At 57.7% G+C, this 115,343-nt stretch carries 86 protein-coding genes, 2 tRNA genes and 6 pseudogenes (1 of these 94 running past the window's edge); 47 read left to right on the forward strand and 47 right to left on the reverse strand.

The annotated features are described in order from the left end of the window. Positions 1–142: 142 nt before the first annotated feature. Entirely contained in the window at positions 143–1,510 is a 1,368-nt protein-coding gene (locus PMI36_RS17300) for an NAD(P)-dependent oxidoreductase (protein WP_032830340.1), read from the forward strand. Beyond that, entirely contained in the window at positions 1,511–2,785 is a 1,275-nt protein-coding gene (gene preA, locus PMI36_RS17295; RefSeq protein WP_008071256.1) for an NAD-dependent dihydropyrimidine dehydrogenase subunit PreA, read from the forward strand. A 143-nt stretch (positions 2,786–2,928) separates the two neighbouring features. On the opposite strand, the gene PMI36_RS17290 is transcribed toward preA, so the two are convergent. Further along, positions 2,929–3,549 (reverse strand): TetR/AcrR family transcriptional regulator, encoded by a 621-nt coding sequence (locus PMI36_RS17290; RefSeq protein ID WP_007899508.1) that lies wholly within the window; start codon positions 3,547–3,549, stop codon positions 2,929–2,931. 336 nt (positions 3,550–3,885) lie between these two features. Between PMI36_RS17290 and PMI36_RS17285 the strand changes: the two genes are divergently transcribed. The 3 genes from PMI36_RS17285 to PMI36_RS17275 all read left to right on the forward strand — a co-directional run bounded on the left by PMI36_RS17285 (position 3,886) and on the right by PMI36_RS17275 (position 7,214). After that, the gene (locus PMI36_RS17285) at positions 3,886–5,181 is read left to right on the forward strand and encodes an OprD family porin (protein WP_008071258.1); all 1,296 of its coding nucleotides are present in this window, start codon (positions 3,886–3,888) and stop codon (positions 5,179–5,181) included. A 281-nt stretch (positions 5,182–5,462) separates the two neighbouring features. Then, complete coding sequence (locus PMI36_RS17280; RefSeq protein ID WP_008071259.1) at positions 5,463–6,275, forward strand: NAD-dependent epimerase/dehydratase family protein; 813 nt, start codon at positions 5,463–5,465, stop codon at positions 6,273–6,275. 45 nt (positions 6,276–6,320) lie between these two features. Further along, a complete protein-coding gene (locus PMI36_RS17275) occupies positions 6,321–7,214 on the forward strand; it encodes an SMP-30/gluconolactonase/LRE family protein (protein WP_008071262.1) in 894 nt (297 codons plus the stop codon). Positions 7,215–7,572: 358 nt separating this feature from the next. Here PMI36_RS17275 and PMI36_RS17270 read toward each other — a convergent pair whose 3' ends face one another. From PMI36_RS17270 to pedF, 12 genes are all read right to left on the reverse strand, one after another. Then, on the reverse strand, positions 7,573–9,258 hold the full coding sequence (locus PMI36_RS17270; RefSeq protein WP_008071264.1) for a PAS domain-containing hybrid sensor histidine kinase/response regulator: 1,686 nt from the start codon (positions 9,256–9,258) through the stop codon (positions 7,573–7,575). Next, complete coding sequence (gene ercA / locus PMI36_RS17265) at positions 9,242–10,405, reverse strand: alcohol dehydrogenase-like regulatory protein ErcA (protein WP_008071266.1); 1,164 nt, start codon at positions 10,403–10,405, stop codon at positions 9,242–9,244. The genes PMI36_RS17270 and ercA overlap by 17 nt, the downstream gene beginning before the upstream one ends. 237 nt (positions 10,406–10,642) lie before the next feature. Continuing rightward, positions 10,643–11,776: a pyrroloquinoline quinone biosynthesis protein PqqE gene (pqqE, locus tag PMI36_RS17260; protein WP_008071268.1), complete on the reverse strand. Its 1,134-nt coding sequence runs from the start codon at positions 11,774–11,776 to the stop codon at positions 10,643–10,645. Beyond that, on the reverse strand, positions 11,773–12,525 hold the full coding sequence (pqqC, locus tag PMI36_RS17255) for a pyrroloquinoline-quinone synthase PqqC (protein WP_008071270.1): 753 nt from the start codon (positions 12,523–12,525) through the stop codon (positions 11,773–11,775). The genes pqqE and pqqC overlap by 4 nt, the downstream gene beginning before the upstream one ends. 142 nt (positions 12,526–12,667) lie before the next feature. Next, positions 12,668–13,582: a pyrroloquinoline quinone biosynthesis protein PqqB gene (gene pqqB, locus PMI36_RS17250; protein WP_008071272.1), complete on the reverse strand. Its 915-nt coding sequence runs from the start codon at positions 13,580–13,582 to the stop codon at positions 12,668–12,670. A 54-nt stretch (positions 13,583–13,636) separates the two neighbouring features. Then, entirely contained in the window at positions 13,637–13,708 is a 72-nt protein-coding gene (gene pqqA, locus PMI36_RS30500) for a pyrroloquinoline quinone precursor peptide PqqA (protein WP_010455123.1), read from the reverse strand. Positions 13,709–13,967: 259 nt separating this feature from the next. Beyond that, positions 13,968–15,488 carry an acetaldehyde dehydrogenase ExaC gene (gene exaC, locus PMI36_RS17245; protein ID WP_008071274.1) on the reverse strand — a complete coding sequence of 507 codons (1,521 nt, stop codon included), beginning with the start codon at positions 15,486–15,488 and terminating at the stop codon, positions 13,968–13,970. Positions 15,489–15,718: 230 nt separating this feature from the next. Continuing rightward, entirely contained in the window at positions 15,719–17,494 is a 1,776-nt protein-coding gene (locus PMI36_RS17240; protein ID WP_008071277.1) for a PQQ-dependent methanol/ethanol family dehydrogenase, read from the reverse strand. 468 nt (positions 17,495–17,962) lie between these two features. Next, positions 17,963–18,898: a quinoprotein relay system zinc metallohydrolase 1 gene (locus PMI36_RS17235; RefSeq protein ID WP_008071279.1), complete on the reverse strand. Its 936-nt coding sequence runs from the start codon at positions 18,896–18,898 to the stop codon at positions 17,963–17,965. Positions 18,899–18,913: 15 nt separating this feature from the next. Further along, the gene (locus tag PMI36_RS17230; protein WP_008071281.1) at positions 18,914–19,675 is read right to left on the reverse strand and encodes a quinoprotein dehydrogenase-associated SoxYZ-like carrier; all 762 of its coding nucleotides are present in this window, start codon (positions 19,673–19,675) and stop codon (positions 18,914–18,916) included. Next, positions 19,675–20,550, reverse strand: a complete 876-nt coding sequence (locus tag PMI36_RS17225) for a substrate-binding periplasmic protein (RefSeq protein ID WP_008071282.1) — start codon at positions 20,548–20,550, stop codon at positions 19,675–19,677. Before PMI36_RS17225 ends, PMI36_RS17230 begins: the two co-directional genes overlap by 1 nt. Before the next feature lie 3 nt (positions 20,551–20,553). Continuing rightward, positions 20,554–21,015, reverse strand: coding sequence for a cytochrome c-550 PedF (gene pedF / locus PMI36_RS17220; RefSeq protein ID WP_008071283.1), 462 nt, complete (start codon positions 21,013–21,015; stop codon positions 20,554–20,556). Positions 21,016–21,406: 391 nt separating this feature from the next. Between pedF and PMI36_RS17215 the strand changes: the two genes are divergently transcribed. The 6 genes from PMI36_RS17215 (at position 21,407) to PMI36_RS17190 (ending at position 27,012) form a co-directional block, all read left to right on the forward strand. Then, entirely contained in the window at positions 21,407–22,591 is a 1,185-nt protein-coding gene (locus PMI36_RS17215; RefSeq protein WP_008071285.1) for an ABC transporter substrate-binding protein, read from the forward strand. Positions 22,592–22,627: 36 nt separating this feature from the next. Then, a complete protein-coding gene (locus tag PMI36_RS17210) occupies positions 22,628–23,602 on the forward strand; it encodes a YVTN family beta-propeller repeat protein (RefSeq protein WP_008071286.1) in 975 nt (324 codons plus the stop codon). Further along, a complete protein-coding gene (locus PMI36_RS17205; protein WP_008071287.1) occupies positions 23,599–24,330 on the forward strand; it encodes an ABC transporter ATP-binding protein in 732 nt (243 codons plus the stop codon). The genes PMI36_RS17210 and PMI36_RS17205 overlap by 4 nt, the downstream gene beginning before the upstream one ends. After that, positions 24,327–25,118, forward strand: a complete 792-nt coding sequence (locus tag PMI36_RS17200) for an ABC transporter permease (RefSeq protein WP_008071289.1) — start codon at positions 24,327–24,329, stop codon at positions 25,116–25,118. Before PMI36_RS17205 ends, PMI36_RS17200 begins: the two co-directional genes overlap by 4 nt. A 614-nt stretch (positions 25,119–25,732) precedes the next feature. Then, positions 25,733–26,290 (forward strand): PQQ-dependent catabolism-associated CXXCW motif protein, encoded by a 558-nt coding sequence (locus tag PMI36_RS17195; RefSeq protein WP_008071290.1) that lies wholly within the window; start codon positions 25,733–25,735, stop codon positions 26,288–26,290. Positions 26,291–26,346: 56 nt separating this feature from the next. Then, entirely contained in the window at positions 26,347–27,012 is a 666-nt protein-coding gene (locus PMI36_RS17190; protein ID WP_007895134.1) for a response regulator transcription factor, read from the forward strand. A gap of 142 nt (positions 27,013–27,154) precedes the next feature. Here the strand turns inward: PMI36_RS17190 and nahK are convergent, their stop codons facing one another. The 6 genes from nahK to PMI36_RS17160 all read right to left on the reverse strand — a co-directional run bounded on the left by nahK (position 27,155) and on the right by PMI36_RS17160 (position 35,168). Next, the gene (gene nahK, locus PMI36_RS17185) at positions 27,155–29,749 is read right to left on the reverse strand and encodes a hybrid sensor histidine kinase/response regulator NahK/ErcS' (protein ID WP_008071292.1); all 2,595 of its coding nucleotides are present in this window, start codon (positions 29,747–29,749) and stop codon (positions 27,155–27,157) included. Beyond that, entirely contained in the window at positions 29,718–30,881 is a 1,164-nt protein-coding gene (gene nosP / locus PMI36_RS17180) for a nitric oxide-sensing protein NosP (protein ID WP_008071294.1), read from the reverse strand. Before nosP ends, nahK begins: the two co-directional genes overlap by 32 nt. Positions 30,882–31,138: 257 nt before the next feature. Beyond that, complete coding sequence (locus PMI36_RS17175; protein ID WP_008071296.1) at positions 31,139–32,323, reverse strand: porin; 1,185 nt, start codon at positions 32,321–32,323, stop codon at positions 31,139–31,141. A 265-nt stretch (positions 32,324–32,588) separates the two neighbouring features. Then, positions 32,589–33,395, reverse strand: coding sequence for a sulfite exporter TauE/SafE family protein (locus PMI36_RS17170; RefSeq protein WP_008071298.1), 807 nt, complete (start codon positions 33,393–33,395; stop codon positions 32,589–32,591). Positions 33,396–33,404: 9 nt separating this feature from the next. Further along, the gene (locus PMI36_RS17165) at positions 33,405–34,649 is read right to left on the reverse strand and encodes an NAD(P)/FAD-dependent oxidoreductase (RefSeq protein ID WP_008071299.1); all 1,245 of its coding nucleotides are present in this window, start codon (positions 34,647–34,649) and stop codon (positions 33,405–33,407) included. A 183-nt stretch (positions 34,650–34,832) separates the two neighbouring features. Continuing rightward, positions 34,833–35,168, reverse strand: coding sequence for an ArsR/SmtB family transcription factor (locus tag PMI36_RS17160; RefSeq protein ID WP_032830345.1), 336 nt, complete (start codon positions 35,166–35,168; stop codon positions 34,833–34,835). A gap of 104 nt (positions 35,169–35,272) precedes the next feature. On the opposite strand from PMI36_RS17160, the gene PMI36_RS17155 reads away from it, so the two are divergent. After that, positions 35,273–36,136 (forward strand): MBL fold metallo-hydrolase, encoded by an 864-nt coding sequence (locus PMI36_RS17155; protein WP_008071301.1) that lies wholly within the window; start codon positions 35,273–35,275, stop codon positions 36,134–36,136. A gap of 114 nt (positions 36,137–36,250) precedes the next feature. Here the strand turns inward: PMI36_RS17155 and bkdR are convergent, their stop codons facing one another. After that, positions 36,251–36,739: a Bkd operon transcriptional regulator BkdR gene (bkdR, locus tag PMI36_RS17150; RefSeq protein WP_007895124.1), complete on the reverse strand. Its 489-nt coding sequence runs from the start codon at positions 36,737–36,739 to the stop codon at positions 36,251–36,253. A 185-nt stretch (positions 36,740–36,924) separates the two neighbouring features. On the opposite strand from bkdR, the gene PMI36_RS17145 reads away from it, so the two are divergent. The 6 genes from PMI36_RS17145 (at position 36,925) to PMI36_RS17120 (ending at position 43,658) form a co-directional block, all read left to right on the forward strand. Next, complete coding sequence (locus tag PMI36_RS17145) at positions 36,925–38,160, forward strand: 3-methyl-2-oxobutanoate dehydrogenase (2-methylpropanoyl-transferring) subunit alpha (RefSeq protein WP_008071303.1); 1,236 nt, start codon at positions 36,925–36,927, stop codon at positions 38,158–38,160. 1 nt (position 38,161) lies between these two features. Beyond that, complete coding sequence (locus PMI36_RS17140; protein WP_007895121.1) at positions 38,162–39,220, forward strand: alpha-ketoacid dehydrogenase subunit beta; 1,059 nt, start codon at positions 38,162–38,164, stop codon at positions 39,218–39,220. Further along, positions 39,221–40,489, forward strand: a complete 1,269-nt coding sequence (locus PMI36_RS17135) for a dihydrolipoamide acetyltransferase family protein (protein WP_008071305.1) — start codon at positions 39,221–39,223, stop codon at positions 40,487–40,489. It abuts the gene before it with no gap. Between the two features lie 18 nt (positions 40,490–40,507). After that, positions 40,508–41,890, forward strand: a complete 1,383-nt coding sequence (gene lpdA, locus PMI36_RS17130) for a dihydrolipoyl dehydrogenase (protein ID WP_008071308.1) — start codon at positions 40,508–40,510, stop codon at positions 41,888–41,890. Positions 41,891–42,161: 271 nt separating this feature from the next. After that, complete coding sequence (locus tag PMI36_RS17125) at positions 42,162–43,181, forward strand: branched-chain amino acid aminotransferase (RefSeq protein WP_008071310.1); 1,020 nt, start codon at positions 42,162–42,164, stop codon at positions 43,179–43,181. Between the two features lie 135 nt (positions 43,182–43,316). Beyond that, positions 43,317–43,658 carry a hypothetical protein gene (locus PMI36_RS17120; RefSeq protein ID WP_008071311.1) on the forward strand — a complete coding sequence of 114 codons (342 nt, stop codon included), beginning with the start codon at positions 43,317–43,319 and terminating at the stop codon, positions 43,656–43,658. Here the strand turns inward: PMI36_RS17120 and PMI36_RS17115 are convergent. Next, a complete protein-coding gene (locus PMI36_RS17115; RefSeq protein WP_008071313.1) occupies positions 43,648–44,574 on the reverse strand; it encodes a LysR substrate-binding domain-containing protein in 927 nt (308 codons plus the stop codon). The two genes, PMI36_RS17120 and PMI36_RS17115, sit on opposite strands and share 11 nt — an antisense overlap. Before the next feature lie 105 nt (positions 44,575–44,679). Here PMI36_RS17115 and PMI36_RS17110 point away from each other — a divergent pair, with 105 nt between their 5' ends. Beyond that, positions 44,680–45,288: a LysE family translocator gene (locus PMI36_RS17110; RefSeq protein WP_008071316.1), complete on the forward strand. Its 609-nt coding sequence runs from the start codon at positions 44,680–44,682 to the stop codon at positions 45,286–45,288. Here the strand turns inward: PMI36_RS17110 and PMI36_RS17105 are convergent. After that, the gene (locus PMI36_RS17105; protein ID WP_008071318.1) at positions 45,285–46,049 is read right to left on the reverse strand and encodes an ArsR/SmtB family transcription factor; all 765 of its coding nucleotides are present in this window, start codon (positions 46,047–46,049) and stop codon (positions 45,285–45,287) included. The two genes, PMI36_RS17110 and PMI36_RS17105, sit on opposite strands and share 4 nt — an antisense overlap. Positions 46,050–46,130: 81 nt before the next feature. On the opposite strand from PMI36_RS17105, the gene PMI36_RS17100 reads away from it, so the two are divergent. The 3 genes from PMI36_RS17100 to PMI36_RS17090 all read left to right on the forward strand — a co-directional run bounded on the left by PMI36_RS17100 (position 46,131) and on the right by PMI36_RS17090 (position 48,490). Then, positions 46,131–47,246: a cytochrome P450 gene (locus tag PMI36_RS17100; RefSeq protein ID WP_008071320.1), complete on the forward strand. Its 1,116-nt coding sequence runs from the start codon at positions 46,131–46,133 to the stop codon at positions 47,244–47,246. Positions 47,247–47,712: 466 nt separating this feature from the next. Beyond that, a complete protein-coding gene (locus PMI36_RS17095) occupies positions 47,713–47,997 on the forward strand; it encodes a DUF6124 family protein (protein WP_008071321.1) in 285 nt (94 codons plus the stop codon). A gap of 157 nt (positions 47,998–48,154) precedes the next feature. Continuing rightward, positions 48,155–48,490 carry a hypothetical protein gene (locus tag PMI36_RS17090; protein WP_008071323.1) on the forward strand — a complete coding sequence of 112 codons (336 nt, stop codon included), beginning with the start codon at positions 48,155–48,157 and terminating at the stop codon, positions 48,488–48,490. A 91-nt stretch (positions 48,491–48,581) separates the two neighbouring features. Here PMI36_RS17090 and PMI36_RS17085 read toward each other — a convergent pair whose 3' ends face one another. The 5 genes from PMI36_RS17085 to PMI36_RS17065 all read right to left on the reverse strand — a co-directional run bounded on the left by PMI36_RS17085 (position 48,582) and on the right by PMI36_RS17065 (position 54,377). Beyond that, a complete protein-coding gene (locus tag PMI36_RS17085; RefSeq protein WP_007895103.1) occupies positions 48,582–48,920 on the reverse strand; it encodes an FKBP-type peptidyl-prolyl cis-trans isomerase in 339 nt (112 codons plus the stop codon). A gap of 220 nt (positions 48,921–49,140) precedes the next feature. Continuing rightward, positions 49,141–50,394, reverse strand: a complete 1,254-nt coding sequence (locus PMI36_RS17080; RefSeq protein ID WP_008071324.1) for an OprD family porin — start codon at positions 50,392–50,394, stop codon at positions 49,141–49,143. A 94-nt stretch (positions 50,395–50,488) separates the two neighbouring features. Next, on the reverse strand, positions 50,489–51,793 hold the full coding sequence (locus tag PMI36_RS17075; RefSeq protein ID WP_008071325.1) for a CitMHS family transporter: 1,305 nt from the start codon (positions 51,791–51,793) through the stop codon (positions 50,489–50,491). Between the two features lie 134 nt (positions 51,794–51,927). Further along, on the reverse strand, positions 51,928–53,247 hold the full coding sequence (gene dctA / locus PMI36_RS17070; RefSeq protein WP_032830348.1) for a C4-dicarboxylate transporter DctA: 1,320 nt from the start codon (positions 53,245–53,247) through the stop codon (positions 51,928–51,930). Between the two features lie 47 nt (positions 53,248–53,294). Next, positions 53,295–54,377 (reverse strand): 4-oxalomesaconate tautomerase, encoded by a 1,083-nt coding sequence (locus PMI36_RS17065; protein WP_008071327.1) that lies wholly within the window; start codon positions 54,375–54,377, stop codon positions 53,295–53,297. A 167-nt stretch (positions 54,378–54,544) separates the two neighbouring features. Here PMI36_RS17065 and PMI36_RS17060 point away from each other — a divergent pair, with 167 nt between their 5' ends. After that, positions 54,545–55,435 carry a LysR family transcriptional regulator gene (locus PMI36_RS17060; RefSeq protein WP_008071328.1) on the forward strand — a complete coding sequence of 297 codons (891 nt, stop codon included), beginning with the start codon at positions 54,545–54,547 and terminating at the stop codon, positions 55,433–55,435. Positions 55,436–55,554: 119 nt separating this feature from the next. Next, entirely contained in the window at positions 55,555–57,363 is a 1,809-nt protein-coding gene (locus PMI36_RS17055; protein ID WP_008071329.1) for a monovalent cation:proton antiporter-2 (CPA2) family protein, read from the forward strand. Positions 57,364–57,505: 142 nt separating this feature from the next. On the opposite strand, the gene PMI36_RS17050 is transcribed toward PMI36_RS17055, so the two are convergent. After that, complete coding sequence (locus tag PMI36_RS17050) at positions 57,506–58,078, reverse strand: cytochrome b (protein ID WP_008071330.1); 573 nt, start codon at positions 58,076–58,078, stop codon at positions 57,506–57,508. A 187-nt stretch (positions 58,079–58,265) separates the two neighbouring features. Between PMI36_RS17050 and PMI36_RS17045 the strand changes: the two genes are divergently transcribed. From PMI36_RS17045 to PMI36_RS31430, 4 genes and pseudogenes are all read left to right on the forward strand, one after another. Continuing rightward, positions 58,266–58,943, forward strand: a complete 678-nt coding sequence (locus tag PMI36_RS17045) for a thermostable hemolysin (RefSeq protein ID WP_008071331.1) — start codon at positions 58,266–58,268, stop codon at positions 58,941–58,943. Then, positions 58,933–60,414: an AMP-binding protein gene (locus PMI36_RS17040; RefSeq protein ID WP_008071332.1), complete on the forward strand. Its 1,482-nt coding sequence runs from the start codon at positions 58,933–58,935 to the stop codon at positions 60,412–60,414. Before PMI36_RS17045 ends, PMI36_RS17040 begins: the two co-directional genes overlap by 11 nt. Continuing rightward, a pseudogene (locus tag PMI36_RS17035) lies at positions 60,411–60,965 on the forward strand (TenA family transcriptional regulator); the annotation flags it as partial. The gene PMI36_RS17040 and the pseudogene PMI36_RS17035, both read left to right, overlap by 4 nt. Positions 60,966–60,967: 2 nt before the next feature. After that, positions 60,968–61,138, forward strand: a pseudogene (locus tag PMI36_RS31430) (two-component sensor histidine kinase); the annotation flags it as partial. Between the two features lie 129 nt (positions 61,139–61,267). Here the strand turns inward: PMI36_RS31430 and PMI36_RS17030 are convergent. After that, on the reverse strand, positions 61,268–61,624 hold the full coding sequence (locus tag PMI36_RS17030) for a DUF6124 family protein (protein ID WP_008071334.1): 357 nt from the start codon (positions 61,622–61,624) through the stop codon (positions 61,268–61,270). A 959-nt stretch (positions 61,625–62,583) separates the two neighbouring features. On the opposite strand from PMI36_RS17030, the gene nirB reads away from it, so the two are divergent. Genes nirB through PMI36_RS17015 form a run of 3 tightly spaced genes read left to right on the forward strand, consistent with a single transcriptional unit; the run spans position 62,584 to position 66,003 of the window. Beyond that, positions 62,584–65,145, forward strand: coding sequence for a nitrite reductase large subunit NirB (gene nirB, locus PMI36_RS17025; protein ID WP_008071336.1), 2,562 nt, complete (start codon positions 62,584–62,586; stop codon positions 65,143–65,145). Then, entirely contained in the window at positions 65,145–65,531 is a 387-nt protein-coding gene (gene nirD / locus PMI36_RS17020) for a nitrite reductase small subunit NirD (protein ID WP_008071338.1), read from the forward strand. The genes nirB and nirD overlap by 1 nt, the downstream gene beginning before the upstream one ends. 31 nt (positions 65,532–65,562) lie before the next feature. Then, positions 65,563–66,003 (forward strand): CBS domain-containing protein, encoded by a 441-nt coding sequence (locus tag PMI36_RS17015; protein ID WP_008071340.1) that lies wholly within the window; start codon positions 65,563–65,565, stop codon positions 66,001–66,003. An 86-nt stretch (positions 66,004–66,089) separates the two neighbouring features. Here PMI36_RS17015 and PMI36_RS17010 read toward each other — a convergent pair whose 3' ends face one another. Together PMI36_RS17010 and PMI36_RS17005 are read right to left on the reverse strand one after the other, a co-directional pair. Further along, the gene (locus PMI36_RS17010) at positions 66,090–66,863 is read right to left on the reverse strand and encodes an L-iditol 2-dehydrogenase (protein WP_008071342.1); all 774 of its coding nucleotides are present in this window, start codon (positions 66,861–66,863) and stop codon (positions 66,090–66,092) included. 179 nt (positions 66,864–67,042) lie between these two features. Beyond that, positions 67,043–68,353 (reverse strand): ABC transporter substrate-binding protein, encoded by a 1,311-nt coding sequence (locus PMI36_RS17005; protein ID WP_008071343.1) that lies wholly within the window; start codon positions 68,351–68,353, stop codon positions 67,043–67,045. A gap of 320 nt (positions 68,354–68,673) precedes the next feature. Here PMI36_RS17005 and PMI36_RS17000 point away from each other — a divergent pair, with 320 nt between their 5' ends. The 5 genes and pseudogenes from PMI36_RS17000 to PMI36_RS0129515 form a co-directional block, all read left to right on the forward strand. Then, on the forward strand, positions 68,674–69,579 hold the full coding sequence (locus PMI36_RS17000; protein ID WP_008071345.1) for a helix-turn-helix domain-containing protein: 906 nt from the start codon (positions 68,674–68,676) through the stop codon (positions 69,577–69,579). Positions 69,580–69,933: 354 nt separating this feature from the next. Then, positions 69,934–70,007 (forward strand) — tRNA-Cys (locus PMI36_RS16995). A gap of 195 nt (positions 70,008–70,202) precedes the next feature. Then, a tRNA-Leu gene (locus PMI36_RS16990) sits at positions 70,203–70,289 on the forward strand. A gap of 172 nt (positions 70,290–70,461) precedes the next feature. Continuing rightward, positions 70,462–71,784 (forward strand): tyrosine-type recombinase/integrase, encoded by a 1,323-nt coding sequence (locus PMI36_RS16985; RefSeq protein ID WP_008071348.1) that lies wholly within the window; start codon positions 70,462–70,464, stop codon positions 71,782–71,784. A 704-nt stretch (positions 71,785–72,488) separates the two neighbouring features. Then, positions 72,489–73,014 (forward strand): annotated as a pseudogene (locus PMI36_RS0129515) (DNA adenine methylase); the annotation flags it as partial. Positions 73,015–73,659: 645 nt separating this feature from the next. Here PMI36_RS0129515 and PMI36_RS16980 read toward each other — a convergent pair. Both PMI36_RS16980 and PMI36_RS16975 read right to left on the reverse strand, forming a co-directional pair. Beyond that, positions 73,660–74,352 (reverse strand): SOS response-associated peptidase family protein, encoded by a 693-nt coding sequence (locus tag PMI36_RS16980; protein ID WP_008071350.1) that lies wholly within the window; start codon positions 74,350–74,352, stop codon positions 73,660–73,662. Positions 74,353–74,375: 23 nt separating this feature from the next. Then, positions 74,376–75,104: a hypothetical protein gene (locus tag PMI36_RS16975; protein WP_008071351.1), complete on the reverse strand. Its 729-nt coding sequence runs from the start codon at positions 75,102–75,104 to the stop codon at positions 74,376–74,378. A 168-nt stretch (positions 75,105–75,272) separates the two neighbouring features. On the opposite strand from PMI36_RS16975, the gene PMI36_RS16970 reads away from it, so the two are divergent. Continuing rightward, complete coding sequence (locus tag PMI36_RS16970) at positions 75,273–79,322, forward strand: helix-turn-helix domain-containing protein (protein ID WP_157214945.1); 4,050 nt, start codon at positions 75,273–75,275, stop codon at positions 79,320–79,322. 452 nt (positions 79,323–79,774) lie between these two features. Beyond that, positions 79,775–80,656 carry a TIR domain-containing protein gene (locus PMI36_RS16965; RefSeq protein ID WP_008071353.1) on the forward strand — a complete coding sequence of 294 codons (882 nt, stop codon included), beginning with the start codon at positions 79,775–79,777 and terminating at the stop codon, positions 80,654–80,656. A 334-nt stretch (positions 80,657–80,990) separates the two neighbouring features. Here PMI36_RS16965 and PMI36_RS31435 read toward each other — a convergent pair whose 3' ends face one another. The 4 genes and pseudogenes from PMI36_RS31435 to PMI36_RS30510 all read right to left on the reverse strand — a co-directional run bounded on the left by PMI36_RS31435 (position 80,991) and on the right by PMI36_RS30510 (position 83,166). Then, complete coding sequence (locus PMI36_RS31435) at positions 80,991–81,170, reverse strand: hypothetical protein (protein WP_157214946.1); 180 nt, start codon at positions 81,168–81,170, stop codon at positions 80,991–80,993. 140 nt (positions 81,171–81,310) lie between these two features. Further along, a complete protein-coding gene (locus PMI36_RS30070; protein WP_008071354.1) occupies positions 81,311–82,009 on the reverse strand; it encodes a tetratricopeptide repeat protein in 699 nt (232 codons plus the stop codon). 25 nt (positions 82,010–82,034) lie between these two features. Next, positions 82,035–82,766 carry a GIY-YIG nuclease family protein gene (locus tag PMI36_RS16960; protein ID WP_238543571.1) on the reverse strand — a complete coding sequence of 244 codons (732 nt, stop codon included), beginning with the start codon at positions 82,764–82,766 and terminating at the stop codon, positions 82,035–82,037. Positions 82,767–82,956: 190 nt separating this feature from the next. Beyond that, positions 82,957–83,166 (reverse strand): annotated as a pseudogene (locus PMI36_RS30510) (hypothetical protein). Positions 83,167–83,613: 447 nt separating this feature from the next. On the opposite strand from PMI36_RS30510, the gene PMI36_RS16955 reads away from it, so the two are divergent. From PMI36_RS16955 to PMI36_RS16940, 4 genes are all read left to right on the forward strand, one after another. Next, the gene (locus PMI36_RS16955) at positions 83,614–84,804 is read left to right on the forward strand and encodes a hypothetical protein (protein ID WP_008071370.1); all 1,191 of its coding nucleotides are present in this window, start codon (positions 83,614–83,616) and stop codon (positions 84,802–84,804) included. Next, the gene (locus tag PMI36_RS16950) at positions 84,801–86,954 is read left to right on the forward strand and encodes a hypothetical protein (protein WP_008071372.1); all 2,154 of its coding nucleotides are present in this window, start codon (positions 84,801–84,803) and stop codon (positions 86,952–86,954) included. Before PMI36_RS16955 ends, PMI36_RS16950 begins: the two co-directional genes overlap by 4 nt. A gap of 320 nt (positions 86,955–87,274) precedes the next feature. Beyond that, positions 87,275–87,892, forward strand: a complete 618-nt coding sequence (locus PMI36_RS16945) for a LysE family translocator (protein WP_008071373.1) — start codon at positions 87,275–87,277, stop codon at positions 87,890–87,892. 74 nt (positions 87,893–87,966) lie between these two features. Next, entirely contained in the window at positions 87,967–89,397 is a 1,431-nt protein-coding gene (locus PMI36_RS16940) for an IS1182 family transposase (RefSeq protein WP_008071374.1), read from the forward strand. 314 nt (positions 89,398–89,711) lie between these two features. Here PMI36_RS16940 and PMI36_RS16935 read toward each other — a convergent pair whose 3' ends face one another. Both PMI36_RS16935 and PMI36_RS16930 read right to left on the reverse strand, forming a co-directional pair. Continuing rightward, positions 89,712–92,939 (reverse strand): hypothetical protein, encoded by a 3,228-nt coding sequence (locus tag PMI36_RS16935; protein WP_008071375.1) that lies wholly within the window; start codon positions 92,937–92,939, stop codon positions 89,712–89,714. A 196-nt stretch (positions 92,940–93,135) separates the two neighbouring features. Then, on the reverse strand, positions 93,136–93,849 hold the full coding sequence (locus PMI36_RS16930) for a hypothetical protein (RefSeq protein WP_008071376.1): 714 nt from the start codon (positions 93,847–93,849) through the stop codon (positions 93,136–93,138). Positions 93,850–94,280: 431 nt separating this feature from the next. Here PMI36_RS16930 and PMI36_RS16925 point away from each other — a divergent pair, with 431 nt between their 5' ends. Both PMI36_RS16925 and PMI36_RS16920 read left to right on the forward strand, forming a co-directional pair. Further along, positions 94,281–95,312, forward strand: a complete 1,032-nt coding sequence (locus PMI36_RS16925) for an IS110 family transposase (protein WP_008071377.1) — start codon at positions 94,281–94,283, stop codon at positions 95,310–95,312. Between the two features lie 355 nt (positions 95,313–95,667). After that, positions 95,668–97,206 carry an IS3 family transposase gene (locus PMI36_RS16920; protein WP_008071379.1) on the forward strand — a complete coding sequence of 513 codons (1,539 nt, stop codon included), beginning with the start codon at positions 95,668–95,670 and terminating at the stop codon, positions 97,204–97,206. Positions 97,207–97,453: 247 nt separating this feature from the next. Here the strand turns inward: PMI36_RS16920 and PMI36_RS16915 are convergent, their stop codons facing one another. The 3 genes and pseudogenes from PMI36_RS16915 to PMI36_RS0129525 form a co-directional block, all read right to left on the reverse strand. After that, the gene (locus tag PMI36_RS16915; protein ID WP_008071380.1) at positions 97,454–99,841 is read right to left on the reverse strand and encodes a hypothetical protein; all 2,388 of its coding nucleotides are present in this window, start codon (positions 99,839–99,841) and stop codon (positions 97,454–97,456) included. A gap of 161 nt (positions 99,842–100,002) precedes the next feature. Further along, entirely contained in the window at positions 100,003–103,599 is a 3,597-nt protein-coding gene (locus PMI36_RS16910; protein WP_008071381.1) for a hypothetical protein, read from the reverse strand. A 388-nt stretch (positions 103,600–103,987) separates the two neighbouring features. Continuing rightward, positions 103,988–104,317: pseudogene (locus PMI36_RS0129525) on the reverse strand (RidA family protein); the annotation flags it as partial. 283 nt (positions 104,318–104,600) lie between these two features. On the opposite strand from PMI36_RS0129525, the gene PMI36_RS16905 reads away from it, so the two are divergent. Beyond that, positions 104,601–108,665 (forward strand): KAP family P-loop NTPase fold protein, encoded by a 4,065-nt coding sequence (locus PMI36_RS16905; protein ID WP_008071382.1) that lies wholly within the window; start codon positions 104,601–104,603, stop codon positions 108,663–108,665. A gap of 428 nt (positions 108,666–109,093) precedes the next feature. Here PMI36_RS16905 and PMI36_RS0129530 read toward each other — a convergent pair. Together PMI36_RS0129530 and mobH are read right to left on the reverse strand one after the other, a co-directional pair. After that, positions 109,094–109,423: pseudogene (locus PMI36_RS0129530) on the reverse strand (hypothetical protein); the annotation flags it as partial. A 323-nt stretch (positions 109,424–109,746) separates the two neighbouring features. Continuing rightward, entirely contained in the window at positions 109,747–111,471 is a 1,725-nt protein-coding gene (gene mobH, locus PMI36_RS16900; protein ID WP_008071384.1) for a MobH family relaxase, read from the reverse strand. A gap of 224 nt (positions 111,472–111,695) precedes the next feature. Here mobH and PMI36_RS0129535 point away from each other — a divergent pair, with 224 nt between their 5' ends. Then, entirely contained in the window at positions 111,696–111,893 is a 198-nt protein-coding gene (locus PMI36_RS0129535; protein WP_032830353.1) for a DUF7740 domain-containing protein, read from the forward strand. 132 nt (positions 111,894–112,025) lie between these two features. Here PMI36_RS0129535 and PMI36_RS16895 read toward each other — a convergent pair whose 3' ends face one another. Both PMI36_RS16895 and PMI36_RS16890 read right to left on the reverse strand, forming a co-directional pair. Continuing rightward, complete coding sequence (locus PMI36_RS16895; protein WP_008071399.1) at positions 112,026–112,985, reverse strand: ArdC family protein; 960 nt, start codon at positions 112,983–112,985, stop codon at positions 112,026–112,028. A 131-nt stretch (positions 112,986–113,116) separates the two neighbouring features. Then, a complete protein-coding gene (locus PMI36_RS16890; RefSeq protein WP_008071401.1) occupies positions 113,117–113,446 on the reverse strand; it encodes a hypothetical protein in 330 nt (109 codons plus the stop codon). A gap of 455 nt (positions 113,447–113,901) precedes the next feature. Here PMI36_RS16890 and PMI36_RS16885 point away from each other — a divergent pair, with 455 nt between their 5' ends. Continuing rightward, a complete protein-coding gene (locus PMI36_RS16885; RefSeq protein ID WP_008071408.1) occupies positions 113,902–114,300 on the forward strand; it encodes a DUF3742 family protein in 399 nt (132 codons plus the stop codon). Here the strand turns inward: PMI36_RS16885 and PMI36_RS16880 are convergent. Beyond that, a protein-coding gene (locus PMI36_RS16880; protein ID WP_008071409.1) for a conjugal transfer protein TraG N-terminal domain-containing protein crosses the window boundary here: on the reverse strand, positions 114,289–115,343 show its 3' portion. The gene runs 487 nt beyond the window's last position; 1,055 of the gene's 1,542 nt are visible here — the last part of the coding sequence; its start codon lies beyond the right edge, outside the window; it ends in the stop codon at positions 114,289–114,291. The genes PMI36_RS16885 and PMI36_RS16880 overlap by 12 nt on opposite strands.

Below are 115,343 nucleotides of genomic sequence, written 5' to 3' on the forward strand. Positions count from 1 at the left end.
TGCGGCCTTCGCGAGCAAGCCCGCTCCCACAGGGGAACGCATTCCAATGTGGGAGCGGGCTTGCTCGCGAAGGCGGCGGCCCAGACAACAAAAAACCAATGCCCACCAGAGGCAGTACCTCAATAACCGTGAGGCCAACACCGTGATCAAGACCCTGAACCACCTCCCGCATCCCCATGAGGACGCGGCCACCCTCGCCGGCCATTTCACCGATCTGGCGCCGCCACTCAACGACCGTCAGGCCCATCTGGAAGCCTCCCGCTGCCTGTATTGCTACGACGCGCCCTGCGTGAATGCCTGCCCGAGCGACATCGATATTCCGTCGTTCATCCGCAATATCCATCAGGAGAACGTTCAGGGCGCCGCGCAGAAAATTCTCTCGGCGAATATCCTCGGCGGCAGTTGCGCCCGGGTCTGTCCGACGGAGATCCTGTGCCAGCAAGCCTGCGTGCGCAACAACGCCCAAGAATGCGCGCCGGTGCTGATCGGCCTGTTGCAACGCTATGCTGTGGACAACGCCCATTTCAGCGAACACCCGTTCCAGCGCGCCGCCCCGACCGGCAAGCGCATCGCCGTGGTCGGTGCCGGCCCGGCCGGTTTGTCGTGTGCGCACCGCAGCGCGATGCACGGCCATGATGTGGTGATTTTCGAGGCACGGGAAAAGGCTGGCGGCCTCAACGAATACGGGATCGCCAAGTACAAACTGGTGGACGATTACGCGCAGAAGGAACTTGAATTCCTGATGGGCATCGGCGGGATCGAGATTCGCCACGGGCAGAAACTCGGCGACAACCTGACCCTCAGCGAACTGCATCAGCAATTCGATGCGGTGTTCCTTGGCCTCGGTCTGGCCGCCAGCAAACAGCTGGGGCTAGCCCATGAGGATGCCCCCGGCCTGCTCGCCGCCACCGACTACATCCGCGAACTGCGCCAGGCCGATGACCTGACGCAACTGCCACTGGCCGAGCACTGCATTGTCCTTGGTGCCGGCAACACCGCCATCGACATGGCCGTGCAAATGGCCCGTCTCGGCGCTCGCGATGTGAATCTGGTGTACCGCCGCGGCGCCCCGGACATGGGCGCCACCGACCACGAACAAGACATCGCCAAGGCCAATCAGGTACGGCTACTGACGTGGGCACAACCCGACGAAGTCCTGCTTGATGAGAACGGCCAGGTGCGCGGCATGCGCTTCGCCCGCACCCGGTTGGTGGAAGGTCGTCTGCAAACCACCGGCGAAACCTTCGAACTGGCCGCCGACGCGATCTTCAAAGCCATCGGCCAAACCTTCGACAACAGCGCCCTCGCCGATCCGCTGGCCCGTGAACTCAAGCGTCAGGGCGACCGCATCCTCGTCGACGAACAGCTGCGCACCAGCATTCCCGGCGTGTATGCCGGCGGCGATTGCACCAGCCTCGATCAGGACCTCACCGTGCAGGCCGTGCAACACGGCAAGCTGGCCGCCGAGGCCATCAACGCTCAACTCATGCTCAACGTGGAGGCTGCGTAAATGGCCGATCTCTCGATTGTCTTCGCCGGCATCAAAGCCCCCAATCCGTTCTGGCTGGCCTCCGCGCCGCCGACCGACAAAGCCTACAACGTGGTTCGCGCGTTCGAGGCTGGCTGGGGCGGCGTGGTCTGGAAAACCCTGGGTGAAGACCCGGCAGCGGTCAACGTGTCATCACGCTACTCGGCGCACTTCGGGGCTAATCGGGAGGTGCTTGGTTTTAACAACATCGAGCTGATCACCGACCGTTCGCTGGACATCAACCTGCGGGAAATCACCCAAGTCAAAAAGGACTGGCCGGACCGCGCGCTGATCGTGTCGCTGATGGTGCCCTGTGTCGAAGAGTCGTGGAAAAACATCCTGCCGCTGGTGGAAGCCACCGGGGCCGATGGCATCGAACTGAATTTCGGTTGCCCCCACGGCATGCCGGAACGGGGCATGGGCGCGGCGGTCGGCCAGGTGCCGGAATACGTCGAGCAGGTCACCCGCTGGTGCAAGACCTATTGCTCGCTGCCGGTGATCGTCAAGCTCACACCGAACATCACCGACATCCGTGTCGCTGCCCGTGCCGCTTACCGTGGCGGGGCCGATGCGGTGTCGTTGATCAACACGATCAACTCGATCACCAGCGTCAACCTGGAACGCATGGTCGCTAACCCCGCCGTGGGCAGCCAAAGCACCCATGGTGGTTATTGCGGTTCGGCGGTGAAGCCGATTGCGCTGAACATGGTCGCCGAGATCGCCCGCGATCCTCAGACCCAAGGCCTGCCGATCTCTGGCATTGGCGGCATCGGCAGTTGGCGCGATGCGGCAGAATTCATTGCCCTGGGCAGCGGCTCGGTACAGGTGTGCACGGCGGCGATGCTGCATGGTTTCCGGATTGTCGAGGAGATGAAGGACGGTTTGTCGCGCTGGATGGACAGTCAGGGCTACGCAAGCGTGTCAGAATTTTCCGGGCGTGCGGTGGGCAATACCACGGACTGGAAGTACCTGGACATCAACTACCAGGTGATTGCGAAGATTGATCAGGAGGCATGTATCGGTTGCGGTCGCTGCCACATCGCTTGCGAAGATACCTCGCACCAGGCGATTGCCAGCCTCAAGCAGGCGGACGGGACGCATAAATATGAAGTGATCGATGATGAGTGTGTGGGGTGCAATCTGTGTCAGATCACGTGTCCGGTGCAGGATTGCATCGAGATGGTGCCGATGGATACGGGCAAGCCGTTTCTGGACTGGAATCATGATCCGAGGAATCCCTATCATGTCGCACCGTAAGGACTGCGTCACCTGAACTGACGCCTTCGCGAGCAAGCCCGCTCCCACATTGGATCACCTTCGTGCACAAATACTGTGTTCGCTAGAGATTTAATGTGGGAGCGGGCTTGCTCGCGAAGAGGCCGGCAATAGTGCCAAAAATCTCAAGGTTCCAACCCAATCCCACGCAATATCACGCTTGTCACCGTCTGCACCGCCCGCTCGAACTGCATGTCCGACAGCGGCTGGTGATCATTAAGAATATTCACCTGGTGATCGAAGTCGGCGTAGTGCTGGGTCGAGGCCCAGATCATGTACAGCAGGCTGGACGGCTCCACCGGCAGGATGCGTTTGTCCTCCACCCACTGGCGAATTTTCGCTTCTTTCATCTTGGCCCAGTCGTACAGACTGGCGTCCAGTTTCTCGCCCAGTGTCGGCGCACCGTGGATGATTTCGTTGGCCCAGACTTTCGAGCCGTACGGCCGGCTGCGGGAATGGTTCATCTTGGCGCGGATGTAGCTGCTGAGCACCACTCGCGGGTCATCGAACATCTCGAAGCACAAGGCGTCCTGCTTCCAGACCTCCAGTAAACCCAGGAGCACCGCGCTGTACAACTCGCTCTTGGTGCTGAAGTAATAATGCAGATTGGAACGCGGCAGTTGCACTTCGGCGGCGATGTCGGCCATGGCGGTGCTGCCGAAACCTTTTTCGGCGAAGACTTTTTCGGCCCCCAGCAGAATCTTTTCGACGTTACTGCGACGAATCTCGATCTTGTGATTGCCCATGAGGGCTCCCTGACAACAGCGTTGGTCAAGACTAGCATCCGCTCTGGATCGGGGCGACAGGGGAAAACGAAACTTCGTACGGTGGTCTTGCGGCTCAGTGACAGTCAACATTGATGTCGGCTGACAGACCGCCATCGCGAGCAGTCTCGCTCCCACAGAGGTCTGCGTTTACCCATCCCCAGCCATAACCGGTCGCTTCCCATTGAAGGTGGTCTTCGACAAGTCATCGTATAACTTGTGATTGACATCCCCTTAAAGCCTCGCAAATAATCGCCGCCAATGTTGTACGACGACGTATAACAAAATAAAAATAACAAAAACCAAGGGAACGTTATCGTGAGCAGACTCGCCCGCCATTCCTTCGCCGACACCCCTCGCTCCACCTTCGTCCGTCGCCATACCCTCAGCCTGATCGGTTGCAGCAGCCTGGCCTTCGTCCTGCCCATGATCAGCCAGGCCGAAGGTTTCGTCGATGACGCCAAGGCCACGCTGAACCTGCGTAACGCCTATATCAATCGCAACTTCACCAACCCGAACAATGCCCAGGGCAAGGCTGAAGAGTGGACGCAAAACTTCATCCTCGACGCCAAATCCGGGTTCACCCAAGGCCCCGTCGGTTTCGGCGTGGATGTGCTCGGTATGTATTCGCAGAAACTCGACGGCGGTAAGGGCACGGGCGGCACGCAATTGCTGCCGATCCATGATGACGGCCGCCCCGCCGACAATTTCGGCCGTCTGGGTGTGGCGCTGAAAGCCAAGGTGTCGAAAACCGAATTGAAGGTCGGGGAATGGATGCCGGTGCTGCCGATCCTGCGCTCCGATGATGGTCGCTCGCTGCCGCAAACCTTTCGCGGCGGCCAGGTCACCTCCACCGAACTCAGCGGCCTGACGCTCTATGGCGGCCAGTTCCGCGGCAACAGCCCGCGCAATGACGCGAGCATGGAGGACATGTCGATGAACGGCAGAGGCGCGTTCACCTCCGACCGCTTCAACTTTGGCGGCGGCGAGTATGCGTTCAATGAAAAGCGCACTCAGGTCGGCGTCTGGTACGCGAAACTCAGCGACATTTACCAGCAGCAGTATTTCAACCTGAGCCATAGCCAGCCCATGGGCGACTGGACCCTGGGTGCCAACCTCGGTTACTTCATCGGCAAGGAAGACGGCAACGCCCTGGCCGGCGACCTCGATAACAAAACCGCGTTTGCCCTGCTCTCGGCCAAATATGGCGGCAACACCTTCTATGTCGGCCTGCAAAAACTCAGCGGCGACAGCGCCTGGATGCGCGTCAACGGCACCAGCGGCGGCACGCTGGCCAACGACAGCTACAACGCCAGCTATGACAACGCCAAGGAACGCTCCTGGCAGGTGCGTCACGACTACAACTTCGTCGCCCTCGGCATCCCCGGCCTGACGCTGATGAACCGCTACATCAGCGGCGATAACGTGCACACCGGAGCGATCACCGATGGCAAGGAATGGGGCCGCGAATCAGAACTGGCCTACACCGTGCAAAGCGGCGTGCTGAAGAGCCTCAACGTCAAATGGCGCAACGCGACCATCCGCCGCGATTTCAGCACCAACGAATTTGATGAGAACAGGATCTTTATCAGTTACCCGATTTCGTTGTTGTGAGGCGCGGCACTTTTGCAGGTTGGCATAAATCCCATGTGGGAGCGGGCTTGCTCGCGAAGGCGGTGTGTCAGGCGACACTAATGTTGACTGTGCCGCCGTCTTCGCGAGCAAGCCCGCTCCCACAGGTTCGGCACATTCATGAGGGATGAATGAACATGACCCTCCGTCAATTTCAATCAAAGTCGCGTTGACAAGCACCGGAAAGCCTAACAATACTTCGACCAAGTCATACGACAACCTACAACAACCAATAACTACAATTATCTAGCTCAGGGATTTACATGACGAACACATCCCCATTCAATCGCCTGCTCCTGACCGGCGCCGCCGGTGGCCTCGGCAAAGTCCTGCGCGAACGCCTGCGACCTTACGCCAACGTACTCCGTCTGTCGGACATCGCCGACATGGCGCCAGCCATTGATGATCGCGAAGAAGTCGTGCCGTGCGACCTCGCCGACAAGCAAGCGGTGCATCAACTGGTCGAAGGCGTGGACGCGATCCTGCACTTCGGCGGCGTGTCGGTTGAGCGTCCGTTCGAAGAGATCCTCGGTGCCAACATCTGCGGCGTGTTCCATATCTACGAAGCGGCCCGTCGCCATGGTGTGAAGCGGGTGATTTTCGCCAGTTCCAACCACGTCATCGGCTTTTACAAGCAGGAAAAAACCCTCGACGCCCACTCCCCTCGCCGCCCGGACAGCTATTACGGCTTGTCCAAGTCCTACGGCGAAGACATGGCCAGTTTCTACTTCGATCGCTATGGCATCGAAACCGTCAGCATCCGCATCGGCTCCTCGTTCCCGGAACCACAGAACCGCCGAATGATGAGCACCTGGCTGAGCTTCGACGACATGACCCAACTGCTCGAACGCGCGTTGTACACCCCGAATGTCGGCCACACCGTGGTGTACGGCATGTCCGCCAACAAGAGCGTCTGGTGGGACAACCGTTTCGCCGCACACCTGGGTTATGCGCCACAGGACACGTCCGAAGTCTTCCGCGAAAAAGTCGAAGCCCAACCAATGCCTGCCGAGGATGATCCGGCCCGGGTTTATCAGGGTGGTGCCTTTGTCGCGGCCGGACCGTTCGGCGACTGAGCCCTCGCCAATCCCCACATAACAAAGCCAAGGGAACGCGTTGCCATGCAAGCCGAATTGATTGTCGATGCCCGCAATGCGGTCGGTGAAAGCCCGGTGTGGGTCCCCGAGGAAAACGCCCTGTACTGGGTCGATATTCCGACCGGTGGATTACAGCGCTGGAATGCCGACAGCGGGCACGTTCACGCCTGGAAAGCCCCGCAAATGCTCGCCTGCATCGCTCGTCACAGCGCGGGTGGCTGGGTCGCTGGCATGGAAAGCGGATTCTTTCACCTGCACCCGCACAACGATGGCAGCCTCGACAGCGAACTGCTGGCGCGCGTCGATCACGCCCGCCCCGACATGCGCCTGAACGATGGCCGCTGCGATCGTCAGGGCCGTTTCTGGGCCGGCAGCATGGTGCTGAACATGGGCGCCAACGCCGCCGACGGCACGCTCTATCGCTACAGCGCCGGACAACCCGGGCCGCTCGACGCCCGGCTCAGCGGTTTCATCGTGCCCAACGGCCTGGGTTTCAGCCCGGACGGCAAGACCATGTACCTCTCGGATTCGCACCCGAATGTGCAGCAGATCTGGGCCTTCGATTACGACATCGACAGCGGCACGCCGTCCAACCGTCGGCTGTTCGTCGACATGCATCACTTCCTTGGCCGCCCCGATGGCGCGGCGGTGGATGCCGAAGGTTGCTATTGGATCTGCGCTAACGACGCCGGGCTGATTCACCGTTTCACCCCCGATGGCCGACTGGATCGTTCGCTCCCCGTGCCGGTGAAGAAACCGACCATGTGCGCCTTTGGTGGCAGCCAGCTCGATACGCTGTTTGTAACCTCGATCCGTCCCGCTGACGACCTTGACGAACAGTCGCTGGCCGGCGGCGTGTTCGCCCTCAACCCCGGCGTCAAAGGCTTGCCGGAACCCGTGTTCAACGAATGGCTTTAACCCTCTGCTGCATCGCTGTGCCTTGAATAAAAACAACAAGACAGGGATGGTCATCATTCTCGGCGGGATTCTCTCGGGTATCTTCACCACCACCGAATCGGCGGCTGATGGCCGTGACCTACATTCCAGCGCTGTTGGTTGCCGCATTTGGTGTTATGACCTCAAAAGATCGCAGCCTGCGGCAGCTCGTCGGAATCGCGCACACCCGTGAAATATAAGACGAACACAAATCCTGTAGGAGCTGCCGCAGGCTGCGATCTTTTCGACCATTCAACGCAGGGCGAAAATCATGACCCTCAACATCCTCGAACTCGAAGACGAACTCACCCGTCTAGTGGACAACGGTTTTTGGCTACCGCTACGCCAACAGCTGAGTCAGCACCGCGCGCAACTTGCCGGGTTTCACCGGTTTGTTCAGCAGCGGTGCGTCGAGTCGCTGCAATGAGCGCCGACACTGGTCGGTGCGATCGGCGGTGATGATCACCGCTGGAATCGCCAGGCTGAAATGCTCGCGCAAATGCCGAACCACTTCACAGCCCACCACTCCGTGATCCAGGTGATAGTCCGCCAGAATCAGTTCCGGCGCCTGTCCCTGCAAAGCCACCAGTGCCGTGGCCTCGTCGGTGGCGATGACCACCTCGCAGCCCCACTGGCCGAGCAGCGCGCTCATGCTTTCAAGAATGCTGACTTCGTTATCCAGCACCAACAGCCGCCGGCCCGGCAACGGGTTACCGGTACTTGGTTGCGGCGCGGCCTGACTGATCGGCAGTGGGATCTCATGGGAAATCGGCACCTCGATGCTAAACATCGAACCGCGCCCCGGCCGCGAATGAACCTGAATCCTGTAGTCGAGGATCTTGGCGATGCGTTCGACAATCGCCAGTCCCAGGCCCACGCCCTTGCGATCGGCGGCGCGCCCGACGTCCAGTTGGTTGAACTCGAGGAAGATCGAGTCAAGACGATCAGCCGGGATCCCGCGCCCGGTGTCCCAGACTTCGATACGCAGTGCATCGCCCCGGCGTCTTGCCCCCAGCAGAATGCAGCCTTCGTCGGTGTAGCGGCAGGCATTGCTGAGGAAGTTGCGCAAAATCCGCGTCATCAAGCGCAAGTCGGTATGAAGGGCGTAATCGCCCATGTGCACCCGCAGGTTCAACCCGGCTGCCGCCGCGACCGACTGAAACTCCGAGACCAGTGGCGCGAACAATTCGTCGAGGCGGTACAGGGCAATATCCGGCTTCACCGCGGCCTGATCGAGCCGGGAAATATCCAGCAGATCGGTGAGCAAATCTTCAGCCCCTTCCAGCGCCTGATGCGTGCGCTCCACCAGCACCTGCTCGACGTCGGGCAGTTTGCGCTCGCGCAAGGTCGAGATCAGCAAACGCGCGGCGTTGAGCGGTTGCAGCAAGTCGTGACTGGCAGCGGCGAGGTATTTGTCCTTGCTGCGATTGGCGGCCTCGGCGGCATCCCGGGCATCGCGCAAGGCTTCTGCGGCGTCCAGCAGCTCGTTGGTGCGCGCGGTGACCCGCTGCTCCAGTTCGTCATTGAGTTGTTGCAGGCGCTGCTGAGCGAGTTTTCGCTCGGTGATGTCGGCAACAAAGCCCTCCACCAGGCCTTCCTGATCCGGTTTGAGCAGCAGGTTCATCAACACGTCGAGGACACTGCCGTCCTTGCGCCGCAGTTGAGTTTCATAGCCCAGCAGGCTGCGCTCACGCTGGAGGATTTCGCCGATGCTTTCCAGCTCTTGCGCCCCGCCAACGAACAGCGTGCCCGCCAGGTCCGTCAGGGTAAACAGCACCTCCTGGGGGTTTTGATAGCCGAGCATCCGCGCCAGCGCCGGGTTGGCGGCGCGCATGCCCTCCAGCAGGCTTGCCTGGAAGATCCCGTGTACCGCGTTTTCGAACAGCCATTTGTAGCGGTTGCGTTCGGTTTCCAGTTCATCCAGGCGCGCGGCCAGTTCCGGGTAATGACTCTTGCGCGCCGAATGGTTACCTAAGCCGAGTAACCCGGCCAGCGCCCGTTGTTGCTCGTCAGAGGGCTTCGCCATAGACGACCTCGACGTCGCGCTGGCTGGATTCGCGCGGGTTGGTAAGGATGCACGGGTCGTGCATGGCGTGTTGCGACAGGAACGGAATGTCCGCCGTACTCACCCCGTGCAGGCCCAGGGTTTCGTGGAAGCCGATGGCGTGCTTGAGGGCGATCAGGTGTTCGACCAGCCGCCCGCAAATCTGCCGGTGATTCAGGCCACGGCAATCGATGCCGAAGGTCTCGGCGATCACCTTGAAGCGCTCCGGCGCCGAGCTGTAGTTGAACGCCACCACATGTTCCACCAACACCGCATTGCACAGACCATGAGGCAGATCGAGAAAGCCGCCCAGGCTGTGGGACATGGCGTGCACCGCGCCAAGGATCGCGTTGGAGAACGCCAACCCGGCCTGCATGCTGCCGAGCATGATTTTCTCGCGCAGGGCGATGTCGCTGGGGTTGGCGATCATTTGCACCAGATTGCCGTTGATCAGTCGCATCGCCTCCAGCGCATGAGGGTCGGTGAGCGGCCCGTGACCGGTGGAGACAAAGGCTTCGATGGCATGGACCAACGCGTCGATGCCGGTACAGGCCGACAGGAACGGGTCCATGCTCAGGGTGGTTTCCGGGTCGATCAGCGACACGTCCGGCACTGCGGCCTTGCTGACGATGGAGAATTTCATGCGTTCTTGCTGATTGGAGATGATCACGAACTGCGACACATCGGCCGACGTGCCGGCGGTGGTCGGGATCAGGATCAGCGGCGGGCTGGGCATGCGCAACATGTCCACGCCCTCGAATTCGAGGATGTTGCGCCCGTGGGCGACGACAATGCCGATGCCCTTGCCGCAATCCATCGGGCTGCCGCCGCCGATCGCCACGATCACATCGCAGTGATTCTCCCGGTACAGCTCGGCGCCGAGCATGACTTCTTCGATCCGCGGGTTGGGCGAAACGTCGCTATACAAAAAGAAATCAATGCCCTGGGCTTGCAGGCTGGCCTCGACATCGGCGACCCAACCGGCGGCAATCACACCGGGGTCGCTGACCACCAGCACTTTGCGGGCGCCGAAGGTCTTGGCGTAGTTACCGACGTTGTGCCGACAGCCGGCACCGAAGATGATTTCAGGCGAAACGAATTTACGCAGCTGGCTGAGATTCTGGCTCATTGGAAAGCCTGTTTTTATTGTTTTGAAAGGTAAAGACCACACTAAAGCATCCGGCTGCGAATGCAATCAGACCAATGGATAGCGAGCTGGGGTGTACTCAGGTTTGTATCCACTGGAGATCAACTGTGGGAGCGGGCTTGCTCGCGAAAGCGGTGTGTCAGTCAATAGATGTGTTGAATGTAATGCCGCTTTCGCGAGCAAGCCCGCTCCCACAGGGGATTTGTGTCAGCTCACGATTCATCCGCGATAGATCAGCCGCGAAGCCTTTTCATTGCGCAAGGTCAGGTGCTCCATGCCCTGCCCCGGCGCGTCGGCTTCGTCCCGGGCCTTGAGAATGACGCTGTGGTGCGGCGACTTGCTGCACACCGGATCAGCGTTACTTGCATCGCCGGTGAGCATGAACGCCTGGCAGCGGCAGCCGCCGAGGTCCTTGTGCTTTTCATCGCAGGAACGACACGGCTCTTTCATCCAGTCATCGCCACGAAAACGGTTGAAGCCGAAGGAGTCGTTCCAGATGTGCGCGATGCTGTGCTCACGCACGTTGGGAAACTGCACCGGTAACTGGCGGGCGCTATGACACGGTAACGCCGTGCCGTCCGGGGTGATGTCGAGAAACAGGTTGGCCCAGCCGTTCATGCAGGTCTTGGGGCGCTCTTCGTAGTAATCCGGGGTGACGAAAATCAGTTTGCACGGGTGGCCCTGCGCTTCAAGCCGCTGGCGGTATTCATTGGTGATGCGCTCCGCGCGCTGCAACTGTTCGCGGGTCGGCAACAGGCCGACGCGGTTGAGTTCGGCCCAACCGTAAAACTGGCAGGTCGCCAACTCGACGAAATCCGCTTCCAGCTCCAGGCAGAGATCGATGATCTGCGCGATCTGGTCGATGTTGTGCCGATGGGTGACGAAGTTCAGCACCATCGGGTAGCCCTGGGCTTTCACCGCCCGGGCCATGGCCAGTTTCTGGGCGAAGGCCTTGCGCGAACCGGCGAGCATATTGTTGACCGCTTCGTCGGCGGCCTGAAAGCTGATCTGGATGTGGTCCAGCCCGGCGACTTTGAAGTCGCGGACCTTCTGTTCGGTCAGGCCGATACCCGAGGTGATCAGGTTGGTGTAGTAACCCATGTCCCGCGCGGCCTTGATCAGCTCGGCGAGGTCCTGGCGCACCAACGGCTCGCCACCGGAAAAACCCAGTTGCGCAGCGCCCATCTCCCGCGCCTCGCGGAACACCCGAATCCATTCTTCTGTGCTCAACTCCTCGCCATGCTGGGCGAAGTCCAGCGGGTTGGAGCAATACGGGCATTGCAGCGGGCAGCGATAGGTCAGCTCCGCCAGCAACCACAGTGGCGGGCCGGGTTGCTGTTCGATCAGGCTCACAAGATGATCCCCCGGTGCCAGACCCGCTCGGTGGTGACGGTGTGATACGGCGGGCGATCCAGCTCATAGGCCATGCTCATCGCGTCGAGCATGCTCCACAGCACATCGAGCTTGAACTGCAGAATCTCCAGCATGCGTTGCTGGCCTTCGACCGTCACGTAGTGCGCCAGGGTGATGCGCAAACCATGCTCGACATCACGCCGCGCCTGGCTCAGACGTGTACGGAAATAGTCGTAGCCGGCCGGGTCGATCCATGGGTAATGGGTGGGCCAGGCGTCTAGCCGGGACTGGTGAATCTGTGGCGCGAACAGTTCGGTCAGTGAGCTGCTGGCCGCTTCTTGCCAGCAAGCGCGACGGGCGAAATTGACGTAGGCGTCCACGGCGAAACGCACGCCCGGCAGCACCAGTTCTTGCGAAAGGATTTGTTCGCGATCCAGCCCCACGGCTTCGCCCAATCGTAGCCACGCTTCGATGCCGCCTTCACTGCCGGGGACGCCGTCATGGTCGAGGATCCGTTGCAGCCACTCCCGGCGCACGTCGCGGTCCGGGCAATTGGCGAGGATGGCGGCATCCTTGAGCGGGATGTTCACCTGGTAATAGAAGCGATTGGCAACCCAGCCCTGAATCTGCTCGCGGGTGGCACGCCCGGCGTACATGGCTTGGTGGAATGGGTGGTGGATGTGGTAATAGGCGCCTTTGGCGCGCAACGCCTGTTCGAATTCGGCGGGGGTCATGGGGGTGTCAGTCATTGTGGTTCTCCGGATTTCGCGGTGTCTGGTCTGGCCTCTTCGCGAGCAAGCCCGCTCCCACAGTTGATCGGTGTGGAACATAGATTTTGTGTACACCAACAATCCAATGTGGGAGCGGGCTTGCTCGCGAAAGGGCCATCCGCTACAGCTCAATACTCATGCCGTCATAAGCCACTTCGATACCGCGCCGTTCCAGCAAGGCGCACTCCGCCGAGTCTTCATCGAGTATCGGGTTGGTGTTGTTGATGTGGATCAGCACCTTGCGTTGACGGCTAAAGCCCTCCAGCACGTCGAGCATGCCGCCGGGGCCGCTTTGTGGCAGGTGGCCCATTTCGCTGCCCAGGCTCTGGCCGACTTCGCACACGCGCATTTCATCGTCGCGCCACAGCGTGCCGTCCAGCAGCAGGCAGTCGGCGCGCTGCATCCAGCTCAATACCTCGGCGTCGATTTGCCCCAGCCCCGGCGCGTAGAAAACCGATGCCCCGCTGCGCAGGTCTTCGATAAACAGGCCAATGGTGTCGCCCGGCTGCGGGTTGCCGCGATTGGGCGAGTACGGCGGCGCGTTGCTGACCAACGGAATCGCGCGAAATTGCAGGTGTTGGCAGGCCGCGATGCGGTACGGCTCGCGATCCAGCCCGATGGGTTGCCACTGCAAGCCACCGTTCCAGTGTTTGAGCATGGGGAACAAGGGAAAGCCGCTGCTCAGGTCTTCGTGAACCCGCTCGGTGCACCAGACCGAATGCGGGCAGCCTTCGCGCAGGCTCAACAAGCCGGTGCAATGGTCGATCTGACTGTCCAGCAGGACGACACCGGCAATCGCCGTGTCACGCAAGCGTCGGGCCGGTTGCATCGCCGGAAAGCTTTCGAGTTGCGCGCGAATATCCGGTGAAGCATTGCAGAGCACCCACTCCACACCGTCGTCGCTCAGGGCAATGGACGACTGCGTGCGACGTTGCGCGCGCAGGTTGCCGTTGCGCATCGCGGCGCATTGACGGCAGTTGCAGTTCCATTGCGGAAAACCACCGCCAGCGGCGGAACCGAGAACGCGGATGTGCATGGGATGCCTCCAGAAGGCAGGCCCGGCCAACGCGACGGCTGACCGGGCGATCAATCAACGGTTGGCGAAGTACATCGTCACTTCGAAGCCAATACGCAGATCGGTAAACGCGGGTTTATTCCACATGGGTCAATCCTCTTCTTGTGCCGGTCAATTCCGGTAAGACCATTAATGCACGGGGGATGAGATGACCGAATGCTACTTTCGAAGGAGGTGGCGGCGTGCGTTGGTAGGGGGTGTCGCGCGGTCTTCAAGTACACGGAGAACCAATGTGGGAGCGGGCTTGCTCGCGAAAGCGGACTTTCAGTCAACATATTTGTTGAATGTGAAGCCGCCTTCGCGAGCAAGCCCGCTCCCACATTTTGGTTTGTGGTGTTCTTGCGGGTTAGAAGAACCCCAACGGATTGATGTCGTAGCTCACCAGCAGGTTTTTGGTCTGTTGGTAATGGTCGAGCATCATCTTGTGGTTTTCACGGCCGACACCGGACTTCTTGTAGCCACCGAACGCGGCGTGGGCCGGGTACAGGTGGTAGCAGTTGGTCCAGACGCGCCCGGCCTTGATCGCCCGGCCCATGCGGTAGGCGCGGTTGATGTCGCGGGTCCACAGGCCGGCACCGAGGCCGAACTCGCTGTCGTTGGCAATCGCCAAGGCTTCGGCTTCGTCCTTGAAGGTGGTGATACCCACCACCGGGCCGAAGATTTCTTCCTGGAACACGCGCATTTTGTTGTGGCCCTTGAGCAGGGTCGGCTGGATGTAATAGCCGCTCGACAAGTCGCCTTCAAGACGCTCGGCCGCACCGCCGGTGAGCAGTTCGGCGCCCTCCTCCTGAGCGATTTTCAGGTACGAGAGGATCTTGTCGTATTGCTGCTCGGACGCCTGGGCGCCGACCATGGTTTCGGTGTCCAGCGGGTTGCCGCGCTTGATCTTGACGATTTTCTTCATCACCTCGGCCATGAACGGCTCGTAGATCGATTCCTGCACCAGCGCCCGGGACGGACAGGTGCAGACTTCGCCCTGGTTGAAGAACGCCAGCACCAGGCCTTCGGCGGCTTTCTCGATGAACTGCGGCTCGGCGTTCATGATGTCTTCGAAGAAAATGTTCGGCGACTTACCGCCCAGCTCCACGGTGCTCGGAATGATGTTCTCGGCCGCGCAATGCATGATGTGCGCGCCGATCGGGGTGGAACCGGTGAAGGCGATCTTGGCGATGCGCTTGCTGGTGGCCAGTGCCTCACCGGCTTCGCGACCGAAACCCTGGACGATGTTCAGCACGCCCGCCGGCAGCAAGTCGGCGATCAGCTCGGCGAACACCATGATCGACAGCGGCGTTTGTTCGGCGGGTTTGAGCACGATGCAGTTGCCGGCCGCCAGGGCCGGGGCGAGTTTCCAGGCGGCCATCAGCAGCGGGAAGTTCCACGGGATGATCTGCCCGACCACGCCCAGCGGTTCGTGGAAATGATAGGCGGTGGTCAGTTCGTTGATCTCGGCGGCGCCGCCTTCCTGAGCGCGGATGCAACCGGCGAAATAACGGAAGTGGTCGGCAGCCAAAGGCACGTCGGCGTTGAGGGTTTCGCGCACGGCCTTGCCGTTGTCCCAGGTTTCGGTGACGGCGAGGATTTCCAGGTTCTGTTCGATGCGGTCGGCGATTTTCAGCAGCACCAGCGAACGATCCTGCGCCGAGGTTTTACCCCAGGCATCGGCGGCGGCATGGGCGGCGTCGAGGGCTTTTTCGATGTCGGCGGCGCTGGAACGCGGGAACTCGGCGATCACTTCACCGGTGACCGGTGAGGTGTTGGTGAAGTACTCGCCGTTGATTGGAGCGACGAACTCGCCGCCGATGAAATTGCCGTAGCGCGGTTTGAAGGAAATGACGGCGCCGGGTGTTCCGGGTTGTGCGTAGATCATGGTGGGCCTCTGTCTGGGTCGATGCCTGTCAGGCCAACAGGCGATGAACCGATAGTAGAGAGCCCCGCCTGCCAGACGAATGCGCCGTTGGCAGGGGGATTCTCGTTATTTGGTAGTAGGTTTCACACAAACTAATGTGGGAGCGGGCTTGCTCGCGAAGGCGGTGGGTCAGGCAACATCAATGTTGAATGTGAAGGCCTCTTCGCGAGCAAGCCCGCTCCCACAGGGGGTTAGTGTTTGGCTACCAGATCTTTAGGCAGCTTGAACGTCCAGAGCATGCCGCCTTGGTTGAAGTCCTTGACGCGCTTGGCCACTTCGCCGCCCCACAGCGGTACCGCGCCGCCCCAGCCGGAGAGCACGGAGACGTATTGTTCACCGTCCATTTCCCAGGTGATGGGCGAGCCGAGCACGCCGGAGCCAGTCTGGAATTCCCAGACTTTCTCGCCAGTCTTGGCATTGAATGCCTGCAGGAAACCTTCCGGCGTACCGGTGAACACCAGGTTGCCCTTGGTGGTCAGCACTCCGCCCCACAGCGGCGCGAAATTCTTGTGGCGCCAGACTTCCTTGCCGGTTTTCGGGTCGATGGCGCGCAGCACGCCGATGTAGTCTTCATTCAGCGGTTTGATGGTGAAACCGGCACCGAGGAACGCCGCGCCTTTCTTGTAGGCGATGCCTTCGTTCCAGATGTCCATGCCCCATTCGTTGGACGGCACATAGAACAAGCCGGTGTCGCGGTTGTAGGCCATCGGCATCCAGTTTTTTGCCCCCAGGAACGCTGGCGCGACGAACACCGAACTGCCTTTGGCCTCGGAGCCCGGCGCCCCCGGACGGCTGGCGTCGTTGTAGATCGGCCGACCGTTTTTATCCAGGCCGCTGGCCCAGGTGATCTTGTCCACGAACGGGAAGCCACGGATGAATTTGCCGTTGGTGCGATCGAGCACGTAGAAGAAACCGTTACGGTCCGCGGTGGCCGCGGCTTTGATTTCCTTGCCGCCTTCGTTGTAGTTGAACGACACCAGTTCGTTCACGCCGTCATAGTCCCAACCGTCGTGGGGCGTGCTCTGGAAGTGCCATTTGATCGTGCCGTCATCCGGGTTCAGCGCCAGGCGCGAGGACGAGTAAAGGTTGTCGCCAGGACGCAGGTGCGAGTTCCACGGCGCCGGGTTGCCGGTGCCGAACAGCAGCAGGTTGGTTTCCGGGTCGTAGTAGCCGCCCAGCCAAGGCGCCGCACCGCCGGTTTTCCATAGATCGCCGGGCCAGGTCTTGCCCGCTTCGCCGCCGGAGATACCGTTTTCTACCGCCTTGCCTTCCTTGTAGACATAACCCATGTGGCCTTCGACCGTTGGCCGGGTCCACAGCAGATTGCCGTTTTTCGGATCGTAGGCTTCGATCTTGCCCACTACCCCGAACTCGCCACCGGCCACACCGGTGATCAATTTTCCGTTGATTACCAACGGCGCGGCGCTGATGGAATAGCCTTCCTTGTGGTCGGCAACTTTCTTGCTCCAGACGACTTTGCCGGTGTCTTTGTTCAGGGCCACGAGCTTGGCGTCGAGGGTGCCGAAAATCACCAGATCGCCATACAGCGCAACGCCACGGTTGATCACGTCGCAGCACGGACGGATGTCATCGGGCAGGCGCGCGTCGTATTGCCAGAGCTTGCGGCCGGTGCGCGCATCCACCGCGAACACCCGCGAGTAGGAGCCGGTCATGTACATCACGCCGTCCTTGATCATCGGCTGCGCTTGCTGACCGCGCTGTTTTTCCCCGCCGAACGAAAAGGCCCAGACCGGTCGCAGGTCCTTCACGTTGTCGACATTGAGGGTGTCCAGCGGGCTATAGCGCTGACCCTGGACGCCCAGGCCATTGGTGACGACCTGCTCCGGGTTCTTCGGGTCCTGGAGGATGTCTTGATCGGAGACTGCGGCCAATGCCTGGCCAGACAACAGCATGGCACTGAGCAGCATGCTCAAAACGAAGGGTTGGCGACGTGCGGGTTGGGTCATGACGGCTGCCTCTGCGGTTTTTGTTATACCCGGGAAATTTTCCCGGTCTGGTGCAGATTCTTGGACGCCGCCGCCCTTGCAACAATTGCCCGCAGTGCGGAGATTGCTAGTTCCTTAGTACCGGGTCGGTCGCAGATTTTGTGATCGACTTCGGTCCCTGTGGGAGCGGGCTTGCTCGCGAAGGCGGTGTATCAGGCAACATCAATACTGAATGTGAATGCCTCTTCGCGAGCAAGCCCGCTCCCACAGTGGATCTTCGGCGTACACAACATCTGCGTTCACACCGCTCAAATGTGGGAGCGGGCTTGCTCGCGAAGGCGGTGTATCAGGCAACATCAATACTGAATGTGAAGGCCTCTTCGCGAGCAAGCCCGCTCCCACAGGGGATCTCGGTGTACACAACATCTGCGTTTACACCGCTCAAATGTGGGAGCGGGCTTGCTCGCGAAGGCGGTGTGTCAGGCAACATCAGTGCTGGCCGGAATCCACCCGCCTCATCTGCTCCCGTTCGTAACGCGGGTACAAATGGCTGACGCTACGAATAAGCTCATAGCGACTCAGGCTGATCCCGGCGAAATGCTCGGGGATGGGGCTGCGGATCATCTCGGCCATGTCGCTGCCATGGGCCGCGCCGTCGCGCATCAGTTGGTCCAGCCAAGTGAGGTAGTCGCGCATCTGCTCGAACGGTTTTGTATCCGTGGCCACCGGCCCATGGCCGGGGACGATCAGTGTCCACGGCAATCCCTGCAGGGTCGCGATGTCCGCCAGCCACACCGACAGCCCCGGGCTGTTGGGCGTGGTCAGGGCGCGTTGATAAAACACCAGATCCCCGGCAAACAACACGCCGGTTTTCTGGTCGAGAATAGCCAGATCCGCGCCGGTGTGCCCACCCAGACTCAGTAGGCGCAAATCGTGGTTCCCAAAACTGTGCATGCCAGGCGTCAGCACCTGCGTCGGCAACACCACTTCGGTGCCGCGCATCCAGTCACCCACCAGCCGATACATGTTTTCAGCCATGGCATCACCCTGTTGCCGCAACAGTTCGGTGGTACCGGCCAAGGCGCCAATCGGCACGTCGGTGAAAGCCTGATTGCCCAACACATGATCAGGATGGTGATGGGTCAGCAGCACCTGGATCACCGGTTTATCGGTGGTCGCCGCAATCGCGCTGCGCAGGGCCTCGCCATAGCGTTTCGACGGCCCGGTGTCGATGACCACCACACCTTTTTCCGTGACGATGAACGCGGTGTTGACGATGTTGCCGCCATTGCTCTTGGCGAAGTTGTCGGTGCTGCCTTCCAGCAGCCAGGTGCCTTCGGCGATCTGCCGGGGCTTGAGTGCATAATCGGGATCGGCCAGGGCCGGCAGGCTCAGACAGATGAACAACAGCAGCATCCAGCGCATCACTCGCTCCTTGGGTCAGGGTATGGCCGCATCGAATTGATTGCCGCTGTTGTCGCGCAACACCAGGCGCGTCTGCCCTGCTCCTTCGATATCGAAGGCCAGATTGGGGTTTTCGCTGACCGCCGGGAACAACTCCAGACGCGCCAGCAATTGATCGTTTTGATCGCGCAGCTCGGCCTGGTTGATGAAAAATTCCGGGATGCCGCTGACCATGCCGTTGTCCATCGGATGCGCCACCTGCAAACGCACGCGACTGAGCTCGCCCCGGGGATAACGGCCACCCAGTACTTCGCCGATGCGTTCCTCCCAACCCGGTTGCGTACGCACCACGCTTGGCGCCGTACAACCGCCGCCCGCCGCATCGATCAGGGTCGAGCCGACATGCCACAGCCCATCGCGGGTCAGTACCGCCGCACGCAACGGCGTGGCCTGTTCAACGCGGATGCGGATCGACAGCCATGGCAGCACACCGGTCAAGGGTTGGAAGTCGACGATTTTCGGCAGCGGATTGAGTTCGGCCCAGGCGAGGATTCGCACCACTTCACCCTTGAACGCCCGGGCGTCAATTTCCAGCGGTACTTGTCGGGCGTCTTCGGCAAATGGTGGCGCGAGCAACTTGACCCGCTCGTCGAATACGAACGGTGCGTCGCCGAGCATCTGCTTGTGATAGAACCCCCACATCACCGACGGCACCGGGTCTTTACCCGGCTCGACGTCAACCGCGTTCGCGGCCAAGGGCAACCAGCAGGCCAACAGACAACTCGCTCGCCAGTTCACTATTGATACATCTCGGGCACGTCATACCGCAGGCCGTAACGGGCATAAATGGCTTTCACCGAGCCCTCGCGAATCAACGCTTCCAGCGCCTCTTCCACGGCGTAGGCCAGTTGCCGATTGCTTTCATGCACCGCCATTCCGATCTCCCAAAGCTGTTTGCCCATGTTCGGGTAGGCGTTTTCCGCCAGCGCCACTTGCGGGTCGGCGGCCTGATGAACTTGCCAGTCGATTTCGCCGCGCATGGCCATTACCGCGTCGACTTCACCGGCCTTCATCGCGGCAAACGCCTGGGGCACGCCCGGGTAGTGATGGGTCTTGGCGGCGAGCATGCCGTTGAACACAGAGGTCAGGTAAAACGACGGCACGCTGTCGACTTCAACACCGATCGGGTGTTGCTGGAACACCGCGACGCTGGCCACTGAATCCAGCCGACGACGGTCATAGGCCACTTGCCATTGTTCAGTCTGGTACGGCCCGAACATCACCACATGGCCGTTTTCCAGTTCACCCAGTTCATTGCGTTTCTGTGCGTAATCGCGATCGTAGGGAACGCGCATCATCAGGTCGGCCAGTTGCTGATTGTGCAACTGACTGGCCCGCCAGATGTAATCGCGCAGGTCGTCGTCGAGCTTTTCCCCGGCGGGCGCCCAGATCAGTTTCAGGCGTACGCCCATGGCCTTGGCCAGGGCCTGGGCGAGTTCGACATCGACCCCTTGAGCCTCGCCCGCGCTCTCAAAGCTGTAGGGCGCGAAATCCTTGTACACCGCGACTTTCAGCTCGGCGGCAGCGATCATTTCATCATAGCTACGGACCTGCGCCTGCGCTGTCTGGCAGCACAGCCATACAGCACTGATCAACACCGCGAGCAAACGCATGGGTCACTCCTCGACGCGCACGCTGTCCAGGTAGGTGCGTACCGCCCACAAGGCTTCCTGACTCAGGTAGTCGGCCATCTTCGGCATGTACACCCGGCCGTCACGCACGGCGCCATGGCGCACGCGCTCGACGAACCATTCATCACCGGCCTCGTCGGCGTCGAGCATGCGCAAGTCCGGGGCGATGCCACCGGACTTGGCTTCCAGGCCATGACAGGCCGCGCAGTTCTGGTTGTAGGCCGAAGAGCCGATTTGCACGGCTTTTTCGCGTTCCGGGGAGGAACGGTAAGGGTTCGCCGCCGCCCAACCATCGGCATCGACCTGCACACCGGCATCCTTGATCGGGGTCAGTCCCTGGGTTTCGACGGCTTGGGGTACCACGTTGCCGTGGGCCCAGACGGAACCTGCGTTGATGAAACCGGCCAGCAGTCCGGCAACGAGCAAGGCGTTGCGTTTTGTTGTCATTGTTCTGCCCTCAAGATTGCACGCAAAACCTCTTTGAAGAGGCTATGGCACCCATCTTAGGAACGGCTTTGCGCCAACCCCATGCTGCTTTGGTGGCCGCGGCCTACTCCCTTGGTAGTAGGGCTTGTGGCGCGGGCCCAACGAATACGGGTTGGGCGCCGTGAAGCTTGTCGACGCCGATCAGGGTCAGGATCAGCAAAAACGGCAGGAGCAGTGCCTTGAGAATCCGCATGGTCAATCTCCCCCTTGAGGAATAGCCGTTGTAATCCATGCTAAAACCGCGCCGCCCGGGGTGAGTTACTACCTTGGTACTGGCCGATCGGTACTTTCTGCATATTTCCCCGCCCGCCCAGGGTTCCTATGCTGACGCTACCTGTGATGGAGTGCCTTTATGCGCCAGCTCGCCCCTTATGCCTTGATCTACTTGCTGGCGATTGCCTGCGCCGCCGGGGTGGCGACCCAGACTCAGGCGGCGGATGCGCCGCTGCAGGTGCAGATCGGCTACCTCGGTTATCGCCCCGATCCCGGGCCGTTGCTGTCGAACGTCATTCCCGAACCGACCGATGCCGGCCTGCGTGGCGCCGAACTGGCGATCACCGACAGCAACAGTACCGGACGCTTTCTCAATCACAGCTACAGCCTGGTCAGCGCCAGCGTCGACAATCCGGATGCGCTGATCGAAGCGGCCAAAGCCCAATACGAACAAGGCCTGCGCCTGTTTGTGGTGAATGCACCGGCGCAGACCCTGCGCCAGCTCAGCGCCGTGCTACCCGACAGCCTGCTGTTCAATGCCGGCAGCCCCGATGACAGCCTGCGCAGCACCGATTGTCTGCCGAACGTGCTGCACAGCCTGCCTAGCCGGGCGATGCTGGCCGATGCGCTGGCGCAATTTCTGGTGCTGCGCAAATGGCAGCGGGCACTGCTGATCGTCGGCCCGACCGCGGACGATCAAGCCTATGCCGCCGCCCTGCGCCGGGCGGCCAAACGCTTCGGCCTGCAACTGGTGGCAGAGAAAGCCTGGAGCTTCGACAACGATCAGCGCCGCAGCGCCCAGGCCGACATGCCGCTGTTCACCCAGACCGCCGAGTACGACGTGGTGCTGGTGGCTGATGAACGCGGCGACTTCGGCGAGTACGTGCCCTACCAGACCTGGTATCCACGGCCGGTCGCTGGCACCCAGGGCCTGACGCCGGTGGGCTGGCACAAAACCGTGGAAACCTACGGCGCCGCGCAGTTGCAAAAGCGCTTCGAAGCCCTGGCCGGGCGCTGGATGAATGACCGGGATTTCGCCGCGTGGATTGCCGTACGCAGCATCGCCAGTGCGGTGGGCAAACTGCGTCAGGCCGATGCCATGGCGATTCGTACGCTTGAAGTCAGCGATCAATTGCCGCTGGACGGTTTCAAGGGTCGCAAGCTCAGTTATCGGTCGTGGAACGGTCAGTTGCGCCAGCCGATCCCCATCGTGCAACCCCGGGCGCTGGTCAGCACCTCGCCGCAAGACGGTTTCCTGCACCCCGTCAACGAAATGGACAGCCTGGGTTACGACAAAGCCGAGGTCAGCTGCCGCTTTCTCTGATCCTTTTTTCACGACAACAACAATAAGGAATCTGCCATGCGCCGCACCCTGCTTTCCTATGCCCTACTTTCCTGCACCCTGCTGCTCGCCGCCGGGCACGCCGCTGCCAGCACCGCCTGGGTCTCCAACGAAAAGGACAACAGCCTGAGCCTGATCGATATGCAGACCCTGCAAGTCACCGACACCCTGCCCGTCGGCCAGCGCCCGCGCGGCCTGTTGCTGTCCCACGACAACAAGTTGCTGTACATCTGCGCCAGCGATTCGGACCGGGTCCAGGTGATGGACATCGCCACGCGCAAGATCATCAAGGAACTGCCCTCGGGCAAAGACCCCGAGCAATTCGCCCTGCACCCCAACAATCGCTGGTTGTACGTCTCCAACGAAGACGATGCGCTGGTGACGGTGATCGACACCGAAACTTCCAAAGTGCTCGGGCAGATCAACGTTGGCGTCGAGCCCGAAGGCATGGCCGTCAGCCCCGACGGCAAGTGGGCGGTGAACACCAGTGAAACCACCAACATGCTGCACTGGATCGACACCAGCACCCAGACCCTGGCCGACAACACCCTGGTCGATCAGCGGCCGCGCTTCGTCGAATTCAATCCCGATGGCTCGCAGCTGTGGGCCTCGGCGGAAATCGGCGGCACCGTGACAATTCTCGACGTCGCCAGCCGCAAGGTCCTCAAGACCCTGACCTTCCAGATCAAAGGCGTGCACCCGGACAAAGTCCAGCCGGTGGGGATCAAACTCAGCGCCGACGGCAAGTACGGTTTCGTCGCCCTCGGCCCGGCCAACCATGTGGCGGTGATCGACGCCAAGACCTTCGAGATTGTCGATTACCTGCTGGTGGGCCGACGGGTCTGGCAGATGTCGTTCACCCCGGATCAACGCCAATTACTGGCCACCAATGGCGTCAGTGGCGACGTATCGGTGATCGATGTCGACAGCCTCAAGGTCACTAAATCGGTGAAGGTCGGGCGCTATCCGTGGGGCGTGGTGGTGACGCCATGAACGCCCTTGAAGTCAGCGACCTGAGTTTCGCTTACGGCCAGCGGGAGGCCTTGCGTCAGGTGAGTTTCAATCTGGCAGCGGGGCGTTTTGCGGCGCTGCTCGGACCGAACGGTGCGGGGAAGTCGACGTTGATTGCCCTGCTCACCCGCCTTTATGATGTGCAGCGTGGTGATATTCGGGTCGGCGGCTGTTCGTTGCGCAATGCCACACGCCCGGCGCTCAAGCAATTGGGCGTGGTGTTCCAGCAAAGCACGTTGGATCTGGACCTCAGCGTCGAGCAAAACCTGCGTTATCACGCCGCGCTGCATGGCCTGTCCCGGCGCCAGACCAACCTGCGAGTCGACGCCGAGCTGGCGCGCCAGGCCCTGACCGAGCGCCGTGGCGAACGGGTGCGTAATCTCAATGGCGGCCATCGCCGCCGGGTGGAAATCGCCCGTGCGTTGCTGCATGAGCCAAGCCTGTTGCTGCTCGATGAGGCCAGCGTCGGCCTCGATCCGGCCAGTCGCCTGGCGCTCAACCAACACATCCGCAGCCTGTGCCGCGAGCACACCATCAGCGTGCTCTGGACCACTCATTTACTCGACGAAGTACAGCCCAGGGACGACTTGCTGATCCTGCACCAAGGGAGGTTGGTGGCCAGCGGACAGGCTGAGACGTTGAGCCTGGAACATGGCGGCGACCTCGGTTCGGCCTTCACTCGACTGACGACTTCAGGGGCAGCCCAATGAACGCCTACTGGCAATGTTTCAGCGGTATCGTGCTGCGCGAATGGCTGCGCTTTGTGTTGCAGCGCACGCGGTTTCTCAGCGCGCTGGTGCGGCCGTTGCTGTGGCTGCTGGTGTTCGCTGCCGGTTTTCGCGCGGCACTCGGCATCGCCATCATCGAGCCCTACGACACTTACATTCCCTATGAGGTTTACATCATCCCGGGCCTGGCCTGCATGATCCTGTTGTTCAACGGCATGCAAGGTTCGCTGTCGATGGTCTACGACCGGGAGATGGGCAGCATGCGCGTGCTGCTGACCAGCCCCCTGCCCCGGACCTTCCTGCTGTGCAGCAAATTGCTGGCGACGTCGCTGATTTCGTTGTTGCAGGTGTATGCCTTTCTGGCGATTGCCTGGCTGTACGGTGTGCAACCGCCGGCCATGGGTTTGTTGCTGGCCTTGCCGGCATTGCTGCTGGTGGCGTTGATGCTCAGCGCGCTGGGCCTGTTGCTGTCCAATGCCATCCGCCAACTGGAAAACTTTGCCGGGGTGATGAACTTCGTGATCTTCCCGCTGTTTTTCCTGTCGTCGGCGCTGTATCCGCTGTGGAAAATGCGCGAGTCCAGCGAGTGGCTGTATTGGCTGTGCGCCTTGAACCCCTTTACTCATGCGGTGGAACTGGTGCGGTTCGCGCTGTATGAACGCTTCAACCCGTTGGCGCTGGCGGTATGTACGGGGCTGACACTGATATTCACCCTGCTCGCCGTACTCACCTTCAACCCCCAGCATACGGCCCTGCGCAAATCCAACTGACAACACAATTCCCCCTGTGGGAGCGGGCTTGCCGCCAAGAAGTCAGTACATTCAACATCTCCGTCGACTGGCACACCGCTTTCGCGAGCAAGCCCGCTCCCACAGTTAATCTGGTGTTCACAGATTCTGTGTTCACACACTATTCAGCGTGGGAGCGCGCCTTGCGCAAAACCAACTGACAACACAATTCCCCTGTGGGAGCGGGCTTGCTCGCGAAGAGGCCAGTACATTCAACATCTCCGTCGACTGGCACACCGCTTTCGCGAGCAAGCCCGCTCCCACAGTTGATCTGGTGTTTACAGATTTTGTGTTCACACACTATTCAGCTTGGGAGCAGCCTTGCGCAAAACCAACTGACAACACACTCCCCTGTGGGAGCGGGCTTGCTCGCGAAGAGGCCAGTACATTCAACATCTCCGTCGACTGGCACACCGCCTTCGCGAGCAAGCCCGCTCCCACATTGGATCTTCATTGAACACAGCATTGGTGTACGACGCGGGTCCCATAAAACTAGACAAATTACTACTTTAGTACTGGTTTACCTGTCTATCGTCGCATTCACAACGCACCGCTACTGGCATGTAATGGGTTCATAACTATAAGGACTGCCCCCCATGCCGCGTGCCCGACGTGTTCTGCTGTGCCCTTCTCTCGCCGCGTTGTCGCTGAGCCTGTTGCTGGGCGCGGCGCAGGCCGAAACGGCGCTGTTCTCCGCCGAGGGTTATCGCATCGGTCTGTACCGCAGCCCGACGCCGACTCAGCTCCAGGGGGCGAGTATCATCGACACGCCTGCCCTGCAAAACCTGCTCAAGCACACGCCCCATCCGCTGCTGATCGATGTCTATCGCCGGCAATGGCTGCAAGGCCGTTTCATCGAAGACCAACCCCATGAAAACCTGCCCGGCAGCCACTGGCTGGCCAATACCGGTGACGGTGACCTGACACCCCCGTGGCAGGACTATTTCGCGCGCCACCTGCAACAATTGACGGCGGGCGACCTGACGCGACCGTTGGTCTTTTACTGCCGCTCCGATTGCTGGTTGAGCTGGAACGCGGTAAAACGCGCCGCGTCCATAGGCTATAAAACACTGTATTGGTACCGCGACGGACTGGATGCCTGGCAAGCGGCGAACCTGCCCGTGACGCCGGCCCGGCCCGAGCCCTTTCCCTGACTTAAGCGCTGCGTGTTGTTGCCACACCCGGATCAAAAATAATGAGGTGAAAGGCCATGTACAAAATTCTGATTGCCGACGATCACCCGCTGTTTCGCGAAGCCATTCATAACGTCATCAGCGACGGTTTCCCCGGCAGCGAGGTCATGGAGACCGCCGACCTCGACAGTGCCCTGGCCCTGACCCAGGAACACGACGACCTGGACCTGATCCTGCTCGACCTGAACATGCCCGGCATGCACGGCCTCAATGGCCTGATCAACCTGCGCAACGAGGCGCCGACCATTCCGGTGGTGATCGTCTCGGCCGAGCAGGACAAACAAATCGTGCTGCAAGCCATCACCTATGGCGCGGTGGGCTTCATTACCAAGTCCTCGCCACGGGTGCAGATGACCGACGCCATCCAGCAGATTCTCAATGGCAATGTGTACCTACCGCCGGACATTATCCGCACGCAAAAAAGCGGCACTCATCGCCGGATGAATGACACCCCGAGCTTCCCGCCCGAACTGCTCCAGGCGCTGACCCGCAAGCAGCTGCTGGTGCTTGAGCGCATGACCAAGGGCGAATCGAACAAACAGATCGCCTACACCCTGGAAATCGCCGAAACCACGGTCAAGGCCCACGTCTCGGCGATTTTGCGCAAACTCAATGTGCACAATCGGGTGCAGGCGATTTTGAGTGCCGGGGATATTGATTTCGGGTCGTATTTGCGGCGCTGAGTTCGCAGGCAACCAGAAGACCGAGTCGTCCCCTTCGCGAGCAAGCCCGCTCCCACATTGACCGAGTCGACTCAGATCTAATGTGGGAGCGGGCTTGCTCGCGAAGGGGCCCTAAAAATCACCCAACTCTCTCAGGCACACCTCAAGGCCGACCAAGCAAATGACTCATCGCCGTCTTGAGCTTCATCGGCCGCACCGGTTTGTGCATCAGGGTGTGGCCCAGTTCGCGAATCTGCTGTTTGAGTTCGTTGCTGTAGTTGGCAGTGATCATCATTGCCGGAATCGCTGAAGCGCGGCGGGCGTTGATGCGGGCCACGGCGTCGACACCATTCTTCTCGTCATCCAGGTGATAGTCGGCGATCAGCAGGTCGGCTTCGTCGTGGTAATTATCCACTTGCCGCGCCAGGTCCTCCTCCGACAGCGCCGTGATCACCCGGCAGCCCCAACCTTCGAGCAAGGTGCGCATCCCCGCGCAAATCGCCGCGTCGTTGTCCAGCACCCACACCCGCGCACCGCGCAGGCGCTCGAGCATCGGTTCGCTCATCAGCAGGCTCGGCAACGCCTTCGGCGCCGTGGCACTCAACGGTACTTCGACGGAAAACATCGAGCCCTGGCCCGGCCACGAACGCACGTGAATCCGGTGGCCAAGAATGCGCGCGATTTTCTCGACAATCGCCAGGCCCAGCCCCAAGCCGCGATCCTGATCGGGACGCTGCACATCACCGCGTTTGAACTCCTGAAAAATCTCCTCCAGACGGTTTTCAGCAATGCCCATGCCGCTGTCCCAGACCTCGATGGTCAGCCGCTGATGATGACGTCGGCAACCCAGCACCACGCGCCCGCTGTAGGTGTAGCGAATGGCATTGCTCAGCAGATTACGCAGGATCCGCGCGAGCAACTGAATGTCACTGCGCACCAGCGCCGAACACGGAATGAAATGCAGCTCGAGGCCTTCACTGCGGGCCACTTGGGTGTATTCGGCGGCGAGGTTTTCCAGCAATTCGCTCAGGGCGAACGGCGCAATATCCGCCTTGATCACCCCGGCATCGAGTTTGGAAATGTCCACCAGCGTGCCCAGCAGGTTTTCCACGTCTTCCAGGGAATTGCTGACGTTGCGCACCAGCGTCTCGTTGGCCACCGGCTCCCGGCGCTCCAGCAAGGCGCTGGTAAACAGCCGCGCGGCATTCAGCGGTTGCAGCAGATCGTGGCTGACCGCCGCAAGAAATTTGGTCTTCGACAGGTTGGCCTGCTCGGCCTCGAGTTTGGCCTCGCGCAAGCGCGATTCCACCCGGCGGCGTTCGTCGATTTCGCGCAGCAATTGGTCATTGAGGGTGGTCAGTTCGGTGGTGCGTTCGCGTACCCGCAACTCAAGGTTCTGATAGGCCTGATGCAGCGCCTCGGCGGTGCGGCGGCGCTCGGTGATGTCGCGGATCAACACGAAAATCCCCACCACTTCTCCAGTGGCCAGGCGATTGGGCACGTAGGAGCGCAGCATGTAGCGCTCCTGATTGTTGATGTTGGTTTCGGCAAACTCGAACGTCACGCTCTCACCCGCCAGGGCTCGGGCCACGTAGGCTTCCAGGCGTTGATAATGCTGCTCGCTGTGAACTTCGCGCAGGCTCTGCCCGAGCATCACGCCCCGGGGCCAGCAGTACCATTCTTCGTAGACCTTGTTAGTGAATTCATAAACCAGATCGGCATTCAGGTAGGCGATCAGCGCCGGCACATGGTCGGTGATCAGGCGAATCCAGCGCTCGCTTTCGCTGAGGGCTTCGGCATGCTGGTAGCGTTCGGTGATGTCGGTGAAGGTGTTGACGAAACCGCCGGTGGGCAACGGATGGGTGCGGATTTCCAGCACCCGGCCATCGTAGAGGCGCTGCTCGCATTCCTGCACGTGCCGCCCGTTTTGATCGCGACTGGCCGGGGTCAGCAGGTTCAATTCGCTGTCGGCGATCACTTCGGCGAACGGTCGATGGGCCGCCACCGGGGCCAGGCCGCTGAGCTCCAGGAAGCGCCGGTTCCACAGTTCCAGAATGCCCTCGGCGTTGACCATCGCCACCCCTTGGGACAGGTTGTCGACCGCCCGCTGCAACAAGTGCGATTTCTGCGCCACCGCCTGCTCGCGGCGCAGGGTTTCGCTGAGTTTGACGTCGGTAATGTCGGTGAACAGGATCACCCGCCCACCTTCCTGAGTCGGCCGTTCGCTAACTTGCAGCCAGCGCCCGTTGTGCAGACGATAGAGCAGGTTTTCGTCGGCATGCCCGCGGGGTTCTTCGCTGAACAGTCCGGTCGAGGTCATCAACCGCTTGACCTCGCGCAAGCGCATGCCGGCGTTGATCCGCACCCGGCTGTTGCCCCAGAACGCCTTGAAGCGGCTGTTGAACAGCACGATCCGCTGCTCGGCATCGAACAATACAAAGGCGTCGGAAATGCTTTCGATGGCGTCGATCAAGTGTTGATGGGCGGTTTCGGCCCGCAGCCGTGCCTCGCTGAGCAAATGATTGCCGGCCTTGAGTTCGGCCATGGCCTGGTTCAGGGCATCGGTGCGCTCACGCACCTGCTCGGCCAGCACCACCGAATGCTGGAACGCGGCATACGGGTCGTTGCCCCGGGTAATGCCGGATTCGATGCGTTCGATCAGCGCGCCGTTGATGCGCTGCAATTTGTGGTTTTCGCGGCGCAGGTTGGCGATCTGCGCCTGAAGGTCAGCGCTGTCCAGGGGAGCGGCCTCGGGCAATGGCAACCCCGGTGAAGGTCTGGTTGATGTGCATGCCATTGAACTGTTCTCCGTAGGTGTTGAAACCCATCACCCGCTGCTCCCGCAGAAACGCGCCGATCTGCTCGAGATTGCCGCCGTCTTCCAGTTCCAGACGCCTGAGAAAGCAGTCGCAGCCAATGGTCAGCAACAGGTCCCCGAGACGCTCCTGCAAACCATCGAACAGGTTTTGCAGATTCGGCAGCATGGGGCCGGGGGTCATGACGGTGAGGACGATGCCGTTTTCCACCGCACAGTAAAAACTCAGGCTCAGGTCCGGATGAACCTGCTGGATCGCCCGCACGTAATACTGATCATTGATTCGCACCGCCAACGGGTGCGCGGCAAACATTCGATAATCGAGGTCGGCCACCGCGACGCCGATGTGCCGGGCGTACTCCTCGGCAGCCGGTTCAGCGTTGAGTTCGAACACCCGGCGCGAGGCGCTGTCGGCAGCGGTGACCACCAGTTTCTCGGCCCTGGGCAGGATGTGGTGAGTGGTAAAGACTTCGAAGTCCAGCCAGGTATTGACCAGCACCACTACCGCCGCACCGCTGTGAAACTCGCCGCCGAAATACACGTGGGTATGGGTCAGGTAGTTGTCGTCGCCGGCTGAACCGCCAAAATGCGGAATGTCGCCCAACGCCGCGCTCAGGGCGGCTAGAACCATCTCTTCACGGCTGGACAAGCCATCGAGCAGGGTCAGGGCAAAGCTGTTGCCCTTGATCGGCGCCAAGGTGTTGCTGCGACAGCCACTGACCAATCGCTCGACCATTTGCTGGGCATCGATCAGGCTGAAATGCTCCATCTCATCGATCAGTTCGGTGGAGATGGAAAAATGCCGATGATCGAAGCCCACCGCCGTCACGCAGCTGCGGCCATAGCCTTGGGGGGTGATTTCTCCGGCACTGGTGCAACCCACCAGGCGAATGCCGCCGAAGCTCTGTTGCAACGCCTGCCCCAGCGCCTGCAAGTCGTACTCGGCGGAACAGAAGAACAGCACGAAACCCAAGTGGGGGTGCAAGAGTTGTCGCGCCAGATCCTGAGCCGCTTGCTGGGCATCGGTGGCCTGGGACATGGCACTGACCACACCGTCGTTCTGAACCTGCTGCATCCTCGCCCCTCGCCGGTGCGCCTGTATGAGGCACGAGTGTACGAAGCCTGCGGGCGGCGGCGAATGCTACTTGGGTAGCGGGTGGGTGGTTCGATGGGATGAGAGGGATGTCGTAGATCTACAAAACACCATACATCCCTGTGGGAGCGGGCTTGCTCGCGAAGGCGGCCTTCCAGTCAACAATGATGTTGCCTGACACTCCGCCTTCGCGAGCAAGCCCGCTCCCACATTGGATCTGCGTGATGCCGATGCTGTTGTTACCAGGTCAACACCGCCCCCACCGCAAACGTATCGGTGTCTTCATTCTGGGCCGTGGTGTCGTGGCCATTGATTTCGAACTGGTTGTACTCGGCCACCAGCTTCAGGTTGTCGTTGACGTCATGGAACAGCGCAATGCCGCGGGTCTCGTAATCGGCGCCGCTGCCGACCACGCCGTTGCCGTCGTCCTCGGTCTTGCCGTAAGACAATGCCAGGCGGTTTTTGCCCAGTTTGTAGGAGCCCTGCAACAGGTAACCGTCGCTGTCGACATTGCGCAGGGTCGGCTCGCCCGCGTTGTTGGTGAAGAACGGGTTGATGCCCTTGGCCTGGAAACCGGAGCCGGTCAGCGACAGCCCGCCCATCTTCGCCTGCACGCCGTAGCCGACGCCTTTGGAGGTGACGGACTCGACGCTGGAATCGGTGTTGTCCGACGTCTGGTAGCTGCCGTTGAGCCAGCTGTAAATCTTCGCCCCGCCGACGTCGAACTGATAGGTGATCTCGCTCTCGGTGCGCGGGTTCTCTTGGTACGCCTTGCCCGTCGCGCTGCTGTCGTTGGTGTCGACCGGGTCCATGATCCCGACCGCCACCCGCAAGCCGTCCATCACCGGGGTGCGATAGGTAATCTGCGAGGTCGGGAACGGGTACGGGTAGCCGCTGCCGATGTTGCCGAACGACACCCCGCCGCCGTCCACCAAGCCCAACGTATCGCTGACCTGACCATAACCGGCGAGCAATTCGTCGAGCAGGATGTTGGAGCGGGCAAACAGGCCAAAGTCCTTGCCGATCAGCACCTCGCCCCACTCTGGATTAGCCACCGTGCCGTAGAACTGCCGCACGTCGATGGCGGTGTCGGTGCCGTTGGTTTCGCTGTCGTTGATGGTCACCCAGAACGAGGCGCGGGCGCCGAGCTTGAGGTCATCGACCTGCTTGCCCATGTTGAAGCCCAGGTAGTTGGGCAGAAATCCCATCTTCACCCGCGCCTGGCGCCGGTCGTACTGCTCGCCGGCCCGGTCCACGTCGCTGTTCACGTAGAAGGCGTTGATGTAGCCATCCGTGGAGAACGTGGTCTGGTCCTTGTCGTACAGCATGATCTCGGCCTCGGCCATTGAGCTCAGGCCAAGGGACGACAGGCTGGCGATGAAGGCCGGCAAGAAACGATGCTTGAAGTTCTTATTGTTGTGCATGACGCGCTCCGCAACGGGGGACTTGATGTCGGAGGCGATTATCGAAAGTGGACCGGCGGCGTCATACGCTGCCTTGGGGGCGGTTTTGAAGTGCTTTGGAATGGCTGGCAATGCGCGACAATTACGGCGTAAGACCGCTGCTCGGCAAGGCTCGGAACTTAGGGTGTAGGCCTATGCACCCCAGGGGCCGTTTTTTGTAGGAGCCAGGCGTGCCGGCGAAGGCGTCCTTCGGTCAGCCCTCGCCGACAAGCCCGGCGCCTATCGGTCAGAAACTCGCCCTGAACAGCATGTAAACGGCGATCACCACGCAGACGCTGGCAAAGCCCATCTGCAGCCCTCGGACCGGCACCCGCGCGCAGAGCTTTCGACCGAGGATCATCCCGACGATGCTGGCGACAATGAACGACCCACCCAAACCATCGATCCGCACCCCGGCATGAAACGCGCCGATCACGCCGATCACCGAGATCAGGCTGATCACCATCAACGACGTGGCGACGATGCCGCGCATCTGCACATCGGTCAGTTGCTTGAATGCCGGCACAATCAGAAAGCCGCCACCGACCCCGAGCAAACCCGAAACCACACCGGTCACCGCGCCGAGTGCCGCCAGGGTGGCGGTGCATTTGGCGGTCCAGGAAAAGCGCCCGGTCTGCTGATCGAGCATGCAGTTCTTCTGGCCCCAGTTGGCATGCCCGTGATCGCTCGGGCCGTCGTCGGGCTTTTCCCGGCGCAGCATCCGCCAGGCCACCATGACCATCAGCAGACTGAACAGGATCATCAAGACCCTTTCCGGCAACTGATGGGCGAAGTAAATGCCCACCGGCGAAAACACCGCACCGAGCAGTGCAATCAACAACGCTGCGCGATAGCGGACCAGGCCATGGCGCAAACCGTCGATCGCACCGATAGCCGCCGCGCTGCCCACCGCGAACAAGGCGACGGGCGCCGCTTGGGTCATGGTCAAACCCAACCCCAGCACCAGGGCCGGTACTGCGAGAATGCCGCCACCGGCCCCGGTCAAACCCAGCACCAGACCCATGACAACGCCGAAAAAACTGGCCAGCAACATAGGGTTCTCTCAGTCAACCTTGGACAGATGGGTCAGCCATTCACGGCCCTTGAGCAGGCCATTCCAGTAGAACCACGGCAGCAGGGTCGCCTTGAGGAACCAGGCTGAACGGCGCGGCACAATCGGGTCGAGGGGAAAGGTCGGCAGCAACTTACCGGCGTAACCGAACTCGGCGAGGATCACCTTGCCCTTCTCCACCGTCAGCGGGCAGGAACCGTAGCCGTCGTACTTGAGTGGCAACGGCTGTTGCTTGCGCAGGGCCAGAAGGTTTTGCGCCACCACCACGATCTGCTTGCGCGCGGCGGCGGCAGTTTTCGCGTTGCTGGTGGAACAGACATCGCCCAAGGCAAAGACGTCGGTATAGCGCACGTGTTGCAGGCTGTGCGGGTTCACTTCGCACCAGCCAGCGGCGTCGGCCAACGGGCTTTGGCGGATGAAATCCGGCGAGACCTGAGGCGGCACGACGTGCAGCAGGTCGAAGGTTTTTTCTACTACGGTCACGACACCTGCAGCGTCCTTGACCTCGAACCACGCAGTTTTCGACGGCCCGTCAACCTTGACCAGATTGGAATTGAAAGCCAGCCGGGCGTTGTACTTTTCGATGTACTTCATGAGCGGCGGCACGAATGTCGCCACGCCGAACAACGCAGCGCCAGCCAGATTGAACTCGACGTCGAACTTGCTCAAAACACCGGTTTTGCGCCAGTGATCGCAGGACAAGTACAAGGCTTTCTGCGGTGCACCGGCGCATTTGATCGGCACCGCGGGCTGGGTGAAGATCGCTTTGCCGCCGCGCAATCCCTGGACCAGTTCCCACGTGTAGGCCGCGTGCCGATAGCTGTAATTGGAAGTCACGCCGTTCTGGCCGAGGGTGTCCTGCAAGCCTTCGATTTTCTCCCAGGCCAGGCGCAAACCGGGGCAGACAACGAGGTTCCGGTAACTGACGGTGCAGCCATCATCGAGAGTCAGCTGTTTGCTGTCCGGGGCAATGTCAGTCACGGACGCCTGCAGCCAAGTGGCTTGGCGCGGCATCACCGAGGACATCGGGCGCACGGTGTTTTTCACCGCATAAGCACCGCCGCCCACCAGCGTCCACGCCGGTTGGTAGTAATGCTGGCTGTCGGGTTCGATGACGGTGATGTTTAAACCCGGATCGCGTTTCAGCAGGCTGGCAACCAAACCAATGCCGGCGGTCCCGCCGCCTATTACCACGATGTCGGCACTGATGGATGGGCCCCAGTGTTGATCGTTCATCATTCATTCCTTGTTATTGCACGCGTGGCTCAAGGTTCAGTCCTGATGCCAGTCAGTTAAGCGCAATCCATGTGGGAGCGGGCTTGCTCGCGAAGACGGCGGCACAGTCAACATTGATGTCGCCTGACACACCGCTTTCGCGAGCAAGCCCGCTCCCACATGGGATTGCGCTTGGCATCAGGCTCAGCCCCAGCTTTTCAACACCGCTCCGCAGTACAGGCCGGACAGCGTCTTCATCACCTGAATCACTTCGTGACTGGCTAAACCATAGAATATGTACTTGCCTTCACGACGGGTGACTACCAATCCCTCGTCGCGCAGGATGCCCAGCTGTTGGGACAGTGTGGGCTGGCGCACGCCGGTCATTTTTTCCAGTTCGCCGACGTTGCGCTCGCCCTGGGTCAATTGGCAGAGAATCAGCAAGCGGTCCTCGTTGGCCAAGGCTTTGAGCAGCGCACAAGCCTTGGAGGCGGAGGCCCGGAGCTGGGCGACTTCACATTCGGTCAGACTGGATTGCATTTGCAGGATGCCTTCGACGTCACTTAAGCTACGGACATTATGTTTAAACATAAAGTGTTGCAACCGGTTATTGTCCTCCCGCCCCTTTCCACAGGTTCGTACCCATGTCTGCGTTGATTGAAGCCTTCCTCGACCCCGCCTCGTCGACCTACAGCTACGTGATCTACGAGCACGATGGCGGGCACTGCGCGATTGTCGACCCGGTGCTGGATTACGACCCCGCCGCCGGGCGCACCGCGACCATCCAGGCCGACAAAATCATCGCCTTCGTGCGCGAACATCAGTTGCAGGTGCAATGGCTGCTGGAAACCCACGCCCATGCCGATCACCTGTCGGCCGCGCCTTATCTGCGTCGGGAATTGGGGGGCAAGATTGCGATTGGTGAGTCGATCAGCAAGGTTCAGGACGTGTTCAAGACGCTGTTCAATCTGGAGCCGGAGTTTAGCGTCGATGGTTCACAGTTCGATCATCTGTTCGCGCCGGACGAGTCATTCCGGATCGGCAATCTCAAGGCCACGGCCCTGCATGTGCCCGGGCATACCCCGGCGGACATGGCCTATTTGATCGACGGCGATGTGATTCTGGTGGGCGATAGTTTGTTCATGCCGGACGTCGGCACCGCGCGTTGCGACTTCCCTGGCGGCAACGCCAACCAGATGTTTGCCTCGATCCACAAACTGCTGGCCTTCCCCGCCAGCGTTCGCCTCTATGTCTGCCACGATTACCCGCCCACCGGCCGCGCCCCGCAATGCCAGAGTACGGTCGGCGAGCAGCGCAAAAGCAACATCCATATTCACGATGGCATTGATGAGGCCACCTTCGTCGCCATGCGCACCCGGCGCGATGCCGGGTTGGGCATGCCGACGTTGTTGTTGCCGGCGATTCAGGTGAATGTGCGGGCGGGGAATTTGCCGCCGGCGGAAGAGAATGGCGTGACTTACCTGAAGATTCCGATTAACAAGCTGTAAATCAAGATCAAAAGATCGCAGCCTTCGGCAGCTCCTACGGGGCCGGATGCATCCGCAAGACCACGGTGCATGCGATCAATGTAGGAGCTGGCGAAGCCTGCGATATTTTGATCTTCAATTGGCCAGGGTCAACCCATTCGCCGGCAACGGCAGCGCCGTCTTATACCGCACCTGCTTGAGCGCAAAGCTCGAACGGATGTTCGCCACCCCCGGCACTTTGGTCAAAAAATCCATCATGAAGCGCTCCAGCGACTGAATGGTCGGCACCAGTACGCGGATCAGATAGTCCGGGTCGCCGGCCATCAAATAGCACTCCATCACTTCCGGGCGATCCGAGATCGCCTCTTCGAAATGCTGCAACGCCTCCTCCACCTGTTTCTCCAGGCTGACGTGAATGAACACATTCACATGCAGCCCCAACAGTTCGGCATCGAGCAGGGTCACTTGCTCACGAATCAGCCCTAGTTCTTCCATCGCCTTGACCCGGTTGAAGCACGGCGTCGGCGACAGGTTCACCGAGCGCGCAAGGTCGGCGTTGGTGATGCGCGCGTTCTCCTGAAGGCTGTTGAGAATGCCGATATCGGTACGGTCCAGTTTGCGCATGAGACAAAACCACCTGCTTTTTATGTTTATGCAGAATTTTTATCCTTAAATAACCTTATGCGCAACGAAACACAGAGAAATATTCTTCTGGGCCCGGCCTATGATTGTTGTAGGACAAGATTTCTTCTACCGAGGAATGACTGCCAGCTCACTACAAGAAATTCACAAGATCGAGCGTAGAAGCCATGAACCAAGCGTACGAACCGCTGCGCCTGCACGTTCCCGAACCTTCGGGCCGCCCCGGCTGCAAAACCGACTTCTCCTACCTGCATCTGACTGACGCAGGCCTGGTGCGCAAACCCCCAATCGACGTTGAACCGGCCGACACGGCTGATCTGGCCAAAGGCCTGATTCGCGTGCTCGACGACCAGGGCAATGCCCTCGGCCCGTGGGCTGAAGGCGTGCCAGTCGAGATCCTGCGAAAAGGCATGCGCGCCATGCTCAAGACGCGGATTTTCGACAACCGCATGGTGGTCGCCCAGCGTCAGAAAAAAATGTCGTTCTACATGCAAAGCCTTGGCGAAGAAGCCATCGGCAGCGCCCAGGCCCTGGCCTTGAACATCGACGACATGTGCTTCCCCACCTACCGTCAACAAAGCATCCTGATGGCCCGCGAAGTGCCATTGGTGGACCTGATCTGCCAACTGCTGTCCAACGAGCGTGATCCGCTCAAGGGGCGTCAGTTGCCGATCATGTACTCGGTCAAAGACGCCGGTTTCTTCACCATTTCCGGCAACCTCGCCACCCAATTCGTACAAGGCGTGGGCTGGGGCATGGCCTCGGCGATCAAGGGCGACACCAAAATCGCCTCGGCCTGGATCGGCGACGGTGCTACCGCTGAATCGGACTTCCACACCGCCCTCACCTTCGCCCACGTCTACCGCGCGCCGGTGATCCTCAACGTGGTCAACAACCAGTGGGCAATCTCGACGTTCCAGGCGATTGCCGGCGGTGAAGCCACTACCTTCGCCGGTCGCGGCGTCGGTTGCGGCATCGCCTCCCTGCGGGTCGATGGCAACGATTTTGTCGCGGTGTACGCCGCCTCTTCCTGGGCCGCCGAACGCGCGCGCCGCAACCTCGGCCCGACCATGATCGAATGGGTCACCTACCGCGCCGGCCCGCACTCGACGTCCGATGATCCGTCCAAATACCGTCCTGCCGACGATTGGAGCCACTTCCCGTTGGGCGACCCGATTGCGCGTCTCAAGCAGCACCTGATCAAAATCGGTCAGTGGTCCGAAGAGGAGCACGTCGCCGTCAGCGCCGAACTGGAAGCCGAAGTGATCGCCGCACAGAAAGAAGCCGAGCAGTACGGCACCCTCGCCGGCGGCCAGATTCCGAGCGCCGCAACCATGTTCGAAGACGTCTACAAAGAGATGCCGGAGCACTTGAAGCGCCAGCGTCAAGAGTTGGGGATCTGACATGAACGATCACAACAACAAAATCGAGTTGGAAACCGCCATGACCACGACCACCATGACCATGATCCAGGCCCTGCGCTCGGCCATGGATGTGATGCTTGAGCGTGACGATAACGTCGTGGTGTTCGGCCAGGACGTGGGCTACTTCGGCGGCGTGTTCCGTTGCACCGAAGGCCTGCAGAACAAGTACGGCACCTCCCGCGTATTCGACGCACCGATCTCTGAAAGCGGCATCGTTGGCGTCGCCGTGGGCATGGGCGCCTACGGTTTGCGGCCGGTGGCCGAGATCCAGTTCGCCGATTATGTTTACCCGGCGTCGGACCAGATCATTTCCGAAGCCGCCCGCCTGCGTTATCGCTCGGCCGGCGAGTTCACTGCGCCGATGACCCTGCGCATGCCATGCGGCGGCGGCATCTACGGCGGCCAGACCCACAGCCAGAGCATCGAGGCGATGTTCACCCAGGTCTGCGGTTTGCGCACGGTCATGCCGTCCAACCCTTACGACGCCAAAGGCCTGCTGATCGCCTCCATCGAAAACGATGACCCGGTGATCTTCCTCGAGCCAAAACGCCTGTACAACGGCCCGTTCGACGGCCACCACGACCGTCCGGTAACCCCATGGTCGAAACACCCCGCCGCACAAGTGCCGGACGGTTACTACACCGTGCCGCTGGATGTCGCTGCCATCGCTCGTCCGGGCAAGGACGTGACCATCCTGACTTACGGCACCACGGTTTATGTATCGCAAGTGGCCGCTGAAGAAACCGGTATCGACGCCGAGGTCATCGACCTGCGCAGCCTGTGGCCACTGGACCTGGACACCATCGTCAAGTCGGTGAAGAAAACCGGCCGTTGCGTGATCGTTCACGAAGCGACCCGCACCTGCGGCTTCGGCGCCGAACTGGTCGCGCTGGTGCAAGAGCATTGCTTCCACTACCTGGAAGCGCCTATCGAACGCGTCACCGGTTGGGACACTCCCTACCCGCACGCGCAAGAGTGGGCGTATTTCCCTGGTCCGTCCCGTGTGGGCGCGGCTTTGCATCGGGTTATGGAGGTCTGAATGGGCACGCACGTTATCAAGATGCCGGACATTGGCGAAGGCATCGCAGAAGTTGAACTGTCTCAGTGGCACGTCAAGGTCGGCGACATGGTCGTCGAAGATCAGGTGCTGGCCGATGTCATGACCGACAAGGCGATGGTCGACATCCCGTCCCCGGTGCATGGCAAGGTGATTGCGCTGGGCGGCCAGCCTGGCGAAGTCATGGCAGTCGGCAGCATCCTGATCAGCATCGAAGTCGAAGGCGCGGGCAACGTTAAAGAGTCGGCTCAGCCAGTAGCGGTTAAAGAAGCACCCGCTGCAGCGCCTAAAGTTGAAGCCGTTGTTGAAAGCAAACCGGTTGCGGCGCCTCGCCCGGCCGCCGCGTGCCAAGGCCCGATGGTTGCCCGTGAAGCCGATGAGCGTCCACTGGCCTCCCCGGCCGTGCGCAAGCATGCGCTGGACCTCGGCATTCAATTGCGTCTGGTGCATGGCAGCGGCCCTGCCGGTCGGATTCTGCACGAAGATCTCGAAGCCTATCTGGCTCAGGGTCAGTCGAACGCATCGACCGCCACCGCCGCTTACGCCCAGCGTAACGACGAAGAGCAAATCCCGGTGATCGGCATGCGCCGCAAGATCGCCCAGCGCATGCAAGACGCCACCCAGCGTGCTGCCCACTTCAGTTACGTCGAGGAAATCGACGTCACTGCCGTGGAAGAACTGCGCGCACACTTGAACGAAAAACACGGTGCGACTCGCGGCAAGCTGACCTTGCTGCCATTCCTGGTCCGCGCGCTGGTCGTGGCTCTGCGCGACTTCCCGCAGATCAACGCCCGTTACGACGACGAAGCGCAAGTCATCACCCGCCTCGGCGCGGTGCATGTGGGCGTCGCCACCCAAGCCGACATCGGTTTGATGGTGCCTGTTGTGCGCCATGCCGAAACCCGCAGCCTGTGGGACAGCGCCGCGGAAATCTCGCGTCTGGCCACCGCTGCGCGCACTGGCAAGGCCAGCCGCGATGAGCTGTCCGGCTCGACCATCACCCTGACCAGCCTCGGCGCCTTGGGTGGCATCGTTAGCACCCCGGTGCTGAACCTGCCGGAAGTGGCGATCGTCGGCGTGAACAAAATCGTCGAACGGCCGATGGTCGTCAAAGGCCAGATCGTGATCCGCAAGATGATGAACCTCTCCAGCTCCTTCGATCACCGCGTGGTCGATGGCATGGACGCGGCGCAATTCATCCAGGCCGTTCGTGGTCTGCTCGAACAACCTGCGACGCTGTTCGTTGAATAAGCATTTGTGGAGCAAGGCATGCAAACTCTGAACACCACGCTGCTAATCATCGGCGGCGGCCCTGGCGGTTATGTGACGGCAATCCGTGCCGGCCAACTGGGCATTTCGACCATTCTGGTGGAAGGCCAATCGTTGGGCGGCACCTGCCTGAACATCGGCTGCATTCCGTCGAAGGCGTTGATTCACGTCGCCGAACAGTTCCACCAGACGCAGCACCACAGCCAACACTCGGCGCTGGGCATCAGCGTATCGGCGCCGACCCTGGACATCAGCAAGAGCGTCGAGTGGAAGGACGGTATCGTTGATCGCCTGACCACCGGCGTTTCGGCGCTGCTGAAGAAGCACAAGGTCCAGGTCATTCAAGGCTGGGCCAAAGTGATTGACGGCAAGACCGTTGAAGTCGGCGACACGCGCATTCAGTGCGAGCACCTGGTATTGGCCACCGGTTCGAAAAGCGTGAACCTGCCGATGCTGCCGATTGGCGGGCCGATCATTTCTTCTACCGAAGCCCTCGCGCCGACGTCCGTGCCGAAACGGCTGATTGTAGTCGGCGGCGGTTACATCGGTCTGGAGTTGGGGATTGCTTATCGCAAGCTCGGCGCCGAGGTCAGTGTGGTCGAGGCGCAGGATCGTATCCTGCCGGCTTATGACGCCGAGCTGACCCATCCAGTGCATGAAGCACTCAAGCAATTGGACGTGAAGCTTTACTTGAAGCACAGCGTTCAAGGATTTGATTTTATTAACAATACACTGCAAGTTATTGACCCGAGCGGCGATAGCCTGAACCTGAAAACCGATCAGGTGCTGGTGGCCGTCGGTCGCAAACCCAACACTCAAGGCTGGAACCTCGAAGCCTTGAATCTGGACATGAACGGTTCGGCGATCAAGATCGACAACCGTTGCCAGACCAGCATGCGCAACGTCTACGCCATCGGCGACTTGAGCGGCGAACCGATGCTAGCCCACCGGGCCATGGCTCAGGGCGAGATGGTTGCCGAGCTGATCAGCGGCAAACACCGCGAATTCAACCCGACGGCCATCGCCGCCGTGTGCTTCACCGACCCGGAACTGGTGGTAGTCGGCAAGACCCCGGACGAGGCCAAGGCTGCGGGGCTGGACTGCATCGTGTCGAGTTTCCCGTTCGCCGCCAATGGCCGGGCGATGACGCTGGAATCGAGAAGCGGCTTCGTGCGGGTCGTGGCGCGCCGTGACAATCATGTGATTGTTGGCTGGCAGGCGGTGGGTGTGGGCGTGTCGGAGTTGTCGACGGCGTTTGGCCAGAGCCTGGAAATGGGCGCTCGTCTGGAAGACATCGCCGGCACCATCCACGCGCATCCGACGCTGGGCGAAGCGGTGCAGGAAGCGGCGTTGCGTGCCCTTGGTCACGCGCTGCATCTGTAACCCAGGGAGATTGATGGCGTAGGTGATGGCCTCTTCGCGAGCAAGCCCGCTCCCACATTGGATTTGTGGTGTTTGTAGCCGCTGTGGCAACCACAGATCGAATGTGGGAGCGGGCTTGCTCGCGAATTCTCAAGGTCGACATTATTTATATGCCAATCACCCGATAGTCCGGGCTGCGAAATGGGCCCGGAATGAAGTATTGTTGTCCCCATCCAGAAAAATGTCAGAAGCCTTGAACCGTTTCGGCGGTTGTTAAGTGATAGAGGGTGTCATGGGTAACGAAAGCATCAATTGGGACAAGCTGGGTTTTGACTACATCAAGACAGACAAGCGCTATCTGTCGCACTGGCGTAATGGCGAGTGGGACAAAGGCACCCTGACCGAAGACAACGTGCTGCACATCAGCGAAGGCTCCACTGCCCTTCACTATGGCCAGCAGTGCTTCGAAGGCCTGAAGGCCTACCGCTGCAAGGACGGTTCGATCAACCTGTTCCGCCCGGACCAGAACGCCGCACGCATGCAACGCAGCTGCGCGCGCCTGCTGATGCCGCAGGTGTCCACCGAACAGTTCGTCGAAGCGTGCAAGGAAGTGGTGCGTGCCAACGAGCGTTTCATCCCGCCTTACGGCACTGGCGGCGCGCTGTACCTGCGCCCGTTCGTGATCGGCGTGGGTGACAACATCGGCGTGCGTACCGCGCCCGAGTTCATCTTCTCGATCTTCTGCATCCCGGTCGGCGCTTACTTCAAGGGCGGTTTGACCCCGCACAACTTCCTGATCTCCAGCTACGACCGTGCCGCCCCACAAGGCACCGGTGCGGCCAAGGTCGGTGGCAACTATGCCGCCAGCCTGATGCCGGGTTCCCAGGCCAAGAAGGCGCACTTCGCCGACTGCATCTATCTGGACCCGCTGACCCACACCAAAATCGAAGAAGTCGGCTCGGCCAACTTCTTCGGGATCACCCACGACAACAAGTTCGTCACCCCGAACTCCCCTTCGGTGTTGCCGGGCATCACCCGTCTGTCGTTGATCGAGCTGGCCAAAACCCGTCTGGGCCTGGAAGTGGTCGAAGGTGACGTGTTCATCGACAAGCTGTCCGACTTCAAGGAAGCCGGCGCTTGCGGTACTGCCGCCGTGATCACCCCGATCGGCGGTATCAGCTACAACGACAAACTGCACGTGTTCCACAGCGAAACCGAAGTCGGCCCGATCACCCAGAAGCTCTACAAAGAGCTGACCGGTGTACAGACCGGCGACGTCGAAGCGCCAGCAGGCTGGATCGTCAAGGTTTGATTTGACGCGACTGTCCGCTTGAACATAAAAGCCCGGCCATCACGTTGAAGGCCGGGCTTTTTTTCGTCAGCGAATCGTGGAAAAGGTCACTAGACTTGCCACGTCCAACAGCCATCAACGGGCGCCATCAAAACCATGGGAAAACTCTGGCGAAAGTATCTGGCCTTGCTGGACACCGACTTCACCACGCAAGTGTTCGACAACATCAAGAACCTGCTGGTGTGTGCGCTGATGTTTGCGGCGGGCACCAACGCGTTGCACAGCGATCAGTACTTGTTTATGGGGTTTCTCACCTCAAGCCTCGCCGGCTGGGGGTTGATCCTGCTGTCAGCAGTGCTGATGCTGCTTAATGTCAGCGACGGCCTGCGTCGGCTGTCCAGGTTGCCGTATCACACGGCGTTTCAGATCATTCTGTTTCTGGTCTACCTGGTGCTGGCGGTGCGGGTGGTGGAGATTGTCTGGAATTTCAGGGCGTAGCGGTCACAGCACCAGGTGTTTGCCAATGCAGCTCATCTTGAGCAATGCGGGCAAACATCCACTCCACAAACACCCGTGTCTGCGCCGTCACGTCCGGTGCAACGCCGTAGTAATAACGCGGCAACGGCAGACGCAACTCGGGTAACGGGCAAATCAGGCGTCCGCTCGAGAGGTGAGTGCCCAGCAAAGAGGTTGGGCACAGGGCGATACCCTGTCCATCCACGGCAGCCTGAAGCGCCAGGTGCATGTGATCAAACTGCCGGGTTACCTGAGTGGCTGACTGGCTTTGACCAAAGTGCATGGCCCAATTGTGCCAGTCTTCGCGACGCGCCTTGACGGTCAGCAGCGTGTGCCGGCTCAGCGAAGTGAGGTCTTCAAGTGGCAGGCGCTCAATCAGCGATGGCGCCGCGACCAGCCATAGTTCGTCTTCGAAGAGCGGTCGCGCCTCAATCGCCGGTGCCCAGTCGTCACGCCCACGGCGAATGACGACATCGAACCCGTCGCGTGCCTGATCGGGTGCCTGGGTTTGAGTGATCACCTGCGGCTTGATGCCTGGGTGCTGCGCAACAAAATCCGCCAGCCTGGGCGTCAGCCAAAGCACGGCAAAGGACGGACGGACATTGATCTTCACGGTAGGCAGCGAGGCATGTTGCTTGAGCGCAGCGGCAGCGTTGGCGATCTGCGACAGCCCGGCGCTGACCTGCTCATAAAAGCGCTGGCCGGCCGGTGTCAGTACCGATTGACGGATGCGCCGCTCGAACAGCAGCACGCCCAGGTACTCCTCAAGCAATTTGATGTGCCGGCTGACGGCACTGTGGCTGACATGCAGCTCTTCGGCCGCCAGCCTGAAGCTCTGATGACGAGCAGCAACGGCGAAGGCGCGAACAGCATTAAGAGGCGGTAGTTGATTTTTCATGGGTCTAATTTAGTCACCTATGCGCTTTAATTAAAGCGTTTGTCACGCCCGTCTCGCCACGCCAATCTGCCAGCACGCAGCCAGCGCCACCTGACGGAGCACGACATGAACAGCTACGGCCTCTTTGTACTTTTCGCCACCCTGACCATTTTGAGCCCGGGGCCTGGCGTGGTCCTGACCCTGTCCAACGCACTGCGTCACGGCTGGACCGGGGCGCTGCCGGGCATTCTGGGAATTGCGTCAGGGGCATTCGTTGTCGCCGCCATCAGCGCCACCAGTGTCGGGCTGATACTCAGCACCTCCGCGAACGCCTTTACCGCGTTGAAATACGCAGGGGCCGCCTATTTGTTGTACCTGGGCTACAAAAGCTGGCGCTCGGATCGTTTCAGTACGCTGCTTGAAACGCGCCCCTCAAGCCCTGGCTATCGCTTCCTTGAAGCGGCTTCGATGCAGCTGTTGAACCCCAAGGCGGTGTTTTTCTTTCTGGCGGTGTTCCCGCAATTCATCGACACCTCGGCGCACTTCTACACCCAGTTCATCAAACTGGTCGCTTCTTACGGCGTACTGGTGATTCTGGTGCATGGCAGCTATGCCTTGCTCGCCAATGCCGCCAAAGGCTGGTTGTCGAGCCCGAAGGGTTCCTGGCTGGCGGCGAAAGTCTCGGGCGTGACCTTCGCAGGCTTTGGCGTGCTCATGGCCTCGTCCAGTCGCTAAGCCGCAGGGCTGGCGATCGCGCGGCGCCTGGTCTCGGTGGACGCAGGTGGTGCTGTCGCTGCCTGAACCGGCAACTCAACGACGAACCGGCTACTGAGTTCCTTGCGCCCCAGTGCCGTCAACGCCAGCGCCCGACTGTCCAGGTCCTGCGTCACCCATTTGCGTTTGATCGCCATTTGCAGGAATGCCGCGCCCAAGGCACCGCCCAGGTGTGGCCGACGCATGCTCCAGTCCAGGCAGGGGCAGGCGAAGCGGCGGCGCAAGGTGCCGAGGTCTTTGACGTCGATGCCCAATCCTTCGAACAACGCTTCACCACTGTCGCTCAGTCGATAAGCCTGCTCATCGGTTTCCAGCAACCACCCCGCTTCGATCATCCGGTCATGCAGCAATACCGCCAGCGTGCCGGCCATGTGGTCGTAGCAGGTGCGGGCGAATTGCAGGCGGTCGGGGGTTCGCGGGTTGAACGTCGGCGCGGCGTTCTGGCCGATCACCATCAGCGCTTCGAGTGCCTGGGCCACGCGCTTGTCCGCAAGACTGTAATAGCGATGGCGCCCCTGAACGTGCAATCGCACCAGCGCCAGCTCCTTGAGCTTGGCCAGATGAGCACTGGCGGTCGAGGCGCTGACTTCGGCAATCGTCGCCAGCTCGGTGCTGGTACGGGCGTGGCCGTCCATCAGCGAACAGAGGATTTTCGTTCGGGCAGGTTCCGCGATGGCGGCAGCCACTTGAGAGACGCCGATGTCGTGTTGTTCTGCGTTCATATTTCGCTCCCGGACGAATCAAGGCCCTTTCGGACTGGAGATAGTAGCAACACTTTCCAACCACCGATAAGGCTGTACCCCATGGACCCGATCATCGCTGCGACTCACGCCGATCCCTACCCCTACTACGCACAGCTGCGCGCCGAGGGTGGGCTGGCTTTTCATCAAGGACTGAAACTGTGGGTGGCCAGCAGCGCCCGAGCCGTTGCCGCCGTGCTGGCGCATCCGGACTGTCATGTGCGGCCAACTCACGAGCCGGTGCCCCAGGCGATTGCTCAAGGCATGGCCGGCAAGGTGTTCAGTCAGTTGATGCGGATGAATGAAGGCGAGCGGCAGCGTTGCCCGAGGGCGGCGATTGAGCCGGGGCTGGCGCTGATTGATGTGAACGAGGTCAATGCGTTGGTCGGCGCTCGATTGATTACCCCGGGCGCCGACGGGTTGTACGCGGCGATGTTTCGCGGGCCGGTCTGCGTAGTGGCGGCGTTGCTGGGGTTTTCTCCGGCTCAGGGCCGGGCCATCAGCGAGCTGACCGCAGACTTCGTCGCCTGCCTGTCGCCCCTCAGCAGTCAGGCACAACTGGACACCGCCCATGTCGCGGTGGAACAGCTGAAGGGCTATTTCATCGAGCTTCTGGACGACCCGAACAATCGAAGCGCCCTGCTCGCCGGTATCCGGCAGCGCTTCGCTGCCACATCGACCGATTCTGAAACCTTGATCGCCAACCTGATTGGATTGTTCTCCCAAACCCATGAAGCCACTGCCGGGCTGATCGGCAATGCGCTATTGGCGTTGAGGCGAAACCCACAGTTGGATTCGGCTCAAGTTGACGAGCTGATCGCTGAAGTCCAGCGCTTCGACTCGTCGGTGCAAAACACCCGCCGCTTCGTCGCTGCGCCGTGTGAAATTGACGGCGTGAACCTGAACCCCGGCGACGTCATCCTGGTGCTGCTGGCCTCGGCCAATCGAGATCCACAGCTTAATGATGATCCCGACACGTTTCAGCTCGACCGTCCGAACCGTCGCAGCTTCACGTTCGGCGCGGGACGTCATCAATGTCCGGGGCAGGTGTTGGCCTTAAGCATTGCCCGTGCGACGCTGGCTGAGATCCTGGCAATGCAACCTGCTTTGGACCGGTTAACCTGGCACTACCGCCCTTCCCTTAACGGGCGCATTCCTTTGTTCACTGATCTGCCCTGACAGACCGCGTCATCGTTCTTCGCGAGCAAGCCCGCTCCCACAGTGGATCGTCGATGCTCACAACATTTGTGATCGACACAAATCCCTTGTGGGAGCGGGCTTGCTCGCGAAGACGGCATGACAAACGAAGCATCACTTGAGGCGTGCGCAACAGGCTACAGCGCCTTGCGTCATTGCCTACAACTACGCCAGAATCCGCCGGCTTGTGCGCCTTGGGGCCCGTCGGTAACTTGATTCCCGTCACTGATCGTCAGTGATCGGGTTTAGTCGCTCGGTAGTCTTCACAAGCAGCATGCACTCCATTCAGTCGGGCATACCTATGCCTGCGCTCAATGGCAGCTGTACGCAGGGCGCCTTCGGGCGCGCCGGTAATTGCTTGTGTCCCCGGTCGACTAACCTGCGTACAGCTGCCACCCACTCGTTTAGTCGCAAGGTGGTGTCAGCATCACTTAAGGACTAACAAGCAATGTTCAAACACACTCCAAATCCCCCTGATTCAGAAGCCGAATCGGTTTCGCCCAAGACCCCACGTAAACCCAGCACAATGTTCGTCGTCGCCCCCGACATGGATACCGAAAGCTTGCTGGCCAATGCCTGCGAATCACTGGCATCAGCCAGTGTCATGGTCCGTGACTTTGCAAACCTTCTGGAAGACCCACATCGCAACACAATGTTGGGGATTCAGCAGGTCATCATGCTGGGCGAGCTGGCCGTGAACCGGGCGTTGGATAACATCGATCCGCAGCAATAGCCGATGGTCTGTGGCGAGGGAGCTTGCTCCCGCTCGGGTGCGCCGCAGTCGCAAAACTGGCGAGCGGAGATTACCTGAGACACCGCGTTCACGAGTTTTAGGGCCGCTGCGCAGCCCAACGGGAGCAAGCTCCCTCGCCACAGAGCGGAGTAAAAATGTGAGCCTTCTCTACCAAGATCCAACAATGAGCCACGAGGAAGCGACGAGGCTCCTAGCCAGCGGCGTAGAAACCAGCGTTACCACCGCACTGGTTTCTATCGGGCTGAATGAGCAAGACAGGATTTGGGCTCAGAACACCTGCCTGAAATACCTCGAGAGTGAGTCCGAATCGGTTGCAGCCACTGCCATCACCGCGCTCGGTCACATAGCCCGCAGACAGGGTGATCTGGATTTGGGTGCTGTACTCCCGGCCCTTGAAAAAGTGAAGGAAAAATTCCCCTCCCTGGAAGGGACTGTGGCGGACACCCTTGATGATATTGAGGTATTCACCTGACTTGCCGTTTAGCAAAAGAACACTTTTTCCGCGAGCCGTACACTGAGCTGTGGCGAGGGAGCAAGCCCCCTCGCCACAGCTCACACAACCATCAATCATCCCGCGTCAGCACTTCCAGCAATTCAATCTCGAAAATCAGATTCGAGTTCGGCGTAATCGCGCCCATCGTCCGCTCGCCATAAGCCAGATGCGCCGGCACCAGCAGCTTGCGTTTGCCGCCGACCTGCATGCCCATGATTCCCTGATCCCAGCCCTTGATTACCCGCCCGGTACCAATCACACACTGAAAAGGTTTACCCCGGCTGTAGGAAGAATCGAATTCAGTGCCGTCTTCCAGCCATCCTCGATATTGAGTAGTGATCAGCGCGCCTTTGACAGCGGCTTTGCCGTCGCCCACTTCAAGGTCGATTACCTGCAATTCATCATTCATTACATTCACTCTAGTGTGCGCTTGCCTGGACAGGCTTCATGGGCGCCGTTTTCCCAGAAATGCGGACTATTGGCAACCGTTTCGCTCTGTATCGGGCAGTGGCCGTGAACTAATAGACCCGCCACCTCCTCCCACGGTTCGGGCTAAACGCAGTGGGAATAATCAGTATCGGTTGGGCGAGCAGACGGTGAGCCGGGTCTGACGCAGGCGCCACGGCGCCCTACCAGAGAGCAATGTCGTAGGTGAAATAGATCCGATTGCTGTCACGTCCACGCGCGAAGTCCGAACGGTAGACATAGTTGCGCAGCTTTACTCCAACACCCTTGAACGTGCCGCTCTGGACCACATAGGCCAGTTCCGTGTCGCGTTCGGACTCTTTGATGTTGGTGTCGGACTTGCCGTCGTTGCCTTTGAGATAACGGGTCATGAACGTCAGCCCGGGCACGCCCACCGGTGCAAAGTCGTAACCGTAGCTGAGCATCCAGGTCTTCTCGTCCTCTTCGATGAACTTGCCGATGCCGACGTTGCTGAATGAGTACACCGTCGCACCGCTGATGTATGGCAACCCGGCGTCACCGCTGAGTTGTTGATAACCGCCGCCAAAGGTGTGCCCCGCCACCGCGTAGGACAGCTGACCGCTGAGCATGTCGTTATCGATTTTCGAGGCGTAGGCACGGCCCGCGTCATTGCTGCTGAAATAACGCAGGTCGCCGGTCAACACCCCGGGGCCCAATGGCAGATCGTGCTGGAGGCCGGCAAAGTTCTGGCGATAGAAATTTTTCAGTTCACCATAGAAGTAACTCAGACGGGTGTTCTTGCCGAGTTTGTAATCACCGCCGGCGTAGGTGAAATCGCCACCTTTGTCGCCTGAGTATCCGTCAGGAACGATCGATACGCTGTCGGTGGAATCGCGCAGTTTGAATCGGTCCAGATGACCGCCAGTCAGGGTCAGGTTTTCGATGTCGGTGCTGCTGACTTGTCCTCCCTCATAGGTTTGCGGCAGCAAACGCGCATCGTTATAGATCAGCACCGGAGTTTTGGGCAGCAGGGTGCCGTATTTGAGGGTGGTCTTGGCCAGTTTGACCTTGGCCGCAGCCCCGGCACTGGCGAACTCATCGGCGGCGCGACCGTCATCGTGTACCGGCAACAGACCGGTGCCACTGCGGCCACGCCCGGAATCGAGTTTGACACCCAGCAGGCCCAATGCGTCGACCCCGAAACCGATAGTGCCGGGGGTGAAACCCGACTGGAAATCCAGCAGGAAACCCTGGGCCCACTCGGTGCGCTCACTTTTGGCGGTTCTGGCCGAACGCGCACTCAAGCCATGCTCATCGCGAAAGTTTTCGTTGAAATAAACGTTGCGCAGTTGCAGCTTCAACTTGCTGTCGTCGATGAAATCACTCGCACCGGCAGTGGCCACCGGCAACACGCCCAGAAGAGGAAGAAGAGCCCCGCGAGTCAGAAAATGGATCATGTCGAACTACTCATATTGTTGTTTTAAGGATGCACGTGGCCGCGCACCCGTCATCGGGAGCGTGGAGTTCTATCAGCGGCGAGTCAGGGGTGAATCAGGAGAACAGCGTCAAGGCACCGGTCAGCAGAGCCAGCGCGGTGAGCACCAGGGAGGTGAGCACCGCCCATTTGACGGTGGCGCGCTGGAAGTCGCCGATGTCGCGATCGACCATCCCCACCAGCAACAGGGTCGAGGCCACCAGCGGGCTCATCAGGTGCACCGGTTGGCCAAGAATCGACGCCCGGGCGATTTCCACCGGATCGATCCCATAGGCCGCCGCCGCGTTGGCGAGGATCGGCACCACACCGAAGTAATAAGCATCGTTGGACAGCACGAATGTCAACGGCATGCTGGTGATCGCCACCACCAGCGGGAACAGGTGACCCCAAGACGGTGGAATCCAGTCCACCAGGGTTTGCGCCAGGGCGTCGACCATTTTGGTACCGGAGAAAATCCCTGCGAAAATACCAGCCGCGAATACCAGCAGCACCACGGTCATGGCGTTGCCGGAGTGGGCGAGAATGCGCTCCTTCTGAATGTCCAGCTGCGGGTAGTTGATCATCAGCGCCAGCACGAAACCGATCAGAAACAGGATCGCGGAATGCATGATCCCCATCACCAGCGCGACCATCACCGCAGTCACCAGCAACAGGTTGACGTAGGCAAGTTTCGGGCGCTTGTGCGGCGTATCCTCAAGAATCGCTTTGATGTAGCAATCACCGCCACCGCTCTGCAGTTGGGTATTGCCGATGCGTTTACGCTCGGTGCGGCCCAGCAGGAACGCGGTGAACACCACCCACGCAGCGCCACCGACCATGGTCGGCAACAACGGAATGAAGTACGCCCCGGCATCCAGCCCCAGCGCGGCAATCGCCCGGGTCGCCGGGCCGCCCCAAGGGGTCATGCCGCTCATGATGCTCAGTGACAGCATGGCGATGGTCGCCAGAATCATCGGGTTCATGCCGATGCGCTTGTACAACGGCAGCATCGCCGCGCAGGTAATCATGTAAGTGGTCGTGCCGTCACCGTCCAGGGCGACAGTCAGCGACAGCAGCGCAGTGCCGACCGCGATTTTCATCGGGTCACCGTTGACCCGTTTGAGAATCTTGCGGATCAGCGGATCGAACAGCCCCGAGTCGATCATCAAACCGAAAAACAGAATCGCGAACAGCAGCAGCGCCGCCGACGGTGCGACCATTTTCAGGCCATCAAGCATCATTTTTCCGGTGGTCCCACCAAAACCGCCGATAACCGCAAAGACGATCGGAACAACGGTCAACGCAACGATCGGTGACAGACGTTTGGTCATGATCAGAAAGGTGAACACAACCACCATGGCCAAGCCGAGTAAGGCAAGCATAAGGCAACTCTCTTGTTGTTATGGATTGTGTGGCCGACGCGCAGGCGAACGACTCCGAGCCCGCCAGGCGACGCGATCGGCGACGCCCGGCAGCAGGTAGTAAGAAGGTTAGTTTTTGCAGCGCTTACGCAGTACTAAATGTGCGTGGTGGTTCCGACGCGATCCCAGGTTTGATCGCCATCCGGGACAGCCGGTTTTTTACCGTCCAGGGTATCGAGCAGGACCTGACGGTCGCAGGCGTTCTCCGAGATAGAGATCACCACAGTCGCCACGGCGTTACTGGCCAGACTGGTCAAGGCCCGTGCTTCAGACATGAAACGGTCGATCCCGATCAACAGCGCCAGACCAGCCAGCGGAATGTCATGGATCACCGTGAGCGTGGAAGCCAGCGCCACGAAACCGCTGCCAGTCACCCCCGCCGCGCCCTTGGACGACAGCAACATGATCGCCAGCATGGTCAAGGTTTGGGTCACGGTCAGATCAATGTTGCAGGCCTGGGCAATGAAAATTGCCGCCAGAGACAGGTAGATCGCCGTGCCATCGAGGTTGAACGAGTACCCCGTCGGCAGCACCAGCCCCACTACACCCTTGCTGCAACCCAGGGCCTGGAGTTTCTCCAGCATGCGTGGCATGACCGGCTCAGTGGAGGAAGTCCCCAGCACCACCAGAAACTCTTCGCGCAGGTAACGCAGCAGCTTCCATAGGCTGAAGCCGTGGGCGCGGCAAATGCTCCCCAGTACCACAAAGACGAAGAAGGCGCAGGCGACGTACAAGGTCATGATCAACTTTGCCAGCGAACCCAGCGAGGTGATGCCGTACTGTCCGACGGTGAACGCCAGTGCCCCGAAGGCACCGATCGGCGCAAAACGCATCAAGTAGGAAAAAATCTTGAAGACCATCTGCGATGCCGCTTCCAGTACATCGAGCACTGGCTTGCCACGGTCGCCCAGGGAAGACAGGGCGAAACCGCACAGCACCGCGATAAACAGCACCGGCAGCACTTCACCTTTACTGAACGCACCTATAAAGGTGTCAGGGATGATGTGCATGAAAAACTCGACCACCCCAAGCTTCGCCGCAGACTCGGTGTACTGGGATAGACCCGCCGTACTCAAATGGCTCGGATCGATGTTCATGCCCGCGCCCGGCTTGAACACGTAGACCGCAACCAGGCCTATGAACAGGCTGATCACCGTCAGCCCGAGAAACAGCAGCATGGTCTTGCTCAGCAAGCGGCCAAGGGAGCGTTTGTCGTTCATCCCGGCGATGCCGGTGACGATGGTGCAAAACACCACTGGCGCAATCATCATTTTGATCAGCTTGATGAAGGCATCACCCAACGGCTTGAGGGCAATGGCCTGCTGAGCCCAGAAGTGCCCGACCACGACGCCCAGCAGCACGGCGCAGAGGATCTGGAAGTAGAGCGATTTAACAACTTTCATGGCATCACCCATTTTTAGAATTGTTCTGATGCAAAAACGACAGTGACTGCGCGGGAAGACTACCCGGCGAGCCGTTGGGAAACCGGGGCATACACAAAGCCGGAAAACAGTCTTCGCGCGGTACGAACAACAGAGGCGCGGATTGTGTCACCGTTTTTACCGGTGTAGGACAGCACGACATCGATGCCGCCGCTCGGGTGCTCGATCCGCACCTGTTGCAGACGCGGCCCACCGGTATTACCGAGCATTTGCGCAACCACACTGCCTTCGCTGACGCATGCCGTGGCCAGACCGATGGAACCGGTAATGGCCAGCGCACGGTGGCAGTTGTGCGGCATGAAGTAGCGAACCTGCAACGTGCCACCGGCCTTGGCCGGTGCAACCAGCACAGGCTTGGGGATGACCTTGTCGCTGACGTCGCCCAGCCCCATGGCCATGCCAGCCCGCAACCGCAGAGCTTCGAGACGGCGCATAAAGTCTTTGTCGGCGTCCAGCTCGGCCGGAGTTTCATCGCCGCGTTTGCCCAAGTGACGCGCCTCGATGATCAGCATTGGCATGGCCATGTCGATGCAGGTCACCGGAATGTCATCGAACCAGTCCTGGGTGCTGCCGGTTGGAAACAGCTTGCCGGTCTTGCTGCCCGCTGCGTCAAGGAATGTCAGTTGAACCGGTGCCGCGCTGCCAGGCACACCATCGATGGCGGTGTCGCCTTCATAGCTGACTTTGCCGTTTGGTGTCTGCACATCAGAGGTGACGAAGGTGCCGGTGTTGAGATTGCGAATCCGCACGCGGGTCAGCTCACCGACCGCCTTGACCAGACCCTGCTCGATGGCAAACGGTCCGACCGCACAGAGCATGTTGCCGCAGTTCGGGGCGGTATCCACCCGACGCTGAGACACCATGACCTGAACGAACAAGTAATCAACATCGGCATCGGGATGTAACGAAGGGCTGACGATGGCGACCTTGCTGGTCTGCGGGCTACCGCCGCCGATGCCGTCGATCTCCAGTTCGTGACCGGAGCCCATCACCGAGAGCAACAACTCATCGCGTTCTTCAACCGAAACCGGCAGATCCCAGGCGAGAAATACCGGTCCCTTTGAGGTACCACCGCGCATCAGCACACAAGGAATTCGTTGCATGGCCACTAACTCTTGTTAATCAATCGGGGTAATTGATGTCCTGCAAACAAGAGTGACAGGGAAGTAATTGTGTTTCCAATGCAAAGATCGGAGCAATTATTGCGTTTCACAAAAGAAAGTTTTAACGTTTAGAACGTGGTCCAACGCCCTCCCCAACGAGATAAAACATGGAATATGAGCTTCAGGACATCCGATCTTTCGTGAAAATCGCCGAATTGGGTAGTTTTCACGAAGCTGCCGATGCACTGCATCTGTCGCAACCAGCCTTGAGCCGGCGGATAAAAAAACTTGAAGAGGGTTTAGGGACTACGTTGCTCGATCGCACCACGCGCAAGGTCAGCCTGACCAGCGTCGGTCGCGACTTCCTGCCCAAGGCTCGTCGATTACTGGATGACTTCGACGATTCGATCCTGAACATCCGTGAATTGGCCGAACGGCAAATCGGTCAGGTGACCCTGGCCTGCATTCCAACCGCCGCGTTTTACTTCCTGCCATCGGTGATTCGTCTTTATAACGAGCGCTATCCGAAAATCCGCATCCGCTTGCTCGACCTCAGCGCCAATGAAGGGCTCGAAGCAGTGTTGCGGGGAGAAGCCGACTTCGGCATCAACATGATGAGCGGCCAGCACCCGGACATCGAATTCGTTTCACTGGTCAACGAACCCTTCGTCCTAGCCTGTCGTCGTGACCATGAACTGGCCCAGCGGAAGTCCGTGACCTGGTCAGAACTGAGCGATTACCGGTTGATCGGCGTCGGACGCCTGAGCGGCAACCGCATGCTGCTGGACCACGCCCTGTCGGGCCTGAGCTGGCGTCCGCAGTGGTTTTATGAAGTGCAGCATTTGTCCACCTCGCTGGGCATGGTCGAAGCCGGGCTTGGGGTTTCCGCCATGCCGAGCCTCGCAATGCCGGCGGCGGATCACCCGACACTGGTGAGCATCCCGCTGACTGACCCCGTCGTGAACCGGACACTCGGCCTGGTGTACCGTCGGGGCGCATCGTTATCGCCGGCGGCGGAGAAGTTCGTTTCGATTCTGCTCGAACAATGGCCCCACTGAGCCGTGGAGTTCGATCAATAACCTCGTTGCTGACTGAATGGACGCCAGCCTTTATCCTGACGCCCCGCTGAAAATCGGGCGAACGCCGCTCTCGCCTGCCCCCACCCAGGAGTTTCGCCATGCCCCACGAAGGCAACCTGTTGCAAGCCGCTGTCGTCTTTTTGTTCGCGGCGGTGCTCACCGTCCCCTTGGCCAAGCGCCTGCAACTGGGGGCGGTGCTCGGCTATCTGTTTGCCGGGGTGATCATCGGGCCGTCGGTGCTGGGCTTGATCGGCAACCCGCAAAGCGTCAGCCATATTTCCGAACTCGGGGTAGTGTTGCTGCTGTTCATCATCGGCCTTGAGCTGTCGCCGCGACGCTTGTGGGTGATGCGCAAATCGGTGTTCGGCGTGGGTTTGGCGCAGGTGTTGCTGACCGGTTCGGTGATTGGTGTGCTGGCGTTGTTCGTGTTCGGCCAATCCCTGAACAGCGCCATCGTGTTGGGCCTGGGCCTGGCGTTGTCGTCCACTGCATTTGGTTTGCAAAGCCTGGCCGAGCGCAAGGAACTGACCAGCCCCCATGGGCGACTGGCGTTTGCGATTTTGCTGTTCCAGGACATCGCCGCGATCCCGCTGATCGCGATGGTGCCGCTGCTGGCCGGGGGCGATCACACCACCAGTGCCGCCGAAGATTTGAACCATGGCTTGCGGGTGCTGGGCAGTATCGCAGTGGTGGTGATTGGCGGACGGTACTTGCTGCGCCCGGTGTTTCGCGTAGTGGCCAAAACCGGTCTGCCGGAGGTGTCCACGGCCACCGCATTGCTGGTGGTGATCGGCACGGCGTGGCTGATGGACCTGGTCGGCGTGTCCATGGCCCTCGGCGCGTTCCTCGCCGGTTTGCTGCTGGCGGATTCTGAATATCGCCACGAACTGGAAGCGCAGATCGAGCCGTTCAAGGGGCTGCTGCTGGGGCTGTTTTTCATCAGTGTCGGCATGGGCGCCAATTTGAGTCTGCTGCTGAGCGCGCCGGTCGTGGTGCTGGGGCTGACCCTGTTGCTGATCGCCATCAAGTTGCCGCTGCTGTTCGTTGTCGGTCGACTGGCCGGAGGTTTGGGCAAGGTCAGTGCGATTCGCCTCGGCATCGTACTGGCGGCCGGTGGTGAGTTCGCATTTGTGGTGTTCAAGATCGGTCGTGATCAGGGGCTATTCGAGCCGCGCCTGTACGACCTGCTGGTGCTGACGATTACCTTGTCCATGGCCGTGACGCCGCTGTTGTTGCTGTTGTGCGCCCGACTGGTCAGCCCCAAGGTTCAGCCCGTGGTGGTGCCGGAGAAGTTCCGCGAAATCGACGCCGACACGCCCCGCGTGGTCATTGCCGGCATGGGCCGTATGGGGCAGATCGTGGCGCGGATTCTGCGGGCGCAGAACATCAAGTTCATCGCCCTCGACACGTCGGTGGAAACCATCGAACTGTCCCGCAGCTTCGGCGGCGTGCCGGTGTTCTACGGCGACCCGATGCGCCCGGAAATCCTCAGCGCGGCCAAGGTCGAGCAAGCGGAGTTTTTTGTGATCGCCACCGATGATCCCGACACCAACATCAAGACGGCCGAGGTGGTGCACAAGCTCTATCCGCACATCAAGATCATCGCCCGGGCGCGTAACCGTCAGCATGTGCACCGGCTGGTGGATGTCGGGGCTCAGGCTGTGCGGGAAACCTATTACTCCAGCCTGGAAATGACCCGACGGACTCTGGTCGGGTTGGGGCTGACACAGGCCCAGGCAGATGCGCGGATCAAGCGCTTTACCCATCACGATGAACAGGTGCTGGAGGCTCAGCACGCGGTGTATGACGATGCGGCCAAGGTGATGCAGACCGCCCAGGAAGCGCGGGCGGAATTGGCAAAACTGTTTGAGTCGGATCAGTTGGAAGAGGAAGCGGGTAAGGTTTGAGGTGAACCTGATGGCCTCTTCGCGAGCAAGCCCGCTCCCACATGGGGTCTATGTCAGCCACAAAATTTGCGGCTGGCTCGGTCAATGTGGGAGCGGGCTTGCTCGCGAAGAACGATGACGCGGTATTCCTGGCAACCCCGAATTATCGCTGACGCTCATTGACACCCACACCAGAGCCCCCCGGCAGCATGCGTGTGAGCGTGTTGTCGCGGACCCAGTAGTGATGAAACAACCCCGCCGCTGCGTGCAAACCAATCAACCAGTAGCCAGTACTGCCGAGCCATTCATGCCAATGCTTGAGTTGCTTGGCCAGATCGGGATCAACCGCAACCGGCGCCGGCAGGAAAAAGCCGAAATACGGCATCGGCTTGCCCCCGGCGGCCAGCATCAACCAGGCCAGTAGCGGCGTAGCGATCATCAGCCCATACAACGCCAGGTGCATGAGGTGCGAGACGCCCGTCTGCCAGGTGGACGGGGCCGGGGTAATCGGTGGTCGGGGCGAGAGGCGCCCGAGCAAGCGGACCCAGACCAGCGCAAAAATGCTCAACCCGAATACGCCGTGCAGCCCCAGAAACAGGCCCTTCAAGGCATGCCCTCGGGGCAGCAATCCTTTGATCTCGATGCAACCATAAACGCCGATGAACAGCGCCAGCATCAGCCAGTGCAAGGTGATCGAGAGTTTTCCATACCGGTGTACTGCTGAATCTCGGGTCATACGGGGCCTCGTGAAGATCGGTGGCGGCTGCCGACTCAGTTCGTACAGCCTGGATCCGGTTTCGTCGAACCGACCGGCGCCACCCTGCCCGTCCAGTCTTAAGACAATCTGAAGGTCCACCTTCAGACTCCGTTAAGAATTGCCTTTGATACTCCTCCCGAACTTACCCAGGGAGGCGTTCTTGCCCATGCCCGATTTCGACTGGAACATCCCTCTGCCCCTGCACTTCGGTCAAGCCGAAACCCCGCAGATGAGTCTGGCAAGAGCCTTGCCGGACGATCCCCAGCGTCCGGTCTTCGAAGCTTTTATCCAGCAGCGTTTTCGAAAGGCCCACGGCGCCGACATCCGCCAATTCATGCCGCAGTTGTTCGGCATGAGCGATGCGTCAGGCACGCTGTGTGCGGTGGCTGGCGTACGACTTGCCGGTGCCGAACCCTTGTTTCTGGAGCGTTATCTGGACGAGGCGATTGATCCGCTGATCAGCGACACCGCCGGCCAACCCGTGGACCGGGCCGGTATCGTCGAGGTCGGAAACCTCGCCGCCAGCGATACCGGCAGTGCGCGCCTGAGCATCATCGCCATCACCTACCTGTTGGCCATGGGCGGGCTGGAATGGGTGGCGTTCACCGGCAACATCGGGCTGGTGAACAGTTTTCATCGCCTGGGCTTGAAGCCGGTGACGCTCTGCGCCGCCGATCCTGCGCGGCTGGGCGACGACCGTCACCTCTGGGGCAGTTATTACGAGAGTCAGCCATGGGTGCATGTCGGCAACATCCGCGCCGGTTTCATCCATTTGCGCAACATCGGTTTGTTCAATCGCCTGGGGTTGCCGACGTCCCTTGAGGAGTCCAGCGATGTCGCCTGAAATGGAGCGGTTCAAGCAGACCCTGCGCAGTCACGCCGAGCGCAAGACCAACGCCATCGCCTTGTGGGGCGATCAGTTGAAACTGGACTACGCCACGCTGTACGCCGAGGTCATGTATCGCCAGCAGCGTCTGCGCGATGAGCACGTCAAAGTGGTTGCGCTGGCCCTGGACAACGGCATCGAGGCGATGCTCTGGGATCTGGCCGTCCTGTTCGAAGGCCTGACCTGCCTGACGCTGCCGCCCTTCTTCAGTCCGGCACAACGCAATCATTGCCTGCAACAGAGCCAGGCGACACTGGTGATTGCCGAACCGGAACTGGAAGCCGAACTGCAAGCAGCCGGCTACGAGAAGACCGGCGAATTCTGGCGTCGCCCTTTCAGCGGCCCGAACCTGATACCCGAAGGCACCGCCAAACTGACCTTTACCTCAGGCACCACCGGTACGCCCAAAGGCGTGTGCCTGAGCGCCGAGAGCCTTTTGCGAGTGGCCCGCGAACTGGATCAGGCCAGCAAACCCACCGACCCACGGCATCACCTGGCGCTGCTGCCCCTGGCGATTCTGCTGGAAAACCTCGGTTGTTATGCCGCGCTGTATGCCGGCGCGACCTTGAGCGTACCGAGCCAGAAAACCCTGGGCATTCAGGGTGCCAGCGGTGTCGATGTGCCGCGGCTGTTGGGCTGTCTGGCCGCCCGAAAACCGGAAAGTCTGATCCTGGTGCCGCAGTTGCTGCTGATGCTGGTCAGCGCCGCCGAGCAAAAAGCATTCAACCCCCAATCGTTGCGTTTTGCTGCGGTCGGTGGTGCACGGGTTAGCGAAGAATTATTGCATCGCGCCCAGCGCATCGGCATCCCGGTCTATGAAGGTTACGGGTTGTCGGAATGTTCGTCGGTGGTGTGCCTCAATCGCCCGGGCGCGCGCCGCCCTGGTAGCGTTGGCAGGCCCCTGCCCCATGTCGGGATTCGCCTGGCCGACGATGGTGAAGTGCTGGTAAAGGGCTCGACCCTGCTCGGCTATCTGGGGCAATCCCCCTTCCGCGATGATTGGTGGCCGACCGGCGATCTCGGCGAGTTCGACCCGGAAGGTTTTCTCTACCTCAACGGGCGCAAGAAGCATCAGTTCGTCACCAGTTTCGGCCGCAACGTCAATCCGGAATGGGTCGAGGCCGAACTCACTCAGCGTCGTCACATCGCTCAGGCGTTCGTCCTCGGCGAAGCGATGCCGAGCAACCACGCCCTGCTCTGGCCCCATCGGCCTGACTGCACCGATGAAGAGCTGGCCGCCGCCGTGGCCCAGGCCAACGAGGCCTTGCCCGATTACGCCCAGGTTCATCACTGGACCCGTCTCGATCAACCATTCAGCGCCGCCAACGGCTTGCTGACCGCCAATGGCCGACCGCGCCGCGACGCCATCGTCGAGCGTTACCGGGCGCAGCTCACTGACTTCGTTTTTTCCGAGGAATCCGCATCATGAGTTTTTTCGACACCCTGCAAGAAGCCACCCAGCAGGAACGCCACGAGTTGTTCAACCTGCCGATCATCCGTGATGCCCTTGAGGGTAAGGTCAGCCTGGAGAGCTACCGCGCCTTCCTCGCCCAGGCCTACTACCACGTGCGCCATACCGTGCCGTTGATGATGGCGTGCGGCGCACGTCTGCCGCAGCGGCTGGAATGGCTACGCAAAGCGGTGTGCGAGTACATCGACGAGGAGTACGGCCACGAACAGTGGGTACTCGACGACATCGCAGCCTGTGGCGGTGACAAAGAGGCGGTGCGGGACGGTCGTCCATCGCTGCCGATCGAGTTGATGGTCAGCTTCCTCTACGACCTGATTGCCCGGGACAACCCGGTGGGCCTGTTCGGCATGGTCAACGTGCTGGAAGGCACCAGCATTGCCCTGGCCACCCACGCGGCCGGCAGCATCCGCGAGCGCCTGGCGCTGCCGGAAACCGCCTTCAGCTACCTGAGTTCCCACGGTTCGCTGGATATCGAACACATGCAGACCTACCGCCGGCTGATGAACACACGGGCGCTGGGTTGGGACTGACCATCGTCAGCACCATTGCGACGCGGCTGGGTGGGCGGATTACGCTGGTCAACCCACCTGAAGGCGGGCTGCGGGCGACCCTGTCGATTCCTGATGGCCAGAACCACAGCTCCGTGCAACGGACCACCCACGAGCTGCCGCCCAATGGCTGAGTGACTGCGCGCGGAACACAATCCCTGCAGGAGCGAGGCTTGCCCGCGAAGAACGATAACGCGGTGTGCCAGACCTGACGCCTTCGCGGGCAAGCCTCGCTCCTACAAAAAAGAATGAAGCTCACACTTCTAAGGCGTATTAATGTGATCCAGCACCCGGTTCGCGGTGATCTCCGCCACCATGATGCTGTTTGAAATGCCCAGCAGGGCGTGACGCGACTCACCCTCCAGATGATCCACCAACTGATGGACCATCACATCGACCGAGGCCAGTGTCTCGACCAAAAAAACCGCCAGGGTTTCGGTAGTCGCCTCTGGGGCTACGGCAAACAGCTTGCTGGGTTTACGCGCGGTGGCTTTGATGTCGGCATTCGACGGGAAGTGGAAGTTCAAAGCCCGCTCGGCGGCCTCATTGAGCTTCTTTGAATCGGACTCGTATGGAGACACCGAATCGGTGTCCGGTGGGTTGGGCGTAACCTTGAACATAAGCTGGCTTCTCTGATTGAGTGCCAACCCTCCTGCTGCTAAACGAGAGGGAGGCAGCTGTACGCAGGTTAGCAGACCGGGGAAGCTAGCAAAGCCGGCGCGCCCGAAGGCGCCCTGCGCACAACCACCATCAAGTGCAGGCATGGGAATGCCTGACTGACAAGAGCTTGTGCACTTGCTTGTAACCCCGGGCTGCTAAACCCGATCACTGATGGGCAGTGACGCGAATCAAGTTACCGAGCGGCCCCAAGGCGCACAAGCCGGCGGATTCTGGCGTAAGCGTAGGCAACGGCGCAAGATCTTGTAGCTTTCAGGAAGTAACCTTCAGGGCTTTTAAACACGCGCATTCCGGCAATGTTGCGAATCCCTGTGGGAGCGGGCTTGCTCGCGAAAGCGGCGTGTCAGGCGACATCAATATTGACTGTGCCGCCGTCTTCGCGAGCAAGTCGAATCGTCGCACCACCGCTCCCACAGGGATTCGCGCTTAACTCACTGGCATTGCTCAAGCCCAAATAGAACGTAGCCGCATGCACTTTTAAAGAGCCATGCCTGACAACGTGCACCAGTGCGAAGCGGTTTCCTGAGCTATTCCTTCCTTCAGCTCCAACGTCCGCCCACCCGCTCGCGGGGGCCAGAAGCCTGATGAGACCCGCGTGGGCCGGTGTCTTTATCACATTCTCCCATCGTTCAGAGGCCCGTTTTCCAGAACTGAGGAAGTCATGCACCGCGGACTGGCACAAAGGCTGCATTGATCCCCTCAGGTCCATCGAAAACAGATGGGCAGCCCACTCGATCAACGAAGATCGACCGGCCGAGCAGGTCGTGGGCAACATCGGTGGATCCGGCGAAGGCGCCAGGTCGAACACCGCGAAGAACAGGCAAAGACGCCTGAAACCGAGAGGTTTCAGGCGTTTTTTTTTGCTTTTTTAACCGTGATTGGCTTTGGCTGGGTGCTTACTATGAATTCCAATGTTGCCGCGTTGAACAAACTGCAAACACTGATCGTGATCGGCAATGGCATGGTCGGACATCATTGTGTCGAGCAGCTCATCGAGCGCGGCGCCCTTGACCACTATCGCCTGCATGTCTTCAGCGAAGAGCCGATGCGCGCCTACGACCGGGTGCATCTGTCGGAGTATTTCGGTGGTCGCGATGCCGAGTCGCTGGCCCTGGGCGAAGCCTCTCTGTACCAGACGCCGGGCGTCACTCTGCATTTGGGCGTGCCGGTGCTGGAAATCGACCGAGCGCGACGTCAGGTGATCACCGCGCAAGGTTGCGTCGCTTACGACAAACTGGTTCTGGCCACCGGGTCTTATCCCTTCGTGCCGCCTATTGAAGGTGCGGAAGGTGACTCGCGCCTGGTCTATCGCACTCTGGAAGACCTCGACGCGATTCGTTCCGCGGCGGCCAATGCCCGGCGTGGCGTGGTGGTCGGCGGAGGCCTGCTCGGTCTGGAAGCGGCCAATGCTTTGAAAAGCCTGGGCCTGGAAGCGCATGTGGTGGAATTTGCCCCGCGCCTGATGCCGGTGCAGCTGGACGAGCAGGGTGGCCTGGCGCTGAAGGCGCAAATCGAGCGGCTCGGTGTTGGCGTGCATCTGTCCCGTGGCACGCAGTCGATCAGTGCCGGCGAGCAGTACCGCTACCGGATGAATTTTGCCAATGACGAATTCCTCGAAGCCGACCTGATCGTGTTCTCCGCCGGCATCCGCGCGCAAGACGCGCTGGCCCGCCAATGTGCGCTGGACATCGGTCCGCGTGGCGGCGTGGTGATTGATGACCAATGCCTGACCAGCGATCCGAACATCTATGCCATCGGCGAGTGCGCCGCCTGGAACGGCAGCCTCTTCGGTCTGGTCGCTCCCGGTTATCAGATGGCCCGTGGCGTCGCGACGCTGCTGTGCAACCAAGTGGCGGAGCCGTTCCAGGGCGCCGACATGTCGACCAAGCTCAAACTGCTCGGCGTTGATGTCGGCTCCATCGGTGATGCTCATGCTCAGACCCCGGGTGCGCGCAGTTATCAGTTCATCGATGAAGCGACGGCCAGCTACCGCCGCCTGGTGGTGGATGCTGACAGCAAGCGCGTGCTCGGCGCGGTGTTGGTCGGCGACAACAGCTATTACGACACCCTGCTGCAATACATGCAGAACGGCATTGCCTTGCCGTCGGAACCCGCCAGCCTGATTCTGCCATCGTCCACCGGCGCGCCAACCCTGGGCCCGGGCGCGCTGCCCGAGTCGGCGACCGTTTGCTCGTGCCATAACGTCACCAAGGGCTCGATCTGCTCGGCCATCGACGGTGGCTGCACCGACCTCGGCCTGCTCAAGTCGCAGACCAAGGCTTGCACCGGTTGCGGCGGTTGCGCGGGGCTGCTCAAGCAAGTGTTCGAGCATGAATTGATTGCCCGTGGTGTCAGTGTCGACAAGAGCCTGTGCGAACACTTCGCCTACACCCGTCAGGAGCTTTATGCGCTGGTGCGGGTAGAAGGGGTGATCACTTTCGAAGAGCTGCTGGCCAAACACGGCCGTGGTCACACCGGTTGCGACGTGTGCAAACCGGCAGTGGGCTCGATCCTCGCTTCGTGCTGGAACCAGCCGATCATGGATGCCTCGCTGGTGCCGTTGCAGGACACCAACGACACCTTCATGGCCAACATGCAGAAAAACGGCACCTATTCGGTGGTGCCGCGCATCGCCGGGGGCGAGATCACAGCCGACAAGCTGATCGCGATTGGCGTGGTGGCGAAAAAATACGACCTCTACACCAAAATCACCGGCGGCCAGCGGATCGACCTGTTCGGCGCGCAGTTGCATCAGTTGCCGGACATCTGGTCCGAGCTGATTGAGGCCGGTTTCGAAACCGGGCATGCCTACGGCAAATCGACCCGCACGGTGAAGTCTTGCGTGGGCAGCACCTGGTGCCGTTACGGCGTGCAGGACAGCGTGAAAATGGCCCTGACCCTCGAGGATCGCTACAAAGGCCTGCGCTCGCCGCACAAGCTCAAGTTCGCGGTCTCTGGTTGTACCCGTGAATGTGCCGAGGCGCAGAGCAAAGACGTGGGCGTGATCGCCACCGAGAACGGCTGGAACCTCTATGTCGCCGGTAACGGCGGCATGCGCCCACGCCACGCCGAGCTGTTCGCCACCGACCTGGACGATGAAACCTTGATCCGTTACATCGACCGTTTCCTGATGTTCTACATCCGCACCGCCGACAAATTGCAGCGCACCTCGGTCTGGCGTGAAAGCCTGGAGGGCGGCCTGGATTACCTCAAGGACGTGATCATCAACGACAGCCTGGGGCTCGGCGCAGAACTTGAAGCGCAGATGCAACTGGTGGTCAACCGCTACGAATGCGAATGGGCCAACGCCCTCAAAGACCCGGAAAAACTCAAGCGCTTCCGCACCTTCGTCAACGATCAACGCCCGGACCCGGACATCCATTTTGTTCAGGAACGCGGTCAGCGCCGGCCGATCATGGCCGCCGAACTCAACCTTATCCCTGTCACCGAGGAGAATGCCTGATGAGTCAGTCCAATACCCAGCGTGTCGAAGTCCCTGCAACCGCGGCCAATGCTCAGGCGTGGCAGGCGGTGTGCAGCCAGCAGGATCTGGTCAGCAACTCCGGCGTCGTGGTCTGGCTCGACGGCGAGCAGGTGGCGCTGTTCTACCTGCCGCAGGCCGAAGGTCGCACCCTCTACGCCATCGACAACCATGATCCGCAATCCGGCGCGAACGTCATCGGCCGCGGACTGATCGGCAGCCTCAAGGGTGATCTGGTGGTGGCGTCGCCGATCTACAAGCAGCATTTCCGTCTTGAAGACGGCAGTTGCCTGGAGTACCCGGAGCAGCGTCTGCGGGTGTGGCCGGTGCGCCTGAACGCCGGCGTTGTGGAAGTCGCGGCGGCTTGATCGCCGCTCTGAACCGTATCGGAGAACGTTGATGAAGACAGCCGCACAGTTGCTCAAACTGAAAGTCGTGCAAAACCAGCAGGTGCACAGCATCGCACCGGATCAGATGGTGCTCGACGCCCTGAAAATGATGGCCGAGAAGAACGTCGGCGCGTTGCCCGTCATCGAAGACGGGCAGGTGGTCGGTGTCATCAGCGAGCGCGACTATGCGCGCAAGGTGGTGCTACAGGGGCGATCTTCGGTCGGTACGCCGGTGCGCGAGATCATGAGCGCGCCGGTGGTGACCGCCGACAGTCAGCAGAGCATCGAGCGCTGCATGGCGGTCATGACCGACAGTCATTTGCGCCATCTGCCCGTGCTGGAGAGCGGCGAACTGATCGGGCTGTTGTCGATTGGCGATCTGGTCAAGGAAGCCATCGTCGAGCAGGCCGATTTGATTCGGCAACTGGAACACTACATTCGCGGGCATTGAGGGCTGAGCGGGAACGAGCAGGCCATGTCTACGGTGCAGTAGACATGGCCTGTTCGGTACGGGCTTTAATTCGGGTTCGATACTCGTCAGCTCATCCAGTTGCCGCCATCGACGTTATAGGTCTGCGCCACGATGTAATCGCTCTCGGCCGATGCCAGGAAGATCGCCATACCGACCAGATCATCCGCCGTGCCCATGCGCCCATAGGGTACTTCCTGACCCGCCAGCTTTTTCTTTTCCCCAAGCGGCCGGTTTTCATATTTGGCGAACAGCGCGTCGACACCATCCCAATGCTCACCGTCCACCACGCCCGGCGCGATGGCGTTCACGTTGATGTGATGGGGAATGAGATTGAGGCCGGCCGATTGCGTGAGGCTGATCACCGCTGCTTTGGTCGCGCAATACACCGCGACAAGCGCTTCACCGCGCCGACCGGCCTGACTGGCCATATTGATGATCTTGCCGCCATGGCCCTGACGGATCATCTGCTTGGCCGCGGCCTGCAGCGTAAACAGAGTGCCGGACACGTTGATCGAGAACAGCCGTTCGTAGCTGTCGCGAGAAATCTCGGTAATCGGCGCGAGATCAAACAGTGCCGCGTTGTTGATCAGGATATCGAGCTTGCCTGTGGTCGCGATGACCGCCGCGATGGCACCGTCGATAGATTGCTGATCAGTCACGTCCATCTCGACCGCATAGGCATTCGGCCCCAGCTCGGCCGCGGTGGCTTGCGCACGTTCCAGGTTGATGTCTGCGATCGCGACCGTAGCGCCTTCGCGGATATAGGCTTGCGCGAACGTTCTTCCGATGCCTCTGGCAGAACCGGTGATAAGGGCGCTTTTTCCTTCCAAACGTTTCATTTTTCCCATCCAATCGTTAGAGCTAAAGAGACGCCCCCATCGAGGGCACCAAAAGCGGTCGTCAATCTGCGAAGAACCCTGTGGGAGCGGGCTTGCTCGCGAAGAGGGCGGCACATTCAACATCGATGCTGCCTGACACACCGCCTTCGCGAGCAAGCCCGCTCCCACACGGATTACCCCTACTTGGGATAACCCGCGCGTTTCATCTCGCGTTCGGTGGTTTGCTGGGCCGAGGCCAGGGCCTGCTCAACCGGCATCTGCCCGGTGAGCGCCGCAGACAGCAGCTTGCCGACCGACGTGCCGATGGCCTGGAATTCAGGAATGGTCACGTACTGGATACCGACGTAAGGCACGGGTTGGACTGACGGGTGTGCAGGGTCGGCGTGCTGCATCATTTTCAGCGTGACACTGGCGAAGGGCGCGGCCTGCAAGTAGGCGTCGCTGTAGGTGGACATGCGAGTGCCCGGCGGTACGTTGGTGATGCCATCCTTCTCGGCGACCAGTTGGATGTATTCCTTGGAGGTCGCCCAGGTCACAAAGGCTTTAGCGGCTTCTTTGTGTTTGGACGTCGCAGGGATGGCCAGCGACCAGGCATAGAGCCAGGACGAACCCTTGTCGGTGACCTGCGTGGGCGCCGCGACGAAGCCGACCTTATCGGCGACCTTGCTTTGAGTTGTATCGGTGATGAAGGAGCCTGCGACGCTGGCATCGACCCAGATCGCGCATTTTCCGCTATTGAACAGCGCCAGCGTCTCGTTGAAACCATTGCTCGAAACCCCCGGCGGGCCGTACAGCTTGAGGGTGTTGACGTAGAAGTTCGCGGCGGCGGTCCATTCCGGCCCGGTGAGTTGCGGCTGCCACTGCTCGTTGAACCAGCGCGCGCCAAAAGCGTTGGACAGGGTGGTCAGCAGCGCCATGTTTTCACCCCAACCGGCCTTGCCGCGCAGGCACATTCCATACTGCTCTTTATCCGGCTGGTGCAGCTTGCCGGCGAACTCGCCGAGCTGCGTCCAGGTCGGGTGCTCGGGCATGCTCAGGCCGGCGTTCTTGAACAGGTCGGTTCGGTAATAGGTGATGGTACTTTCGCCATAAAACGGCAGGGCATAGAGCGTGTCGTTGACTGACAGTCCCTGACGAACCGAGGGGAAAATATCTTCGAGGTCATAGCTGGCGGGCAGGTCCTTCATCGGCTCCAGCCAATGCTTGGCGCCCCACAGCGGTGTTTCGTAGGTGCCGATGGTGAGCACGTCGAATTGACCGCCCTGAGTGGCAATGTCGGTGGTCAGGCGCTGACGCAACACGTTCTCTTCGAGCACCACCCAGTTGAGCTTCACGTCCGGGTGCAGCTGTTCGAATGTTTTGGACAGCCGCTGCATGCGGATCATGTCGCTGTTGTTCACCGTGGCGATGGTCACCGTTTCGGCAGCCTGGCAGAGCAGGGCAGAGGACAATCCGGCGGACAGAAAAAGTACTGTTGGAATGATCTTCATTGTGTTCTCCGCTCTGCGCCTTGGGCGGCAGAGGCTCTTATTGTTGTAGTCCACGGTGCGAGTCATCGCCGCAACGGGATGACCACAGGATTACAGCAACCCAAGCGGTGAACAAATGAACGGCATACGCGGCACTGATACTTTTTTAACCGTGGCACTCGTGGAAAAAAAGTATCAGTGGCCGCCCTGTAGCGCGCTAGGCTTGCTGCCTGCTTAGTGTGAATCTGATAACCGCGCCTTGGCGTTTCGAATCAGCTTCGACTCGTCCCGGGCTTCGCGGTAGCCTTGATAAAACCAACAAAAACGGGATCGCCAGAGTGATGAACCATCACGTAACCGCAGACAAGCCGCCGGCGCTTGAAGTCATTCTGAACGAGCCGCAGCACAGCTTTCGTTGGTATGAACACGACTATCCCTTCGACCTTGCTCGCTGGAACCATCATCCGGAATTCGAGATCCACCTGATTCGCGAAGGCAGCGGACGGCTATTGGCCGGTGACTATATCGGCGTGTTCGAGGCCGGCCATGTCGCCCTGATCGGCCCTGGCCTGCCTCACGACTGGATCAGCGATCTGGGCAAAGGCGAGGTGATTGAGGGACGCGACGTGGTGTTACAGTTCGACGGTCAGATGCTGATGCAACTGCGCGACAAGGTTCCCGAACTCAGCGAGTTGCAAAACCTGTTTCGCCAGGCGGCACAGGGCATCGAATTTCATGGCAATACCCGCAAGAAAGCGGCCCGCCTGCTGGAAGACATCGGCCAGTGCCACGGATTGCAGCGACTGTGCCTGTTCCTGTCATTGCTGCAATTGCTGGCGTCGGCCCCCGACAATGAGAAACAGACACTTGCCAGCCTGCAATATGCGCCGATGCTCGACGCATTGACGGCCCAGCGCATGAGTATTGTCTTCGACTACATCCTCAACGATCTCGCGGATGAGCTGCGGATGTCCGTCATCGCCCAGCGCCTGGACATGAACGAACCGGCCTTCTCCAAATTCTTCAAACGCGCCACTGGCCATACCTTCGTCGACCTGACGCGCAAACTGCGGGTTCAGCGCGCCTGCCGTTTGCTGGCGCAAAGCAGTTTCAGCGTTGCAGATATCTGCTTTGAAGTGGGTTATGCAAACCTGTCGAATTTCAATCGGCACTTCCGACATGAAATGCAGGAAACGCCCAGTCAGTATCGGCAGCGGTTGCAACGGGTGGTGGCGGTCAGTCATTGAAGAGGGACATATAAGCAAGATCAAAAGATCGCAGCCTTCGGCGGCGCCCACAGGCGCGTAGGAGCTGCCGAAGGCTGCGATCTTTTTAGCCAACACTCATCTTGTGATAGATAGCGTTTTTTGTGGCGCTGAAGTGTTAGGCTCCAAAGCGACCGTGTATTGGCAATCGCGTATCTCGAATTATTTTCTCCCAGTTCTTGACATGCCTTTCGAACCAGTCCAGAATTGCGTCCATTCCTGCTTAGGGAACACGAAAACCCCTTAGATTTCAAAGGGTTGGATGCTAGATTAGAATCTTGTTTCCAGATACGAGTTTACACGTTTGGTGTTGTGCTACTGACATCAGATGTTTGAGGCCGAATAGCAAAATGGTTATGCAGTGGATTGCAAATCCACCTACGCCGGTTCGATTCCGACTTCGGCCTCCACTTTAAACGAGCTCCGTAGATCCATGATCTACGGAGCTTTTTTATTTTCGCAGTCCTGCAAGATTTAGTCTTGAAAAGGATCTTTGCGAACTTGCTTCACCGGGGCGGGATGTATATATTTCCCCCTCTGTTGCACAAGCGTCAGAACTGCCAGATCGTTATTGGTCAGTCTTCAGGCCGCTTTACCGCGCTACCGCCCGAATGGCGAAACTGGTAGACGCATGGGACTTAAAATCCCCCGCTCGTAAGGGCGTGCCGGTTCGATTCCGGCTTCGGGCACCATCTTACATTCCAGTGAGCGCTTTTAAGTTCTCTGGAAGCCTTGAAAAACCTGCCTTCTGGCGGGTTTTTTCGTTTTAGCATTCCGTCGGATTCTTGTCCATTCTTCTGGAATCTAGTCATTTAGAGGGTAAAGTTAGGGGTAGTCTTTGGTTCGATTAAGGATAGTACCCTTATGTCGCGCACAACTGCTCCGCTTACCGACGCTGCTTGCCGTTTAGCCAAGCCAACAGACCGTCCCTACAAGCTTTTCGACGGCGACGGTCTCTATCTCCTAATCCAACCCAATGGCCGTAAAGGCTGGCGTCTCAGGTACGTAAAGCCTGACGGTCGGGAGGGGTTGACCTCCCTCGGTAGCTATCCTGTGATTGGCCTTGCCGATGCGCGCCAGAAGCGTTTAGATGCGAAGCGGATGCTCGCAGACGGCATTGATCCCGTTGAGAACAAACGTAAAACCAAAACGGAAGATGCTGTCAACGGCCGCACCTTTGAAAGCGTTGCATTGGACTGGCACAAGAACATGTCGGCCAGATGGGCACCCGACCATTCCAAGAATGTGTTGAACCGTCTGAATAACTATGTTTTCCCGTTTATCGGTGCCCGCGCGATTGCTGATCTCGATACTTATGATCTGATGCAACCTTTGGAGGCGATCAGAAAACGAGGAACGATTGACGTCGCCTTAAGGGTACAAAGATACCTGCAAAGTATTATGCGTGAGGCAAAACGCCTTCGTCTTATTCCGATAAACCCTGCGTACGACCTTCAGGGCTTGATCAAAGCGCCGCGAGTCTCCCATCGTCCTGCATTGCCACTATCACGCCTGCCTGAGTTGCTGGCGCGAATCAATGCCTACAAGGGCCGAGAGCTGACCCGGCTAACGCTCATACTGTCGCTGAACGTGTTTGTTCGCTCGAGTGAATTACGTTTCGCTCGCTGGTGTGAGTTCGACCTCAAGCGTGGCGTATGGGAGATCCCGGATACTCGGCCGGAGCTGGAGGACGTACGCCATTCAACGCGGGGGACGAAAATGGCCGGCGATGTTCATCTTGTGCCTTTATCGCCGCAAGTTGTGGCCGTGCTTGAACAGATCCGCACCCTCACTGGCACATTCGATCTGGTATTTGCCGGTGATGCTAGGGCCTGGAAGCCGATGTCAGAAAACACCGTGAACAAAGCGTTGCGCACTATGGGGTACGACACCAAGACCGAGATCTGTGGTCACGGCTTCCGCTCAATGGCATGCAGCGCACTGGTTGAGTCAGGGCTGTGGTCAGAGACGGCTATTGAAAGACAGATGAGCCATCGAGAGCGGAACAGCGTTCGTGCCGCCTACATTCACAAGGCAGAGTTCATTGAAGAGCGCAGGCTGATCATGAGCTGGTGGAGTCGGTACCTTGAGGCCAATCTTCAGGAGCATGTCACCCCTCACGAGTTTGCGAATCAGGCCGACGAGAATGTCACTCGGTTAAAAGTAAAACGTGGCGCAATGAAGTAGGCGTACCGGTAATGCTTCGTTGGAAGGGCGATTAAAAGGTCGTTCGCCAATTGATGTCCTCACTCCGGATAATTTCGACGTGACCACGCGGTTCGTGTGCAGTGCCCTGGGCTCAAGCTGAGGTGTTAACTTCGAGCGGTGGCAAAGAATGTTACCGTTACAGTTGAGTGCTTCTGATGGGCGTTTGTTGTTCTTCGAATTGCCACTGGAGGGCTGGACTTCACATGCCACCTGAGGCATTGGGAGAAACTCGAAAAATGATGGTCAGTATCTGATTTCTACGGGCTAATGATCACGATATGCTGCCCTTGAGTCGGATTTTTTATTGCGCAGGAGAGCACCATTTGGAAATATCTCGCCCCCACACTCTCTTGTCAGCTCTCCATCCCTCTCATTTGGGGGCTGCGTCTCGGAGAGGGTGGGTAACCCGGCCTTCGTGTCGGGTTTTTTATTTACAAGCCAACCACAGCCGGCAGAATAATTTAAATATTTCTCTACCCTCTTAAATGGGGTGCTAGGGGTCGAGTGTTCGAATCACTCCGTCCCGACCATATCTTTCAATGACTTGGCCCGATCTGAAAAGGTTGGGCTTTTTCATGCCGAAAAGATACTCCCACATTTACTCCCACGGATATTCTGGATCTTGCTAGCTTCGTGTGAGCTAGCGATAGCTTGGGCACTGATTCGCGCGATGTGGCGCATGTAAGAAGATGACCGGCCCCGAAACCCTATCGACATCCAGCGGGCCGCCCGATCCTTCTACCTGCAGCACCATCCCATCGCGGCACGGTCACCGGGCAGATTCGGCGCACCGCGACTACTGGTCCGGCCATCAACCTGGTGCGGATCGAGGATAGCCTCGCGGCCGCTTGGCAGCGCCTGTCCGGCACCTACGTCGAAAATCTTCCCTGGCTTGAATGCGCTGAACGCTATGACCGTGCCCACACCTTCCACTACATGGACCCACCTTACTGGCAGACCGCCGGCTATGGCGTCGATTTTCCGTTCGAAAACTACGAGCGGATGGCCGACTTCATGCGGCGTTGCAAAGGTAAGGTGATGGTCAGCATCAACGATCACCCGGACATACGGCGGGTGTTTGAGGGTTTTCATTTCGAGACCTTGGATATCCGCTATAGCAATACCAATCAACGCCAAGGGAAAGCCGAGGTCAGTGGCGAGCTGGTGATTATGAATTGGCTGCCGGATGCGTTCGGCGGACTGTTTTAATCAACAAGGTATAAAGCCAGGGCAGCCGATACCCCATAGGTGCAGGAATTCTGTGAGTTTGATTAGAAACTCAACTGTCGCCGTTAGCAGCATCAAGATACTCATGATTTTTTCTCGCGCGGGGGCAGCGCCGCGATAAATGCGGTGGTGCGCTCGTTGGGTGTGTGTTGCTGTAAGAAACGATACTGCTTGATGAATGAGGACGTTAATAAGATGGGGGCAGAAAAAATTAATAATTTTGAGTGTCCCCAGTTTGTTCTGTTTTTTTGTTCTCTTGGTTGTGGGTGTGAGCCGCGTAATATAAGGGTTGTAGCGTTTCTAGCTAGCTGTGAGGGGGCGCGTGATGTGCTAATTGAATCCGCTTCTCGACAAATTTTAAAGACCAGATAGAGGCGAAAGTTTAAATCCTAACTTGGGAAGTGAGTTTGAAAGGCAGCGTAGAAACGAAAGTTAAAAACCTGGCTTGGGAAGTGAGATTAAAAACTACCGTAAAAACGTAAGTTGAAAACCTGGCTTAGGAAGTGAGCTTGAAAACTACAGAGGTAGGAAAATTTGAAACTCCTCTGAATCATGCTTGGGAAAGTCAGCCGATCAGCCAGAGACGGCGGTCAAAACTGATTGCTCCGGTGGCATGCTGGGTATACCTCAAGCAAGCGAGTCGGTGATCGGTTTGATCAACTCCGGTCCATGATTCCGCACATTGCCCACGGCTCGGTCGACTTTGAACCATTCGAACGCCTCTGTCGGCTCACCCTGGAGTAGCACCATCAGCTCGGCGCGCTCCTTGGGCGTGGCCGGGTCCAGCCATTCCCGGGCCAGTTCCGGCGATAACGTTACTGGCCGCCGGTCATGGATGTCCACCATGCCCCCGGCGCTGTCGGCGGTGATGATCACGAAGCCGTCATGCTCGCCGGGCTCATGTTCGCCGATGGGATACTGACCGATCGCAGCACAGAGGATCGGCGACTGGTCATGATGGTGGATCAGGTAGGGCTGCTTCTTCGGCCCGCCTTCGTAAACCCACTCAAACCAATTGTCGATCGCGATGATTGCCCGGTGCGGCCAGATCGCTTTGAAGAATGGGCCATGGGCGACCTTCTCAACGCGAGCATTGATCGGCGCGGCGCGGTCTTTGGCCCAGTGCGGGCGCCAGCCCCAACGAACCATGTCAGCGCGCAGGAATTCTCCATCTCGGTGAAAGAGGGCGAGCTGAGTGGTCGGCGCGGCGTTATAGCGCTCGAAAGGCTGGTCGCCGGCATAGTTGATCAGTGCGTTGGGAATGCTGAGCGCCGCGACGAAGTCGTGAATGCCCCGGTACTGGGAAAGGCGTCCGCACATGATTACACCCTCCGGCTATGTATTCAGGGTAGACCAGTGGTCGTCGGCTTCGTTACAAACCCTCGGCCAGCGCAGGTCGGGCAGTCTTCAGAGAGGTCAAAACGATCAAGGCAAGCGGGGCAGGTGCGGAACCTGGCCAGGTGGAGACGCGGCCGCACTCTTTCGAAAGCACGTATATCACTGCGCTCGTGGGCAATTTGGGCGGCGTCCACCAGCGCGCGGTAGATGTCCGGATCTTCTATCGGCTCGCGGGTCATCCCCTCGAGTGTTCGCCCGGTTTCGACAAGGTCGTATTGCTGCCCATCAGGCAGCGTCAATATAAGCCCGGCAATTCTCGCGGTAACTCCGGATGGGTTGAAAACAAGGTTCGCCCCAGCTGCATCGCGGTAAATCTTCCCGTCGTATGAGGATCGTGCGCTGTCGGCAAGCGTGCTTGCGAAATAGAAAATTGACTGTCCAATACGGCCGATTAGCTTGCCATTGCCGCGCTGCAAAACGTCGTATGCAGAAGCGCCGCAGTAGTGGTCCGGCGAGGTATGAAGTTCTTCCACTGCATGCCAGTAAGCGGCATTCGCCATTTCGTTCATGTCGTACTGCTGTAGCTCATCGATCAAGCCCTCGGTGAGAAGGGTGGCGCTCATTAAGTGAAGGGTCTGTCGGTGGGCCTCGGGGTTCTGCATTCGAAAGTCGTGGTCGTCGAGGGTCGAGCGCCACTGCTGAAGTCTCAGCGCTTTAGCCTGGTCGAAATTCATGTATAGGATTCTCTGTACGGATGCTGGATAAATGTACAGTAGTTGAGGGGCGCTCACGAGGCGAGGCTGAGGCGACGAGCTGAGGACTGTGTGAAGGTTTTTGGTGGCGTGGTGCAAACATCTATTTGTGGTACACTTTTTTACGTGTGCATGAACTGGTACAAAAAAATGAAAGCAACCCCCAAGTCGGTACCCTATGCAGCATTTGGCGAACTGTTGGTTCGACTCCGCGTTGCGGCGGGATTCCCAAAGCAGCAAGATCTGGCGACAGCTCTCGGAAAAACCCAACAGTCGGTGAGTCGATGGGAGAAAGGGGTTGCCCGCCCACGTTCTAATGACATTCCCTCGTTGGAGAAGCTGGTTGGAGCCAAGGAAAACGAACTCCTTGTGGTCGCCGGATATAAAGCGGCGCCAGCAGACCTTCGCATCGAAACGGCCACCTCTCATGACCGCGCGCTGCCCCTTTCTGCGCTGTACCCAGATACATTCGAAAGCTTCTGTGCTGCCCTTTTGGACCGCCTGTACCGGCCTAGTGGAGGCAAAGTTCATCGTTATGGGGGCACAGGCCATAAGCAACATGGCATCGACATCGTCGCCACCGGTTCATTCGGGACCCACTCGTTTCAGTGCAAGCGTGTCAATGAATTTGGCGCCCAAAAGGTCCATACCGCGGTGGCTGAGCAGACTTTCATCGCGGACCTAAAGGTACTCTTGCTGTCCGGCGTCGCGAGCCCAAGGGCACGCGATGCATTAGCTATGCATACTGACTGGGAGTTGTGGGACCGAGAGGACATCACCCGAAAGCTTCATGATCTCGCGATGTCCGACCGCCTGGACCTGGTCGATCGCTACTTCAGCGGTCAGCGCCTAGACCTACTAGGAGTTGATGAGCCCGGACCCATTCAGACTCTAGAGGCCTTCTTCAAACCGTTCCTAGTACCTGACCGCTTCTTCAACCATTCCTGGGCTCTTGTTGGTCGCGACGCAGAGGTTTCACAGGTTGTGGACTACGTCCGAGACGAGTCGGTACTCCTAACCTGCCTCGTCGGGGCGCCTGGGTTCGGAAAGAGTCGTGTTCTTCGCGAAGTCACTCAGCAACTAGCGGATAGCACCACCCTGCAAATTCGATTTGTGTCGCCGACCGAAGACGTCAGGGCTCACCACCTGGACAAACTGCGCGACAGCCTCGGCGGTGTGACGCTGCTTGTTGTCGATGATGCTCACGAGCGTGAAGACCTCGGCATCCTCCTTCGACACGCGGCAGTGCCGGACAATAGAACGCGGTTGCTTCTATCGCTTCGTCCCTACGGAAAGGAAGCGCTGCGTCTTCAAGCGGCTGACGTAAGCCTGTTGGGGTCGCTGGTCCAATTTGTCGATATGCATCAGCAGACGCGAGATGAAGCGCAAGCTCTGGCTGAATCGGTTCTCGCCGAGTGCAATCGCCCTCTGGCAGCCGCTGCCGAAATCGCCCGCGCAACGTACACGACGCCGCTGGTTACTGTCTTGGCGGCGCAGTTGGTCGCACGCGATGATGTGCCGTTGACGCTACTGGGCAATTCGGGGGAGTTTCAAACCTATGTGTTGTCGCGCCTTCAGGACGTCATTGCTGTCACCCTAGTCTCGGGGCAGGATGTTGCGAAGCTGAGGGCCGTCCTACGGGTCATCGCGCTACTTCAACCCATCATTCCGGACGATCCGGGTCTGCTCAACATCTTGTATAAGGTCGAAAAGATTGAGGCGCCAGATGCCAGTCGGTTGATGCGTTTGTTAGGAGAAGCTGGAGTTCTATTCAAACGCGGGGTTCGCTCGAGGCTTGCTCCAGACCTGCTGGCGGATGAAATCATTCGTTCGAACTTTCTCAATGCGGATGGCAGAGCTAACGAGCTCGTTACAGAAGTCTTCGACCTCGCGGGTGCAGACCAGCTGAAGCATCTATTCGTCAATCTCGGACGATTGGACTGGCGCCTACGCGAAGGAAAAACAGACGACAGCGCGCTTTTGACCAGTCTCAGCCCCAAGCTGTATTGGGGCGGCAGGTACAACAATCCGCACGTAGAAGCAGTGGAGGCCGTTGCCTACTACCAGCCCAGGTTTGCGCTGGACTTCGCGAAGCGGCTTATCGCCGAAAAGCATGGAGACAGCTCGGCTGTGTGCAACATGGTGCGCAATGCAGCATATACGTACGACCACGTCCAAGAAGCATGTCACCTCCTATGGACCGCAGGCCGCAGCGATGCCCGCGCGCTAAATCAGCAGCCAGGCCACGGCATTCGCATCCTCAAGGAACTGGCTACGTTTCAGTTGAACAAGCCGGTCGAATACGTGCGCGAGGTTATTCGCTTCGCATTCGCGCTTCTGGAAAGGCCTGCCTCGCTCAACACGGTTTACACGCCCTTCACCATCCTTGAGGGAGCACTGGGCACTGAGATTGAGGCGACGAGTTATTCACGCTCGACCTTCACTATCACCCGGTACCAGCTTTCCTTGAAAGCGGCAAAAATCGTTAGGGATGAGGTAACCGGAGCACTGCTCAAGTACCTGCGGGAAGGGCCGCCCCGAAAAGCGTTTCTCGCAGCACAGACGATGGCTCAAGCCTTGCGTGGCCCAATGCATGGCGACACGTCCGATCAAGAATGGAAACGAGAACACCAGAACCTCTTGCGGGAGCTTCAGGTCGTGTTGCAAGAAGTACACGTATCGCCCGTAGTACTGGTTCGACTAGCACAGTCCATTTCCTGGCATGCGTTTCGCGGCTGGCCGGAGACATCTGACGAGGCTCGCGCCATCATGGCTTTGTTGCACCGAGACTTGAGGACCCGATTCGTCCGGGCGCTTATCGACGGCTGGGGAACGGAAACATGGAAACTCAGCGAGTCGCTTGAACGCGAGGGGCATGAGAGCGACCGTGAACTCCTGACGACTGAGTTAGTGGCTGAGTTTCCTGATGCAGGGAGCTTATTCGATGAGTTGCACGACTGTTTGCAAGACATTGTGAACGTAGTTCCCGGGGGATATGGCTCTCCCTTCCTGCTCGTAAATCATCTGCTCAGTTTCGTGCCAGGTCTTGCTATCGAATTGCTCCGTAGAAACAACGAGTGCCAAGTCGGTCAACTCGCCCCGTATGTAGGCAAAGCTCTGAGCGTGGCTGTTGAGACCGGAAACTCGGGTTTGGTAATGGACTACGTCACTCGCTCGGAGGGTTCCGCCGAGGTATTGGCCCAACTCGCTGAGGCATACGCGAGATTTGAACCATCACGCCCCTACACTCCCCAAGAAGTTACCCTATTCAGGCGCATCTTTGAGTCTAAGGACTCGAGTGTGCTGTTCGTCGCGTCGAACCTTACGCGCCAGGTAGCTGATAGAAGCCCAGCTCTGGCAGTCGAACTCATTTGCTTGGCAGATTTCGAAGTTAACGCTACGGCAACTCACGACATGTTCATGTGGATCGCTGGCGGAAAAACCATTCCGAAGTGTGATGTCGTCGGCAGACGAAGCGAGCTCTTGGAGAAGCTTGAAGTATTGAAGAAGCTTGATGACTACTGGGTCCAGGCCTTCCTCGCATCGTCAATCAAAGAAGACCCCGCCGCTGTCGTCGCGCTGGTTAAAGCGCGTCTCATCGAGGCGACGCGTCAAAACGACTGGTCTTATGAGCCCCTGAGCAAAGAGCGTAACGAAAACAGCCTTAGACTCATGAGTCTTGAGGCTGGGCCACGTCTGATAAGAGAGCTTCTTGACTGGGCGCTCAACGAACCGGCAGATACTCGGGGGGTGCAGCGTTTTGGCGAGGCAATTTCCGGCCTCTGCGGCGACTACGACGACCTACTGCTTGACCTACTCCTTGCGTGGATGTCGTCGGGTTCGCAAACTCATGCCAGGCTCGTAGCCAGAGTACTGCTCGATAGCCAGCCGACCCTCATTTATGATCATCCAAAGTTCATCCGGGACATCCTCAACGCGGCAGAACTCATTGGCGAAGACGCGCTAGCTGATATTCGCTCATCAATCGAGGCCTCAGTACACTCTGGTATGCGAGGAGGAGTACCCGGTGAGCCATTTTTGGAGGATGTCCGGCAAGAGCAGCACTGCGTAAAGATGCTCGCATCACTCAGCCGCGCCGAGCCCGCATTTGAGCTGTACGACGAACTACTCAAGGGCGCGCGCGTTGCCATAGCACGTCAACGAAAATCAAAGGAAGCTCTAGAGGTTGAGGATGACTAGCCTGGGCGAATAGGGGCGGGAAAGTTTTAGGGCAAAATTAGGGCAAATTCAGGGCCGCCGTAGGCCGCAATCCGCCTTGGCCGTGATACGGAAATGCCGCTTTTAATGGGTTGGGGCGGTCCACGGGCGCGCGTGAAATTCAGTGCAAGTCACGCCGATGACCGCGTTCGGCCTAGGCTGTGTGAAAACGTTTTAGAGCACGTTTGGCAGTCAGAATCAGAACAAAAGTCGTGTTCCTACGCAAATTTCAGGTCTGCTGACTAACCAAACGCTGGCAGATTTTACGTAGCAAAGCAGACTTCAAAACTGTGCATGCGTTTTCACACAGCCTGGACCCGAAGCGGGCGAATGAGTTACATCCTAACTGGCGCTAATCAGAATCAAATGCACAACTTATGCGTCCGCTTTTCTATCAGTGATAATGTCCCTCCAAGCATATAAGGACGACCCCCATGGCCCGAGCGAAACCGCCCGCCACTGTTGCACCCAAGCTGGAGCTTTCTGCTCGTGAGATCGAGTGGGCCATCAAACGCATCGATGACAGAATCAGCGAGCTGGAAAATTTCGATATCAAAATAGTGATCCGCTCAACCCCTGAGCTGGCTGCACTATCGACTTCTATCGCCGCCACCTTAGAACGTGCCTTTGGCGAAAATACGTCCGCTTACCAACGCTATGCTGCGGCTACAAAACTGCAGTACGTGGCAATGACAATAGCGATGGATGGTTACTCTCGCCAAGTTGACTACCAAGGCCCCACCAAGGCGAACATTACTCGATCAATCGCACTGATGAGAGCCGCAAAAGGCGCATTGACGGAAGACCTTGCATACCTTCAGGAAGCCACGGAACCTGAGTCTTTAGCTAGTACCGACACCTCAGCATTATCGCGTCGTGTTTTCGTGGTGCATGGTCACGATGATGCAGCCCTGCAAGGCCTGGCTCGTTTTCTAGAAAAGCTTGGCTTAGAGGCCATAATTCTCAAAGAGCAACCGGATCAGGGCCGAACTATCATCGAGAAGTTTGAGGCTTCGGCGGCCGATGTAGGCTTTGCAGTCGTATTGTTAACTCCTGACGATCTGGGTGGATCTGCGAAGTCGGACACTCCGGACGCTAGGGCTCGACAAAATGTAATATTTGAGCTCGGATTCTTTGCCGGAAAGCTCGGCAGAGGGCGTGTTTGTCTACTTCGAAAAGGGCATGTGGAAATTCCTTCAGACCTATACGGTGTTATCTATACCGATATGGACTCGGGAGAAGGGTGGCAAACAAAATTGGTCCGAGAGCTCAAAGCCGCGAAGTTGGAATTTGATGCGAATAAGCTTTGGCAGTGAGCGGTGTTTGAATCAACCTTTGACTTCATAGGCATATCTGGATGGCTGCCTTGCCCGAACGCTACCTATAGATTGTATTTATTTGGCCATCGTTAGGCCTGCCTGGCTTGAGCTTGAGCTAGCGGATGCGGAGATTGGGGGGGGCGAAGATGGGGCAAACCGTACGCCAAACGATGCCATTCAATGCCAATCATGCGTTTATGCATGCTTTCGAAATATAAGGTGAAACCCCGTAAACACACGGGGTTGGGGCGCAATGTCCGAAATAATCCAGCACAATTTGCGCATGGTCGTGCTCGTTTGAGCGCAACCATGGTGTAGGAGGTGAGCGCAGTCAGCTGCGCACGGACGTCTGAAAGCCTCCCTGGGGAATTTGACTCTGCTGTGAGCCTGGCTTTGGCGGCCAGTTGTTGTAGACCGCCGTCACCGCCTGCACCTTGAGCACTCCAGCAGACGGAATATCAATTTCGCCAGCCAGCTTTTCAGTGAGTGCTTTAGCCAACAGCGCAGGCAAGTCCAATTTTTACAGGTCACCCGCATAACTGCTTTCATCAATTGAAATTGCTACATACAGGTCCATAAATACCTCGTTCGGGTTTTGGTTCAGACAGCGTAGCCGGTTGAATCCACAACCCATTGCAGACATTGGTTAACTTAACGCCATGGGAAAATGGTCGGTGGCTCGATGTGCTTGAAGAGGCGCAGTATCTCTAGCTGCTTAGCAAGGACAACGATTTCTTTACCTGCATCAGGTTTCATTATTACGTAATCGGCTGTGGGATTGCGGCCATCTTTTAGGGTGATGTCTGGATACGCGTTGTTCCATGCAATGTAGTCGAGGCTTCCATAGGGGAACGTATCTTTAATGTTATAGGCTGAAACCGCATCGCCTCGTTCAAAAGCTGCAATTGACCAGCGCCTGATTTGGATTGGGCGATCTGAATATGAAAGCAAATTGTTTTGTTGGTAAAGGGTGGATAACGCTCGCATAGCTCCAACCAGGCCTCCCTTAGCAGCTGTCAAATAACGCTGTTCAGCATAGCCAAGGTTCTTTTCTACTACCTTTCCTTCGCTGTAGGCATTACCAACCATGTAGTTCCCCCACATTTGTCCTTGGTCAGCAGCTAATTTGTAATATTTGAAGGATTTCTGAGGGTCTTTAAATTCATCGCTTGAATAAATTATGCCAAGCTCGGTTTGTGCCCGAACATCACCTTTATCTGCCAATGGTGTGAATATTTCGACGGCTTTGGGTTTGTCCTTGGCTTTGATAGCTGCCCAACCATCTTCAAATGTGGGTGGTTTGCAGGCAACCAACAACAATGACATGAGCAATATGGCTATCTGACGCACTGGTGTTTTCCTCGAGTGTAAAGATTCAGTTTCCGTTCAAACCGCTATCGCGGGTGAGAAGGCGGCGTTTCCAGTGGATTTCCTTCAACATCATTTCGTCTTTGCCGGTGTGCTTGTCTGCGATTTCTAGGATGCTGAACTTGAAATTCTCCGCGAACTCCTTTCCACGCTTGGTGTGCAGATCCCGGATGCGGGTGTTGCCACCATGACCATTATTGGCGTAGCTCGACCATCGATCCCACAAGCCTCCTGTGCCAGTCGCTGAGCCAACGTATAGCTGATGCTCGCCTTCGGTGCGGTCGGAAATCAGGTAGACGCCTGCAACGCTGGATAGCGCCGTTTGCCATGACTCCAAGCCTTGCTGAACGATGATCATTAACTCGCCGTGGCTTACGTCCACTTCCTTGAATCCGGGGAATCTGCCGACCGTCATTGGCTTTTCGAGAATGGAGGATACGACCATGCTTCTAAGGCACGTTTCCAGCCAAAGGTAGTTCCCTCGGGGCTTTGTGTAGTCGAGGATCAAACGACCTTCCAACTCGGCAAATTCTGGCACACGGCGGTAGTCGTAAACGAAGTCACGACTCTCCTTGCTGCCCGTCGCATCATTGACTTTGAGGGAGTCGTACACGCCTGCCAGAAGCCATTTCTTGGTGCCGGGTAGCTCGACCAATCCAATGACGTATTCGCACTCAAAATTCCTTCGGGACTGCCACGACTGCCATTCATCAAAATCCCCGGCTAGGTAAACGTCCATAGGGTGTTCACGCCCATTGTGCTGGGCAAGATGGACCTTTGTGTTCGAGGCTGTAAGCGAGGGCAGGAGACTGGTCAGAAGCTTTATTAGCATGAGTTGGCTCTGGTGAGTTGGTGAACGGCAACCGCTAAGGATTCACTGATGACGCTCTATGGTGAGCGGTCCGAGAACACTCGCCGGCCGATAACTGTCACTCAGGCGTCATTAGGACTGCGAGAGTTAGCTTGATGAACTCCTCATTTTTGTCGATGGTGGCCAGGGCGCCACGAACATTATCGGCGACGTCGGCCGATCCGCGCTGCTCAACCCAGTTCGAGAGTTCCAGGATGGCGGCTTCGAGGGCGAGCTAATTTTCGTTAATCTTGAATAGCAGGGAAGGGAGCAGGTCTGAATTTGGCAAGGGCGATTCCTCCGTGGAAGATTCAGCGTAGCAGTTCAAAAATTAACGCGGTGAGGTCTGCACAAAGGCCTTCCAAGGCCCGCACCGACCCAAACCGGTCAGTCGTGACAGGCAGAAATCGGCCAATAGCAAACACTCAATCCAATCAGATTTTCGCTTGCGGCTACCAGTCTTGGATGAAGGCAATCGTAGGCAAGTGGTTCTTAGAACGCATCTGCCCGTTTGACTAAATGTCGTTCGAACATCTCTTCAGGCCTAGGTTAATACCCTATAGAGGGTAAATGGCTCAAGAATGCTATCTTTCGACTACAAGAACGGGCGCGCGCAGGACCGTTTGTCACGTTTAGGAGGTAAGCGTGCTATAAACTCGACCATCAGTTACGTGGTTGCGGGCGCAGTGAATTTGAAAGATCCAGGAGTTAGGCATTTAAACTGATGGAGGGGTAAATGAATTTCGAATTTCCGACAAACTTATCTATAGAAAGCTGTGAGTTTTTTTTGGCTAAACTCGCAAGCGCGGATTCCGTGGATGATATTTTGATACCGGAAGGCACAAAAAACATTGCTTTTGGCAGTTATGCGGCGGCCATTCAAGCGATTAATACTTGGGCTCGTCGCAGCAGCAGTCGGAATGTCTACATAAAAGCTACTGAAGCAGAAATTCCGGAGAGAGTTAGCGAGCTGTTGAGTAGACCGCATAAGTTTTGCCTTTCGATGCTTGCTAAAAATATATACATCGAGGGTAGTCTGGACGATCTTCGACCGTCAGTTAATCTTGGAGCTCGCGACGCTATAGAACAGCAAGGAAACTCAAAGTTCGGGCAGCAACGCGGAGGATTGTGCTGGTTTGCGTTAGTGGACCATAGCACCAAGGGGTTTGATCGAAACTTTTATCTTCATAGTTATGACAAAAAACCAACAGTTAGGGATCAGCTCCAATTTCGATCAGTAATGTCAGCGATGGTCGGTAAGTCGACTAACCTCGTAGGTGGTGCAGAGCCCCTCAATGATGAGGAAAGCGGGTACTTAGGCAGGGCGTTCTACGAATTATTCCTGAACACTCATGAGCATGGAAGTCGAAGTGTCAAAAAGGATGTATGGCTTAAACCTGGCATGCGAATAATCTACACGAACGGCGTCAATCTCACCGCATCAAGCGTGGATACGAGGGCAGCTGCAAGCGGAGCAATGAGCAATTATTTTTCCTCTATTGATGAACTTCCGTTAGAGCGAAGGAAGTTCATTGAGATAAGCATTGTGGATTCAGGGCTGGGATATGAAGGCAGATGGAGCGCCGATCAGCCGCAAATAGAGCCTGAATCAGGGATATCACGCTTGGATGCAGAGTACGAAATATTCAAAAAATGTTTCACATTTCGACAAACCTCTTCAGGGAAAAGCTCAAAGGGCCATGGCTTGCCAGTAGTAATGGAGCGTCTTACTAAGCTTAAGGCATTCATGAGGGTCCGTAGCGGACGACTATCGCTATTTAGGGATTTTGTTAATAATCCATTTCAAAGCGACGACCTTTGTGAGTTTGAAGACTGGGAAACACAAGAAAGGGGCGCGAGAACTGAGATGGCTCCGGTATCAGGTGTGGCAGTTACCTTTCTAATCCCCTTGGAGATGAGTGAATGAACGGATGCTTTTCTTTTCGGTTTGAAAAATCGAGTGGCCCCCGGAAAAGTCTTCTTTTGTTTTTCTCTGGAGAGGTTTCAAGCGATTCTATTGCCAAAGTTGTAAAGGCGGATGTCGAAAAAAATCTGGTACCCGCAAATGTTTATGTATTGGCATCAAAAGATCAGCAGCAATCACTTTCTGACTTGAGTGCAGACATTACACTACGGGAAGAAATAGAATCCTTCGTAGGTGATATAAAAGAAAAGCTCATATGTATATTTTTTTCTCCTGACGGAAAAATTTTTTTTAATGAGGACTCGCAATTAATATCAGCCAACCTTGAGAAAGAGATAATCCAATCTGGTGTCATTGATGTTTTTCAACGTCGGTGCGGAGTAATTGCATCACAGTCGAATTATCACTTTCTAAAACCGTCAGGAGACCACTGCAATGCATTTATACGCGCGTCCAATCTATTGATTTCAAGTGTTGAAGTATCATTTTTGGCTATTGGCTTGCTGCCGTTCTTTGCTACAGGACTAAAAAGAATTTACGTTGATACTTCTTCAATATCCTACTTGGTGAGCCAAGCGTTGAGTATGTCGGGGAAGTTTGGAGCAACACTTCCGTTGATCGACAGCTTTGAATCTTATGCCGCTTTTAATAGGGATTATGATTTTATAGCCGACGCTGAAAGTCTTGTTTTAATTTCCGCTACCACCAGCGGAGGATTGGCGCAGAAGCTCGTTAAAAATAACGGGTTTGTAACTGACTCCGTGAGAAATATCTTTTATAGTCGCCTTCCGCCAGGAATAAATGGGATCTTCAATATTGCAGGCGCATTAACTGGTCACGAAGACTCATATCGCGCTAACGATTGCCCGCTTTGCAAAAGAGGTTCTCGCTTAATTAGAATAGTGGGCGATCAGTTTCTACCGGAAACTCCTACCCATGAGCAGTTAATTATTAAAAGGGCGGACTTCAACAAGGATCGCGCAAGTTTTTTCAAAGAGTTTGCGACAAAAAATATCCTTTGCTGGTCTCAGTCGTCTAGTCCCTCATCTGACTTTAGAGAACTTTACTACATCGATATTGAACGTGTTTTAAGCGAGCCGTCTCCTGAGTTTCGTAAGATTTTTGAGCGAAAGGTTAGGAAGAACTTTGCAATTGATGTTGAGCTTGTTGTGTCATTAGATGATTCAGGTTCAAAGGCATTTTCTGATGCGATAAGATCTCAAGTTGGGGCCGCTGCCGATAATATTAAGTGGTGTTCTGTATCCGAACTTCAACATAACCAATTAGTAAACGTCGGCTCAGTAGTTGTAGTCGCAGGTGCGATAACGTCTGGCGGAAAGTTGCTGGACATGTCAAGACGCCTTAGAAAAATGCAGCCTACCGCGTCAATCTTATATTTTGTAGGCTTTTCGAAAATCTCTAACTCCGTATCGCTCGAACAAGTCAGAAAAGACTTAGAGCAGGGTGGGCATGAACTAGTTGTGCTGCAGAAAGTCCCTATGCCTCGGGTGACAGAGAATAGCAAGAACTCTTGGGATATTGAACATGATAATTTGATGGTGGTTGGAGGCGACGATCCACTTGGAGACTCTGAGTCGCTACCCGAGATTTTGGCACAAAGATTAAGCTCCTATGGTGTTACGAATGACAACTTATTCCTTCCTGCCACTAGCGGAAAATCTCTAACGCTTCGCCCAACATTTGCATTTTGGCATGAGTTAGAACTGGATACAGATCGAGCAACTCAGGCTGATGTCTACTGGACTATCCAGGCATTGATACACGACTTGAGATGTAGAGTCGGAAAAGACGGTCTCGATAACTTTTATCATGCAACGGTTATCAGTCCAGCTTGTTTTGATCGGTACAACGACGGTGTGATCCAAGCTGCTTTGCTTCGTTCAGCAAATCCTACTGAGCTTGATTACTCAGTTAGCGATGATTTCAGTAATAAAATGTTAGGTGTAATTATTTCCATAGTAGAAAATCATGCGATCGAACAGGGTGAAGCAGCATTGGAATTCTTGATGGCTATGTGGATCGGAACGATGCGCCTGACGGCGGAAGACACTACAAAACTATGCCAAAGGTTTGGTGCCGGATCAGGGTCAGCAGATCTAGATTTTCTGCTAAATAAGGTCTCTAAGGGTTAAACATTAGCTTCGGTAGCAACACGTTGTTGTAGTGTTGCTACCTCTGTAACAAATTAAGCCAAAACATCGATTGTTTTGAAAGCATTTTAATCGAACTCTGGAGGCGGACGGTCAATTGGTTCCCAACAAAAAGGTTTTATTGGAGATTTACGGCGCTTTTTTTTCCACCTAATCGAGTTTCCGCTTCTGGCCCAGAGTGTGTAAAAACACAACTACGCTCAAAAGCCCTGTATCGAATTATTATTTCGTTGTACGTTGAGTCCGCGGGAGGCCTTGATCTGAAAGACCGTCCCTAGCCACAACACTCGCAAGGAATGCAGATGATCGATGGTCCCGCCGTTTTGACAGTCTTTTTGGTTTACCTGGCCGGTGTCGTTATTCCAGGGCCAAATTTCGTTGCAGTAGTCCACAAAGCGGTAGCTGCTACGCGGTCAGAAGCTTTGGCCTTGGTAGCAGGCATCGTATTGGTCAATTTATTCTGGGCCACCTGTGCAATCGCAGGTATCGGCGTTGTGTTTGCTGCGTTCCCTTGGGCGGCGCTGATCGTAAAAGTTCTGGGGGCAGCCTATCTGATGTGGTTTGGATTCCGACTGCTGCTCAAGGCCGGGAAGAGCGCGCTTGCCCCCTGTAGTAATGCTGTCGTCGGAAACTTTCGGCAGTCATTCATCCAAGGGGTCGTTACGAACATTGGCAACCCTAAATCCATGGCCTTCTATGCCGCTATTTTCTCAGCGGCAGCCCCCACCCACGTTTCACCAAGCACGTTTTTGTCGATGCTGGCAGTCGTAGTGGTGGTTTCGATGACTTGGTATGGAGTGGTCGCAATCGCTCTTTCGCAACCTGAGATCGCTTCAGCGTATCGAAGGAGGAAAAAAGCTATTGATCGATTATGCGGTGGTTTGATTTTGTCTCTAGGGATCCGGCAGCTGGTTCAATAAGTCTACGATTGAGTATCTATCCAGCCCGAAAACCCTTGCTATGATTTCTGAGGATTTCATCGCAAGGATCGCCCATGAAGCGCTTTATTCAAGGTGAACATCGAGGCCAAGGCACCTTACTTCCCGAGAGTCTCGACGACTACGTCAGCGATACCAACCCGGTGCGCGTAGTCGACGTCTTTGTCGATGAACTCAACCTGGTCAATCTGGGTTTTGAAGGTGCCATCCCAGCCGATACTGGCCGGCCTGCTTACCATCCCTCGGTCTTGCTGAAGATCTACATCTACGGTTATCTCAACCGCATCCAGTCGAGCCGACGTTTGGAGCGAGAAGCCCAACGCAACGTCGAGCTGATGTGGCTGACCGGGCGTTTGATGCCCGATTTCAAGACCATTGCCAACTTCCGAAAAGACAACAGCAAGGCCATCCGAGGCGTTTGTCGCCAGTTCGTCGTGCTCTGTCAGCAGTTGGGATTGTTTGGAGAAAATCTGGTTGCCATCGATGGCAGTAAATTCAAGACTGTCAACAATCGTGACCGCAATTTCACCAGCGCCAAACTAAAGCGGCGAATGGAAGAAATTGAATCGAGTGTCAACCGTTACCTAGCGGCACTCGATGCTGCCGATCGGCAAGAACCCACAGCTTCCGAGCCCAGCGCCGTGCGCTTGGAAGAGAAAATCGCCAAGCTCAAAACTGAAATGAAGGAGCTTCAGGCGATCGAAATCCAGCTCAACGCATCGCCGGATAAACAGGTCACCCTGACCGATCCAGACGCCCGCTCCATGATGACGCGCGGCACGGGAATCGTCGGTTACAACGTGCAGACAGCGGTCGATACGCAGCACCATTTGATCGTTGCACATGAGGTGACCAACGTGGGTTCCGACCGCGATCAACTCAGTTCAATGGCCAAGCAGGCGCGCGAGGCGATGGCGTCAGAAACGTTGTCGGTAGTGGCTGACCGAGGTTACTTCAAAAGCGAACAAATCCTGGCTTGTCACGATGTAGGCATCACCGCCTACGTGCCCAAGCCGATGACCTCTGGAGCCAAGGCTGACGGGCGTTTCAATAATGATGCCTTCGTCTATGATGCGGCAAAAAACGAATACATTTGCCCGGCTGGAGAGGCGCTGATCTGGCACTATTCCTACGTTGAAAAAGGCCTGAAGTTGCATCGGTACTGGAGTTCGAAATGCCAGGGCTGCGGGTTGAAATTGCAGTGCACACCGAGCACGGAACGACGAGTTCGACGCTGGGAGCATGAAGCCGTCTTGGAGGAGATGCAGCTTAGGCTGAGCAACGCGCCAGAGATGATGCGAGTCCGCAAACGGACGGTTGAGCATCCCTTCGGGACGCTCAAACAATGGATGGGTGCGACGCACTTCCTGACGCGAAAGCTGGCCGGGGTGGGTGCGGAGATGAGTTTAAATGTGCTCGCCTACAACCTGAAACGGGTCATGAAAATCCTCGGCACCACTAGCTTGATGAAAGCGTTAACCGCGTAAAAAGCGGGATATTTACCCCAGCCAAAGGACTTTAAGAAGCTACCGAGCCGTTTTAACTGTTCCTGGAAGCGTCGTGGCCTTGATCAGTTTGCGAAACGTGAGCACGGTCTCCTAGTGTCGATATAGAAACCCCGATTTGACGTTTTTACACACTCTGGGCCGATTACCGCCCTTGCCGCTAGGCAGTAAACGGCCAGAAGCAATGGGATGGACCAATCTGACTTCAGCCGAATGCGTCGTTCGTCGCAAAGGCACAAAGCTCCCCAGGCGCCGTTGATGGCCGTATGGGTCAGCCAGCCGCAAGTGACTAACCCTTATCTGGCTTCAAATGAACGAATCTTCGCCAGCGCACGGCTGATTGGCGGGTTTTCCATGCCTACCGGAATAAGAACATCGTCGTCAGGCTTGATAGCCGTAATCTCCTGGTCGTTCTCATCGATCTCCCAGGCATGTATGACAACAACCCCAGAGGTTAATAAATGGCTAACGAGCTTTCCTTCGGCATTCACCGTAGCAACATCACACTTCTTGTGCACCTCATAATCTTTCAAAAATCTGTCAATATTTACAGAAGAGCTTGGCGTCATAGTATGGATTCTAGAAAGGGCTGTTTGGACTTTCGAAGAGCCATCATCAGACCGATCAATATTGCTTGTAACAACCACACGATAATGCGCAGGATTCTGCCTGCTAATGCCACGTATCAATGCGATGCGCAAAGTGTTATTGGGATCTTTGTCCCCGATAGTTTTTGCGATATTCTCGAATATTTTATTCCCAACAGCGGTGTGCTCGAAGCCAAACATCAGCAAAGGAATTTCGCCTTCGCATGTTTGGAAGCCTAAGCCCTTCCAACCGGCTTGATCCCACAGACTCACCTGAATGAGAGAAACTACTTTAAGCTCTCTATGTTTCATTGTTGAAAACTGAAACGGATGTTTTGGACGCTCCTCGCGCACATTCGATTTAGGGCGCCAATCCATAGGTTCTATGTTGTGATGTTCAAACCAAGTGGCTTCTCGTGTTGGCTTGTACAACTCGAAGACCGCATCATTGTGAGAAACCATACCTGGTACTGCATCGCGCCCCATGAAATAGCTATCCAAGCCAACATTAGAATTGAAGATAACTGCGCGCTCCAAGGCCTTATCGTCTCGAAGCATTTCTTCCAGTTTCGACCAGCCAATTTGAGGGCAAACGATGGAGACAAAGTGAAGGCAGAATTCACTATAAAAGTTCTGGATTCTACTTCTTTGCTCGTCGGTTAAATTGGCAATACTGAACGGCGAGCAGAGAATCTCAGCAGAAGTCACCTGCGCAGCAGTATCGAATCTGTGCTGCAGTATGAAGTCATCCTCATCTTCCAATAAGATATCAATATTCACGGCGGGCACTGTAGCCGCTGCATGGTCTGACATCATCGGTGCGCAAAAGCTTTCCAGTACAGCCAGCAATTGCTGCGCCAGCTCAATGCAGGGGGATTTCACTGGGAAGGATACAGACACCTTACAACCCAGGATGTAGGAGCTTATGGTCGTCCAGCGGTCTAGATAAAGGTCGAGCGGAGCCACCGGAGCTCCCATATCAATGCTGCGCCACATGTTCATAAATTGAAAATCAATTGGCTCGCCCTCAGGCCCCGCTTTATCTTCATGACCCAAGCAAACCAATAGTGCGTCCGCACTGAGCCCTAGATCCAATTGATTCAGTTTATCCGGCAACCACGCCAGCCTCTCGATATCTGAAAAATTGGCATTGAGGAATAGCTTACCAATCAAACATTCATAATTGATCTTCTGACTATCTGTCCAAGGATTTTCATCCAGCATTGGAGAGATGAGGTGAGCCAGGTGATACCAAGTCAGCGACTGGCCCAAGCGACCTAGCTGACCTTCAATCCACATGAGTCGTTGGTAAATAGCGGCTTGCTTAGCACTGCTTCGCTGTTCCTTCAGCGCATCAGCGGTAGCAAGGTACGCTGCCATCATCGCTGCCCCTCGCGCAGCCCAGAGCAACCCCTGCTTCTCATACGCATGGGACAGCATATAAAGGGCAGCGAAAATTTCCCGCTTGCTCTCGCTGCTATACAACCCATAGAGGGACAACCCAAAGCACTTGATCGCCCTGTAGTAATCCTTTTTGTCGCTGCTCAGCGCTCCGCGCCTCAGGTACTTATCTGCCTTTATCCGGCTGTTTTCCCGTGCACCGGCATCGTCAATGACCTTATCCATCAGATCCTCGTAGGCCTTGAGATCTCCAAAGGCCACATCGAGAGCTTCCAACAAATTGACGAGGCGAGCCATAGGATAACCAATCAGCTTATGGGCGCTGTCGACTATAGTGCTCAGAATGTTAAAGGTAGTGTTGACTTGATCCTCACTTTCAGCCGTCAACAGGTCTAAAAGCGCCAAAGAAGTCTTGGCCTGCAATGCGCCGCTAATCATATCCGCGTCTTCGGCTATCGAGTTCAACTTCTCTCGAATGGCAGCCTCTAGGGAAACCACATCGAGGGTGCACTTGCCGTCTCGATGAGTGGTGACCACTAGATTGAACAACGTTACGACTTTCTCCCATACCTCAACGTTGTCGGTCTCTTGGGCCACGCCAAGCGCTTTTTCAAAGGTTTCCTCAAATAGTTCGGCATTTTCCAGCCACCAGTACGCGGCCCATGTCAGCTGATAAAGGGCATCAAAATGCTGTCTTGGGGTACCAAATTTTTTCGCTGTCCGTACGGCGATATCGAACTGATGCTGTACAGCAGCGGCATCCCGCTCAAGCTCTTTGTAGATGATGGCACGCTTGGTGTAGAGATCGACCTGGGGGATGGTCAAACGGCCTGGATCTTCAATCTGGTCGATCTGGCGTTCGATCTCTGCTAGCTGGATCTGCTTGTCAGCATCGAATGGGCCGATCTGAATTTTGCTGTCAATGCTGCCTGTAAGACCTAGGTGATCGATAGCAAGGTGCTGATTCTTGGGCTGCAGCGTTTTATCAAGCAGCCAGGTTCGATCGAGGATTGTGACCTTGACGTCATACTTTTCGGAAAGCTCGTCCTGGAGCTCTGCCCTGGAGCTGTTCTTGATGAAACGGCTGGTGACACAGAAAATTCGGACGTAGCCACGCCCTGTTGACATGATGCTCTCGACATCCTTTCTGCATTTTGCCCTCCAATCTTTCTGGGTGCTGACACCGAATGCCCATCGCTCGGACTCTGGGGACTCGTTTAGCCCCCAGAAGAAGGCGATCTGGTTGGCGACAGGGAAAGTTTCTGTGTCGGTTTTGCCGTCGCCACCTGCTGTTGGGCCGGTCTGGGGAACCAGGTTGGGACAGATTTCTCGCTCGCAAAGCTTCCGTACGAATATCTCGAACTGAAGCTCTTGGCTTCGATTGTTCAGAGTCTCGAAGTGGTACTCCAGCATGGAGCGGTCGATGGTCGATTCTTGTAGCTTTACAGTATCCGAGAACTGCTCCGGACGTCTTGCTCGCAGGAAGTCTTGCGGCTTAGGGCCAGCGATCTTGGTAGCCGATTGTTCCTTTTCCATCATCCACTCCTGAAATGATCAATGGCATCGCCCGGCTACGATCAACGCCTTGGCCCTGAGCCAACGCAAGGCTCGGCGTCATCGTGATGGTGTGCGGTTCACGATGCTGGGGAAGGTCCGTGCAGACATGGTGAGCGGACGATCGTTTACACCAGCCACCGGCCTTGATGGCTGATGGCTGATGGCTTGCTCGAATTTATGGGGCCGGCCTCTCGGGCTGCCAAAAATTGCAGCTGAAGTTATTCAGGCCTCCGCCGTGGGGACTAGGCCTGACCAAGAACACCTCAGGCACAGCATCACCGTCGCCACCCTTGCGAAAGAACTCTCTCAGAGAGAAGAGCGCCTGCATCTTCAAGCGCTCCCATTCTTCGAACAGGCGATCTTCGAGATCCCTCGCGACCTTGGCGGCGCTAGGTTTGCGCTTGGGCGGCAACTGGGTGTAGTTGGGCTGAGGGGAAAAGTCGTAGACGAAAGTCAGTTGCCCGTGATTCCAGTCCGCAGACTGTGACGCTCGCCAGCGGAACGGCACTCGCACAGATAGACGCTTGCTGAGGTGGAAAGGCGGCCTGATCTGATCGTCAATGTAAAACAGCTCCCCCTCTTGGCGCTCAGTTTCGAGCCGCCCCTTCATTTGTTGCACGGCGTGAACGAGGTCACTGCCGGCACGCAGCGCATCTTGCTGAGTCCGTTCGCGCTTCGCATGGGCCTTGGCCTTACTGTACTCAGCGATCGCTTGTTGGAACCCATGGAGCTTGGTAGCCACGTAGGGCCCACAGTTACTGAGACCAAGGCCATGAATCGGCCCTACGCGCTCTTCATCTAGGCACTTGTGTACTGCTGACCGAAGCACCGTCTCGTCGACGTCGCTGATTGCAGCTTGCTGATCACTGGGCAGGTTAATGTACGACATAACCAAAACTATCCTTGTGTAATGGTGGCCTGACTACCGCCTCATCTCAGCCCCTGGCCACTGGCAAGCCTTCGCCCGCGCCTATGGGAGATTGATTGTCCCATGGCGATAGCAGGAAGCTCTTGAGGATAATCAGGCGATGCTGTCACAAATGCTCAGATAGGCGCAATGCCCGCAGTGCCGGCCTCTGGAGGCAGACCGATCAGCTGCTGCAAAACGTTGAGCCTGAATCGCCCCTGCTTTTGTAGACGCCTTCAAGCTTCAAGGAAGGGCTGCTAACCCTGCGTAACTGTCCGCTTTCGGCCGTTTTCTGCCCGTCGCGAGAGGCAGATAACAGCCAAAAGCAATGGGATGGACTCCTCCTCACTTCGGCATCTTGAGTGCCAGACTGAAGGTGCGAACCGCAGTCAACCGTGAGAAGGAGTCCACACATGAAGCTTATGCGCATTGGGGTCGACTTGGCCAAGAACGTGTTTCAGATCCACGGCGTGGATCGTCATGAGCAGCCAGTCTGGCGGCAGCGTCTGTCTCGCGAACACTGGCTGCAAACGGTGCTGGAGAAGATCGAACCCGGCTGTGAGATCGGCATGGAAAGTTGTAGCGGTGCGCACCATTGGGCACGGCAACTACAAGCACGTGGATTTCGGGTGAGGCTGATTGCGCCGCAGTTCGTCAAACCGTACGTCAAGAGCAACAAGAACGACGCCAACGATGCCGAGGCAATCTGCGAAGCGATGAGCCGCCCCAGCATGCGCTTCGTCGCCGTCAAGACCATCGAACAACAGGATATCCAGGCGACGCATCGCATCCGGGCCGGCTTAATCGAACAGCGGACGGCCAAAGCCAATCAGATTCGTGGGCTGATCGCCGAGTACGGCCTCGTTGCTCCGAAGGAGTTGCTGATGCTGCGTCGCGCCATACCGTGCTGGTTGGAAGAGGCGGATAACGGTTTGACGGTACGTTTTCGTCGTCTGCTGGATGGCTTGTGGGGCGACCTTCGCACACTGGATGAACGCGTGGGCGAACTCGACAGCGAGATATCGGCAATCGCGGCAAGTGAACCAACGGCCGTTCGTTTGCAGCAGCTGCGCGGGGTCGGCCCGATGATAGCCACCGCACTCGTTGCTGCCATTGGTGATGCCCGACAGTTTGCCAATGGCCGGCAGTTGGCCGCCTCGTTAGGGCTGACGCCGAGGCAACACAGCTCCGGCGGCAAGGATCGACTGCTGGGCATCAGCAAACGTGGCGATGCTTATCTGCGAACGCTGATGATCCATGGTGCACGATCGGCATTACGCACGGCCAAATTTAAAGATGACCGGCTCAGCCAGTGGGCTGTCCGTTTAGCCGAGCGCTCACATCCCAATGTCGCCGCTATCGCTTTGGCAAACAAAACTGCACGCATGGCTTGGGCGATGCTGCGCAACGGTACTGATTACCAACCGGATCGGGCAGCGGCCTGACCCATTCATCCCGGAAGAAGCCCCATACACCACGATTGCGAAGCAACCCGAGCAATGGCAAACCGGTCGAACCGGCGTCGGCAAAACCCTTTAACGTCCAGGTGCATAAAGCACGTAAAAGCGATCGGGAGCCGACGCGCGAATAGCCCATCATGGCCCTGCATCGAAACGATGCCGCAGTAAGAGGCCGAATATACGTGTGCAGTCGGCACGGGCGCCAAAGCAAAGGAGGCTTGCAATGAGGAGGAGTCCATATACGGACATTTACTACGCTGGGGTAATTCAGTGTTGGCGCTGGTGCGATTTTGACTCAGGGGGGATGCGGCGGAAATCTTGGACTACCTGGAGGTAGTTCATGTACTCATACGAAGACCGTATCCGAGCGGTCAAGCTCTACATCAAACTGGGCAAGCGAACCGGGGCAACTATTCGTCAGTTGGGCTACCCGACGAAGAACTCTTTGAAGAGCTGGCACGCAGAGTATGAGCGATGCCTCGACCTGCCGCGTGGCTACGAGAACTCGAAGTCGAAGTACTCACTGGCCCAAAGGGAAAAGGCTGTCGGGCACTATCTCGAATACGGTCGCAACATCGCCGCTACCATCAAGGCGTTGGGCTACCCCGCGCGGGATTCGTTGCGTGCCTGGATTTACGAAATGCACCCCGAGTTGCATACGCGTATTGTCGGTCGATCAGACGGGTTAGCCCGGCCGCCAGCGGTGAAGCAGGCAGCGGTCATCGCGCTGTGCACGCGAAAAGAAAGTGCGAAAGCCCTGGCTCAAAAGCTGGGCGTGTGCAGGCCGACCTTGTACAACTGGAAAAACCAGTTACTCGGCCCAGAGGTATCCCCATCCATGAAGTGTCGGCTTGAACCCTCATCGTCACCGGAACGAGAGGAGTTGCAGCGGCAACTCGAATCTCTCCAGCTCGATGTTCGCCGTTTGCAGCTTGAACATGACCTGTTGATGAGGGCGAATGAACTCATAAAAAAAGAGACGGGCATCAACCGGCAAGTCCTGACCAATCGGGAGAAGACATTGCTGGCTGATGCCCTAAGGCAGAGGTACTCCTTGCTAGAGCTGCTTGACGCGTTGGGCTTGGCCCGAAGCTCCTATTTCTATCATCGAGCCCGAATGCAGGTCGCGGAAAAGTACACCGAAGCGCGTCGTGCCATGGCGGACATATTCGAGCGCAATCATCGTTGCTATGGCTACCGTCGGATGCGAGCTTCGTTGAGCAGGCAGCGTGTGCGCCTTTCAGAGAAGGTGGTGCAGCGCTTGATGAAGCAGGAGTGCCTGGTCGTCGCCAAGCCGAAACGGCGTCGATACGGTTCCTACCTCGGGGAGATCAGTCCGGCGCCGGAAAACCTCCTCAACCGCGACTTCACGGCCCTAGCTCCGAATGAGAAATGGCTGACCGACATCTCGGAGTTCCAGATCCCGGCCGGCAAGGTGTACCTGTCCCCCATGATCGACTGCTTCGATGGGAAGGTAATCAGTTGGTCGATCGGCACGCGTCCCGACGCCGAGCTTGTGAACACGATGCTGGATGCCGCTGTCGAAACGGTGGCCAGCAACGATAAACGGCCTGTTGTTCACTCCGATCGTGGCGCTCACTACCGCTGGCCCGGCTGGCTATCGCGCATCGCTGATGCGAAGCTGATTCGTTCGATGTCGCGCAAAGGCTGCTCACCTGACAACGCGGCTTGTGAAGGTTTCTTCGGCCGACTGAAAACGGAGCTGTTCTATCCTCGCAACTGGCAGTCAACGAGCATCGAGCAGTTCATTCAGGCCTTGGATTCATACATTCGCTGGTACAACGAAAAACGAATCAAGATTTCCCTCGGCGCGCTCAGTCCCATTGAGTATCGTGAAAGCCTGGGCTTCGCGGCATAACCAGTCCAAGTTTTTGTCCGCATCCCCAGGTTGCTGATTTTGACTGACCCACATGCTGTCTCCGAAATCGCCCGTAAGGTCATCATTTTTTGAGTAGTCGGGTGGGGCAATGAATTCCGGTAGCCTGGGTCAGAATCGCACCAGCGCCAACAGTTAGCTGTCTAGCCTGCACTGCCGAGGTCGTAACCCAGCATGAACAGCGATTGTTCTAGGCCGCGAAGAGCGTCTACCGGGGCCGCGATCGTAGTTAGCTTCCTGAAGGGAAGGGGTCTTCAGAATCATCAATCCTTTGCAGAATATTGATGTGTAACGATGGTGGTGATTCGCAGCTGTCCGCTGTTCGAACGTTGCAAACGCCGACCATGTAGCGATCGTCCTCAGCAAATGAGCCAAGCCGGCTAAATGCATCGAACAAGATGGCACCCTCGTAAGGTGACTGTGCGCCGAAGATGCCTTCCGATTTATCCTTCTGAAACTTCTTAAGGACCGGGTCAGCCTTACCAGGGGTGGCTGGCGCGGGTTCCTCTATTACTGCATCAGGGGCCGGCGGCGCTTCTGTGCAATCGGCCGCAACCGTCACCCGCATATGGTAGCGGGGTTCAAACGGATGGCAGACATCCGCTTCGATGCGCACCAGCACGCGCCCATAATAGTCGGTGGCGAGTTGCTGGGTGCCGAGGCAGTCTGGCGGAGCTGGCGGCGCGTGATGGATGTAGGGTGCCGGGAGAGGCGTTGTCAGCTTGCTGTGGTAACCCTTACCTTCGAATGTAAACTTCAGCTGCGTGGCGAAGTACAGTGTTGTCGACGCTATGAGGTTCGGGAGAGCGGTCGTGATTGTGTAGCGCTCAGGGGTGCCTGTTGGCAGAACTGGGATCGTCTCGACCAGTTGAGTCCAGAGTCGCTCGGAATTTGGATCTTCCAGGAGCTGCGCAGCCAGCCAGCCAGCCGGACAGCGGTAGAGGTTGGCGCCTGCGCAGCTCGTCGTCACCTCAAACGTGCAGCGGGTCAGACCACCTTGCACGTTGCCCATCGATAGGACCCGTGCGGTGAACGCACCAGTCGCGAGCGTGCCGCCGAGGTATCGTTCCAACTCTTCTTGCGCGAGGGGGCTGCGAATATCGGCCGACCATTGTCCTTCTGACGTTGGGCTGGGAGGCCCCAACTCCACGTCGTCTTCGGCTGGTGTGAGGCTCGGGTTGCGCATGAAAAGGGCAATCGTGGCGCCGGAGTAGACGGCAAGTGGATCCGCGACCCAGGCGAGCGTCTGGTCGAGGGCGAGGTTGACCACAGCCCCGGAGGGCATGTCCGGCGCAAGGCACTGGGCGGTGTGGAGCGGCAACGCAGTCCCGGTATAGTCAATGAGCGGTTGGATCATCTTGGCCGATCCGCCAGCCAGGCGCCGGTCCCAGAAGTCCCAAGCCTCAGCTTCGCAGCAGACGTCGCTGTCGAAGTAGGGAATGTCGAAGCGATGCTCGCGCTGCTCAATCAAGCTGTTGCCGCGCAGGGTCCGCGGCGACCTGTTGGGCCCGCTCAAGAAGCTGCCGGCTGGGACGTATGGCTGGCCGGTGATCGCGCTGTCCTCGGCGAGAGGGCGGGTTACGACGCAGTCGACCATATAGGGATCTGACGCCAGTATCCACTGCCCTGTGCATGTCACTCCCAAAGCGGGCAGAGCATATACCTCAGGTTTATCAGGCGCCGGACCAGGGCGCACCGCATTGGTGAGTTCGGCGCGCGATACCGGCAACGACGCGACTGTGCAGCGGGGCTTGATCAGCGTTGGGGCGAGCGAGGTGAGTGCGAACGCCCAGCTACTGTAGGCAACTACGGCGTCGCCGACCGCGGGCTGCAACCGGGCTTGCACGCGATAGACGTAAATCTCGTCGCTCGGCGCTGTTAGCAACGGCCCCCAGATTGTGTCGAGACTGGGCATTAACGCATGGTCACCGTCGACAAAACCCCATCCCATTAACGCAGCCGCCTCGAACTGGGTGGCCGCGATTAGCGCCAGCCCCATGATCGCACTGGGGGCCTCGGCTTCTGCGTCGATTGCCTGCTCGACGCTGCTCCCGAGTGCGCGGAGCTCGTCCCACACCCCGTGCTCCAGCGAGAGGAAAGGCAGGCCCGCAGCATTAGTCACCCGCTCGGCAGCCTCGTCGAGTGTCAAGCGTGGCCAAGTAGCAGCCGCGATCTCGGCGATCGGCTTGAACTCGTAGCTCAAATCGATATTGATGCCGCTAAGGTTGAGGCCGAGCACCTCCGGTACACGAGTGTCTGTCGAGAAAGACACGATTTTCACGTCGGCCCAATCGAAGTGGAAATCTTCGCCTGGACTGACGTCTGCAACGATTTGCGCTACTCCATTGACGTCAATCAGGGTCACGGTGGTGGTGGTTCCACCGAGCGGCAGGGCGAAGGAGACCGCGCTGACCCCAATACAATCCGGTCCGCGCACCCGAAATGTCCTTTCGTCGATAGGTTCTAGTTGCTGCCACAGCCTCGAAGGAGTGGGGCTGCGTGAGCGGTGGCCAACCCTTGGATCGAACTCTAACATCGCTTCACGCGATAACGGGCCAGCGCGCTCGACCACGAACGCTACTGGTTTGCCGAGGCGCTCGGCTGGCGGTGCCGCCATAAACGGGCAGCTCCAACGGAGTCGTATGCCGGCAGGGGGATCGGCGAGGACCGTCCGCAACCCGAAGTTTGTGGAATCGATCCAAGATGACGCCTGGAGTCGAAACGCGGGAGCACAACGTGCAGGATCCGGCTCGTTGCAAAGAAGATGCGTGGTCATTTCTACTTCTCCCACCAGATTTTGCCGACTTGTTGATCAAGTACCGTGACGACCTCCTCGAAGGTCTTTTTAAAATCGGCGGCTAGTGTCAGGCGGGGTAGCGGATCACATTCGAGCCGGAAACGGATGCGCAGCAACAACTCTCCTTTGGGGATACGGACGGGCACGCCTTCAGCAAGAAACAACAACGCGCATTGGCAGCCGTCAGGTGAAGGTAGGATCTTGAGTGCAAAGCGACGGGCTGCTGTACCGCCGGTATAGGCTGTGACCGCGGTTACCTCGATACGCCGCCAGTCGCACGGCTCGGAAGTGCGTATTAGTAGCGCGACTGGTGCAGTGGCCTGGTCCATCAAGAGGCAGAGGTCGGAAGGAGTGGGGCGGGCAAACGGGCCCTCGGCCAAGGGATAGCAAGTGCCTGTGAAGACCCGGCACCATTCGAGCAGGCGCAGGAAAGATAGACCGGCCTGACTGCTTTCGACGCCCACTAAAGACGCGATCGATTTGGGTAGGGTCCAGCCTACGCCGATCTGCGCAGGGCGGACTGCATCGACGTCAAGCCCGGCGGGGTAGGGCGCTGTTGTAGCCGGCAGGCGTCGGCTGCCGAAAGGTCCAATTGCGCGTACGAGAGAGGACGCGGTTGAGAGATGCGCCGACGGAGAGCGGTAGCCTGATACGCGGTAGGTCCATTGGTCGACTACGTCATTTGCGTCAGCATCCTGAGACCGCTTAATCTTGATGTCGTGAATTCCTTTGAGTTGATCGGGGCGAATCTGCAAGGTCAACTCATCCTCAAAGACGCTCGGCTGCCCGGTTTCAACACGCCACTCGCCGCTGGTCTTACTTCCGGCAGGCGTTCCCTGTTTGCAACTATCCACATGTACCTTTTCAATGGACGCATCGTCGTCGGTGCGGACGAAAAGGTCGGGGTAGATCATATGCAGGTAGCCGACCGACGCGCGGACCTGGCGGAAATGATCAGGATAATGGCCGAAGCCGTGACCGGCGGGATTTGGATTCCATCCGCCCACGTCGAGTCCGAAGATCCGCTCATCGCCGAATGTGGCATAACGCAGATAGGGCCGAAGCGGCGGCGGAACGACATCGAACTCCCGCACTACAGCCCATGGACTCTGGTCACGCGCGTCGTGTCCGCGGAAGCTCGCCTTACTCACGCCGGCTACGCTGAGCCGATAATGCCCAGGCGCCAGCACTTGGGTAGCGGGAATGTGTGTAGCGATATTTTCGCTGGCGCAATAGCCAATCGCGGAGATCAGGTTTGGCCATTCGCTGTTAACGAGGAGTGGCAGCTGGGCTTCGGGGGCGGTGCGCTCGATTGTTATGGACCATTCGCCCTGATCGTTGCTCACCGGACGGAGCAACGTGGGGGCTTGGTCGGTGCCATTTCTGATGCCCACATAAGGTGCTCGGTCCAGGGGTGAAAGGAAGCGGAGTTCGCACTTTTCTACTGCGAGCAGAGCGCGGCCGCTGCCATCTGCAAGCGGGGTCGAGAATTCGACTGCAAACTGGCGCAGGTTCAGCGCGCGCTGGTAGCCGTCCGCCCATGGAACGGGTACAAGCCAGAAGGTTGCCGTAGCCGAGACCGTCACATCCTCGAAGCGGGCGATCGCCTGCCCTCCAGGCTGTGCTAGATAGGGCCTGGTCGGTCCCATGCCAAAGGTCTGAAGTCGGAAAGTCTCCTGCCGCCGGCTGGTGCTGGGTTGCGCATAATCAAAGCGCTGTAGCCAGCCGAGCGGATCATTGCAGGGAATTGCGAGCCGGCTGGAAGGAACCGTTGCCCCGTCGACGGCATTGAGTAGCCAGCTGGCGCGTACGTTGGTCTCTTCGGAGAAATCCCCTGATGGATTCTTGCGTTCGATCATCAGGGTCGTGAACCGGTGGTACACGTCGATCCCAGCGTCGACCACATGACTGTCGGCCGGATTGACCACTATATCGCTTTCGCCAGCGCGTCGCAGGAAGTCAAGCACGAACATCGTGTCCGGCCAGACCTTGGGCGCAGCTGGATCGAGCTGCCCAACATAGCCGCTCGGCGGATGCATTATCGCGAGCGGACCATCAATTGCGCTTTTTAGCGTGGGCACTGGTATCGCCGGTTCCATCTCCTCAAAATTCCAGATATCCACCAGAATATGGATGGTCGCGAACCAATAGCTGATCACGAAATCGACGCCCATTTTGAAGATGAACGGCTTTTTGAGATAGAGTTCGGTGATCAGCCAGGCGCCAAGGCCAAGCCTATGTCCAAGCGCCTCTAACCATAGGCTGCCGCCAATCGTCAACTTTGCTTCAAGAGTGATAGGGCTCCACCCTACGCCACCTTCAATATCGAACCACAGTTGGTAGCCGCCGTTGAAGCCGCTAACCCTCAATTCCGCTCGGATCGGACCTGTAGCTCGCACGGCGATGCCTTGACTCGGAACGATGCGGACGCCGCCGGCCAGCTTCAGGATGTCGAGCACCTTTACGCTGCAGCCGTACATATCGTACCCGCCAATAGCAACATAGGTCCGTTTTTGGTTGAGGAGTGATGCACTGATTTCAAGGCTACCCTGGAGTTTAAGTGCGTCCCCGATCCAAGGGATCTCAAACCGCTGTGTAGCTCGCCCGAAAATGGATTGCGACCGAAGATCAATGACACCGACAGTTTCGCCGGCGTCGAAGTTATCGAGAACCCACGTTTCGCCGCGAAAAATGATGGTTGGCCCATAACTCACATTTGCGAGCCCGTACTGCTTCATCTGTACGAGTTTGCCTCCACTCGCCATGTCCACAAGGAGAGCGGATATGCCGTAGACACGGATGTCCTCCGGCACGGCGAGCCATGTGTGGAGATCTTTGGGATTCTCAGCCCAATCGGCGTAACTTCCTGCGTCGGCCTTCGCCAGGTGCTCCATCGCATTGCCCGCCACGGCGCCGTCGAGTGCCGGGGCAAAATGCTCTCCATAGAGAAGGCCAATCCCTTTCAGTCCTACTCCTGTCGCTCCAAGCGGGATCGCGACTGGCGATTCACCTTGGACGTCGATCAGAAGCCCGCCCTGGTTTGTCTTTCCGAGAAGACCGAACAGGCTAAATTTAGGTGCGTCCCACTTGATGCTAACCAATACGATTCGGGATTGGTTGGCGACGTTGTCATCCTGCGCGTAGCCCAACCGGATCGTCTGATTCTTCGTCTTGCTGAGCTCAATATCTAGCGAAAAGCCATCGACTTTCAGCACCTGAATCGGAGGCTTAGTGTCCGTTGTGAGATTGACCCATCGGGCCACGACCAGGTCGACGCTTGCTTCACCAATCTTAAGCCCGGGCATATGCGGAACGGGATAATCGGTTAGGCGCAATTGTAGAGTTGCAGTATCCGCTGTGTTGTCGACGTGAACGACTTTCATACCAAAGAACTCGTGGCCCGGCTGAGCCGTCTTAAGTTCATCGGTCCAACTTTGCTCCCAGTTCTTGAGGATATTCCCGTCGCCGCTTTTCTTAAAATCATCGAGCCTGATGATGAGTACGATGCGGGAAGCTTCCTCCAGAATACCTGGGAAGTCTCCCGGGATTTCCGGTATATCCATGTCACCGGTGGTCATAGCAGCCCCCGCTTCTGATGAGTGCTAATGAGTAGCCCGCTTAATTCTGCCTATGTAGGAATCTATCCTATGATTTAAAAAGGCTTAGAGCGTTTCGCGATCAAGTGTATTAGCGGTGGGGTTGAACTTGGATTTCAAACCCGAATGCAACAGGTCAGTTCTTGGCGCAATCGCCAAATTGCCCGCGAGAGCCCATCAGCCTCTGATTATGGTGGCGGGCTCAACCATCTAGGGGGGGCGCCAATCGCCTGCCGTTCTGCGCTGGAAAGCCCGCAGCGAGCTACTCACGCAAGACATATGCCCGGTACTTAAACGTTGGTACGGGAGAGCGCGCGCCCGTGCAGGGTGCCTTGGGGTTATGCAGTGACCGACATGCGTCAGCCCTGACAGCTATCACGGACATTTCCACCAGCAGACTGGGTTTGAACATCGCAGCTTCGACACAGGCCCGAGCTGGTCCTTGTCCTCCTGTCACCCAGGCTTCCCACACCTCGTTGAGGCCGGCGAAGTCGGCGTCGATGTCTTTGAGGTAAATGGTCACTGGCAGAATCCTGGATTTGTCGATGCCTGCCTCGGCCAGCAGTACATCAATTCTTGCCAGGGTTCCGGCAGTTTTCACCCAAATGTCGCCATCATGATTGTTGGCCAGCTGGCCGGCCAGGTGCGCGATCCCGTTGTATGCAATGGGGGGGGCGAGCCTGCACAATACTACTACCACGCAAGGTGTGAATCGCCCCTAATTTCGTAGACGCTGAACGACCGCATTTGGCCGATCTCTGCCTGTTGCGATGGGCTGCAATCGCCCCAAACTGTTTGAAAACACCTGCGATTTTGATGCTCTAGACCAGCACTTCATTTGGCGCATGCTTTGCGGCATATTGCGAGACGCTCATCGAAGACCTGCCACGGCGGTGTGGGTGTGGGGGTGGATTGCTATTGCAGCCCTACTGAAGTAACGACAGTATGTGTAGCCAAATGCCAGCAGCCAAAGGATTGATTTGATGCCCACCGACAATAGGATCATGCCCGCCATTTTGGATCGTGAAATTTCTGGTGCGGATCAAGATGCCTTTGGCCATAGGCATTTCGCTCAGGGCCTGCAAAGCCTTATCGAGTCAGAGCAATTAGCCCCGCCGTTTAGCATTGGCCTCCTTGGTGGTTGGGGTACGGGCAAAAGCAGTATTAAGGAACTGTACACAAACCATCTGAAAAACGATGCTTCCAAACAAGGTGGGAAGCATAGAAAGGATCGGTTCCACTGCATCACTTTCAACGCTTGGCGGTTCGGCGGGCACGACCAAGACATTAAGCGTGCCTTGTTGCGTCATGTGTACCTGGAGTTGGGTGGCAAGGAAGATCACCTACACGATAAGCTTTTTCGGCAGATCAGCGAGACAACCCAGAAACCGAAGGGATGGTTAAAAATTACTCTGGAGACGCTCAAGGCATGGGCGTTGCCGGTACCTGCTTTGATCGCAGCAATGTCCCTCTTGTTTGGGATTTGCTACCTCACCTTATTCGTATTCAATGTTCAAAGTGAGTTTCTAAAAAGCGTTGTCTTTCTGTGTGTGACCGCAGCTTACACCTACCTTTTAAAGCACATCAAACCACCTGCCGTTGCATCGTCAACTCCGATCACGCGAGTGGAGCTTCCTAACACTACGTCCGAACAATACGAAGACCTCCTCCTCGATCAAATCCGAAACTACAAGTCTGGTGACTGTAGATCTTTGGAGGGTCGCTCAGGAAAATCCTGTGAAAGGTTAGTTGTTTTTGTTGACGATTTGGATCGCCTTTCAGCCGAGGAAATGGTCCTTGGTTTGGATGCTGTACGCACCTTCATGGAGATTCCTGCAAATCGGCTTCCGAAGGGTATTGGCTTAGTGTTTGTTATTTCCTGTGACGAAGCCAAAGTAGCTGATGCTCTTGCTCGGGGGCGAAGAAATAGTGACCTTCCTGGCTCGGTAGTGACTCACAACGACGCACGTAGATATCTGGATAGGATCTTCCAATTCCGCTTGGAGATTCCACCGCCCCCCCGTCATGACATGCGCGAATTCGCGCGTTTTCACTTGGCTAAGTTGACTAGCGTCACGGCAGATCTTGAGGCCCGTGGTTTCCAGCTTGCACCGATTATTGATCGTATGATTCATGTCAGCGTCCAGGATCCGAGAAACGCCCTTCAGATCGTGAATGCTTTCGCTCAAGCTTGGTGGATTGCTCGGAAGAGGGAAGCCGAAGGTCTAGGCACTAACAAGCCGGGAGGACTCCACGAAGGGGCTGTCACGTCGCATCCCATTTCACTTGGGGCACTATGTGCGATGAAAGTAAGTTTTCCTGATTTTTATCGCGACCTCCAGGAAGACCCAGCATTTCTGCAGCGTTTCACTGATGTTGTCATCCGCGGGCTAAAGCTGGACGACCAGCCTCTGCAAACACAGGATCGCTTAAAGGAGCGCTATTACAAGCTCACTGATGGAGAGTTCACTCTTAAGGCAGAGCACCGGCCACTTCGGCAATTTATCGCAAGCCTCGTTGGTTTAAGGTGGCCGCCCTCACTACAAAGCCTGCTTCTACTTTCCGAGGATCACATCACTCGACGTTTGGGGCCGAAGATCGCCCCAATCTACGGTGACTTTATTTCTGGTAACACGCAGGGGGTTTTGGAGGGACTCGCCAGGCACAGCGATAATGCTCCTCTCCACGAAGACGAAGCCCGAGCGCTTTATCAGATGCTTGAAGACCTGCGACAGGAATTGCCTGAGCTCAGAGCGCGCGCTTCACGGGTAGTTGCAGACCTCGTGGAGCGCCTACCCGAGCCACCGGCCTACCAGCTCATCAGTATGCTTTGTCGTGAAATGGCAGACTCTCTGGATCTGCGCTCACAACTTGGGCTAGAAAAGATCGGCAAGATTCTGCAATCTGCCGTTTCCGACGACCAACGAGTTATTGCTTCCCGCCTTGTAGGCGATGTACTCGGCGGTACCGACGCCGTGAAGCTTCTGCGCGAGACCATGGAGCCCCCTAGTCTTGATGAAGCAATAGCTATGGTTCACATGGCAGTCCCGATGATTCTGACAGTGCGTGTAAGCATTGGACTGGAGCGTCGGGCTGACGAACAACTGCTTGGCTGGTTGCTCGATCGGAATATTTCGATCGGCACTAAACACGCGCAGCTGTCCTTCAACGAGCTGGAACAATGGCTGGAAAGCTATGGTGAGAAGTTAGTTGCAGACTTAGGTCTCGACTACATAAATGCGCTCGCAGACGAGCTTGAGAGAAGTCAGAATCCTCAATTTGATATGGCCTCCAGTATCTCTCGGGCCCGAGGTATTTTTGACCAGATGATGGCGCAAGGCGCCGAGTCACGAACGCGGCTATGGGCTCCGCTGGCACGATATGTATCTCTCTCTGAGGAGGTTGCCGTGCGTATGGCTTGGGAGGTCACTCTAAGCAACCACCGGTACGCTGATGATGAAGATGTTTGTCAATTCGTCAGCGATTTCGTCGCGCGGCTGTTGAGAGACTTCAACGACGAAGAGTCAACAATCGAACATGAAGTGGCAGCATCAATCTTGCTAGCGTTTGTCCGCGAACGGGTAGATGCCCTTGACGATGAGACGGTCAAAGCAACCGCTGATTTGGCTGATCAATGGGGTAAAAGCGACGTCCTTCCTGAGCAGGCATGTGCGTTGCTTTCAGAACTACGAAAAAGTAATGAAGCGGACTTCATGCGAGTGCTTGGCGGGTGGGCCCCCCAACTCTTCGTTAGCCTTCCCATCGAATGCGTGAAACTGATCGCGACTCAGTTTGAAACTCTGCCTGCACCGACTCAATCCGCGATAGGTAGTTCTCTTTCAACCTTTCTCACCAGTGTTGCCGTGACTGATCCGGCACTGGAAAGGTACAAAATATTCTCTCTTGCTACCCCTCAAGCGGCGTGGAAAGTCGGTCCGTTGCATGGCTATGTAAACAGTCTCCTTCCGCACTTGGTATCTCAGATCAGCGCCGAGGCATACATTAGATCGATCTTGGAGCCGAGCACGCCCCTCATACAACATGCATCGCCGAGCATCCTAGGACCCAACCTGCAGCAACTTTTTGTTCAGGGTAAAAGCTATCCGAGTCTTTTTTCGTGGCTACACAGCTGTCTTGCGGAGCGTTGGCCTTCGAAGTCAGACAGCCTCCCAAGCTACGACCCACAGGCCATTTTCGATGAAGCTGGCACGTTTGCAGTGACTAACTCCGCCGAGACGAAGCAGGGGGTTTTGCATTCCATGCGCCATATGGTTGAGAGAGGCCTTGTTGGAAGCGAGGGGCGCGCAAAACTCATTGCCGCTGCTTGTTCGGCCTGGTCAGCCAATCCGAATTCCGCATTGGACACCTTCGAGAGGGGCTATTGCGAGCTTACCCCTGATCAAGCTGCCAACCTTGCTTCACACATCTCATGGGATAAACCCGAGCACCTCGACGCACTCCAAAAGGCTTGGACGGCCATTGCCGCCGATAAGAAAGGCCCCGCACCTAGTGAGGTAATGGTGCGAATTCTTCAGCGAGGTCTACTTGGGAATACAGAACAGCCTGACTTGGCGACCCGTATGTGGATTCAATCCCAACAGGACACAGGGCACGAGCTTATGGCGAATCTACTAGCAAGCAAGACTCTGGAGGATAGCCATAGACGGAGGTTATGGGCTTGTTCGATTGAGCAGGTCAAAGAGCTCGGCGCTCCGTTCTTCCTAGAGTTAATCCCCAAAGTAAGCGCACTCACCAACGCTGATGAGACGATCAAGGCAGTGTTTGACGACTTCAGCATCGTCATGACCGTACTGGACTCTAATGATCTACAGGCTGAAATGGCAACGCGCTTGATGAACCAATTCGCAGGTGCCTCTACCAATTCAACGAAAGGGCGTATCGCCGAAATAAGCAACCAGCTAGTCGGCCAAGCTGCTTTAAAGAACTTCCAGCCAGAGTCGCTTCACAAGGATGAGTACGAGATGTTGGCGGTGCATTTTGGCGCTCGCCCCATGAAAAAATTCGAGAAGCTACTGGTCAATGAGTGATGTGTAACCATGGCTCGGCTTGAGCCACAAGGCGAAAGCACGGCGGGGCCCGAAATCAACCTTGAGCAGTCCCTGTGAGAGCCTGTCCCAACTCACCGTTTGGCTGTTGGATAAAGGTCTTGAACTTGAGTTTGACGTTGAACCGGGAGATTACATCCAGAGTAAGCGCCGCCGCGCTTACCAATGCCTCAAACGTGACCGTCCGGTTTTGGCCGATTTCTGCCTGTCGCCACCCTCAGATGTGGCTTGGGCTAGCGACCAGTTAAACATTGAGAGTTGGATGGAGTGATGGTGTTAAATCCAGTCCGGGATACGGCTACCGCCCCCTAATGTTTGAGGCTTCAATCGACACGAACCTGTTGGGTGACCCGCGGTAACCGAATGCGGTTTAATGCCAGGCGGGGGAGCCAAGTGAGAGTACCCACTTGCATCGACTTGACCGATACCACTTCCACAAACCTGAATTTTTTTCTGGCCGTCTTAGTAGCTTCTTGTTCTGCAACTAGGGAGCTCAGCGTATCGACCTCATGTACCATCTCGTGCATCTCGCCTTCAAATTCATTTCCCACACGGAGCGTGACTCTCAACCTAGGTGTGAAGCCTTTTGAGACTGTCTTTTTCTTCGCTGCCTTCACCGGTTGCACGATCACAACATCCGGGACTGTGTCCTGCACATCTGAGTGAATTGCCGGCGCAGAGGGCTCAGAATCACCGAATAGCGCCCGGCGCATCTCATCTTCCATCAACTCTGTGTTCATACCATTTCTCAGAAGGGTGTTGTCTATAAGGGCTTTCTTTGGGCCGGTTCGAACTGCCAGCCTTCCGACTTGGCGATGTAAAAACCTGTACCAATAGATAGGTTTTTACGCGAAAAGCCGTGTTGGCTTGGGTGCTAACTCCTTGTTTTCATTGACCCTAGCTGCCTAGAGGACACCCCCTGACATGGCGGTGTAATTCTGTTCGTACTGTAACGTCAAGACTTTGTGATTGCACTCCTTGCGATCTAGGTGTGAGTTCTTCGCGCGACGGCGGCTTTGTCACTCGTACTTCACCTTCCGCGTCTCCAGCAACACGACGAGTTTCAATCTTTTTCGATTGTGAGAAAAGGATTGTCGGGTGGTGTCAATTCAAAAAAAAGCTTGGGCTCTTCAATGAGATACCCCTTCAGGATGGTTTTCTTCCTAGGGCCCTGGACATGGCATGCCCAGATATTTAGGCCGTTGTCTCGCTTCCTGTGGACCTTCAGTTTTTCAAATTGCTTCTGCACCCAACGCCATTCTTCAACTTCTTGATCGGTCCCCTGAGAGAGACCAGGAAACTCCTGCGCGTAGCGTTGGAAGAGACCAGGCGTGACCAGAAATACGCTGCCACTCACCGTGTGGATTTTGGCCTTGCTGTCATTGATGATCAGCTTGTGACTCAGGATGCCTTCCTTGACCCAATTCAGGAATGCCTGACCTAGGTCTTCCGACGAGGGACTCGGGATTTCGAGAGTGTTTGGTGATGATCCGTCACTGACCTCAGACTCTTCCAAATCGAATATATCCAACAGCGTGCCGAGATAGTCGTCGTCTTCTTTCGTCATGGGATCTGTCGGCGAAGAGCTGTGACGCGATCCTGTACTGACAGTCTTAGGTGCTGGTGGTGATGCCGAAACGTCATTCGAGTGACCATCGGCTGCAACGTTCACCGTTCCGCTGAAAGCGTCAGGCCGATCTTCGTTCCCCCAAATCAACGCCGGTTGAAGGCGCAGAAAGGTAAAGCTCTGCTGCCAGTCTCCTTGTGTCACTTGCGCAGTCCAGATGGCTTTGCCTTCTGGGGTCGACTCGACCAGTCCGTGCGATTGCAGCTCGTCGAACACAGTGATATTAGATGAGGGAATGCCCTCAATCGATTGCGACAGCAGATAGGCTCGCAGTTTGTCGGTGACGGTCTTGCTGACCAGCCAGAGTGCGTCCCGGGTCAACCATCCCGCGGCACCCGGCTGGTTGAGTTTCAGCTCGTGTTGAACCAGATAACGCAGTCCGCTGATCAAGTGATGTTGCAGCGAATGAATCGGCGCTTGCAGGGCCTTGTTCGGGTTGCCACCGATATTCTGCGCAGTGGAAACACGGTCGGCCTGCATCACCAACTCGCCCAGCACGCCGGCACGTTCGTACTGCCCCGCCAGGACATACAGCAAGCTGGCCCACAACGACGGAAATCCACTGAGCCAATCGAGGATCGGACGGTCGAGAATTTGGGTGTAGAGCAAGCCTGCGGCAGCGCCGTGCAGGTGGTAGTCGCGACCTTTGAGGTAGCGAAAACGGTAGGGCTGATCCAGGGGACCCTGCCAGGGGTGCCAACGGCTGCCATCCTGACGCTCGACCTGCAGGTCCACGGCGATCTTGCCGATGTCATGCAGCAGGGCACCATAAGCAATACCCGCTGACCAGGCATCAGTCTGGGCGGCTTGGTCTTCGGGCGCGGCCCCGGTGGGCAGCAGATACGACTGACGCAGTTTCAAACTGCAAGCGACCAGTTCCAGTCCATGGTCGAGCATGCCGCCGAGATACGCATGGTGGTGCGACTCGCTGGCCGGGAGTTGCTGGACCTGATCGGCGTAGCGATGGATCGGATTTAAATAGAGTTGGGTGAATTGGACGTGGGAGAGGGCGGTGTACTGCCAGATGCGATCGAGTAACTGGCGACGGTGCTCCGCTGCTAACAAGCTGTGGGCCGACTCGATGGGCAGATAACCTTCGGCGACGCTCACGGCCGGTGGCGGAGGGAGCTTCTGCCTTTTGTAGCGAAACAGACTGAGCATCGTGACCTCCGGGAAGTGACTGGGTCAGTGGCCTTTTAGCCTTTTCGGATAGGGCTCTTACCCTTGAATCCCCATTCCCTTCCAACCCTTACCCGTCCTTTTGGCTCGTGTCCCTTTGTGCCGCAATCGGAATATGGATACTGCTCGACATCGTTTTGTTGGAGGGCTGGTACGGAAAAGACAAGAGTCGGTACACTGCGGTGCGAATTTTCTCGGGGCTTGCCATGAATCTGACTGACGCCACGCTGGTGCTGCTCCTTGCGGCACGTATCCATGGGACAGACGAAGCCGTCAGGGCCTCGGCGAAGAGCGTGGTCAAGAAGTTGCCGCGCAGTAAGCGCGATCTGATCTACAAGGTGATCGACAGCCGGAGACCACTCGAGCTGGTGGATTTTCTGGCGCAGAACCTGGATGCGGAATGACAGGCTGCTGGTGTGCGCGCCTCTCTTGTTCTTTGCGTCAGAGTCCCGCGGCATGGAGCTCTTCTTCTGAGCATAAAAAAGGGCCCAACTCGTGTCAGGCCCTTTGAAGCGTTTGCAACGGTGAGGTATCGATTAAGCTCCATCGTTCATGCAAGGCGAGTCATCCATGACCGCTTGCTTTAGTTGCTGCTCCAGGTTGAGTACATACTCCGAGGCGCTTCGGGCCTGGCCACTGGCGCGGAAGATCGCGCGTTTGTCAGCCTTGAGCAGGCCGAGCCAGGAGTCAATGTAGCCCTCGTGCCTAAGTTCTCCCTGTATACCGGTGTAGGCACATAAAAACGCAGCGCCCATTTCGGCGATCAACTCCTCAAACGCGTAGCCTGGCGAGCCGAACGGACAGGATGACGTCACGCCTTCGCGCTGCAACCGAGCGTGATGCCCGGTCCAGTGCGTCAGCTCGTGAAGTGCGGTGGCGTAGTACCCGCCTTCATCGTGGAATTGCGCTTTTGTCGGCAGTTGGATGAGATCCCTGATCGGGTGGTAAAAGGCTTCGTCGACAGGCCGATGAACGATGCGTGCACCTGAACTTAACAGCAGATTTTCCGCAACGCTGTTGGCCTGGAAGGGATCGGTCGGTTCCGTTTCGAGCAGGGTTTCATTGAGCGCTTCGAGCCCCTCCGTTTGCTCGATGTTGAACAGAAAATGCGTCCTGAGTATGCCGAAGTGAGCGACCTTGGGCTGACCATTTTCATCGAGTACGGGTTGGCCTGACTCGGTCTGTTCCTCGCGCTCCATCGGCTTGTAGAGCACAGCCAGAGTGCTGTGCTCACCCTTACGGATGTGCCCACCGGCCTTTTTAGCTTGGTTGAAGGTCAGCCAACGATCTTGAGTGAACCCCTGCAACCTGGCCTCGGTCCAGAGCAGCGGTAAATTGATGCCCGAATACGGACGTCGCGTGATGGCATTGATGGGGTAGGGTTGATGGCCGATGTAAGCGGAGCCACTTGAGGACCAGGGTTTGATCCAGGGAGCAACGTCTTGGTCTAACGCGGTAACGATCTTGTCAGTTACGTCTTGGTAGATATCGCGCATGGCAATTTCCTCGAGAGAAAAATGGAGGAACGCCTTGCCCGTCGGGAGGGGGTTCCCCGGTGGGTGATGGGCTGGATTGATGCAGGTCTTGCATGCCGTCCGAATGTGGAGGTGGGCGCCGCCAATTGCGCTTAGCGCTGGTGTTCTCCTGCAAGCGCTATCAGTAAGGCGCCAGGCTGACCCGGTTCTTGGAGTAGGCTGAGACTCAATTGCAGCAACGGGTCGTGGTCGAAGTGATCGGTTGGTTCAATGTGGAATACCTCGAACAGCACATAGGGCTTTTGTGGATAGGCCAGGTGGGCTTCGAAGGCTGCGCGCAATACGTGGCTCAACCGATCGATCTGCAGCTTCCCAGCGTGATCGGAACGCTCGAGCTGTACTGCGCGTTGCCACGCGTCAGGTGTGAACACGATGGGCAACCGAAGGGTGTTCAGTGTTTCCGGTGTAAGTGAGTCGGGCATGGTATGTCTCCGTTGAAAACGCGAAGAAACCTGTCCCGTGCGGGGAAAGATTTCCCCGCAGTGGGTTGAAGAAAATCAAGAGGGTTTTCTCACGAGCAGAGCTCGAAAGGCGCTCAGGAGAGCAGTAGGCGTTCATCACCGTAGAAACGGTCACCGTGCGAGCTACCGAACGCTAATCGCACTTGGGGAGAACCATCACCGAAGTGAACGTAGCCTTGAAGGCTCTGGCTACCTGGGAAGGTGCTGTCGATAACAGCGATCCATACCTTGTATTTAGCCGGACGATTTATATGGGTCAATCACTGTAAAGAAGCTGTTTCACGGGACTTGTCTTCTGTCTTCCAGTGAAGATTTTTTGGCCGGGAAAACTGATAAACGGTCAAGCACGGACAGTTTTCAGTAGTAGGCTCTTACTCCTGTCTCAATCATGAAAACGCTCAGAAGAGGGCGAGAACATGCAGACGCAGAACCCCGTTCAAGTTTCCCGTGCCCACCGCTGGGCCTACGCATGTGGCATGTCGGTAAAGCGTGGTTACCGTAAGTTGAAAACGTTTGAGTACCGCGTGGTTGAGCGTGCGGTGACGGCAGGTATGCCCGCAGGTAAATTACTTGTTCGCGGGAGTTTTTTGATTGCCAAACTGGCATTGATCGGAGGATTGCTCTTTGTTAGTGCTTGGATGGTTACTTTCATTGTGATGATGCTGGCTGTCACTACTTTGCTATGGCTCAGGGTTTTTATTGGTGCCGATCAACAAGAGAAAAATCCAGGGCCAGACTACCTAGGTGCTGACCTCTACATCGGTGACTTCGACGACAACGGGCATTATATAGGCGACAGCAAGTCATCTAATTGAGCGCTTAGCAGCACCCAATATTTGATCCGTACCTTTGCTCGCCGAGTCACTTGCAGCTTTGCTACCGTTCGCCAACATACCTTGAATCCCGTTGCCGACTGAATATCCTGCCCAGCTCATGGCTCCTAGAAATAGCATCGGCAGCACGATGAACATCGCACCCATCACATACTCAATTACCTGCGCCGTAACTGTCCCCTCCATGAAGCCGGATGTGGGCAGCGATAACAGCACTTGATTGGAAGCCGAAACTTGGTTGTACAAGGTGTCGAGCATGCTGGAGTCGACCCAGCGTGCTAACTCCCACCAGAAGCTCAACATGTGCAGCGTGAACAGCGCGAACGTCACCGTCATGACGGTCTTCAGCTGGTAGGTACTGACCAGCAGTATCAACGGCAAGCTGATGATGACACCCATGATGAGGAAAGCCTGCACCATCGGCAGGGCGGCGCGTAGCGCATTCATCGTCGGGAAGTTGCTGAAGGAGCCGAGGGCCAAGCCGGTATTGGTGGCCAGGTTATTAAGCCCCTGATTGATCGAACCGCCACGAGCGCTGGAACCATACTCCTGGTACACCTGTCCGGGCGACATGGACATCGATTGCTGGCGCGGACTGACCAACTCACGGAGGGTGGCATCCTCGATCTCGTTGCTCGAGCGGCCAGTCAGCCAACCTTTCAGCTGAGTCAGCAGAGAGGGATCAACCTGCTGGATCAACCGCTCGCGCAAGCCAACACCGCTGTCGCTCCACCACTGCTTGCAAGTGGGGTAGCCCGCGCCATTCTCCAGCCGCGGCAAGGAAACATCGCGGCTTTCGTCATACGGCCAACTGATTCGCGGTGTGCGTGAACGATCCGTATCGTAGTAGCCGGGAGTGTCGAGAAAATAGCTTGAGCCGATCCAGGACGCGTCGTGACTTTGTGCCTTGTCCAACTGCGGGCGGTTGGTGAACAGCCGAGAACGCGAATAGCCATAGCAGTCGCGGGTGAAGTCGGCGACTTCCTGCAGCAGTACCTGGTTGTCGATGCGCGAACTGTCGATCT

The organism is Pseudomonas sp. GM79 (assembly GCF_000282495.1).
GTDB lineage: Bacteria > Pseudomonadota > Gammaproteobacteria > Pseudomonadales > Pseudomonadaceae > Aquipseudomonas.

Bases quoted from the DNA above. Each gene is read 5' to 3' on its own strand.
- preA (WP_008071256.1), top strand. From the start codon at position 1,511: ATGGCCGATCTCTCGATTGTCTTCGCCGGCATCAAAGCCCCCAATCCG.
- PMI36_RS17290 (WP_007899508.1), bottom strand. From the start codon at position 3,549: ATGGGCAATCACAAGATCGAGATTCGTCGCAGTAACGTCGAAAAGATT.
- PMI36_RS17280 (WP_008071259.1), top strand. From the start codon at position 5,463: ATGACGAACACATCCCCATTCAATCGCCTGCTCCTGACCGGCGCCGCC.
- PMI36_RS17275 (WP_008071262.1), top strand. From the start codon at position 6,321: ATGCAAGCCGAATTGATTGTCGATGCCCGCAATGCGGTCGGTGAAAGC.
- PMI36_RS17270 (WP_008071264.1), bottom strand. From the start codon at position 9,258: ATGGCGAAGCCCTCTGACGAGCAACAACGGGCGCTGGCCGGGTTACTC.
- ercA (WP_008071266.1), bottom strand. From the start codon at position 10,405: ATGAGCCAGAATCTCAGCCAGCTGCGTAAATTCGTTTCGCCTGAAATC.
- pqqC (WP_008071270.1), bottom strand. From the start codon at position 12,525: ATGACTGACACCCCCATGACCCCCGCCGAATTCGAACAGGCGTTGCGC.
- pqqB (WP_008071272.1), bottom strand. From the start codon at position 13,582: ATGCACATCCGCGTTCTCGGTTCCGCCGCTGGCGGTGGTTTTCCGCAA.
- exaC (WP_008071274.1), bottom strand. From the start codon at position 15,488: ATGATCTACGCACAACCCGGAACACCCGGCGCCGTCATTTCCTTCAAA.
- PMI36_RS17240 (WP_008071277.1), bottom strand. From the start codon at position 17,494: ATGACCCAACCCGCACGTCGCCAACCCTTCGTTTTGAGCATGCTGCTC.
- PMI36_RS17235 (WP_008071279.1), bottom strand. From the start codon at position 18,898: ATGCGCTGGATGCTGCTGTTGTTCATCTGTCTGAGCCTGCCGGCCCTG.
- PMI36_RS17225 (WP_008071282.1), bottom strand. From the start codon at position 20,550: ATGCGTTTGCTCGCGGTGTTGATCAGTGCTGTATGGCTGTGCTGCCAG.
- pedF (WP_008071283.1), bottom strand. From the start codon at position 21,015: ATGACAACAAAACGCAACGCCTTGCTCGTTGCCGGACTGCTGGCCGGT.
- PMI36_RS17215 (WP_008071285.1), top strand. From the start codon at position 21,407: ATGCGCCAGCTCGCCCCTTATGCCTTGATCTACTTGCTGGCGATTGCC.
- PMI36_RS17210 (WP_008071286.1), top strand. From the start codon at position 22,628: ATGCGCCGCACCCTGCTTTCCTATGCCCTACTTTCCTGCACCCTGCTG.
- PMI36_RS17205 (WP_008071287.1), top strand. From the start codon at position 23,599: ATGAACGCCCTTGAAGTCAGCGACCTGAGTTTCGCTTACGGCCAGCGG.
- PMI36_RS17200 (WP_008071289.1), top strand. From the start codon at position 24,327: ATGAACGCCTACTGGCAATGTTTCAGCGGTATCGTGCTGCGCGAATGG.
- PMI36_RS17195 (WP_008071290.1), top strand. From the start codon at position 25,733: ATGCCGCGTGCCCGACGTGTTCTGCTGTGCCCTTCTCTCGCCGCGTTG.
- PMI36_RS17190 (WP_007895134.1), top strand. From the start codon at position 26,347: ATGTACAAAATTCTGATTGCCGACGATCACCCGCTGTTTCGCGAAGCC.
- nosP (WP_008071294.1), bottom strand. From the start codon at position 30,881: ATGCAGCAGGTTCAGAACGACGGTGTGGTCAGTGCCATGTCCCAGGCC.
- PMI36_RS17175 (WP_008071296.1), bottom strand. From the start codon at position 32,323: ATGCACAACAATAAGAACTTCAAGCATCGTTTCTTGCCGGCCTTCATC.
- PMI36_RS17170 (WP_008071298.1), bottom strand. From the start codon at position 33,395: ATGTTGCTGGCCAGTTTTTTCGGCGTTGTCATGGGTCTGGTGCTGGGT.
- PMI36_RS17165 (WP_008071299.1), bottom strand. From the start codon at position 34,649: ATGAACGATCAACACTGGGGCCCATCCATCAGTGCCGACATCGTGGTA.
- PMI36_RS17160 (WP_032830345.1), bottom strand. From the start codon at position 35,168: ATGCAATCCAGTCTGACCGAATGTGAAGTCGCCCAGCTCCGGGCCTCC.
- PMI36_RS17155 (WP_008071301.1), top strand. From the start codon at position 35,273: ATGTCTGCGTTGATTGAAGCCTTCCTCGACCCCGCCTCGTCGACCTAC.
- bkdR (WP_007895124.1), bottom strand. From the start codon at position 36,739: ATGCGCAAACTGGACCGTACCGATATCGGCATTCTCAACAGCCTTCAG.
- PMI36_RS17145 (WP_008071303.1), top strand. From the start codon at position 36,925: ATGAACCAAGCGTACGAACCGCTGCGCCTGCACGTTCCCGAACCTTCG.
- PMI36_RS17140 (WP_007895121.1), top strand. From the start codon at position 38,162: ATGAACGATCACAACAACAAAATCGAGTTGGAAACCGCCATGACCACG.
- PMI36_RS17135 (WP_008071305.1), top strand. From the start codon at position 39,221: ATGGGCACGCACGTTATCAAGATGCCGGACATTGGCGAAGGCATCGCA.
- lpdA (WP_008071308.1), top strand. From the start codon at position 40,508: ATGCAAACTCTGAACACCACGCTGCTAATCATCGGCGGCGGCCCTGGC.
- PMI36_RS17125 (WP_008071310.1), top strand. From the start codon at position 42,162: ATGGGTAACGAAAGCATCAATTGGGACAAGCTGGGTTTTGACTACATC.
- PMI36_RS17120 (WP_008071311.1), top strand. From the start codon at position 43,317: ATGGGAAAACTCTGGCGAAAGTATCTGGCCTTGCTGGACACCGACTTC.
- PMI36_RS17115 (WP_008071313.1), bottom strand. From the start codon at position 44,574: ATGAAAAATCAACTACCGCCTCTTAATGCTGTTCGCGCCTTCGCCGTT.
- PMI36_RS17110 (WP_008071316.1), top strand. From the start codon at position 44,680: ATGAACAGCTACGGCCTCTTTGTACTTTTCGCCACCCTGACCATTTTG.
- PMI36_RS17105 (WP_008071318.1), bottom strand. From the start codon at position 46,049: ATGAACGCAGAACAACACGACATCGGCGTCTCTCAAGTGGCTGCCGCC.
- PMI36_RS17100 (WP_008071320.1), top strand. From the start codon at position 46,131: ATGGACCCGATCATCGCTGCGACTCACGCCGATCCCTACCCCTACTAC.
- PMI36_RS17095 (WP_008071321.1), top strand. From the start codon at position 47,713: ATGTTCAAACACACTCCAAATCCCCCTGATTCAGAAGCCGAATCGGTT.
- PMI36_RS17085 (WP_007895103.1), bottom strand. From the start codon at position 48,920: ATGAATGATGAATTGCAGGTAATCGACCTTGAAGTGGGCGACGGCAAA.
- PMI36_RS17080 (WP_008071324.1), bottom strand. From the start codon at position 50,394: ATGATCCATTTTCTGACTCGCGGGGCTCTTCTTCCTCTTCTGGGCGTG.
- PMI36_RS17075 (WP_008071325.1), bottom strand. From the start codon at position 51,793: ATGCTTGCCTTACTCGGCTTGGCCATGGTGGTTGTGTTCACCTTTCTG.
- dctA (WP_032830348.1), bottom strand. From the start codon at position 53,247: ATGGGTGATGCCATGAAAGTTGTTAAATCGCTCTACTTCCAGATCCTC.
- PMI36_RS17065 (WP_008071327.1), bottom strand. From the start codon at position 54,377: ATGCAACGAATTCCTTGTGTGCTGATGCGCGGTGGTACCTCAAAGGGA.
- PMI36_RS17060 (WP_008071328.1), top strand. From the start codon at position 54,545: ATGGAATATGAGCTTCAGGACATCCGATCTTTCGTGAAAATCGCCGAA.
- PMI36_RS17055 (WP_008071329.1), top strand. From the start codon at position 55,555: ATGCCCCACGAAGGCAACCTGTTGCAAGCCGCTGTCGTCTTTTTGTTC.
- PMI36_RS17050 (WP_008071330.1), bottom strand. From the start codon at position 58,078: ATGACCCGAGATTCAGCAGTACACCGGTATGGAAAACTCTCGATCACC.
- PMI36_RS17045 (WP_008071331.1), top strand. From the start codon at position 58,266: ATGCCCGATTTCGACTGGAACATCCCTCTGCCCCTGCACTTCGGTCAA.
- PMI36_RS17040 (WP_008071332.1), top strand. From the start codon at position 58,933: ATGTCGCCTGAAATGGAGCGGTTCAAGCAGACCCTGCGCAGTCACGCC.
- PMI36_RS17030 (WP_008071334.1), bottom strand. From the start codon at position 61,624: ATGTTCAAGGTTACGCCCAACCCACCGGACACCGATTCGGTGTCTCCA.
- nirB (WP_008071336.1), top strand. From the start codon at position 62,584: ATGAATTCCAATGTTGCCGCGTTGAACAAACTGCAAACACTGATCGTG.
- nirD (WP_008071338.1), top strand. From the start codon at position 65,145: ATGAGTCAGTCCAATACCCAGCGTGTCGAAGTCCCTGCAACCGCGGCC.
- PMI36_RS17015 (WP_008071340.1), top strand. From the start codon at position 65,563: ATGAAGACAGCCGCACAGTTGCTCAAACTGAAAGTCGTGCAAAACCAG.
- PMI36_RS17010 (WP_008071342.1), bottom strand. From the start codon at position 66,863: ATGAAACGTTTGGAAGGAAAAAGCGCCCTTATCACCGGTTCTGCCAGA.
- PMI36_RS17005 (WP_008071343.1), bottom strand. From the start codon at position 68,353: ATGAAGATCATTCCAACAGTACTTTTTCTGTCCGCCGGATTGTCCTCT.
- PMI36_RS17000 (WP_008071345.1), top strand. From the start codon at position 68,674: ATGAACCATCACGTAACCGCAGACAAGCCGCCGGCGCTTGAAGTCATT.
- PMI36_RS16985 (WP_008071348.1), top strand. From the start codon at position 70,462: ATGTCGCGCACAACTGCTCCGCTTACCGACGCTGCTTGCCGTTTAGCC.
- PMI36_RS16980 (WP_008071350.1), bottom strand. From the start codon at position 74,352: ATGTGCGGACGCCTTTCCCAGTACCGGGGCATTCACGACTTCGTCGCG.
- PMI36_RS16975 (WP_008071351.1), bottom strand. From the start codon at position 75,104: ATGAATTTCGACCAGGCTAAAGCGCTGAGACTTCAGCAGTGGCGCTCG.
- PMI36_RS16970 (WP_157214945.1), top strand. From the start codon at position 75,273: ATGAAAGCAACCCCCAAGTCGGTACCCTATGCAGCATTTGGCGAACTG.
- PMI36_RS16965 (WP_008071353.1), top strand. From the start codon at position 79,775: ATGGCCCGAGCGAAACCGCCCGCCACTGTTGCACCCAAGCTGGAGCTT.
- PMI36_RS16960 (WP_238543571.1), bottom strand. From the start codon at position 82,766: ATGGACGTTTACCTAGCCGGGGATTTTGATGAATGGCAGTCGTGGCAG.
- PMI36_RS16955 (WP_008071370.1), top strand. From the start codon at position 83,614: ATGAATTTCGAATTTCCGACAAACTTATCTATAGAAAGCTGTGAGTTT.
- PMI36_RS16950 (WP_008071372.1), top strand. From the start codon at position 84,801: ATGAACGGATGCTTTTCTTTTCGGTTTGAAAAATCGAGTGGCCCCCGG.
- PMI36_RS16945 (WP_008071373.1), top strand. From the start codon at position 87,275: ATGATCGATGGTCCCGCCGTTTTGACAGTCTTTTTGGTTTACCTGGCC.
- PMI36_RS16940 (WP_008071374.1), top strand. From the start codon at position 87,967: ATGAAGCGCTTTATTCAAGGTGAACATCGAGGCCAAGGCACCTTACTT.
- PMI36_RS16935 (WP_008071375.1), bottom strand. From the start codon at position 92,939: ATGGAAAAGGAACAATCGGCTACCAAGATCGCTGGCCCTAAGCCGCAA.
- PMI36_RS16930 (WP_008071376.1), bottom strand. From the start codon at position 93,849: ATGTCGTACATTAACCTGCCCAGTGATCAGCAAGCTGCAATCAGCGAC.
- PMI36_RS16925 (WP_008071377.1), top strand. From the start codon at position 94,281: ATGAAGCTTATGCGCATTGGGGTCGACTTGGCCAAGAACGTGTTTCAG.
- PMI36_RS16920 (WP_008071379.1), top strand. From the start codon at position 95,668: ATGTACTCATACGAAGACCGTATCCGAGCGGTCAAGCTCTACATCAAA.
- PMI36_RS16915 (WP_008071380.1), bottom strand. From the start codon at position 99,841: ATGGCGGCACCGCCAGCCGAGCGCCTCGGCAAACCAGTAGCGTTCGTG.
- PMI36_RS16910 (WP_008071381.1), bottom strand. From the start codon at position 103,599: ATGACCACCGGTGACATGGATATACCGGAAATCCCGGGAGACTTCCCA.
- PMI36_RS16905 (WP_008071382.1), top strand. From the start codon at position 104,601: ATGCCCACCGACAATAGGATCATGCCCGCCATTTTGGATCGTGAAATT.
- mobH (WP_008071384.1), bottom strand. From the start codon at position 111,471: ATGCTCAGTCTGTTTCGCTACAAAAGGCAGAAGCTCCCTCCGCCACCG.
- PMI36_RS0129535 (WP_032830353.1), top strand. From the start codon at position 111,696: ATGAATCTGACTGACGCCACGCTGGTGCTGCTCCTTGCGGCACGTATC.
- PMI36_RS16895 (WP_008071399.1), bottom strand. From the start codon at position 112,985: ATGCGCGATATCTACCAAGACGTAACTGACAAGATCGTTACCGCGTTA.
- PMI36_RS16890 (WP_008071401.1), bottom strand. From the start codon at position 113,446: ATGCCCGACTCACTTACACCGGAAACACTGAACACCCTTCGGTTGCCC.
- PMI36_RS16885 (WP_008071408.1), top strand. From the start codon at position 113,902: ATGCAGACGCAGAACCCCGTTCAAGTTTCCCGTGCCCACCGCTGGGCC.